The 115343-nt window shown below is 67.7% G+C and carries 101 protein-coding genes, 1 tRNA gene and 1 riboswitch (2 of these 103 running past the window's edge); of the genes, 51 read left to right on the top strand and 51 right to left on the bottom strand.

What is annotated here, in order from left to right; genetic code table 11:
• Window positions 1–790, top strand: partial view of an ABC transporter ATP-binding protein gene (locus OG203_RS39755; RefSeq protein ID WP_405162343.1) — the 3' portion only. Its footprint begins 62 nt before the window's first position; the window shows 790 of its 852 coding nt (coding positions 63–852); its start codon lies off the left edge, out of view; it ends in the stop codon at window positions 788–790.
• A 566-nt stretch (window positions 791–1356) separates the two neighbouring features.
• Window positions 1357–2382, top strand: a complete 1026-nt coding sequence (locus tag OG203_RS39750) for an ABC transporter substrate-binding protein (protein ID WP_405162342.1) — start codon at window positions 1357–1359, stop codon at window positions 2380–2382.
• Between the two features lie 216 nt (window positions 2383–2598).
• Here OG203_RS39750 and OG203_RS39745 read toward each other — a convergent pair whose 3' ends face one another.
• The 6 genes from OG203_RS39745 to OG203_RS39720 form a co-directional block, all read right to left on the bottom strand.
• Window positions 2599–3066 carry an SRPBCC family protein gene (locus tag OG203_RS39745; protein ID WP_405162341.1) on the bottom strand — a complete coding sequence of 156 codons (468 nt, stop codon included), beginning with the start codon at window positions 3064–3066 and terminating at the stop codon, window positions 2599–2601.
• Window positions 3067–3529: 463 nt separating this feature from the next.
• Complete coding sequence (bioD, locus tag OG203_RS39740) at window positions 3530–4204, bottom strand: dethiobiotin synthase (RefSeq protein ID WP_405162340.1); 675 nt, start codon at window positions 4202–4204, stop codon at window positions 3530–3532.
• Between the two features lie 121 nt (window positions 4205–4325).
• Window positions 4326–5480 carry an 8-amino-7-oxononanoate synthase gene (locus OG203_RS39735; RefSeq protein ID WP_405162339.1) on the bottom strand — a complete coding sequence of 385 codons (1155 nt, stop codon included), beginning with the start codon at window positions 5478–5480 and terminating at the stop codon, window positions 4326–4328.
• A 659-nt stretch (window positions 5481–6139) separates the two neighbouring features.
• On the bottom strand, window positions 6140–6277 hold the full coding sequence (locus OG203_RS39730) for a hypothetical protein (RefSeq protein WP_405162338.1): 138 nt from the start codon (window positions 6275–6277) through the stop codon (window positions 6140–6142).
• Between the two features lie 191 nt (window positions 6278–6468).
• Window positions 6469–8298, bottom strand: coding sequence for a glycosyltransferase family 39 protein (locus OG203_RS39725; protein WP_405162337.1), 1830 nt, complete (start codon window positions 8296–8298; stop codon window positions 6469–6471).
• 31 nt (window positions 8299–8329) lie between these two features.
• On the bottom strand, window positions 8330–9622 hold the full coding sequence (locus tag OG203_RS39720) for an adenosylmethionine--8-amino-7-oxononanoate transaminase (protein WP_405162336.1): 1293 nt from the start codon (window positions 9620–9622) through the stop codon (window positions 8330–8332).
• Between the two features lie 144 nt (window positions 9623–9766).
• Here OG203_RS39720 and OG203_RS39715 point away from each other — a divergent pair, with 144 nt between their 5' ends.
• The 3 genes from OG203_RS39715 (at window position 9767) to treY (ending at window position 15467) form a co-directional block, all read left to right on the top strand.
• Window positions 9767–10699, top strand: a complete 933-nt coding sequence (locus OG203_RS39715; RefSeq protein WP_405162335.1) for a GNAT family N-acetyltransferase — start codon at window positions 9767–9769, stop codon at window positions 10697–10699.
• 203 nt (window positions 10700–10902) lie between these two features.
• A complete protein-coding gene (gene glgX, locus OG203_RS39710; RefSeq protein WP_405162334.1) occupies window positions 10903–13023 on the top strand; it encodes a glycogen debranching protein GlgX in 2121 nt (706 codons plus the stop codon).
• Between the two features lie 11 nt (window positions 13024–13034).
• Window positions 13035–15467: a malto-oligosyltrehalose synthase gene (gene treY / locus OG203_RS39705; protein ID WP_405162333.1), complete on the top strand. Its 2433-nt coding sequence runs from the start codon at window positions 13035–13037 to the stop codon at window positions 15465–15467.
• On the opposite strand, the gene OG203_RS39700 is transcribed toward treY, so the two are convergent.
• Together OG203_RS39700 and OG203_RS39695 are read right to left on the bottom strand one after the other, a co-directional pair.
• Window positions 15387–16595 (bottom strand): DUF2235 domain-containing protein, encoded by a 1209-nt coding sequence (locus OG203_RS39700; RefSeq protein ID WP_405162332.1) that lies wholly within the window; start codon window positions 16593–16595, stop codon window positions 15387–15389. The two genes, treY and OG203_RS39700, sit on opposite strands and share 81 nt — an antisense overlap.
• 119 nt (window positions 16596–16714) lie before the next feature.
• Complete coding sequence (locus OG203_RS39695) at window positions 16715–17326, bottom strand: MspA family porin (protein WP_405162331.1); 612 nt, start codon at window positions 17324–17326, stop codon at window positions 16715–16717.
• Window positions 17327–17434: 108 nt separating this feature from the next.
• On the opposite strand from OG203_RS39695, the gene OG203_RS39690 reads away from it, so the two are divergent.
• Window positions 17435–20122 (top strand): helix-turn-helix transcriptional regulator, encoded by a 2688-nt coding sequence (locus OG203_RS39690; RefSeq protein ID WP_405162330.1) that lies wholly within the window; start codon window positions 17435–17437, stop codon window positions 20120–20122.
• On the opposite strand, the gene OG203_RS39685 is transcribed toward OG203_RS39690, so the two are convergent.
• Window positions 20102–20338, bottom strand: coding sequence for a hypothetical protein (locus tag OG203_RS39685; protein WP_405162329.1), 237 nt, complete (start codon window positions 20336–20338; stop codon window positions 20102–20104). The two genes, OG203_RS39690 and OG203_RS39685, sit on opposite strands and share 21 nt — an antisense overlap.
• Window positions 20339–20426: 88 nt before the next feature.
• Here OG203_RS39685 and OG203_RS39680 point away from each other — a divergent pair, with 88 nt between their 5' ends.
• Both OG203_RS39680 and ilvA read left to right on the top strand, forming a co-directional pair.
• The gene (locus OG203_RS39680; RefSeq protein ID WP_405162328.1) at window positions 20427–20864 is read left to right on the top strand and encodes a nitroreductase family deazaflavin-dependent oxidoreductase; all 438 of its coding nucleotides are present in this window, start codon (window positions 20427–20429) and stop codon (window positions 20862–20864) included.
• Window positions 20865–20917: 53 nt separating this feature from the next.
• Window positions 20918–22273: a threonine ammonia-lyase IlvA gene (gene ilvA / locus OG203_RS39675; RefSeq protein ID WP_405162327.1), complete on the top strand. Its 1356-nt coding sequence runs from the start codon at window positions 20918–20920 to the stop codon at window positions 22271–22273.
• Window position 22274: 1 nt separating this feature from the next.
• Here the strand turns inward: ilvA and OG203_RS39670 are convergent, their stop codons facing one another.
• Together OG203_RS39670 and treZ are read right to left on the bottom strand one after the other, a co-directional pair.
• Window positions 22275–23522: a serine hydrolase domain-containing protein gene (locus tag OG203_RS39670; protein WP_405162326.1), complete on the bottom strand. Its 1248-nt coding sequence runs from the start codon at window positions 23520–23522 to the stop codon at window positions 22275–22277.
• A gap of 128 nt (window positions 23523–23650) precedes the next feature.
• The gene (gene treZ, locus OG203_RS39665; RefSeq protein WP_405162325.1) at window positions 23651–25375 is read right to left on the bottom strand and encodes a malto-oligosyltrehalose trehalohydrolase; all 1725 of its coding nucleotides are present in this window, start codon (window positions 25373–25375) and stop codon (window positions 23651–23653) included.
• A gap of 244 nt (window positions 25376–25619) precedes the next feature.
• Between treZ and OG203_RS39660 the strand changes: the two genes are divergently transcribed.
• Window positions 25620–26237, top strand: a complete 618-nt coding sequence (locus OG203_RS39660) for a class I SAM-dependent methyltransferase (protein ID WP_405162324.1) — start codon at window positions 25620–25622, stop codon at window positions 26235–26237.
• Between the two features lie 86 nt (window positions 26238–26323).
• Here OG203_RS39660 and OG203_RS39655 read toward each other — a convergent pair whose 3' ends face one another.
• Together OG203_RS39655 and OG203_RS39650 are read right to left on the bottom strand one after the other, a co-directional pair.
• A complete protein-coding gene (locus tag OG203_RS39655) occupies window positions 26324–26647 on the bottom strand; it encodes a type II toxin-antitoxin system PemK/MazF family toxin (protein ID WP_405162323.1) in 324 nt (107 codons plus the stop codon).
• Window positions 26644–26961 (bottom strand): hypothetical protein, encoded by a 318-nt coding sequence (locus OG203_RS39650; protein WP_405162322.1) that lies wholly within the window; start codon window positions 26959–26961, stop codon window positions 26644–26646. Before OG203_RS39650 ends, OG203_RS39655 begins: the two co-directional genes overlap by 4 nt.
• A gap of 148 nt (window positions 26962–27109) precedes the next feature.
• Between OG203_RS39650 and OG203_RS39645 the strand changes: the two genes are divergently transcribed.
• The 3 genes from OG203_RS39645 (at window position 27110) to OG203_RS39635 (ending at window position 29402) form a co-directional block, all read left to right on the top strand.
• Window positions 27110–27646: a TetR/AcrR family transcriptional regulator gene (locus OG203_RS39645; RefSeq protein WP_405162321.1), complete on the top strand. Its 537-nt coding sequence runs from the start codon at window positions 27110–27112 to the stop codon at window positions 27644–27646.
• Window positions 27647–27724: 78 nt separating this feature from the next.
• Window positions 27725–28912, top strand: coding sequence for a Cmx/CmrA family chloramphenicol efflux MFS transporter (locus OG203_RS39640; RefSeq protein ID WP_405162320.1), 1188 nt, complete (start codon window positions 27725–27727; stop codon window positions 28910–28912).
• Window positions 28913–29320: 408 nt separating this feature from the next.
• Window positions 29321–29402 (top strand) — tRNA-Val (locus OG203_RS39635).
• 20 nt (window positions 29403–29422) lie between these two features.
• Here OG203_RS39635 and dnaE read toward each other — a convergent pair.
• A complete protein-coding gene (gene dnaE / locus OG203_RS39630; protein WP_405162319.1) occupies window positions 29423–32971 on the bottom strand; it encodes a DNA polymerase III subunit alpha in 3549 nt (1182 codons plus the stop codon).
• 258 nt (window positions 32972–33229) lie between these two features.
• The gene (locus OG203_RS39625; RefSeq protein WP_405162318.1) at window positions 33230–33622 is read right to left on the bottom strand and encodes a DUF3052 domain-containing protein; all 393 of its coding nucleotides are present in this window, start codon (window positions 33620–33622) and stop codon (window positions 33230–33232) included.
• 122 nt (window positions 33623–33744) lie between these two features.
• On the opposite strand from OG203_RS39625, the gene OG203_RS39620 reads away from it, so the two are divergent.
• The 9 genes from OG203_RS39620 to OG203_RS39580 all read left to right on the top strand — a co-directional run bounded on the left by OG203_RS39620 (window position 33745) and on the right by OG203_RS39580 (window position 42322).
• Window positions 33745–34194: a hypothetical protein gene (locus OG203_RS39620; RefSeq protein WP_405162317.1), complete on the top strand. Its 450-nt coding sequence runs from the start codon at window positions 33745–33747 to the stop codon at window positions 34192–34194.
• 353 nt (window positions 34195–34547) lie between these two features.
• Window positions 34548–35747, top strand: coding sequence for a sensor histidine kinase (locus OG203_RS39615; protein ID WP_405162316.1), 1200 nt, complete (start codon window positions 34548–34550; stop codon window positions 35745–35747).
• Between the two features lie 39 nt (window positions 35748–35786).
• A complete protein-coding gene (locus tag OG203_RS39610) occupies window positions 35787–36584 on the top strand; it encodes a LytR/AlgR family response regulator transcription factor (protein WP_405162315.1) in 798 nt (265 codons plus the stop codon).
• Window positions 36581–36949: a hypothetical protein gene (locus OG203_RS39605; RefSeq protein ID WP_405162314.1), complete on the top strand. Its 369-nt coding sequence runs from the start codon at window positions 36581–36583 to the stop codon at window positions 36947–36949. The genes OG203_RS39610 and OG203_RS39605 overlap by 4 nt, the downstream gene beginning before the upstream one ends.
• A gap of 240 nt (window positions 36950–37189) precedes the next feature.
• Window positions 37190–38944 (top strand): cation acetate symporter, encoded by a 1755-nt coding sequence (locus tag OG203_RS39600; RefSeq protein ID WP_405162313.1) that lies wholly within the window; start codon window positions 37190–37192, stop codon window positions 38942–38944.
• A 150-nt stretch (window positions 38945–39094) separates the two neighbouring features.
• Window positions 39095–39451, top strand: coding sequence for a DUF485 domain-containing protein (locus tag OG203_RS39595; RefSeq protein WP_405162312.1), 357 nt, complete (start codon window positions 39095–39097; stop codon window positions 39449–39451).
• On the top strand, window positions 39448–41085 hold the full coding sequence (locus tag OG203_RS39590) for a cation acetate symporter (RefSeq protein WP_405162311.1): 1638 nt from the start codon (window positions 39448–39450) through the stop codon (window positions 41083–41085). The genes OG203_RS39595 and OG203_RS39590 overlap by 4 nt, the downstream gene beginning before the upstream one ends.
• An 8-nt stretch (window positions 41086–41093) precedes the next feature.
• Complete coding sequence (locus tag OG203_RS39585) at window positions 41094–41276, top strand: hypothetical protein (RefSeq protein WP_405168208.1); 183 nt, start codon at window positions 41094–41096, stop codon at window positions 41274–41276.
• Window positions 41277–41386: 110 nt separating this feature from the next.
• Window positions 41387–42322: an alpha/beta hydrolase family esterase gene (locus OG203_RS39580; protein ID WP_405162310.1), complete on the top strand. Its 936-nt coding sequence runs from the start codon at window positions 41387–41389 to the stop codon at window positions 42320–42322.
• Window positions 42323–42684: 362 nt separating this feature from the next.
• Here the strand turns inward: OG203_RS39580 and OG203_RS39575 are convergent, their stop codons facing one another.
• Both OG203_RS39575 and OG203_RS39570 read right to left on the bottom strand, forming a co-directional pair.
• Window positions 42685–42981 carry an HAD family hydrolase gene (locus tag OG203_RS39575; protein ID WP_405168149.1) on the bottom strand — a complete coding sequence of 99 codons (297 nt, stop codon included), beginning with the start codon at window positions 42979–42981 and terminating at the stop codon, window positions 42685–42687.
• Window positions 42982–43310: 329 nt separating this feature from the next.
• Window positions 43311–43979 (bottom strand): pyridoxal 5'-phosphate synthase, encoded by a 669-nt coding sequence (locus tag OG203_RS39570; protein ID WP_405162309.1) that lies wholly within the window; start codon window positions 43977–43979, stop codon window positions 43311–43313.
• Between the two features lie 150 nt (window positions 43980–44129).
• Here OG203_RS39570 and OG203_RS39565 point away from each other — a divergent pair, with 150 nt between their 5' ends.
• Genes OG203_RS39565 through OG203_RS39555 form a run of 3 tightly spaced genes read left to right on the top strand, consistent with a single transcriptional unit; the run spans window position 44130 to window position 45774 of the window.
• Window positions 44130–44771 carry a hypothetical protein gene (locus OG203_RS39565; protein WP_405162308.1) on the top strand — a complete coding sequence of 214 codons (642 nt, stop codon included), beginning with the start codon at window positions 44130–44132 and terminating at the stop codon, window positions 44769–44771.
• Window positions 44761–45324 carry a DUF6529 family protein gene (locus tag OG203_RS39560; protein ID WP_405168148.1) on the top strand — a complete coding sequence of 188 codons (564 nt, stop codon included), beginning with the start codon at window positions 44761–44763 and terminating at the stop codon, window positions 45322–45324. The genes OG203_RS39565 and OG203_RS39560 overlap by 11 nt, the downstream gene beginning before the upstream one ends.
• Before the next feature lie 12 nt (window positions 45325–45336).
• Window positions 45337–45774 carry a ubiquinol-cytochrome c reductase iron-sulfur subunit gene (locus tag OG203_RS39555; protein WP_405162307.1) on the top strand — a complete coding sequence of 146 codons (438 nt, stop codon included), beginning with the start codon at window positions 45337–45339 and terminating at the stop codon, window positions 45772–45774.
• A 4-nt stretch (window positions 45775–45778) separates the two neighbouring features.
• Here the strand turns inward: OG203_RS39555 and OG203_RS39550 are convergent, their stop codons facing one another.
• Window positions 45779–46504 (bottom strand): hypothetical protein, encoded by a 726-nt coding sequence (locus OG203_RS39550; protein ID WP_405162306.1) that lies wholly within the window; start codon window positions 46502–46504, stop codon window positions 45779–45781.
• Window positions 46492–47433: a hypothetical protein gene (locus OG203_RS39545; RefSeq protein WP_405168147.1), complete on the bottom strand. Its 942-nt coding sequence runs from the start codon at window positions 47431–47433 to the stop codon at window positions 46492–46494. The genes OG203_RS39550 and OG203_RS39545 overlap by 13 nt, the downstream gene beginning before the upstream one ends.
• Before the next feature lie 88 nt (window positions 47434–47521).
• Between OG203_RS39545 and lspA the strand changes: the two genes are divergently transcribed.
• From lspA to OG203_RS39530, 3 genes are read left to right on the top strand one after another with little or no spacing between them, the layout of a single operon-like run.
• Entirely contained in the window at window positions 47522–48154 is a 633-nt protein-coding gene (lspA, locus tag OG203_RS39540; RefSeq protein WP_405162305.1) for a signal peptidase II, read from the top strand.
• On the top strand, window positions 48151–49077 hold the full coding sequence (locus OG203_RS39535) for an RluA family pseudouridine synthase (RefSeq protein WP_405162304.1): 927 nt from the start codon (window positions 48151–48153) through the stop codon (window positions 49075–49077). The genes lspA and OG203_RS39535 overlap by 4 nt, the downstream gene beginning before the upstream one ends.
• Window positions 49070–49738: a hypothetical protein gene (locus OG203_RS39530; protein WP_405162303.1), complete on the top strand. Its 669-nt coding sequence runs from the start codon at window positions 49070–49072 to the stop codon at window positions 49736–49738. The genes OG203_RS39535 and OG203_RS39530 overlap by 8 nt, the downstream gene beginning before the upstream one ends.
• A gap of 75 nt (window positions 49739–49813) precedes the next feature.
• Here the strand turns inward: OG203_RS39530 and OG203_RS39525 are convergent, their stop codons facing one another.
• Window positions 49814–51070: an alpha/beta fold hydrolase gene (locus tag OG203_RS39525; RefSeq protein ID WP_405162302.1), complete on the bottom strand. Its 1257-nt coding sequence runs from the start codon at window positions 51068–51070 to the stop codon at window positions 49814–49816.
• A 36-nt stretch (window positions 51071–51106) separates the two neighbouring features.
• Between OG203_RS39525 and OG203_RS39520 the strand changes: the two genes are divergently transcribed.
• On the top strand, window positions 51107–51640 hold the full coding sequence (locus tag OG203_RS39520) for a helix-turn-helix domain-containing protein (RefSeq protein WP_405162301.1): 534 nt from the start codon (window positions 51107–51109) through the stop codon (window positions 51638–51640).
• Window positions 51641–51891: 251 nt separating this feature from the next.
• Here the strand turns inward: OG203_RS39520 and OG203_RS39515 are convergent, their stop codons facing one another.
• Together OG203_RS39515 and OG203_RS39510 are read right to left on the bottom strand one after the other, a co-directional pair.
• Window positions 51892–52710, bottom strand: a complete 819-nt coding sequence (locus tag OG203_RS39515) for a PhzF family phenazine biosynthesis protein (RefSeq protein WP_405162300.1) — start codon at window positions 52708–52710, stop codon at window positions 51892–51894.
• An 80-nt stretch (window positions 52711–52790) separates the two neighbouring features.
• On the bottom strand, window positions 52791–55214 hold the full coding sequence (locus OG203_RS39510; protein WP_405162299.1) for an HAD-IC family P-type ATPase: 2424 nt from the start codon (window positions 55212–55214) through the stop codon (window positions 52791–52793).
• A 35-nt stretch (window positions 55215–55249) separates the two neighbouring features.
• On the opposite strand from OG203_RS39510, the gene rarD reads away from it, so the two are divergent.
• Window positions 55250–56173, top strand: coding sequence for an EamA family transporter RarD (rarD, locus tag OG203_RS39505; protein WP_405162298.1), 924 nt, complete (start codon window positions 55250–55252; stop codon window positions 56171–56173).
• Between the two features lie 30 nt (window positions 56174–56203).
• Here rarD and OG203_RS39500 read toward each other — a convergent pair whose 3' ends face one another.
• The 4 genes from OG203_RS39500 to OG203_RS39485 all read right to left on the bottom strand — a co-directional run bounded on the left by OG203_RS39500 (window position 56204) and on the right by OG203_RS39485 (window position 61977).
• Entirely contained in the window at window positions 56204–59512 is a 3309-nt protein-coding gene (locus OG203_RS39500; RefSeq protein ID WP_405162297.1) for an arabinosyltransferase domain-containing protein, read from the bottom strand.
• 158 nt (window positions 59513–59670) lie between these two features.
• Complete coding sequence (locus tag OG203_RS39495) at window positions 59671–60174, bottom strand: hypothetical protein (protein ID WP_405162296.1); 504 nt, start codon at window positions 60172–60174, stop codon at window positions 59671–59673.
• A 196-nt stretch (window positions 60175–60370) separates the two neighbouring features.
• Window positions 60371–61687, bottom strand: coding sequence for a DNA polymerase IV (locus tag OG203_RS39490; protein ID WP_405168146.1), 1317 nt, complete (start codon window positions 61685–61687; stop codon window positions 60371–60373).
• 164 nt (window positions 61688–61851) lie between these two features.
• Window positions 61852–61977: a hypothetical protein gene (locus tag OG203_RS39485; protein WP_405162295.1), complete on the bottom strand. Its 126-nt coding sequence runs from the start codon at window positions 61975–61977 to the stop codon at window positions 61852–61854.
• Window positions 61978–62233: 256 nt separating this feature from the next.
• Here OG203_RS39485 and OG203_RS39480 point away from each other — a divergent pair, with 256 nt between their 5' ends.
• Entirely contained in the window at window positions 62234–63118 is an 885-nt protein-coding gene (locus OG203_RS39480; RefSeq protein ID WP_405162294.1) for a UTP--glucose-1-phosphate uridylyltransferase, read from the top strand.
• A 56-nt stretch (window positions 63119–63174) separates the two neighbouring features.
• Here OG203_RS39480 and OG203_RS39475 read toward each other — a convergent pair whose 3' ends face one another.
• The 23 genes from OG203_RS39475 to OG203_RS39365 form a co-directional block, all read right to left on the bottom strand.
• A complete protein-coding gene (locus OG203_RS39475) occupies window positions 63175–63663 on the bottom strand; it encodes an NlpC/P60 family protein (RefSeq protein WP_405168145.1) in 489 nt (162 codons plus the stop codon).
• 337 nt (window positions 63664–64000) lie between these two features.
• Window positions 64001–67135 carry an isoleucine--tRNA ligase gene (gene ileS, locus OG203_RS39470; RefSeq protein ID WP_405162293.1) on the bottom strand — a complete coding sequence of 1045 codons (3135 nt, stop codon included), beginning with the start codon at window positions 67133–67135 and terminating at the stop codon, window positions 64001–64003.
• Between the two features lie 273 nt (window positions 67136–67408).
• Window positions 67409–67609, bottom strand: a complete 201-nt coding sequence (locus OG203_RS39465; protein WP_405162292.1) for a hypothetical protein — start codon at window positions 67607–67609, stop codon at window positions 67409–67411.
• A 36-nt stretch (window positions 67610–67645) separates the two neighbouring features.
• Entirely contained in the window at window positions 67646–68503 is an 858-nt protein-coding gene (locus tag OG203_RS39460) for a DivIVA domain-containing protein (RefSeq protein WP_405162291.1), read from the bottom strand.
• 68 nt (window positions 68504–68571) lie between these two features.
• The gene (locus tag OG203_RS39455; protein ID WP_014983168.1) at window positions 68572–68874 is read right to left on the bottom strand and encodes a YggT family protein; all 303 of its coding nucleotides are present in this window, start codon (window positions 68872–68874) and stop codon (window positions 68572–68574) included.
• An 89-nt stretch (window positions 68875–68963) separates the two neighbouring features.
• Complete coding sequence (locus tag OG203_RS39450; protein ID WP_405162290.1) at window positions 68964–69773, bottom strand: cell division protein SepF; 810 nt, start codon at window positions 69771–69773, stop codon at window positions 68964–68966.
• Between the two features lie 267 nt (window positions 69774–70040).
• Window positions 70041–70823, bottom strand: a complete 783-nt coding sequence (locus tag OG203_RS39445; RefSeq protein ID WP_405162289.1) for a YggS family pyridoxal phosphate-dependent enzyme — start codon at window positions 70821–70823, stop codon at window positions 70041–70043.
• Window positions 70823–71548 (bottom strand): peptidoglycan editing factor PgeF, encoded by a 726-nt coding sequence (gene pgeF, locus OG203_RS39440; protein ID WP_405162288.1) that lies wholly within the window; start codon window positions 71546–71548, stop codon window positions 70823–70825. Before pgeF ends, OG203_RS39445 begins: the two co-directional genes overlap by 1 nt.
• Window positions 71549–71724: 176 nt before the next feature.
• The gene (ftsZ, locus tag OG203_RS39435; protein ID WP_405162287.1) at window positions 71725–72957 is read right to left on the bottom strand and encodes a cell division protein FtsZ; all 1233 of its coding nucleotides are present in this window, start codon (window positions 72955–72957) and stop codon (window positions 71725–71727) included.
• 419 nt (window positions 72958–73376) lie between these two features.
• The gene (locus OG203_RS39430; RefSeq protein ID WP_405168144.1) at window positions 73377–74048 is read right to left on the bottom strand and encodes a cell division protein FtsQ/DivIB; all 672 of its coding nucleotides are present in this window, start codon (window positions 74046–74048) and stop codon (window positions 73377–73379) included.
• A 64-nt stretch (window positions 74049–74112) separates the two neighbouring features.
• Window positions 74113–75552, bottom strand: coding sequence for a UDP-N-acetylmuramate--L-alanine ligase (murC, locus tag OG203_RS39425; RefSeq protein ID WP_405168143.1), 1440 nt, complete (start codon window positions 75550–75552; stop codon window positions 74113–74115).
• A 40-nt stretch (window positions 75553–75592) separates the two neighbouring features.
• A complete protein-coding gene (murG, locus tag OG203_RS39420) occupies window positions 75593–76693 on the bottom strand; it encodes an undecaprenyldiphospho-muramoylpentapeptide beta-N-acetylglucosaminyltransferase (protein WP_405162286.1) in 1101 nt (366 codons plus the stop codon).
• The gene (ftsW, locus tag OG203_RS39415; RefSeq protein ID WP_405162285.1) at window positions 76690–78132 is read right to left on the bottom strand and encodes a putative lipid II flippase FtsW; all 1443 of its coding nucleotides are present in this window, start codon (window positions 78130–78132) and stop codon (window positions 76690–76692) included. The genes murG and ftsW overlap by 4 nt, the downstream gene beginning before the upstream one ends.
• Window positions 78129–79565, bottom strand: coding sequence for a UDP-N-acetylmuramoyl-L-alanine--D-glutamate ligase (murD, locus tag OG203_RS39410; protein WP_405162284.1), 1437 nt, complete (start codon window positions 79563–79565; stop codon window positions 78129–78131). The genes ftsW and murD overlap by 4 nt, the downstream gene beginning before the upstream one ends.
• Window positions 79566–79614: 49 nt before the next feature.
• A complete protein-coding gene (gene mraY / locus OG203_RS39405; RefSeq protein WP_150406558.1) occupies window positions 79615–80691 on the bottom strand; it encodes a phospho-N-acetylmuramoyl-pentapeptide-transferase in 1077 nt (358 codons plus the stop codon).
• 76 nt (window positions 80692–80767) lie between these two features.
• A complete protein-coding gene (gene murF, locus OG203_RS39400; protein WP_405162283.1) occupies window positions 80768–82282 on the bottom strand; it encodes a UDP-N-acetylmuramoyl-tripeptide--D-alanyl-D-alanine ligase in 1515 nt (504 codons plus the stop codon).
• Complete coding sequence (locus OG203_RS39395) at window positions 82279–83865, bottom strand: UDP-N-acetylmuramoyl-L-alanyl-D-glutamate--2,6-diaminopimelate ligase (protein WP_405162282.1); 1587 nt, start codon at window positions 83863–83865, stop codon at window positions 82279–82281. The genes murF and OG203_RS39395 overlap by 4 nt, the downstream gene beginning before the upstream one ends.
• 104 nt (window positions 83866–83969) lie before the next feature.
• Window positions 83970–85856, bottom strand: a complete 1887-nt coding sequence (locus tag OG203_RS39390) for a peptidoglycan D,D-transpeptidase FtsI family protein (RefSeq protein ID WP_405162281.1) — start codon at window positions 85854–85856, stop codon at window positions 83970–83972.
• Window positions 85853–86632: a hypothetical protein gene (locus OG203_RS39385; RefSeq protein ID WP_405162280.1), complete on the bottom strand. Its 780-nt coding sequence runs from the start codon at window positions 86630–86632 to the stop codon at window positions 85853–85855. Before OG203_RS39385 ends, OG203_RS39390 begins: the two co-directional genes overlap by 4 nt.
• An 85-nt stretch (window positions 86633–86717) precedes the next feature.
• Entirely contained in the window at window positions 86718–87692 is a 975-nt protein-coding gene (gene rsmH / locus OG203_RS39380) for a 16S rRNA (cytosine(1402)-N(4))-methyltransferase RsmH (protein WP_405162279.1), read from the bottom strand.
• 267 nt (window positions 87693–87959) lie between these two features.
• Entirely contained in the window at window positions 87960–88391 is a 432-nt protein-coding gene (gene mraZ, locus OG203_RS39375; RefSeq protein WP_040733463.1) for a division/cell wall cluster transcriptional repressor MraZ, read from the bottom strand.
• Between the two features lie 415 nt (window positions 88392–88806).
• Window positions 88807–89235, bottom strand: a complete 429-nt coding sequence (locus tag OG203_RS39370) for a DUF3040 domain-containing protein (protein WP_405162278.1) — start codon at window positions 89233–89235, stop codon at window positions 88807–88809.
• 148 nt (window positions 89236–89383) lie between these two features.
• Complete coding sequence (locus OG203_RS39365; RefSeq protein WP_405162277.1) at window positions 89384–89824, bottom strand: SAV_6107 family HEPN domain-containing protein; 441 nt, start codon at window positions 89822–89824, stop codon at window positions 89384–89386.
• A 143-nt stretch (window positions 89825–89967) separates the two neighbouring features.
• On the opposite strand from OG203_RS39365, the gene OG203_RS39360 reads away from it, so the two are divergent.
• The 5 genes from OG203_RS39360 to OG203_RS39340 all read left to right on the top strand — a co-directional run bounded on the left by OG203_RS39360 (window position 89968) and on the right by OG203_RS39340 (window position 95189).
• Complete coding sequence (locus OG203_RS39360) at window positions 89968–90579, top strand: GNAT family N-acetyltransferase (protein WP_405162276.1); 612 nt, start codon at window positions 89968–89970, stop codon at window positions 90577–90579.
• Between the two features lie 30 nt (window positions 90580–90609).
• Window positions 90610–92175 carry a phytoene desaturase family protein gene (locus OG203_RS39355; protein ID WP_405162275.1) on the top strand — a complete coding sequence of 522 codons (1566 nt, stop codon included), beginning with the start codon at window positions 90610–90612 and terminating at the stop codon, window positions 92173–92175.
• 82 nt (window positions 92176–92257) lie between these two features.
• Window positions 92258–93157, top strand: a complete 900-nt coding sequence (locus tag OG203_RS39350) for a carotenoid biosynthesis protein (RefSeq protein ID WP_405162274.1) — start codon at window positions 92258–92260, stop codon at window positions 93155–93157.
• Window positions 93158–93253: 96 nt separating this feature from the next.
• Entirely contained in the window at window positions 93254–94000 is a 747-nt protein-coding gene (locus OG203_RS39345; RefSeq protein WP_405168142.1) for an LppM family (lipo)protein, read from the top strand.
• A 46-nt stretch (window positions 94001–94046) separates the two neighbouring features.
• Entirely contained in the window at window positions 94047–95189 is a 1143-nt protein-coding gene (locus OG203_RS39340) for a glycosyltransferase (protein WP_405162273.1), read from the top strand.
• A 3-nt stretch (window positions 95190–95192) separates the two neighbouring features.
• Here OG203_RS39340 and OG203_RS39335 read toward each other — a convergent pair whose 3' ends face one another.
• Window positions 95193–95894, bottom strand: coding sequence for a hypothetical protein (locus OG203_RS39335; RefSeq protein ID WP_405162272.1), 702 nt, complete (start codon window positions 95892–95894; stop codon window positions 95193–95195).
• A gap of 414 nt (window positions 95895–96308) precedes the next feature.
• Window positions 96309–96403: riboswitch (SAM riboswitch) on the top strand.
• Window positions 96404–96591: 188 nt separating this feature from the next.
• Here OG203_RS39335 and OG203_RS39330 point away from each other — a divergent pair.
• From OG203_RS39330 to OG203_RS39260, 15 genes are all read left to right on the top strand, one after another.
• Window positions 96592–97665, top strand: a complete 1074-nt coding sequence (locus OG203_RS39330) for an amino acid ABC transporter permease (RefSeq protein WP_405162271.1) — start codon at window positions 96592–96594, stop codon at window positions 97663–97665.
• A complete protein-coding gene (locus OG203_RS39325) occupies window positions 97662–98429 on the top strand; it encodes an amino acid ABC transporter ATP-binding protein (RefSeq protein WP_405162270.1) in 768 nt (255 codons plus the stop codon). Before OG203_RS39330 ends, OG203_RS39325 begins: the two co-directional genes overlap by 4 nt.
• Window positions 98429–99403, top strand: coding sequence for an ABC transporter substrate-binding protein (locus tag OG203_RS39320; protein WP_405162269.1), 975 nt, complete (start codon window positions 98429–98431; stop codon window positions 99401–99403). The genes OG203_RS39325 and OG203_RS39320 overlap by 1 nt, the downstream gene beginning before the upstream one ends.
• Window positions 99404–99407: 4 nt before the next feature.
• On the top strand, window positions 99408–99935 hold the full coding sequence (locus OG203_RS39315; protein ID WP_405162268.1) for a GNAT family N-acetyltransferase: 528 nt from the start codon (window positions 99408–99410) through the stop codon (window positions 99933–99935).
• Window positions 99932–101044, top strand: coding sequence for an LLM class flavin-dependent oxidoreductase (locus tag OG203_RS39310; protein WP_405162267.1), 1113 nt, complete (start codon window positions 99932–99934; stop codon window positions 101042–101044). Before OG203_RS39315 ends, OG203_RS39310 begins: the two co-directional genes overlap by 4 nt.
• The gene (locus tag OG203_RS39305) at window positions 101041–102660 is read left to right on the top strand and encodes an ABC transporter substrate-binding protein (protein WP_405162266.1); all 1620 of its coding nucleotides are present in this window, start codon (window positions 101041–101043) and stop codon (window positions 102658–102660) included. The genes OG203_RS39310 and OG203_RS39305 overlap by 4 nt, the downstream gene beginning before the upstream one ends.
• Before the next feature lie 2 nt (window positions 102661–102662).
• Window positions 102663–103673 (top strand): ABC transporter permease, encoded by a 1011-nt coding sequence (locus OG203_RS39300; RefSeq protein WP_405162265.1) that lies wholly within the window; start codon window positions 102663–102665, stop codon window positions 103671–103673.
• On the top strand, window positions 103666–104532 hold the full coding sequence (locus OG203_RS39295) for an ABC transporter permease (protein ID WP_405162264.1): 867 nt from the start codon (window positions 103666–103668) through the stop codon (window positions 104530–104532). The genes OG203_RS39300 and OG203_RS39295 overlap by 8 nt, the downstream gene beginning before the upstream one ends.
• 2 nt (window positions 104533–104534) lie before the next feature.
• Entirely contained in the window at window positions 104535–106217 is a 1683-nt protein-coding gene (locus tag OG203_RS39290) for a dipeptide ABC transporter ATP-binding protein (RefSeq protein WP_405162263.1), read from the top strand.
• The gene (locus OG203_RS39285; protein ID WP_405162262.1) at window positions 106217–106462 is read left to right on the top strand and encodes a hypothetical protein; all 246 of its coding nucleotides are present in this window, start codon (window positions 106217–106219) and stop codon (window positions 106460–106462) included. Before OG203_RS39290 ends, OG203_RS39285 begins: the two co-directional genes overlap by 1 nt.
• Window positions 106462–107598 carry an LLM class flavin-dependent oxidoreductase gene (locus OG203_RS39280; protein WP_405162261.1) on the top strand — a complete coding sequence of 379 codons (1137 nt, stop codon included), beginning with the start codon at window positions 106462–106464 and terminating at the stop codon, window positions 107596–107598. Before OG203_RS39285 ends, OG203_RS39280 begins: the two co-directional genes overlap by 1 nt.
• Entirely contained in the window at window positions 107595–108965 is a 1371-nt protein-coding gene (locus OG203_RS39275) for an NtaA/DmoA family FMN-dependent monooxygenase (protein ID WP_405162260.1), read from the top strand. The genes OG203_RS39280 and OG203_RS39275 overlap by 4 nt, the downstream gene beginning before the upstream one ends.
• Window positions 108962–109768: a DUF1684 domain-containing protein gene (locus OG203_RS39270; RefSeq protein WP_405162259.1), complete on the top strand. Its 807-nt coding sequence runs from the start codon at window positions 108962–108964 to the stop codon at window positions 109766–109768. The genes OG203_RS39275 and OG203_RS39270 overlap by 4 nt, the downstream gene beginning before the upstream one ends.
• Window positions 109765–110916 carry an LLM class flavin-dependent oxidoreductase gene (locus OG203_RS39265; RefSeq protein ID WP_405162258.1) on the top strand — a complete coding sequence of 384 codons (1152 nt, stop codon included), beginning with the start codon at window positions 109765–109767 and terminating at the stop codon, window positions 110914–110916. Before OG203_RS39270 ends, OG203_RS39265 begins: the two co-directional genes overlap by 4 nt.
• Window positions 110917–111286: 370 nt before the next feature.
• Window positions 111287–113314: a CocE/NonD family hydrolase gene (locus OG203_RS39260; RefSeq protein ID WP_405162257.1), complete on the top strand. Its 2028-nt coding sequence runs from the start codon at window positions 111287–111289 to the stop codon at window positions 113312–113314.
• A gap of 103 nt (window positions 113315–113417) precedes the next feature.
• Here the strand turns inward: OG203_RS39260 and OG203_RS39255 are convergent, their stop codons facing one another.
• Entirely contained in the window at window positions 113418–114419 is a 1002-nt protein-coding gene (locus OG203_RS39255) for a methylenetetrahydrofolate reductase (protein WP_405162256.1), read from the bottom strand.
• Between the two features lie 133 nt (window positions 114420–114552).
• Between OG203_RS39255 and OG203_RS39250 the strand changes: the two genes are divergently transcribed.
• On the top strand, window positions 114553–115343 hold the 5' portion of the coding sequence (locus OG203_RS39250; RefSeq protein ID WP_405162255.1) for a polyprenyl synthetase family protein. The gene runs 361 nt beyond the window's last position; the window shows 791 of its 1152 coding nt (coding positions 1–791); the start codon lies at window positions 114553–114555; its stop codon lies off the right edge, out of view.

The raw sequence follows: 115343 nt of genomic DNA, 5'->3' as shown, positions 1-115343 counted from the left end.
CCGGAGTAGCGCTGCGGCTTTGGAGGTACACGGGCTGGCGTGTGCCGCCGGGCGACGGACCGTGGTCGCCGACGTGACCTTCGCGATCCAGGCCGGAGAGACGATCGGGATCGTCGGGCCGAACGGCACGGGTAAGACGACCTTGCTGCAGACACTTGCCGGAGTGCGGCGGCCGGTGCGCGGGCAGGTGACCGTGGATGGTCAAGTGCTGCACGAGATGTCGTCGCGACAGCGGGCGCGAACGGTAGCGATGGTCGCGCAAGACGAGCGGCCTCCCGCCGACCTGCGCGCGGGCGAGGTCGTGGCACTGGGACTCACGCCCTACCTACCGCCGTGGGGTGCCGGTTCACCGCATGAACAGCAGGTCGTCCAGGACGCGTTGGCCACGGTCGACCTGGCCGGATTCGCCGACCGCCCGGTCCATCGACTCTCCGGCGGCGAACGCCAAAGAGTGCTGCTGGCACGCGCACTCGCGCAGAACACCCCCGTCCTGCTCCTGGACGAGCCGACCAATCACCTCGACATCACCCACCGCCTCGAACTCCTGACGCTGGCCCGCGGCCTGAACCGCACCGTCATCATGGCACTGCACGACCTGGCCCTGGCCGACCGCTACTGCGACCGAATCCTGGTGCTACACAACGGCACCGCCTATCCCCTCGCCCCACCCGCCACCGCCCTCGCCCCCGAGGTCGTCGACACGGTCTTCGGCGTCCGCGCCCTCCGCGTCCCCCACCCCGAAACCGGCGACCCCCACCTCCTCATCACCCCACGAGAGCCCGCCCCATGACTCCGGAACACGGCCGACACCCGACCGAGACACCCCTCCCGATCCGCCCCGGGCAGATCCCGCCGCGAGTCCACCGCATGAGTCCAGTCAGCCAAACCGCGGACGTCACCCGACCAGACACCGTCGAGCGCCCCATCAGACATATCCCGTCGCGCGAGTCCACCGCACGGCACACCCCGTTGGCACACCACCACCGGCCCGGCGCGCTCACCAACGGGACATCACGGCGGGGCTCACTCGCGATTCGGCGCCACCATGTCCCGTTGGCGGACCGCAAGACCACGCCGAGCATCGGCGCGCCATCGCGAACGGGAATCCCAAGCGCTTCCCCACGATCCGCCGCCTCCACATCCCGTTGGCACACGAACACCGGCCCCGCGCGCTCACCAACGGGACAATCCAGCACCTCCTCACGTTCCGCCGCGTCCACATCCCCGTTGGGCACCTCCACCGCCCGACGCGCTCACCAACGGGACATCACGGCGGGGCTCACTCGCGATTCGGCGCCACCATGTCCCGTTGGCGGAGCACTACTCGAACTGTTGGTTACCTTGAGAGGCGAATGTATGAAGCACACTTTGCGAGTGTTGGTGGCGGTTGCGCTAGCTGCGGCGGTGGCGGGGTGTAGTGCGCAGAAGTCGGCCGCTGGGGATCTGACGATCCGGAATTGCGATGTGGACGTGCGGTTTCCGGCGCCCGCGAAGCGGTTGTTCGTCAATGACGGGAACATGATCTCGATGGCGCTCGCGCTCGGGGCGCAGGATCAGGTGGCCGCGGTGTCGAGTGTGCAGCGGGACGCGGACACGTTGCGCAGGCACTACGGGCCGGTTGTCGATCAGTTGAAATCTGTTGCGCCGGAATACCCTTCGCGGGAGACCGTGCTCGCACAGGGGCCCGATGTGATGGTCGCGGGGTGGAACTACGGGTATGACGAGGCCAAGAACCTGACCCCGGATTCGTTGGGCAAGGCCGGGATCGCGGCCTACACCCTCACCGAGAGCTGCCGCCAGCACAATGGCGAACGCCCGCGCGGCATCGTCGAACCGTGGACGGCGCTGCGCGAGGACCTCACCAACCTCGGCGCCATCACCGGCCGCACCGATCGCGCCACCGAGGTCACCGCCGACCTTGACCGGCGGCTCACCGCGCTGACCAGCGCACCGCAGGCCGAGCGCAAGCCGACCATCTTCCTGTTCGACAGCGCCACCGATTCCCTCATGTCCAGCGGCAGTTTCGGTGCGCCGCAAGCGATCCTGGACGCCGCGGGCGGCCACAACGCGCTCAGCGACGTGCCGGACACCTGGACCAGGGTGTCCTGGGAGCGCCTCGCCTCCGCCGACCCCGACGCCATCATGTTCGTCGACTACCCACCACAAACCTTCGCCCAGAAGGTCGAGGCACTGCGCGCCAAGCCCGGCATCAACCAGCTCCGCGCCGTCACCGAGGGCCGCTTCCTCAACCTCCCCTACGCCATGTGGACCAGCGGCCCCCTCAACATCGACGCCGCCGAACAAATCCGCAAACAACTAGAACAGTGGAACCTAGTCCCCACCTCCACCATCCAGCCCCGCGCCGACGACACCATCCGCTGATCCGCGCGCGGAGCACCGCTCTCCAGCCGCGCACGAATCTGCCGATCTCGCACGCGAGAGACGAAACCGTGTGCGGCCCAACGGAATACGCAATGCGGCACCCGCACCCAGCGCGGGACACTCCATACGCCGCGTCACAGACTGCGGACGTTTTCGCCAGCGAATTCGTGCGCTGGAGAAGGATCCGCGCGCGGCGGCGCCGCTGGGCGGCCGCCGTTAGGGGATGACGCCTGCTTCGGCGAGGGCGGCGAGCTTGGCGAGGGACATGCGCCAGCCGAGGTCGTTGTCTTCAGGCGGGACACCGGCGGGCAGGTTGTCGTGCACTGCGTCGATATCGGTGCCGCCGTCCGCATCGGTGAGGGTGTAGGTGATGGTCTGCTCGCCGCGAATGGTCGGATCGTCGGTCTCGAACTCGACGATCTGCACCACCTGCTCGTCCGGAACGAGCCGCGCGAAATGCCCGTGGAAGGTGTCGGTCCGCGCAGTGGTCTTGCCTGTCTCGGTCGGCTCGTCATAGGTGAGCGAAATCCGGAAAGCCCCACCTTCGCGCACGTCGAACTCATGCACCTCGCTGGTCATCCCCGTCGGCACCATCCATCGCCGCACCGCATCCGCATCCAGCAACAGCCGATACACGGTCGCCCGCGACGCCCGCACATGCCATCGAATCCGAGTCGTGGTCACCCAGCCACGATAGATCCCCCCACCGACACAGCAAGCCGATCCACAGACCCCAACGCCGCGCCGCCGCCACGCCGCGCACCAATCCGGCCGCCGCGCACGAATCCGCCAGCAGATTCGTGCGCGCGGGGTGAAACCGTGAGCGGCACCTCTGGCCAGCAAACCCGTCCGCGACGTGCGAAATGAATGCGCAGCGCAACCCTCGTCGACGCACCATCCACGCACAACCCAGAACACATGCAACACAACACTTCTCCAGCTACGCACGATTCGCCAGCAGATTCGGTGCGCGGCGAAACGACGCGCAACACGGCATTCTGAGAACCAGCCAGACGCAACCGAGGAACGTGCAACACACCCATTCTCTCGCCACGCGCGAAATTGCCAGCAGATTCGTGCGCAGGGGTGAAACACCGCGCGGGGCGGCTGGCCTGCGGGTGAAACCGTGCGCGGGATGCCGTAGCGATTAGCCGAGGGGGGACCAGGTGGGGGTGAACCAGGTGGGGGCGGCGGTGGTGAAGGGGGTGCGGTCCCAGGAGCCGGTGCCTTCGGGGATGACGCCGACTAGGTCTACGCCGGTCACGCGAGGTAGGTCGATGCGGTTGCATTCGGCGGCGAGGTCGGGGGTGGTGGGCCAGGAGCCGATTACCAGGCCTGCGCATCGTATGCCCGCTGATTGCAATGTGCGGGTGGTCAATTCGGTGTGGTTGAGGGTGCCTAGGCCAGCTGCGGTCACCAGAAGTACGGGGGCATTGATCTTTTGGGCTAGGTCGAGCAGGGTGAAGTCGCCGAGTCGGACCAGCAGGCCGCCCGCGCCCTCTACCAGGGTGAGGTCGGTGTCGGCGAGTGCGTCTATGCCAGCTACGGTTTCGGCCAACGTCAGCTCGGGCAGGCCGGCGCGACGGGCGGCGGTGTCGGGGGCCAGCGGGTCCGGGTAGCGCGCGAGTTCGAGGGTTCGAGTGACGCCGCTGAGGCGCTCGATCTCGGCGAGGTCGCCGGGTTCGCCTGGGGCAACACCGGTTTGGCCCGGTTTGCAGACGGCCACCGACCGGCCTTCGGCCAGCGCGGCAGCGGCGATGGCCGCGGTGACTACGGTCTTGCCCACGTCCGTGGAAGTTCCGGCGATCAATAGAACGCTCATGCGGCCACCACCAGCACAAATGTTGCGGCGACCAAGGACAAGCTCAGGGAGCCGATCAGCGCGATCGTGCCCGTTATTCTTCGCGACCGATGTGCTCGAGGACTTGCACCGCCTCCGATACTCACGCGCGCACCACATCCAATCCGCGAGCCTGGACCAACACCTCACCGAGAACCGTTGCGATGGTATCGAGTTCGATCGAGGTGAGATTGGCGCGGGCGGTCAGCCGCAGCCGCGACGTACCCTCCGGCACCGACGGCGGCCGAAAGCACCCGACGTCGAGCCCACGAGCTCGGCATGCCTGCGCCGCATCGAAAGCAACCTGCGCTTTACCGAGCACAACGGACACCACCGCCGAATCCGGCTCGGGCACACCGGCAATCCGCGCGATGTCGGTGGCCCGCTCCAGCACCCGCCCGGCCAGTTCGGGTTCCCGACGCAGCACCCGCAGCGCCGCACGGGCCGCACCGACGGCGGCGGGCGCAAGACCGGTATCGAAGATGAACGTGCGTGCCGCATCGATCAGATGCGCACGTACCCGTTCACCGGCCAGCACCACACCACCTTGCGCGGCAAAGGATTTCGACAACGTCGCGGTGATCACCAGATCCGGTTCCCCGGCCAGACCGACCTCGTGCACCAACCCGCGCCCACCCACGCCGCGCACCCCGAGCCCATGCGCCTCGTCCACGATCAGTACCGCGCCCCGCGCCCGGGTGACCCGATGCAACTCGGTGAGCGGCGCGAGATCACCGTCCGCGCTGAATACCGAATCGGTGAGCACCAACGCCCGCTCCTCGGTCCGCTCGGCAAGCAGACGGTCGACCGCGTCGACATCACCGTGCCGAGCGACCTCCACCCGAGCCCGAGACAGCCTGCACGCGTCGACAAGTGACGCATGACTACCCGCATCGGAGACCACCAACGCCCCGCGCCCCGCCAGCGCGGTGACCGCACCGAGGTTCGCGGCATAGCCGGAGGCGAACACGAGTCCCGCTTCCGCACCGACGAATTCGGCAAGCTCGGTCTCCAACAACTCATGTTCGGCAGTGGTACCGGTGACGAGCCGCGACCCGGTCGATCCAGCCCCCCAATGCCGCACTGCCTCGATCGCACCGTCGATCACCTCAGGATGACGAACCAGCCCGAGATAGTCATTGGACGCCAGATCGATCGACGGCGACCGCGCCGCCCTCGGCCGCAGTTCACGACGCAACCCCGCGGCCACCCGCGCGGCCGCCCGCTCATCCAACCAACTCAACGGATCGGTAGTCACAGCTCCGGAGCATACTTGAACACCGTTCAGGAACGGTAGCCCCAAGTGTTCCCCGCACCCAACGAACCAGTTCGATGCACCGATCCCACGCACCCCACCCACCATCACCCCGCACAGATCCTGCCCGAGCCACCCCGACCCACACCAAGTCGGCGGGCAAACATTCACAGACCCGATCGAAGATCCACACCGACCGATCCAACGCATCAACGGCACGATAAATCAACGCACCACCACACCCTCGAGTAAGCCAGCACGCGGTAGCCCAGCGAGCCACCTCATTATCCGCGCCCGCAGCAGACCAGCACATGGTCAGCCAGTGCGCCACCATGCCCACCAGTAGTAGGCCAGCACACGGTCGAGCAACGCGCCGCCACACCACAGGACTCGCAGCAGGCCGGCGCACCGCTCAGCCAGCACGCCATTCGTTCAAGATCATGGGGAACTGATGGCGGCGCCCTCTCGAACAATGCCGCCACCAGTTCCCCATGATCTTGAATCATGTTGACGATCAGCCAAATCTGCACCCTTTGTCGGGATTTGCAGCCTCTGGGGGGCACCCGCCAAGGGTGCGAATCCGAGAGCGAGTGCGACTGTTGCCAACGGGGACATCCGCGCCCGCGGTATCCCAGCGCACGGTCAGCCAGTGAGCCGCAGCGCTATCTGGGCAGGCAGTTGAGCAGCGTGCGATCGGCCACGCGCCACGACACCGTCCGCGGTAAATAGGCGAGCACACAGTCGATCAACGCGCCGCCCACACCACGGGACTCGCAGCAGGCCAGCCCATGGTCAGCCATCCCGCTACTCGTTCAAGATCATGGGGAACTGGTGGCGGGGCCCTCTCGAACAATGCCGCCACCAGTTCCCCATGATCTTGAATCATGTTGGCGATCAGCCAGATCTGCACCTTTGTCGGGGTTCGCAACCTCTTGATGGCGCCCGACGGGGCATCCGCGCACGCAGCAGACCAGTGCAACCGGTCAGCGTGCTATTTGCGACCACAGAAGTAGGCCTGCAGACCTGGCCCGTCGCCGGTATCGGGCAGCTTCTTGCAATGCTGTGTTATCCAGCTGATCCGGTCGTCCTGGGCTGGGGAGATCAGCACCAAGCCGACTTGGTCGCCTTGGATCATGCGGGCGAGGTCGGCGGTGGTCGGGACTGGGGATCGGCCGGTGAATCCGCCGATGGACGGGATCTCGGTGCCGGTGGCCAGGATGAAGGGCGATGCGAGTACCGAGGTGTAGGTCATCAGGGGATAGCGCTCGCCGCCGGGGGATTCCCAGAGTTTGTCCATCAGTCCGGCGGCCTGGTCGACGGAGCCTGCGAGGAAGCCCTGGGTGACCTGGCGGGCCTGCGCGGATTCGAACGGGGTGTCCAGCGGGCCGTAGTCGTCGGCGACCACCGAGGCCGAGGCGACGGCGGGCGCGGCGAGGATGGCGATGAGCAGTACCGGCAAGGCGCGCGCCCCGCGCACGAATGCCGCTGCCACGCAACAGATCAGCGCCACACCGACGGTAACCCAGCGCAACTCCTCCGACGCGGCACCGAGTAACCACCCGCCGTAGGCGACGGTCGCCACGGCCGCGCCGACGCCGACCCAGCGCACACCGCGCACATGCGCCGACTGGACGAACGCGACAACCCCCATCCCGATCAGCGCCGCGATCGCGGGCGTCAGCACCGCGAGATAGTAGGGATTGACCGTGCCGACGATCAGGAACGCGGCCAGATGAATGACCAGCCACCCGCCCCACAGCAGCACGGCACCGGTGCCGGGATCGATGCGCGGTCGCCGCCACGCGAGCACCGCGAGCACGATCAGACCGAGCAGCGCCAGCGGAACCAGCCAGCCGATCTCGCGCCCACCGCCGCCACCGAAGACGTGGTCGAACCGGCTTTCGGGCCCGAGCACCAGTTCGGCACGGTAGCCGGCCTGATCCTTCCCGGTCGCGAAGTTCGCCGCGCCGACGTTGAACGAGTCATTGGCGCGACTCGCGGCGTTGTAGACGAAGACCTGCTCGAACAGCGAATTGTCTTGGCTACCATCGGCATACGGTCGATCTCGATCGGGCACCAGGCTGACCACCGACATCCACGCCAGCGAAATCCCCAGCGCGACAACACCGAACAGCACGGTGGCGGTGATCCGTTGCCGCAGCCGTTCTCTCGGCGCGCAAACCAGCACCGCGACCGCGATGACCGGCACCACAATCCACGCCTGCACCATCTTGGCTTGAAAGGCGAGGCCGACAAACACGCCCGCGTACACCATGTTTCGCGTTCGTCCCGACTCGATCGCGGCCGCGGCCTGATCGGCGGCGAGTACCAGCAACAGGACGAGCAGTGTATCGGCGACGTTGCCGCGATTCAGCGCGACCGTCGCCGGAATGATCGCCGCGACGACCACCGCGACGATCCCCGCCACCGGGCTCGACAGCCTGCGCACCGCGCGGTAAAGCACCAGGATCGTCAGCACACCCTCGATCACCTGTGGCAACAGATACGCCCATAGGTGCGGCCCGAAGATCCGCACCGACACGGCCTGCACCCAGAATGCGCCGGGCAGTTTGTCGATGCCGATGGTCGCGTCCGGATCGAAGGCGGCGAAGAAGAAGTTGTGCCAGCTCATCGACATCGAACGCACAGCGGCCGCGTAATAGAGGTGCGGCGCCTCGGACCGGATGCCCCACGCGTACAGCACCGCGGTCACCGCGGCGACGACGAGCAGCGCCGGGCGCGCCCACCCGGGCTGCCCCTGCGGTGAACGCCAGAACTGCCATCGACTAGGAGCCGGACGCACTGACGTATCCGCAGTCACCCCACCAATATCGGCAGAGCCGGTAGCGCTGTCAACCGAATTTCGCTGCGGCGAACTGGGCTTCGACCGCGGCCCGCATCCCGGCCGTGATCGCCGCGACGTCCTGCGAGGTGCTGATGAACGGCGGCATGGTGTACACGAGATTCCGGAACGGCCGCAGCCACACCCCCGCGTCGACGGCGGCATCGGTCGCGGTGCGCATGTCCACCGGCCGGTCGAGTTCGATCACGCCGATCGCGCCGAGCACCCGCGCCTCGACCACACCGGGCAGCGCACGCAACGGCGCCAGTCCCGCTTCAAGTTCCGATTCGATGCGCGCCACGTCACCGCGCCAGTCCCCGGCCGTCAGCAGTTCGATCGAGGCCACGGCGACCGCGCAGGCCAGCGGGTTGCCCATGAAGGTAGGCCCGTGCATCAACCCACCGTGTCCCGCACTGATCGTCTCGGCGATGAGCGACGTGCACAACGCAGCCGCCAAGGTGAGGTATCCCCCGGTCAACGCCTTGCCGACGCACATGACGTCCGGGCTGACCCCGACGTGGTCGGCCGCGAAAAACGTTCCGGTACGGCCGAATCCGGTCGCGATCTCATCGAAGACGAGCAACACGCCGTGCTCGTCGCACAGCCTGCGCAGATCGGTCAGATACCGCGGGTCGTGCCAGCGCATCCCGCCCGCGCCCTGCACGACGGGTTCCACGATGACCGCCGCGAGTTCGTCGGCGTTGGCGCTGATCATCCGCGCCAACTCGGCCACGTACTCGGGCCGATAGTCGCTCGGCGGCATCGGCGCGAAGACCTGATCGACCAGCACATCGGTCCACAGCGAATGCATGCCGCCCGTCGGATCGCAGACACTCATCGGCGTGAACGTGTCACCGTGATAGCCACCGCGCCAGGTGAGCAGCCGCCGCTTCGCCGGTCGCCCGAGCGCACGCCAGTACTGCAGGCACATCTTCACGGCGACCTCGACCGATACCGAGCCGGAGTCGCACAGGAACACCTTGTCCAAACCAGCCGGAGTCAGGTCGACCAATAGCGCGGCCAACCGCGCGGCGGGTTCATGGGTCAGTCCGCCGAACATGACATGACTCATCCGCTGCGACTGCGCCACCAACGCGGCATCCAACACCGGGTGGCGGTAGCCGTGGATGGCGGCCCACCAGGAGCTCATGCCGTCGATCACTGCGCGGCCGTCGGCCAGCGTCAGCCGCGTGCCGGAGGCTTCGGCGACCACCAGCGGTTCGGTCGTCGCGGGAAACCCGCCGTAGGGATGCCAGACGTGCTCGGCATCGATGGCGGCGATCTCGTCAAGGGTCAGTGCCACAGGAATCCTCGCGGTCGAGCGACGGCCCGAAAGGCGGGCTTGAACGCCGTTCAAGTTACCACCGGAGCTGGTATACCCCGCAATTCCGGCCGTCCGGCGGCGACTCATGGTTATTCTTTGACTCAGTCAAAGAATGGAGCCGTCGTGACCATCGTCGCCGCCACGGATATCGCCGCGGTCCGGGAATTCAACCGTCGCTACACCCGGGTCATCGGCGTGCTCCAAGAAGGCCTACTCGACAGCGAGTATTCGCTGACCGAGGCGCGAATCCTGTTCGAGCTGGCCAACTCCGGAACCGCCGAGGTCGTAACCCTGCGCCAGACACTGGATCTCGACGCCGGTTACCTGAGCCGCATCCTGGCCCGCTTCGAGAACACGGGCCTGATCAAGCGCATCCGCTCCGACAGCGACGGCCGCCGCCAAGAGGCGCGACTCACCGCCCGTGGCAAGGAGATCGCCGCGGTGCTCGACGAGCGCTCCAGCACCGAGATCGGCCATCTGCTCAACGCCAAACCGCCCGCCGCCAGGGCCCGCATGGTCGCCGCGATGCACACCATCCAGCAGATCCTGGACCACCCGGACAACGCGGCCCCGTTCGTCATCCGAGCACCGAAGCCAGGCGACTACGGCTGGGTCATCGAACGGCACGCCCGGCTCTACGGCGGCGAATACGGTTGGGACGGAACATATGAGGAGCTGATCGTGCGCATCGTCGCCGACTACCTCGCCTCGCACGATGAGCAGCGCGAACGCGCCTGGATCGCCGAATCCGGCGGCGAACCGGTGGGCAGCGTTTTCTGCGTCGCCGAGAACGACACCACCGCACGGCTGCGCCTACTGCTGGTCGAGCCGACCGTCCGCGGCCTCGGCATCGGCTCCGCACTGGTCGAGGAATGCCTGCGCTTCGCCACCGCGGCGGGCTACCGCGAGATGGTGCTGTGGACCAATGATGTCCTCACCGCGGCCAGGCACATCTATCAGCGCGCCGGTTTCGAACTGGTCGAACAGACCCCGCACCACAGCTGGGGCGCCGACCTGATCGGCCAGACCTGGCGACGGTCACTCGGGACGCCCTGAACATTGCTGTGGGATTACCAGAACGGCAACCTCCCCCGAATCCCACGCCGTCCACGACCCCGCCAGGCTGGGCGGATCGTCGCGCCCGGCCGTCCGGCGAGACCACTCGTAGCGCTGGCTGGACACCCGACCAGCGCCCGCTGACCCGCCCGGTCGCAACCACCCGCGCCGAGTAATAGGCCGCTGCCGCTAATGTCGTTGCTATGGCTCAGCCCGACGCAGCGTCCGGTGACGCGACACCACTCGGTGTGTGGCCCGGCACTGCCTACCCGCTCGGCGCGACCTACGACGGGGCAGGCACCAACTTCTCGGTGTTCTCCGAGGTTGCCGACGCCGTCGACTTATGCCTGATCGACAGGGACGGCACCGAATCCCGGGTACCGCTCGACGAGGTCGACGGGTACGTGTGGCATGCCTACCTGCCCGCGGTCGGGCCTGGTCAGCGCTACGGCTTCCGGGTGCACGGTCCCTACGATCCGGACCACGGATTGCGTTGCGACGCGAGCAAACTGCTACTCGACCCGTACGGCAAGGCGTTCGACGGCGACTTCGACAACGACCCGTCGCTGTACACGCACGGCCTCGACTCGCTCGGCCACACCATGGCGGGCGTGGTGATCAATCCGTACTTCGATTGGGGCACCGACCGCGCGCCGAACCGGCCGTACCACGAGACGGTGATCTACGAGGCGCACGTCAAGGGCATGACCGCCACCCACCCCGATATCCCGGAAGAGTTGCGCGGCACCTACTCCGGCATCGCGCACCCGGCGATCATCGAACACCTGAAGGGCTTGGGCGTCACCGCGATCGAGCTGATGCCGGTGCACCAATTCCTGCACGACAGCGTGCTACTCGATCAGGGGCTGCGAAACTACTGGGGCTACAACAGCTTCGGCTACCTCGCCCCGCACAACGAGTACGCCGCCATCAAACGCGCCGACTCCGCCGTCACCGAGTTCAAGGCGATGGTGCGCGCGCTGCACGCCGAGGACATCGAGGTGATCCTCGACGTGGTCTACAACCACACCGCCGAGGGCAACCACCGCGGGCCGACCATCGGCTTCCGCGGCATCGACAACGCCGCCTACTACCGCGTGCTCGACGAAGATCCGTCGCACTACATGGATTACACCGGCACCGGCAACAGCCTGAACGTGCGTCACCCGCACACGCTGCAGCTGATCATGGACTCGCTGCGCTACTGGGTACTCGACATGCACGTCGACGGCTTCCGCTTCGACCTGGCCGCCACGCTGGCCCGCGAGCTGCACGACGTCGACCGGCTGTCCACGTTTTTCGATCTGGTGCAACAGGATCCGGTGGTCAGTCAGGTGAAGCTGATCGCGGAACCGTGGGACGTCGGCGAGGGCGGATACCAGGTCGGCAACTTCCCAAGCCTGTGGACCGAGTGGAACGGCAAGTTCCGTGACACCGTGCGCGACTACTGGCGCGGCGAGCCCGCGACGTTGGGCGAGTTCGCTTCCCGGCTCACCGGCTCGTCGGATCTGTACGAGGCCACCGGCCGCAGGCCGAGCGCGAGCATCAACTTCGTCACCGCGCACGACGGGTTCACGCTGCGGGATCTGGTGTCCTACAACGAGAAACACAACGAGGCGAACGGCGAGGACAACCGCGACGGCGAGAGCTGGAACCGGTCGTGGAACTGCGGTGTCGAAGGCGACACCGACGACCCGCACATTCTCGCGTTGCGGGCCAGGCAGAGTCGCAACCTGCTTGCCACGCTGGTGCTCAGCCAGGGCGTGCCGATGCTCGCGCACGGCGACGAGATGGGCCGCACCCAGCACGGCAACAACAACGTGTACTGCCAGGATTCCCCGCTGGCCTGGATGGATTGGTCTCTCATGCAGACGAATTCGGACCTGCTCGAATTCACCCGCAACGTGATCGCGTTGCGCACCGAACACCCCATCTTCCGGCGCCGCCGCTTCCTCGACGGCAGGCCGGTGCGGTCGAAGGATCGCGCGCGCGACATCGCCTGGCTCACTCCGGAAGGCGCGGAGATGACCACCGCGGACTGGGACAGCGGCTTCGGTAAATCGCTCACCGTGTTCCTCAACGGCAAGGGCATCCACGAACCAGACCCGCGCGGCGAGCGGATCACCGACGACTCGTTCCTGCTGTGCTTCAACGCTCATGACGAGGCCATGGACTTCACACTCCCCAACTCCGACTACGGAACCGACTGGACTGTCGCACTGGACTGCTCGACACCGACCGGCCGGACCGACGCGAGCTACGCCGCGGCGGCCACCCTCCCGGTCGAATCCCGGTGCCTGCTTGTGCTCCGTCACGCCGGATGACTCGAACGCCTATGACCACACCGGAACCCGCCGAGCCGCACGCAACCGATTCGCTCTCGCTGCGCCGCACGCCGGCCAGGCCGACGACGATCCGCAGCACCTACCGACTCCAGCTGCGGCCCGACGCGCTGACCTTCAGCGATGCCAGCACGATCGCGGAATACCTTCAGCAGCTTGGCATTTCGCACCTGTACCTGTCGCCCATCCTGACCGCGGCGCACGGTTCGACGCACGGCTACGACGTCACCGACCCAACCACGGTGTCGGCGGCCCTCGGCGGCCCCGCCGGGCTCAAGGCACTGTCCGACGAAGTACGCAGTCGCGGTATGGGTTTGATCGTCGACCTGGTGCCCAATCACGTCGGGGTGGCCGACCCTCGGCAGAACGCGTGGTGGTGGGATGTGCTGCGCAACGGCCGCGAATCCGCGTACGCGCACTACTTCGACATCGACTGGAGCTCGGGCAACGGCGCGGGCGGCCGTCTTGCCCTCCCGGTGCTGCAGAGCGAGAACGACCCGGCGGCGCTCACCGTCGACCGCTCCGGCACCGAACCGATGCTGGCCCTGCACGATCTGCGCTTCCCCATCGCGCAGGGCACCGACGGCGACAACGCCCTGCGCATCCACGACAAGCAGCACTACCGGCTGGTGAGCTGGAAGGCGGGCGTGTGCACCTACCGCCGGTTCTTCGCCGTCAGCAGCCTCGCCGCGCTCCGTCAGGAGGACAAGGAGGTCTTCGAGGCCACCCACCGCGAGCTCGCCGCCTGGTGCGAGCACGACCTCATCGACGGCGTGCGGATCGACCACCCGGACGGATTGTCCTATCCCGCCGCCTATCTCGCGCGGGTGCGCCGATTGATCGGCCCGAACCGGCTGCTGCTCGTGGAGAAGATCCTGGCCAACCGGGAGCCGCTGGATTCGACCCTGCCGGTCGACGGCACCACCGGCTACGACGCGCTCGCCGACGTCGGCGGCGTGCTCATCGACCCGGACGGCGAGCAGGCGCTGACCGAGCTGTCCAAGAAGCTCGCCGGGCACGGCAGCGACCGCTCCTGGATCGGCGAGACCGAACACCGGATCAAGCGCGCGGTCGCGGAAAGCATTCTGGCGCCGGAGGTTCGGCGGCTGGTCGCGGCGATCAAGCGGGACGCGAGCGCGGAGAGCTTCGACACCATGGCGATGACCAACGCCACCATCGAGGTGCTCGCGTTCATGCCCGTCTACCGGGCCGACTACGCGCCGCTGGCAGGCATGATCGGCGCCGTCATCGCCGAGGTGGAGAAGCGCAACAGCGAACTCACCGCGCCGCTCGCGGTGCTGGTCACCGCGCTCGCCTCGGACGGCGAGGCCGCGGTGCGGTTCAGCCAGGTCTGCGGCGCGGTCACCGCGAAGGCGGTGGAGGACACCATGTTCTATCAGGCCGCCCGGCTGGTGTCGCTGCAGGAGGTCGGCGGCAATCCGGCCCGATTCGCCCACTCGCTCAACGAGTTCCACCTGTCCAACAGCGAACGTTCGCAGCGCTGGCCCGCCACCATGACGACGCTGTCCACGCACGACACCAAGCGCGGCGAGGACGTGCGCGCCCGCATCGGCGTGCTCTCCCAAGCGGCCGACACGTGGGCGCAGAGCGTCGAGTCCTGGGAGGAGACCGCGCCAGGACCGGACGGCGCGACCACACTGTTCTTGTTGCAGAACATGTTCGGGGTGTGGCCCGCCGACGGGCGCCCCGCCGCCTCGGTGCCCGGTTTACGGGAGCGGCTGCACAAGTTCGCCGAGAAATCGATTCGCGAGGCGGGCACCAAATCCTCCTGGGAGGAACCGGATGCCGACTTCGAGACCTCGGTGCACAGCTGGATCGACACGGTGATCGACGGCCCGGTCGGCTCCGAACTCGGCGACCTGGTGCACGAGCTGGCGCCGCACGCGTGGTCGGATGCGTTGTCGCAGAAGCTGCTTCAGCTGTGCGGACCGGGTATCCCTGACGTCTATCAGGGCTGCGAGTTATGGGAGGACTCCCTCGTCGATCCCGACAACCGCCGCCCGGTGGATTTCGCGGTCCGCACCGGCATGCTGCAATCGCTCACCGGCACACCGGCTCTGGACACCACCGGCGCCGCGAAGATGTGGATCGTCGCGTACGCGCTGTGGCTGCGCAGGGAGCGCCCCGACTGCTTTGTCGGGGGCACCTATCTGCCGCTGTTCGCCACCGGCGAGCAGGCGAGCAGGCTGGTGTCCTACGCCAGGGGCCGCATCGGTGCGGCCCCGGAGGTGATCGTCGCGACCACCAGGCACAGCCTCGACCTCGCCGAAACCGGTTGGGGTGACACGACTCTCGATCTACCGCAGGGCACCTGGACCGACCGGTTAACCGGCCACACGTTCCAGGGCCGGGCCCGGCTGGAAAAGCTCTTCGGCAGGCTGCCGGTCGCCCTGCTGGTGCGCTGAGACCCGGCTGACCTTCTCCAGCAGCTCCTCGGGGAACATGCCGCCGAACCGCGCGCGCCAGCGGCGCAGGTTGGGCGGGCAGTAGTCGTCGGCCTCGTTGACCGCCGAGGCAAGCCGGATGCCCTGCTCGTTCCCGTTGGCCAGCCGTCGCCATGAGTCGAGGTAGAACCGCTGGCTGCGCGGATGACGCACGGTGCGCAGCACATTCAGCACGCGGTAGGCGGCGCCGAGCGACGAGTGTGGCCGCATGTGGCCTTCGTCCTCGGCGCGGCAGTCCTTGGACAGTTCCTCCAACCGGTCGCCGTCGAAGACGAGCCCGACGGACTCGGCCTCACGCACCATCCACCGCAGCGTGATGTCGGAGAGTCCACATTCGGAGTAGCCGCCGCCGATATCGCTGTGCACGCCCTCGAACCACACCTGCTTGACCCGCTGGAATCCCCTGCGGTACTTCACATTCGGCTCGACCGGCACCTCCCACAGGCACGGTTCGAAATTGCGCCGCCGCTCATCGATGGCCAGCGCCTGGCGCGCGCAGTGCACGCTCGGGGCGAGCTTGACGTCGTGGAACTTGTACCGCAGCGAGGTAAGCCCCGGCACGCCGAGCGCGCCGACGGTGTCGAAGACGCCGAGGAAGTTGATCGTCGGCCTGACCTTGTGGCAGTTGTCCCTGCGGAAGTCCAGCCACTGCTGCGGAATCGTGCCGTCTTTCGGCGCCACCTGATGATGGATCGCCAGCGCCTCCGGGTACTTGCCCTTGATCATGGCCTGTGGCGTCATGATTCCGATGCGGTCGATCAGGCTGGACAGGCTACGCGCGGTGAACGCGCCGCGGCTGAACCCGAAGATGTAGATCTCGTCGCCCGGTTCCCAGTTCAGCGCCAGGTGCCAGTACGCGGACGACAGGTTCGCCTCCAGCCCGAGCCCGAACGCGCCACCCATCAGCCGGTCGGACAGGAAGCCGCGGGAACCGGGCCCCGACACGTAGGTGACCCACTGCTGGATCTTGTCCCCCACCGGACCGGGCGCGTCGTACCGGATCGTCTGCGCGATCTTGATGATGTTCGATACCGTGCTGCTAGACTCCGCTTTCCAGGTGCCGTCACAACATACGACCAGGCGTTTCATGAACCAGATCCTCCCGCCGGAATCCTGTTGAATCCCGCGTACTCGACTACTCGAATCATCGAGCGCGCAGTGGGCAGCGTTAATGAACAACGCCGGTGTCAACAGGTAGGAAGCAGGAATCAGAGCCAGGTGGGATCGCCGAACACAGCCCCGGAATCGTCGACCTCGGGGGACTTGTAGTCGACGTAGGAGTACTGCCGGAGGGTAACCGGGCCGGTGCACGAATTCACCTTGATGTGGAAGTCGCGGAAGCTGAGCTGAATCAGCTTGCCGGGAATCATGTCCTTTTCGGCGATCGCGACTTCGCCGATCTCGCCGGGGGCCAGGTTCAAGGTGGCGACCGGGTTCGGGTTGACGCTCGGCTGCTGTCCGATGACGAGGTCGGGCGTCGCACCGAGGGTGCCTGCGCCGATGGTCACGGCACAGCCGACGTGATAGCCGATGCGCAGCTTGCCCGCCGTTGCCCCGTCGACCTGGCCGTAGGCGATCGAACTGACCAGCGCCTCACGGGAGGTCCCCATGAAGTTCAGCGGCGGGATCCGGTAGATGAACTCGTCCCTGCTGCCGATGGTGAACTTCTTCGCGCCGCCGCCCGGTGGGATGAACGACTTCTCGTGCGGGGGCATGCTGATGATCTCGGCGTGCGCCGCCGGTGCGAGGGCAGCCACGGACGCGCAGGTCACGGCGGCGCCCGCCAATGCCTGAACCGCCCTTTTCACATTCGACGCCATAGCCCCAGACCTTAGTAGCCGCTCGCTATATCAGACGCTTGCGACACGGCGGAAAGGGGTACCGACCGGCGACTGATCGCTCGTCCAGCAGACGGCTACGGTGTGGGCATGCTCCAGGGAAGACACGCCGAACAAGCGCACATCGATCGGCTTCTCGCTGCGGCACGGGACGGGCGAAGCGGTGCGCTGGTCCTGCGCGGCGAACCGGGGATCGGCAAGACCGCGCTGCTGGATTACGCGGCGGCCCAAGGCATTTCGACGGTGCGCAGCGCTGGCATCGAATCCGAGGCCGAATTGCCTTTCGCCGGACTGCATCTGCTGGTTCGCCCCGGCCTCGCGCTGCTCGACACCCTGCCCGACCGGCAGCGCGACGCGTTGCGCGGCGCTTTCGGTCTGGCGCAACAGGATCCGGGCGATCGCATGCTGATCGGTCTCGCCGTGCTGTCGTTGCTGGCCGAGGAGGCGACCAACGGCCCGCTGCTCTGCCTGATCGATGACGCGCACTGGCTCGATCGCGCGAGCGCGGAAGCGCTGCTGTTCGCGGCGCGACGACTCGACGCGGAGGGTGTAGTGATCATCTTCGCGACCCGCCCCGGCGCGGATGACTTCCCGGCACCCGGCCTGCCCGAGCTGATCGTCACCGGGCTGCCGCCGGAGGCCGCCGCCGCGCTGGTGGACAGCCGCGACCCCGACCTGTCGCCGGTGCTGCGTTATCGGCTGCTGAGCGAGGCGGGTGGTAATCCGCTGGCCTTGCGGGAGTTGCCCGCCGTGCTCGCCGCGGAATCGCCTGGCGCAGGGCCGAATCCGCTGCCGCTGACCCAACGACTGCAGGTCGCCTTCCACGGCCAGGCGAGCAAGTTGCCCGCGCGTACGCGGGTGCTGCTGCTGGTCGCGGCCGCCGCGAGCAGCGCCGAGCTGGCCACCGTACTGCGCGCGGGTGCCGCCCTCGGCGCGCACCTGTCCGACCTGACGCCCGCCGAGGACGCCGGACTCGTACACAGCGACGGACGGACACTGACTTTCCGTCATCCGCTGCTGCGTTCGGCGATCTATCAAGGCGCGCCACTGACCCAGCGCCTCGCCGTGCACCGCGCGCTGGCCGAGGCACTCACCGCGACCGAGGACGCCGACCTACGGGCCTGGCATCTCGCGTCGGCGGCGACCGGACCGGATGAAATCGCCGCGGCCGCACTGGAAGACACCGCCGACCGGGCGCGCGAGCGCAGCGGCTACCACGGTGCCGTCGCGGCATACGAGCGCGCGGCCGGACTCAGTACCGTTTCGGCGGACCGGGTGCGCAGGCTGGTGCTCGCCGCCGAGACCGCGGGCGAAACAGGCCTGCCCGATCTGGCCGGACAGCTCGCCGAACGCGCGGGTGCCCAGACGACCGATCGCCTGGTGCTCGCGCGTCTCGATCTCGTTCGCGGTGTCGCGGAATTCGGTGCGGGCAAACCACTTTCGGCACACCGGCTACTGCTCGGCGCGGCCGCCGCGCTGCGCGAGTCCGACCAACCGCGGGCAGCCCGCGTCCTCGCTCAGGCACTGCACACGGCCTGGTATCTCGGCGAGCCGGAACTGGCGCAGGTGCGCGATTCGCTGACCGAACTCGCGCTGCCGGACAGTGACCCGCTCTCGCCCATCGCGCGCTACCTGGTCGCGGCGATCTCCGGCCGGTTCACCGTCGACCTGCGCACGGCGGCCGCCGCGGCAAGAGACGCGGGCGCGGACAGCCCGCGCGATCTGGTGCAGATGTGCGGGATGGGCCTGGTCGTCGGCCAGGATGACCAGGTCACCGAGCTGGCGAACGAACTCGTCGCCGAATGTCGCGAACAGGGTCGAATCGCGCTGCTGCCAACGCTGCTGTTCTTCCGCGCCGAGGCCGAGGCCTTCCTCGGCAGGCCGGGTGAGGGCCGAGTCGCCGCGACCGAGGGACTGCGGATCGCGACCGACCTCGGGCACGGGCAGTGGATCAGTCAGCTGTCGGCCTACCTGGCGTATCTGGCCGCGCTGGACGGACATGCGGAGCAATGCCGTGAGCTGGCCGATCGCGCGCTTGCCGAGGAGTTCGGCGGCGATACCGCGCCCGGTGCGCCGTGGACCCAGCTCGCGCTCGGCCTGCTCGAACTCGGACTCGGCAAGGTCGACAGCGCGCTGGCCCGGCTGGAACCGCTGACCAGCGAACCCGCGCGGCATCACGTGGCCGGGCTGCGTGCCATGCCCGATCTGATCGAGGCGGCGGTGCGACTCGGCGTCCCGGCTCGCGCTGGCGACGCACTGGACCGGCTGACCGAGTGGGCGGCGGCCGCGCGGCAGGACTGGATCGCGGCGCTGGCATGCCGCTGTCGAGCACTGCTCGATGACGCGAACGCCGAGCAGCATTACCTCGCGGCGCTGAAGCTAGGCGGCCGACCGTTCGAACAGGCCAGAACCCAACTGCTGTACGGCGAATGGTTGCGCCGCAATCGCCGCAAGGCCGACGCACGGACCCAGTTGCAGCCCGCGCTGGAGATCTTCGAGCGGCTCGACGCCGGTCCGTGGGCGCGACGATGCCGCACCGAACTCGGGGCGCTCGGCGTCGGCACGACCGCCAGGCCCGCGCACGGCGTGCTTGCCACGCTGACGCCGCAGGAGCTACAGATCGTGCGATTGGCGGCGCACGGCATGTCCAACCGGGACATCGCGGCGCAGCTGTTCCTCAGTCCACGCACGGTCGGGCATCACCTGTACAAGGCGTATCCGAAGCTGGGTGTGCTGTCGCGAGGTGAACTGGCGGAGCTACCGCTCGACGCGGACTAGCTGCTTCGACCGACGCGCGACGGCTATCCCGAGCAGCCAGCGGGCCGCACCGACCGTGGCCGCGATCAGCACCGCTACCTGCGGCGATCCCGTGATCAGCGCAAGGATCAAGCAGATCACCAGCGCGGCAGCCACGGCCTCGAGCTTGTAGAGCGGCCAGGCACTACCCGCGATCTCGATCGTCGCGGAGCGGGCCGACGGGTGAACAACTGCCATCTAGTGAGGATATACGGACGGGGAAGTTCGGTCTACCGAACTTTGTGTTGCCGGGAACACAGTCGGCTCCAGCCACGTTTGGGCAGTTATGCCACTGACAGGAGAATACGAACCGAGCCCGTCCGCCATGGCCCGCGACCAGGTCGACATCTATGAGAACTCGGGCGGCACCGAGGGCACCACGCACGAGGGCAAGCCGGTCATCCTGCTCACCACCAAGGGTGCGAAGTCCGGCAAGCTGCGCAAGATCCCGCTGATGCGGGTGGAGCACAACGGTGAATACGCGGTGGTCGCCTCGTTGGGCGGCGCACCGAAGAACCCCGTCTGGTACTACAACATGAAGGCCGAACCGCACGTCGAACTGCGCGACGGCACCGTGAACAAGGATTACACCGCGCGCGAGGTCTTCGATGACGAGCGCCAGCAGTGGTGGGACCGGGCCATCGAGGTCTGGCCGGACTACATCGAGTACACCAAGAAGACGGATCGAACGATCCCGCTCTTCGTGCTGACGCCGCGGGACTGATGCACCGCTACCCGCCGCAGCAGCCCGGCGCGGCGGGTGGCAGCATATTTCGAGTGTCCAATCCGCTTGATGTCATCGACGCACGGTCCGCTTCTCGTCCCGCGCTGAGCGCGGACGAGATCGACGCTGCCGCCAAGCGAATCGCCGACATTATCGAGCCGACTCCGCTGCAGCGCAGCGAGCGGCTATCGCGGCTCACCGGAGCGAACGTGTACCTCAAGCGCGAGGACCTTTCCGCAGTCCGCTCCTACAAGCTGCGCGGCGCCTACAACCTGGTGATGCAGCTGACCGAGAGCGAACGCGCCGCCGGTGTCGTCGCGGCCAGCGCGGGCAACCACGCGCAGGGTGTCGCGTTCGCCTGCCACGCGATGGGCATCAAGTGCCGCATCTACGTGCCGACCACCACCCCCAAGCAGAAGCGCGACCGGATCCGGGTGCACGGCGGTGAATTCGTGCAGCTGATCGCGGTCGGCGAAACCTACGATGCCGCCGCGGCCGCCGCCGCCGACGACGTCGAGCGCACCGGCGCGACCATGGTGCCGCCGTTCGACGACGTACGCACCGCGGCCGGTCAGGGCACCATCGCCCCGGAGATCCTGGAGCAGCTCGGCACCTCGCCCGACCTGGTCGTGGTACCGGTGGGCGGCGGTGGCTGCCTGGCCGGTGTCGGCACCTATCTGCGGGACCGGTCTCCGCACACCGCGATCCTCGGCGTCGAACCGGCCGGTGCGGCCTCGATGACCGCGGCGCTGGTCGCTGGCGGACCGGTGACGCTGCCGGAGATCGACCCGTTCGTGGACGGTGCCGCGGTGCGCCGGATCGGCGTCGTGCCGTTCGCGGCGATCGCCGGGTTCGGCGGCCGGGTCGTCTCGCACGCCTCGCTGCCGTTACTGACCACCACCGAGTCGCCAAGCGGCACAAGCTCTTTCCGGATGATGCAGGTCGACGAGGGCGCGATCTGCACAACCATGCTCGACCTCTACCAGAACGAGGGCATCATCGCCGAACCCGCTGGCGCGCTGGCGGTTACCGCGCTCACCGAGCTCGCGGTGGAGCCGGGATCGACGGTGGTGTGTCTGGTCTCCGGCGGCAACAACGATGTGTCGCGCTACGGCGAGATCATCGAACGCTCGCTGGTGCACCGCGGCCTGAAACACTATTTCCTGGTGGACTTTCCGCAGGAGCCGGGCGCGCTGCGGCGCTTCCTGGACGAGGTGCTCGGGCCGGACGACGACATCACCATGTTCGAATACGTCAAACGGAACAACCGCGAAACCGGTTCGGCGCTGGTCGGTATCGAGCTCGGCGCCCCGGATGGGTTGGGCGCGTTGCTGGAACGGATGACCGAATCGCCGATCCAGTGCGAGCGGCTCGAACCGGGCTCTCCGGCCTACCGCTATCTGACCTGAGTCAAGCCGCCGCCTCGCGCGTCTCCTCCATCGGGATGCGCCGGGTGGCGCGCAGGCAGTTCAGCAGCAGCGGCAGCAGCCAGAAGGCCGCGGACTGGTCGTAGGACAGTTGGCCCGCCGAGAGGCGGTTGTGCACGAAGCCAACCGAAAGACCAAGTCGCGGTTCGGCCCAGCCGAAGGAGCCGCCAAGACCGATGTGGCCGAATCCGGCGTGCGCACCCGGCATCGGCAGCGAGTGGTAGCCGAGACGCCAGAGCATGGGCGCGTAGAACAGGGCGTGGTCGAGGCGGTATGTCTGAATCCGCCTGATCGCCTTGATGGTTCGCGGGCTGATGAACTGACGACCTTCCGCCACACCGTCATTGGCGAGCGCGCCGTACAGGGTGGCGAGGGCGGGTGCGGTGCAGACGCCGTTGCCCGCGCCGAGCTCGGTCTGCAGGATCGGCGGCAACTCACCCGCCAGGATCGATTCCAGTCCGGGCAGGAACAGGCAGCGGGTGGCCGCGCCCAAGGCGCCGGGGATTCGATGGCTGCGGCCCAATACCATTGCGCTGACCGGCTTTCCGATCATGGCCAGCTGGGAACCCGCCAACGGCGCGTAGGTGGTCGGCGCTTGCGGCGGCGGTGCGCCTAGGTAGATGCCGTCGATGCCGAGCGGGTCGGCGATCTCGGTGCGGAACAACTCCGCCATGCCACGGCCGGTGATCGCGCGGGCGAGCCCGGCCATCAGCCAGCCGAAGGTGAGCGCGTGATAGGCCGGAACACCAAGCAGGCGATCGGGTTTCGCGGCGGCGAGACGCTGCTCCATCAGTTCGTGATCGAGCACGTCGTCTAGGCCGGTGGCGATCGGCGCGAGGGCGGACAGGCCCGCACTGTGCGTCATCGCTTGGCGCACCGTGATTGTGTCCTTGCCGTTGGCGCCGAACTCCGGCCAGTACTCGGCGACCGGTGCGGCATAGTCGATCAGGCCTCGGTCGGCGAGGCGGTGAATGACGGTGGCGGTGACGCCCTTCGTCGCGGAGAAGATGATCGACCCGGTGTTCTGGGTCCACGGGGTGTTGCCGCCGGAGCCGGTCCAGATATCGAGCAGCGGCTCACCGTGCAGGTGCACCGTCAACGCGCCGCCCGCGCCGCGGCGGTGTCCGAATGTTCTGGCGAAAGCGCGCACCAGTGGGGCGAATTCGGCGGTGGCGCTGCCACCCATCCCGGTCGGGATCGGCGCTAGATCCCCGGAAGCGTCGTTGCTCATCTTTCTACGGTAATGGCGGCGGTCACACCCGGCAATGCGTCTGTCTCGGACAGTGCTCGATCGTGACTTTCCCGCAACCGGATTCGGGTGCGTAGGTGCGGAATGTGGTCGGCTGTCCGCCTGATCAGTTACCTGTCCACGAGGACCGCGAACGAGTGTGCGGGAATCGTTGTCGCCGAGGGGCCTTCGGTCGGCGGTTCCCACGACAGCAGCGAGAATCCGGTGACCGGCACGGTGACCTGGTCCTCGGACAGGTTGCACACCAACTTGAGTGGACCACGATGCACGACGATCCAGCGCGCGGTTTCGTCGTAGTCGACCGAGATGTGGGTCAGCCATGGGTCGGTGAGCTCGGGCCGCTCCCGGCGCAGGGCAAGCAGCTTGCGGTAACAAGAAAGTAGCCGGATGTGCCGGGATTCCTCGAGTTCGGCCCAGTTCAGCTTCGAACGCTGGAACGTCGACGGGTCCTGCGGGTCGGGGACCTCGTCGGTGCGCCAGCCGTGTTCGGCGAATTCGGCCTTGCGGCCGTCGGCGGTGGCGGCCGCGATCACCGGGTCGGTGTGCGAGGTGAAGAACAGGAACGGGGTGTGCGCGCCCCACTCCTCGCCCATGAACAGCATCGGGGTGTAGGGCGAGCACAGCACCAGTGCGGCTTTGATCGCGAGTTGGCCGTCGGTGAGGTAGGCGCTCGGTCGGTCGCCGATGGCGCGGTTGCCGATCTGATCGTGGTTGCAGGTGTAGGCGAGTAGCGCGCTGGCCGGGATCACCGTGGTGTCGATCGGGCGGCCGTGCGTGCGGCCGCGGAAGCTGGAAAACGTTGCGGCGTGGAAGAATCCGTGCGTCACCGTGTGGGCCAGGCAGCGCAGCGAGCCGAAATCGGCGTAGTAGCCCTGTCGTTCACCGGAGACCGCGGTGTGGATCGCGTGGTGCAGGTCGTCGTTCCACTGCCCGGTCAGCCCGTAACCGCCCGCGGCGCGCGGGGTGATCAGGGTGGGGTCGTTGAGGTCGCTCTCCGCGATCAGCGTGAGTGGCCTGCGCACGTGTGCCGCGAGACGCGTTGTCTCGGTGGCGAGTTCGGCGAGTACGTGCGTCGCGGTCCGGTCGACCAGCGCGTGCACGGCGTCGAGCCGTAGCGCGTCGATGTGGAAGTCGCGCAGCCAGCGCAAGGCGTTGCCGATGATGTGCCCGCGTACCTCATCCGAGTCGGGTCCGTCCAGGTTGAGGCTCTGCCCCCACGTGTTGCGCCCGTCGGTGAGGTAGGGCGCGAAGCGCGGCAGGTAGTTCCCCGAGGGCCCGAGATGGTTATAGACAACGTCAAGCGCGACCGCCAACCCCTTGCCGTGGCAGGCGTCCACAAACCGTTGCAACCCGTCGGGCCCGCCGTACGGTTCGTGCACCGCATACCAGAGCACCCCGTCGTAACCCCAGTTGTGCGAGCCATCGAACGCGTTGACCGGCATCAACTCCACCACGGTCACTCCGAGGTCGACCAGATGCTCGAGCCGTTCGATCGCCGAGTCGAATGTCCCGTCCGGCGTGAAGGTGCCGACGTGCATTTCGTAGAACACCGCCCCAGCCAACGGCCGCCCGGTCCATCCGGCGTCCGTCCACACCGACTGATCAAGGCTGTGCACCGCCGACCGCCCATGCACCCCGTCTGGCTGCCGAGCCGACCGCGGGTCGGGCAATACCGTCGGATCATCATCGAGCAAATACCCGTACCGCGCCCCATTCAGGGCATCCACCTCAGCCCGCCACCACCCACCCCCACCCCGGCTCATCGAGTGAATCGCACCATCCACGTCCACCTGCACCCGCTCCACCCGCGGCGCCCACACCTCGAACAAGGTCACCCCGCCAGCATTCCACGACGCCGCCGCCCTCGCCCGCGTTGATCTAGGTCCTGTGTCGAAGTCCGGACGGATGCATCCGGGGGCTGGATCGTCGCCTGGCAAGGCGGAGGAGTCGCCGATACCTGGTCTGTATCGGCGGCGACAACGCGGCCAGGCGGCGATCCAGCCCCCGGAGGCGCCGGATGGGACTTCGACACAGGGCCTAGTTGTGGCGCGCGCGGGTGGGTCCTGGGAGAGTGGGCTCGTGGGCTTTTATGGAGATCGGGTTGTGCCGCGGATCGTCGATGTCGCGTGTGGGATGCGGTTCAATGAGCCGTTGCGGGAGCGGGTGTGTGGTGGGCTGCGGGGGCAGGTTGTGGAGATCGGGTTCGGGTCGGGGTTGAATGTGCCGTTTTATCCGGAGTCGGTGGATAAGGTCAGTGCGGTTGAACCGGCCGATCTCGGGTGGAAGCTGGCGAGCGAGCGGGTTGCCGGGTCGAAGGTTCCGATCGAGCGAGCGGGTCTGGATGGGCAGTCACTTCCTTTCTCGGACAACACTTTCGATTCCGCCGTGTCCACCTGGACCCTGTGCACCATCCCGGACGTCGTGACCGCGCTGGCCGAAGTTCGCCGAGTACTCAACCCCGGCGGCACTCTGCACTTCGTCGAGCACGGCCTCGCCCCGGATCCCAAGGTCCAGGTGTGGCAAAACCGCCTGAATCCGCTGCAAAAAACCTTCTGCGGCGGCTGCAACCTGAACCGCGACATCCGCGGCCTCCTGACCACAGCGGGCTTCGATATCCAAGACATCGACATCTTCTACACCGAAGACGCCCCCCGCTTCCTCGCCGCCCAATCCCTCGGCGTCGCCGTCTCCCCCTAACCGCAACCCCCTTTGTAACTCGATCTATCAAATACCCGAAGCTGGTTCGCAATTCGAAGGCCCGCGTTGTACGGCAGAACTGCGGGTCATGGAATGGCTAGCACCAGCTTCAACGCCGTGTTGACCGCCATGATGGTGGCTGGGCTTACCGTGCCGAGGAGCGCTGTGAGCTCGTCGCGATGCAATTGCTGCAGGTCATCGGCAACGATATGACCGACCATCGGATCGTCGGTTGACAACGGGACCACGGTCGGCAAGCTCGCATACTTATCAGTCGTCGTAATACGGGCCGCCAGCAGATAGGGCAGCTGCCGATTTCGGCGGTTGTTGGAAACGATCAACCACGGTTTGGGCCCGTGGCCAGTGTCGGCACGGTAGATCTGGCCACGGGTAGGCGCGACGAGTGTCATCCGGGCATCACCTGATCGACTTCGTCGGCATACCTGCGCCTCCGTGCCCGAGCTTCGTCTTCGTCGTGGATCTCCGGCCAAATCTCGGCGAGCTGTTGATAGCCCTCATCCAGCGCTTGGTCGATCAGCACCTGTGCGCCGATCGACATCAGCACTCGAATCACGGTCGCTTCGGAGGCGTCGGGAGTGAGGGAGTAGCCGAGGTGGGCGGCGATGGATTCGAACAGCACCCACTCGGCTCCCTTACGGTCACCGAGCGTCGCCAGGGTGCGTTCCTCCCGCTCGGTCAGTGTCAGGGTGGTTCGTCTGGTCATGCATCAGATCTTACATCGATATCGATGCGCTATCCAGCATCAGTTTGTGATGCGCTTGCTCGCATCACCTGTTTTGCAACGTTCAGTTCAAAACCGTGATAGCGTCGTTCGCGTGGCACGACCGAGGCAGTTCGACGAGGAGCGGGCGGTGGATGCCGCGATGCGGGCGTTCTGGATCGCGGGCTACGAGGCGACCTCGACCCAGGATCTGTGTGACGCGACGGGGCTGGGGCGCAGCAGCATCTACAACACCTTCACGAGCAAGCATGATCTGTTCGAGCGGGCGCTACGGCGGTACATGGCGACGAAGAATGCCGCCACCTTCGCGATGCTCGACGGCGACGGGTCCACGAAGGAGAAGATGCGGGAGATCCTGTGGCGGGTCGTGCACGCGCCGGAGGACGATCCACTGGGCTGCCTGGTCGTCAATTCGACGATCGAGCTCGCACCACGCGATCCGGAAGTGGCTGCGGCACTGCGCGACGATCAGGAACTGCGGTTGTCCGCGCTGACGGCGGTGCTCGAAAGCGGCAGGCGCGCAGGGGAAATCGATAAAACCAAGGATGCCCGCGAGCTGGCACACTTCATCAACGCCACCATTGCGGGGATGCGCGTGGCGGCACGCGGCGGCGTTGGACAGGACGCATTGGAAGCCATCGCCGCGACCGCACTGAACGCCCTCTGACCTCACTCCCCCATGACAAAAGTCCCTTTTTCATGTGCCAATTTTGAACTGAATGATCCAAAACAAGAGAGGTACTCGATGCCGTTCGCCGTCTACATCTTGGGCTTGTCCATCTTCGCCCAGGGCACCTCGGAGATGATGCTCTCCGGCCTGCTCACCGAGCTGTCCACCGACCTCGGTGTCACCATTCCGCAAGCGGGACTGCTGATTTCGGCGTTCGCACTTGGCATGCTGGTCGGCGCGCCGGTACTCGCCGTCGCCACGCTGCGGCTGCCGCGGCGCAGTGCGCTGCTCGCGTTTCTCGCGGTGTTCGTCGGCGCTCATGTGGTCGGCGCGTTGACCTCGGACTACGGGGTGCTGTTCGCGACAAGGGCGGTCGGCGCGTTCGTGTACGCCGGATTCTGGTCGGTCGCGGCAACCACCGCCATCGGCCTGGTGCCCGCGAACGCGCGCGGCAAAGCGATGAGCATCGTCGCGGGCGGCCTCACCATCGCCACCGTCATCGGCCTGCCCGCGGGCACCGTGATCGGCCAGCACCTCGGCTGGCGCGCGGCATTCTGGGCGGTCGCGATCATGTCCGTGCTTGCCATGATCGGGGTGCTCGCGAAGATCCCGGCCGGTCGCGCGGAAACCGAGCCTGACTTACGAAAAGAACTGCGCAGCATGGTCAATCCCCGGCTGTGGCTCTCCTACAGCACCACCGCGCTCTCCATCGCCGCCCTGATGGTCACCTTCGCCTACCTCGGTGCGCTGCTGTCGCGGACGACCGGTCTGTCCGACGGCTGGATCCCGATCGTGCTCATGGTGTACGGCGTCGGCAGCTTCCTCGGCATCATCGTCGGCGGCCGCACCGCCGACGCCCACCCGACCCGCACCCTGTACGTGGGCATCATCGGCCTGATCATCACATCGGCCCTGCTCGCGTTCACCGCCGAGCACACCGCCCCCGTCGTCGTACTCACCTTCCTGCTCGGCGCCTTCGGTTTCGGCACCAACCCCACCCTCAACAGCCGAGTCTTCAACCTCGCCCCCGACGGCCCAACCCTGGCCCCCGCCTTCAACGTCTCCTCGTTCAACATCGGCATCACCGTCGGCCCCTGGCTCGGCGGCCTGGCCATCGGCGCCGGCCTCGGTTACGCCTCAGTCGCCTGGATCGGCGCCGCGATCGGCATCGCCGCCCTATCCACGGTCACCTGCGAACAACTCCTGAACCGCCACCCCACCCCCGCCCCAACCCTCAACAACCAGCCAGAACTAATCCACTGACCCCTACCCGCAACCGCTCCCAGCAAATCCGCACCCGGGCGGATCCCAAGCCCGGGTGCGGATCCGGCTGATCAGCAACACGATTCAAGATCATGGGGAACTGATGGCGGCAAAGTTCGAGAGACCCCCGCCGCCAGTTCCCCATGATCTTGAACGACGCCCATCAGCAACCGTGGCCAGCCTACGAGCGTCGGCCCGAAGCTCCTGAAACGCCACCACACACGCTGGAACATGCGCCCGCGGGCCTGACCGATGACTCAAGCCGGGTACGGCGCACGACGCGCCCAGCACTGCTAGGAAAATCACCGGTAGGCGGACCTAGCCGGAGATTTTCGCGTCAACCACCCCAACCGCAGTATGTTCCACGAAGCGCCCAACCCCCACCGCCCCGACTCGCATACTGAAATCGGAAGCGTGCCTGACTGGAAAAGGGGCCAGCATTGACACTGGCTGGGCATTGCCCATGCAGGTTCGAATCCTGTCGCTTCCGCGGACCACCGGACCTGGCGGTCAGACCGCCAGGCAGCCGGGCCCGAGTAGCGCTTTCAAGTCACCCATCAGCGCCGACGACGGCGTAACGCGCAGGCTGTCATCGAGTTTCAGCAGTGTCGTCTTCTCCCGCGCACCCACGTGCCGCACGTGCACGTCGGCGGTGCCCGGATGCCGGGACAGGATCCGTTTGAACTCCCCGATCTTGTCCGGGGTACACATCCGGGTCGACATGACCACCGCGAGCGGCTTGGCGACACCGATGGACGACAGGTCCGGCACGGCAAGGTCGTTGGCGATCAACGAGATCCGGTCGTCGCGCACCGACACGCGGGCCTTCACCAGCACCACCGCGTCCTCGACAACGTCCATCCCGTACACCGAGTACGCCTGCGGGAAGAACAGCACCTCGATACCACCGGCCAGGTCTTCCAGCTGCGCCGAGGCCCACGCGAGGCCGTTCTTGTTGATCCGCCGGTTCACCGAGGCGAGAATGCCGCCGACGGTCACCTGGGTGCCGTCCTTGATGTCACCTTCGAGGATCCCCGGAATCTGCGTATCCGATTGTGCCGCAAGGACATGCTCGACACCGTTGAGCGGATGCCCGGACACGTACAGGCCGAGCATCTCGCGCTCGAGCGCGAGCTTGTGCTTGGACTCCCACTCGTCGTCGGGCACCTTCACGTTGAACACCGACGACACCGACTCGTCCGCGTCCACCCCGCCGAACAGGTCGAACTGCCCGATCGCCTCGGCCTTCTTGGTGGACATCACCGCGTCGATGGCGTCGGAGTGGATCAGCAGCAGCCCCTTGCGCGGATGCTCAAGCGAGTCGAATCCGCCTGCCTTGATGAGGGATTCGGTGACCTTCTTGGTGCAGGCGACCGCGTCGATCTTGTTCAGATAGTCGGAGAAGTCGGTGAACTTCGACTTCTCCTTGCGCGCGGCGATGATCGAGGACACCACGTTCGCGCCGACATTGCGCACCGCGCCCAACCCGAACCGGATGTCCTTGCCGACCGAGGCGAAGTTCAGCTCGGATTCGTTGACGTCCGGCGGCAGCACGGTGATGCCGAGGCGGCGGCAGTCCGACAGGTAGACCGCGGCCTTGTCCTTGTCGTCACCGACGGAGGTGAGCAGTCCGGCCATGTATTCGCCGGGATAGTTGGCCTTGAGGTAGGCGGTCCAGAACGAGACGAGACCGTAGCCGGCGGCGTGCGACTTGTTGAACGCGTAACCGGCGAACGGAAGGATGGTGTCCCACAGTGCTTTCACCGCGGCCTCGGAGAACCCGTTGGCGGTCATGCCCGCGTGGAAGCCCTTGTATTCGGCTTCCAGGACTTCCAGCTTCTTCTTACCCATGGCCTTACGCAGCGCGTCGGCCTTACCCATCGAGTAGGAGGCGACCTTCTGCGCGATGAACATGATCTGCTCTTGGTAGACGATCAGGCCGTAAGTCTCCGAGAGGATGTCCTTGAGCGGTTCCTCGAGCTCGGGATGGATCGGCGAGATCGGCTGCCGGTTGTTCTTGCGGTCGGCGTAGTCGTTGTGCGCGTTCATGCCCATCGGGCCTGGCCGGTACAGCGCGAGCACCGCGACGATGTCGTTGAAACCGGTCGGTTGCATGCGGCGCAGCAGGTCGCGCATGGGGCCACCGTCGAGCTGGAAGACGCCGAGAGTGTCACCGCGCGACAGCAATTCGTAGGTGGCGGGGTCGTCCAATGGCAGCGTGTCGAGGTCGAGGTCGATGCCGCGGTTGGCCTTGATGTTCTCCATCGCGTCACCGATGACGGTGAGGTTGCGCAGACCGAGGAAGTCCATCTTCAGCAGGCCGATGGCCTCACACGACGGGTAGTCCCAGCCGGTGATGATGGCGCCGTCCTGGGCCCGCTTCCACACCGGGATGGTGTCGGTCAGCGGCTCGGAGGACATGATCACCGCGCAGGCGTGCACGCCCGCGTTGCGGATCAGGCCCTCGAGTCCGCGGGCGGTCTCGTAGATCTTCGCGACATCGGGGTTGCTGCCGATGAGTTCGCGGACCTCGGCGGCTTCCTTGTACCGCTCGTGGTCGGGGTCGGTGATGCCGGCCACCGAGATGTCCTTGGCCATGATCGGCGGCGGCAGCGCCTTCGAGATCTGGTCGGCGATGGCGAAACCGGGCTGACCGAACAGCACGCGCGCCGAGTCCTTGATCGCCGCTTTGGTCTTGATGGTGCCGAAGGTGATCACCTGGGCCACCCGGTCGGTGCCCCACTTCTCGGTGGCATAGCGGACCATCTCACCGCGGCGGCGATCGTCGAAGTCGATATCGATATCGGGCGCGGACGGGCGTTCCGGGTTCAGGAACCGCTCGAACAGCAGGCCGTGCGGGATCGGGTCGATATTGGTGATGCCGAGCGCGTAGGCGACCAGCGAACCGGCCGCCGAACCACGGCCGGGGCCGACCCGGATGCCGACCTCTTTCGCGTGCGAGACGAGGTCGCCGACGACGAGAAAGTAGGCGGGGAAGCCCTTCTGCTTGATGACGTCGAGCTCGAAGTAGGCGCGGGTGTAGTAGTCGTCCGGCACACCGTCCGGGAATCGGCGCGCGAGACCGAGGTCGACTTCCTTGCGCAGGAACGAGTTCTGGTCGTCGCCCTCGGGCACCGGGAACACCGGCATCCGGTCCTTGAACGCCCACACGTCGTCATAGGACTGCACGCGCTCGCCGATGAGCACGGTGTTGTCGCAGGCGCCGGGCACTTCGGCGTCCCACAGCTCGCGCATCTCCTCGGCGGACTTCAGGTAGTAGCCGTCGCCGTCGAACTTGAACCGGGTGGGGTCACTGAGCGTTTTGCCGGTCTGAATGCACAGCAGCGCTTCGTGATTGGTCGACTGGTCCTTGGTGACGTAGTGGCAGTCGTTGGTCGCGATCGGCGGGATGTCGAGCTTCTTGCTGATCTCGAGCAGACCTTCACGCACCCGGCGTTCGATGGAAAGCCCGTGGTCCATGATCTCCAGGAAGAAGTTCTCCTTGCCGAAGATCTCCTGCCACTTGGCAGCCGCCTCGAGCGCCTCGCGATCGTGGCCGAGGCGCAGTCGCGTCTGCACCTCACCCGACGGGCAGCCGGTGGTCGCGATGATCCCCTCGGCGTACTGGGCGATGATTTCCTCGTCCATACGCGCCCACTTGCCGAGCTGCCCCTCCAGCGACGCCAGTGACGACAGCTTGAACAGGTTGCGCAGCCCGGTCGCGTTCTCGGCGACCATGGTCATGTGGGTGTAGGCGCCGGAGCCGGAGACGTCGTCGCCCTTCTGGCTCGGATCGCCCCACAGCACACGCTTGGTGTCGAACCGCGAGGCGGGCGCGATGTAGGCCTCGATGCCGATGATCGGCTTGATGCCAGCCTTCTTCGCCGAGTTGTAGAACTCGGAGGCGCCATACATGTTGCCGTGGTCGGTCATCCCCACCGCGTTCATTCCCAAGCGTTTCGCCTCGGCGAACAGGGGCGAAATCTTAGCCGCACCGTCGAGCATGGAGTATTCGGTGTGGTTGTGCAGGTGAACGAACGATCCGGACGAGGCGGCCAAGACGGTCCTTCCTCCCAAGGTCTCGACGGGGGTTGGCCTAGCGATTCTAGGCACGTCGGTATGACAATTTTTCCGAGGCGCGCGGCGCGCTTCGAGACGTCCCAGGAGGGTCCGGCGTGTCGGTGTCGAAGATCACCGGCGCGTCTGGCGAGTCGCCCTAGAGATGTCTGATTTCCGCGAGTGACGTCTGGCGCGGAACGGTTGACCCTACTCTGGCCGCGCCGAGCGACGCGCGGCAGTCGCCAGCGACACACACGGTCAAGTTTTCTTCCGCCAGACGAATTTCAGTCCGGACCAATCGTTGTCGAATGCGGCGACCTTCAGATCCACGACGCCGATCGGCAGCAACAGCTCTCGAAGGTCGTTCTCGGCGATGTCGCTGGCGTGTCCGCCCGCCTTGCGCGGCCAGGCGATCCACAGCATGCTGCCGCGCGGTAGGTGGGCCGCCAGGTTCGGCGCCTCGTCGGCCAGGTCGGCATGCGTGCGATAGAAGGCGAGCAGCACATCGGGAGTTCCGGCACTGACGACCTCGACATCGGCTGGAAGTTCGGGAATCTGCCAGCCCGGCGGACAGTGCCGCAGCACGACCCGATGGCCGGGCTTGATGCCCAATTTCTTGGCCAACGGCGTTCCGGAGTAACCGGCTGTCATCGCTCAACTCTAGGCGGCTGCCCCTGGAATCGAGGGCACCGAATCGGGGATATCGGGCCCGCGAAAGGGGCATAGTCGGAGATACGACAGACGCGAGTGTTCCCAAACCTGCCGAGGTGTTGATGAATTCGCTCAGAGCACTGTTCGCCATTCCCGCCGTACCCGCCGTCGCCGTGGCAGCCATGGTCGCCACTTCGGCGCCTGCCACAGCCCAAATCGTCGACCAGTTCGACAGTTTCTACTCGCTCACCGACGGACTCTGTGTCGCGCAGGTCAGCTCCGCCGTCACGAGCAACGCCTATCCGGAGCACGCGGCGTTCAGCGTGGCGACCACCATGGTCGGCGTCGGCGACTGCACTCTGCCCCTCACCCTGAACTGGCGCAATGTCGAAACCGGCGAAACAGGCGCCTTCACGGTGACCGCGCACGGGCCCGGATACTGGGGCAACAGCGGCTACTCCGCCCTGTTCCACCCGGGCATCGGCCACTTCACCGGCACCATGACCGTCGGCGCGGCACACACCCCCGAGCCCGGCTCGGTCGATTTCACGGTCGACCACTACCAGGGATAAGCGGACCTCCAAGTTCACTTCGGTCGAGAGATCGTCACCCAGACCGGTGCGCGTCTCATCCGTGTACCTCCACCCACGCACGGACTTTCAGCCACGCGGGATCGCCCAACCACCCACGGCCTCCAGCTATGCGTGGGCGCCACGCACGGACCTCCCCTACTGGCCAGTCTCAGGCGGCGCTCGACAGGCTGCGCTCGCTCCTTACTGGCTCCGCCAATGACCCCGGCGGTCCGGTCCCACGCCAAGTCTGGGGCTACTCCCCTCATCGCACGGCGAATCCACTGACGCGCGGCGAGTGAACGCGATAATCAGCGCATGAATGCGCTGCCGGTGTGCTGGTTTCCGGGACCACGATGACGACTACCGTTGTCGCCTTGGTTGTCTCGGCGGCGTTGATCGCGGGGGCATTGGTCATTTGGCCGCGGACTCGCCGGGTGGTGACCACGCCTGCCGAGCGGGCGGTGCATTCGGCGCTGCATACGGCTTCGCTGGCGGCTATTCCGTTGCGGCGCGGGCTTACCGCGCGGTCGGCGCAGGAGTCCGCTCCGCATCTGCGGGTGCTCACCGGGGCCGAGGCGCTGGGCGTTGCCGATCCGGACGGCACGCTGCTTGCCTGGGATGGGCCGCATGCCGAACTCGCGGAGCACTTCACCGAGGCGGCCAAGCGGGCCGTCGCGGGTGAGCGGCCGGTGCTGGTCGCCGGGCCTGGCAGTGGTGAGCATGCGGGGCGCACGCTGATTGCTCAGCCGCTGTTGATCGACAGCACCGGGGTGGCCGGGGCGATCGGCGTGGTTACCAGCGGTCAGCCGGGGCCCGGGTGGCTCGGCGCGGTGGCCGAGGTGGCTCGATATGCCTGCGGCCAGCTGGAATTGGCCGAGCTCGACGCCTCGCGGGCCCGCCTCGACCGCGCCGAGGTACGGGCGTTGCGCGCCCAGATCAGCCCGCATTTCATCTACAACGCGCTCAACACCATCGCCTCGTTCGTGCGCACCGACCCGGATCGGGCCCGCGAACTGATCCTCGAATTCGCCGACTTCACCCGCTACTCGTTCCGCGCCGCGGGCGAATTCACCGTGCTGGCCGACGAATTGCGCAATATCGAGCGCTACCTCGCCCTGGAGCGCGCCCGCTTCGGCGACGCCCTGGACGTGCGCCTGCAGATCGCGCCGGAGGTCCTCGGCGTCGTGCTGCCGTTCCTCGCGCTGCAACCCCTGGTGGAAAACGCGGTCCGGCACAGCCTCGCCGGCGCCACCCGTGGCGGCACCGTGAGCATCACCGCCACCGACGCGGGCACCGACTGCCTGATCAGCGTCGAAGACGACGGCGTCGGCATGGACCCAGAACTACTCCGCTCCGGCGCCCTCGACGCCATCGAAACCGGAAGCGGCCCAGCAAGTTCCGGCGAGTCAGCGCACGTCGGCCTCGCCAACGTCGACGACCGCCTGCGCGCCGCCTTCGGCAACGACTACGGACTCGTCGTCGAAACCGCCCCCGGCGCGGGCACCAAGGTCTCCCTCCGCGTCCCCAAATTCCGCGCGGGCATCCAGGCGTGAGCTCACGGCTCGGCGGTGAATGCTTACGATGGAGCGATTGTGACGCGGACCACCGGTAGCGCGGGCGGTGCCTTGCGGGTGCTGGCCGTTGATGATGAGCAGCCTGCTCTGGATGAGCTGGTGTATCTGTTGCGCGCGCAGCCCGGGGTCGGGGAGATCCATGCTGCGGCTGACGCGACCACGGCGCTGCGGGTGTTGCGGGCGCATCCGGTCGATGCGGTGTTTCTGGATATCAATATGCCCGGGCTGGATGGGATGGAGTTGGCGGGGATTCTGTCGGAATTCGCGAGTCCGCCCGCGGTGGTTTTCGTGACCGCACACGATGATCGGGCGGTGGCGGCCTTCGACCTCGGCGCGGTGGACTACCTGCTGAAGCCGTTGCGCGAGGCGCGACTTGCCGAGGCGGTCCGCCGGATCGTCGCTACTCGCGCCACACCGGCTCCCGTTGTCGATGGGCCGCGGGCGGATCCGAGTGAGGTCATTCCGGTTGAGCTAGGTGGCGTGACCACGCTGGTGTCCCGGGCGAGCGTCAGCTGGGTGGAGGCGGACGGCGACTACGCGCGGCTGCACACCAGCGGTGGATCGCACCTGGTGCGGATTCCGTTGTCCGCGTTGGAGTCCCGGTGGCAGGGCGCGGGATTCCTCCGGGTGCACCGGTCTTACCTGGTCGCGCTGCGGCTGGTGACGGGCCTGCGCACGGTCGGTACCGGCACGGTGGTGTGCCTGCGCGCCGACGGTAATGCCGCGGCGGTGGAATTGCCGGTCAGCCGCCGACAGGTGCGCGAGCTGAAACAGCGTCTGGTGCACGGACCCCGGCAGCAGTGGACCGGCCAGTGACCGGACCGCAGCACCGTCCGGCCAGGCAGCGCGTGGTGCTGTCGGAGCGGCGTGGCGCGCGGCGGGTGCGCACGCGGAGGGAGGTGGTCGAGCAGACCGAGATCGGCGAGGCGTTGATCGGCGGGCTGATCCGCGCTCAGCTCGGGCTCGCGCTGCGGCTTGGATTGGTGATGGTCGTCGTATTGTGCTCGCTGCCTGTCCTTTTCGGGATCGGCTCGGTGGGCTCCGTGATCGTGTTCGGCATCCGCCTGCCGTGGCTCCTACTCGGCGTCGTGGTCTACCCACTGCTGTATCTCGTCGGACGGCTGTACGTCCGCTTGGCCGAGCGCAACGAGCAGGACTTCCTCGACCTGGCCGAGGATTGACGTGCGCGCCTGCGCTGCAACAGAAGCCACTGTGGACCCACCGCCGTACGCGCCACGCACCTTGGTCGTCGCACCCCGCAGTGATCCCGCGGCCGCCACCATCGCTCGCCGCAGGTCGTCTTGCCTACCGCGCGCGGTTTCCCTCGCCCCGCACAGAACATCCACACGCAGGAGGCCAAACGGTGCGCCGCGTGGTGCCGGGTCCAGGGTCGCGCTGGCGACATGCTGGGGAGGCGCTCGGTGACCGCGGGGTCGGTGCCGGTGTTGACGGTGCTCGCCGTGCTGCTCGCCGCGACGGCCACCGTCGCGATCGGTGCGTACGGAGTTCGCTTGGCGCGCACCACGTCTGACTTCCTCGTTGCCTCACGCAGTGTCAGGTCCGGGTGGAACGCGGCCGCTATCTCTGGCGAGTACCTTTCGGCCGCTTCGTTTCTGGGCGTTGCCGGATTGATCGCGAAGTACGGTGCGGATGCGCTGTGGTATCCGGTGGGTTTCACCGCAGGATACCTTTCGCTGTTGCTTTTCGTCGCGGCGCCGCTGCGGCGGTCCGGCGCCTATACGGTGCCCGACTTCGCCGAATTCCGTTTGGGCTCGGTGCGATTGCGCAGGCTGGCCGCGACCGTGGTGGTGGTTGTGTGCGCGGTGTATCTGATTCCGCAGTTCCAAGGGGCCGGGCTGACGTTGCATACGCTGCTCGGCGTGCCCGAATGGGTGGGGGCGGCGGCGGTGGGGACCATCGTGATCGCGAATGTGGCTGGCGGCGGGATGCGGTCGATCACGCTGGTCCAGGCCTTCCAGTACTGGCTGAAGTTGACGGCGGTGGCGATTCCGGCGCTGGTACTGCTCGGCCATTTCCTCGCTGAGGACCAGCAACTCGGCGCGCCAGCTCCCCCGGTGGTCAGCGAGCGCACGGTGGTGGACATTCGCACCGACGTGGTGGTGCAGGTCGCTGCGGCACAACAGGTTTCGATCACCGGCACGCTCGACGACCAGTCGGTGAACGGTCACGTGCTGCTTACCCCTGGCCCGCACGAGCTGTCCGCGGGCACCGAGCTGACGCTGGCGGCGGGCGCCACGGTGCCGGTGGTGGCCGGTGCACCCGCGGACGGCGCGGGCTGGCTGGAGCCCGGCGGCGGCTTCGGCGGCGCGCATCCGACGTATCAGGTGTATTCGCTGATCATCGCGACCTTCCTTGGCACCATGGGATTGCCGCATGTGCTGGTGCGCTTTTATACGAACCCGGACGGCCGGGCCGCGCGCGCGACGGCGGTGGCGGTGATCGGACTTGTCGGGCTGTTCTACCTATTCCCCGTGCTGCTAGGGGCTTTCGCGCGACTGTATGTGCCGCAGCTGTTGATCACCGGGACCTCCGATGCCGCGGTGGTGCTGCTGCCCGGTTCGGTGGTCGGCGGACTACCGGGGCAATTGCTGGCCGCGCTGGTGGCGGCCGGCGCGATCGCGGCGTTCCTTTCCACCTCGTCGGGATTGCTGGTGAGCATCGCGGGCGTGCTGAGTACCGACATGCTGCGTGGGCGGATTCGCGATTTCCGGGCGGCGGCCTTGGTGGCTGGTGTTGTGCCGCTTGCCCTTTCGCTCACAGTGGCCTCGCTCGATCTGTCGCGCACGGTCGGTCTCGCGTTCTCGGTGGCCGCCTCGACCCTGTGCCCGCTGCTGGTCCTCGGCATCTGGTGGCGCGGACTCACCGCGGCGGGCGCGGCGGCCGGGCTGATCGCCGGTGGACTGGTGGCCGGTGGGGCGACGGTGGTCTCGGTGACCGGTGGGCTGTCCGACGAGGTCGCGGGCGGGTGGCCCGCCGCGCTGCTCGGCTATCCGGCAGCGATCAGTGTTCCGCTGGCGTTCGCGGCAATGCTGCTGGTCAGCAAGGTGACTCAGGGCCCTGGCACGCGACGGGTCGGCCGCGTGTTCGTCCGCATGCACGCGCCCGAGCGGCTCGGCATGGGCGCCGACCGCGAACGCGACCTGCACTCGAACTGAGAGCTACCCTCGACCGTTCGTCGCGTCGAAGCAACCGTTCACCGCACAATCGGCCACCTTCCCGGAGTGACCCACGCCACATCATCATTTCCTCATGCGGCCATGGCTACGGTGCTGAGCAAGTAAGCCATGTCACAAGCTAGGACGACCATGACAAGTACAGAACTCGACGGCACCGCCCCACGGCGCACGCCGAGTGCAGCCGAATTCATCGAAGTACAGGCCAGCCCGGACTTTCAAGAGTTACGAACCCGCCTGCGCCGCTTCGTATTTCCGATGACCGCACTGTTCCTGCTGTGGTATCTCAGCTATGTGGTGCTCGGCGCCTACGCGCACGACTTCATGGCGCACAAGGTCTTCGGCAACATCAACCTCGGATTGCTGCTCGGCCTCGGGCAATTCGTCTCCACCTTCGCCATCACCGCGCTCTACGTCCGATTCGCCAACCGGGAACTGGATCCGCGCGCGGCGGCCATCCGCGGCAAGCTCGAGGGAGGCCAGGCGTGAATCACGTCAGCACCTACGCCGCAGGCGCGACCGTCGGCAACCCGACGGCCAATATCGCCATCTTCGCGGTCTTCGTCGCGATCACCATGGTCGTCGTCATCCGGGCCAGCCGCAACAATGCCACCGCCGCCGACTTCTTCACCGGCGGGCGCGGCTTCTCCGGCCCGCAGAACGGCATCGCCATCGCGGGCGACTATCTTTCCGCCGCAAGCTTTCTCGGCATCGCGGGTGCCATCGCCGTATACGGCTACGACGGTTTCCTGTACTCCATCGGGTTCCTGGTCGCGTGGCTCGTCGCGCTGCTGCTTGTCGCCGAAATGCTCAGGAACACCGGCAAATTCACCATGGCCGATGTGCTGAGCTTCCGGCTCAAGCAAGGCCCCGTGCGCACTGCCGCGGCATTGACCACCCTCGCGGTGTCGCTGTTCTATCTGCTCGCGCAGATGGCCGGTGCCGGTGGCCTGGTCGCGCTGCTGCTCGACATCTCCGACAAGACCGGGCAGTCCATCGTCATCGCCGTGGTCGGCGTGCTGATGATCGTGTATGTGCTGGTCGGCGGCATGAAGGGCACCACGTGGGTGCAGATCATCAAGGCCGTGCTGCTGATCGTCGGCGCGGCGCTGATGACGGTCATGGTGTTCGCCAAGTTCGGCTTCAACCTGTCCGACATTCTCGGCTCGGCCCAGGAGCACGTGTCCGGTGCGAAGACCAAGGGTGTTGCCGCCCGTGACGTGCTCGCGCCCGGCGCGCAGTACGGCGGCAACTCCACCTCGAAACTGAACTTCCTGTCTCTCGGTTTGGCGCTGGTGCTCGGCACCGCGGGTCTCCCGCACGTGCTGATGCGCTTCTACACCGTGCCGACCGCGAAGGAGGCGCGCCGATCAGTCGTATGGGCGATCGGACTGATCGGCGCGTTCTACCTGTTCACCCTGGTGCTCGGCTATGGTGCGGCCGCGATCGTCGGACCGGACCGGATCCTCGCCGCGGCGGGCGGACAGAACTCCGCGGCACCGCTGCTCGCGTTCGAGCTCGGCGGCGTAGTCCTGCTCGGTGTCATCTCCGCGGTCGCGTTCGCCACCATCCTCGCGGTGGTCGCCGGGCTCACCATCACCGCGGCGACCTCGTTCGCGCACGACATCTACGCCGGAGTCATCAAGCGCGGCAAGGTCGATGACGCCAAGCAGGTGCGGGTGTCCCGAATCACCGCGGTGGTGATCGGCGCGATCGCGATCGGCCTCGGCATCCTCGCCAACGGGCAGAACATCGCGTTCCTCGTCGCGCTGGCGTTCGCGGTGGCGGCGGCGGCGAACCTGCCGACGATCCTGTACTCGCTGTTCTGGAAACGGTTCAACACCACCGGCGCGCTGTTCAGCATGTACGGCGGTCTGATATCGACCATCGTGCTGATCGTGTTCTCCCCCGCCGTTTCCGGCACTCCGACCTCGATGCTGCCCGGTTCCGATTTCGACTGGTTCCCGCTGTCGAACCCCGGAATCGTTTCCATCCCACTGGCTTTCGTGCTCGGCGTGGTCGGGACCTTCCTCGGCAAGGCCGACGAGAACCCGGCCAAGGCCGCCGAGATGGAGGTCCGTTCGCTCACCGGTGTCGGCGCCGAAAGAGCAGTGGTGCATTGAGAAATCGCGTGACCACCGATACCACCTGGTGGCAGACCGAGACCGGCGTCATCATGATCTCCCCGCTGCCCGGTGTCACCGCGACCAAGCCGGGTGCGGCGATGGGCGCGCTGCCCGGTATCTCGGCGAAGGTGGTCGACGAGCTGAAAGCCGCGGTGTCGCACGAGATCAGCCCCATCGCCCGCGGGTAGCCCCCGCACCGCGACGGACCCGGCCACCCGTAATGGCGATGAGGGGACGGGTCCGTCGCCCAGGGAATCTAGGGCATGTGCGAAGTTCGGCGGGTGGTTACGCTCACGGTGTGCGAGTCACCGTGCTTCGCCTCTTCGCCGTCTTCCTGCTGTTCGCCGCCTGTCTGCTGTCCGGCGCGCCGGGGGCGCAAGCTCAGATCGACAAGCGCTGCTTCACGAATGGCGCGGGTACCCGCTGTTACTACCTGCATGTGCCGCCCGGCGCGGCCGCGGGTAAGCCGCTGATGGTGTACCTGCACGGCTGCGACGATCCGATCGACCATCCGCAGCCGACCGGCTTCTCGCTCACCCGGGTCGCCGACGAAATGGGTTTCGTGCTCGCCTATCCGCTGCAGGATCCGGCGGCGAACAAGGAACTGTGCTGGAACTGGGACAAACCCGGGAATCAGCGACGCGGCGAGGGCGAGCCGTCCATCATCGCGGGCATCACCACCGCGCTGATCGATGAGTTCCACCTCGATCGCTCCCGCGTCTACCTCGGCGGATACTCCGCAGGCGGCGCGACAACCACCATCCTCGGCGCCACCTACCCCGACCTCTACGCGGCGATCGCCCCCATGGCGGGCGCACCGTACCTCACTCAGCCAGACGGCCAGGTCATCATCGACGCGATGGGCCCGCGCGCCCGCCCGATGCCGACCTACTTCCTGCAAACCCTTTTCGACGAGATCAGCAACATCGTGATCGGCCGAGCCAACCTCGCCCAGTGGCGCGCCGCCGACAACCTCGCCGATCCCGGTTCGGCACCGTCGATTCCGACCGATCTACAGGTCCTCGCCCTCGGCCCTGGCGTACCGATCCCCCTCACCATCGAGCACTACGCCAGCCCCCGCGGCTGCGAACTCGCCCAATTCACCACACCCCTACTCGCCGAACACGCAATCGGCGCGGCCCTGGTACAGCAGGATCACGGCATCGAAATCCAACGCAACCTGATGCGCTTCCTCCTGGCCCACCACCTGACACCCCCAAACCAATCCTGCTGAATTCCCCAGCCCCCCACACAACTTCAAATCCCAAGGTTTCCCAACCAATCACCAACGGGTAACCCCATAACGGCAGACCCTGCCACCGCAACGTTGAGGGGGGCCGGGTCTGCCGCCAACTCTGCTACGTCATTGATCGGAACGTGGCTCACCAACGCGAGTCGTCCGTTGTCTCGTACAACATTGCTCGCAACTCATCACGCGAGTTCGTGGTGTCAGGGCCGAGACGAATCAGCTCCCGGACGATCTCAGCCGCGGGAATCCACCGCTTCCGTCGTGCGTTTCGCAAGTCCCGGCCGGTCAGCGCGTTCATGCCATGACGATAGCGTCTTGCTACTGTCGGATGGGAAATGTCCAGCAACCTACGATTTCGACAGCGGCGTGTGCAACGCCGAGATCGTCGCCGCGTTGCTCACGTGGCGGATCGCGGTGATCCCCACGGACTCCGCTCCTGCTACCGCGATCTCTGAGTCGTCGATGAATGCCGCCTCGCTGGGGGCGACGTTCAGGCGGGTGCACGCTAGGAGGTAGATCTGGGGGTCGGGTTTAGCCATGCCGACCTCATGGGAGTACACGATGTCGTCGACCAGTTCCTCGAAACCGTAAGCGCCCCGGCGAAACTGTTGCTCAACAGACCGGTCCGATACCGCGGACGCAATCCAGCGAGGTATTCGATCAGCTCCGTGTTAGCGACCCCGAGATACTGCTCCCACATGTCGGCGAGTATCGCGGTCGCGACCGACTCATCGACTCCCAGACCAGTACGGATCGCTTCGCGCACTTGCGATTCGGTGACCGTACCGAGCTCACCCGCCGCCCAGATATCGATCAGCTCCGGCCCGATCTCGTCGATCGAAAGCCCGAGCCGGCGAAGCCAATCACCGACAAAGGTCATATCCGAAGTGATTTCGAGAACCCCGCCGATGTCGAACAAGACCGCGCGCACCCCCATACCCTGCGAGTGTAGATGGCCAGCCCGACGGAACGGTCAGGGCCACAATCGTGTTCGTGACCAGGAGTCGCCCTCGGCGGAGTAGCGGAGCCGTTGGTGGCGGCGCTGGGAGTCGCCCTGCCAGAACTCGACTTCTTCGGGGCGGACCGCATAGGACAGCCACTCGTCGGGGACGAGGTTCGGGGTCGCTGCCAGTTCCTGGTGAGCGTGTTCCAGTGCCTCGTCCAGTTCCGCGGGATCGCTGAAGGGCTGGCTCTGTCGACGGGTCAACGCCATCTGCCGCGAACCTGGTGGCCGCGCACGGAAGTCGGCTGCGGCCACAGCTGGTGGATCCGCCACTACCGGGCCGCTGACCCGTACCTGACGGACCAGCTCCGGCCAATAGAACGTCAACGCGGCGAACGGTCGCGCGGCAAGCTCGCGTCCCTTGCGGCTGAGCGTGCTGATCGCGAAATGCCAACCCGCGCTGTCGACATCCTTCAAAATCAGCACCCGTGCCGACGGACGCCCGTCCGCGTCGGCCGTCGACAGGGTCATCGCGTGCGGCTCGGTCACGCCCGACCGGACTGCCAGCAGGAACCACTCACCGAACAGCTCCATCGGACTGTCCGGCGCGCTCGACGGATCGAACTCCGGTGCCGTCCCCTTCAATACGGTCAGCTTCCGCAATTCGGACCGCAGCCCGTCAACCGTCTGCTCCGCCACCCAAGTCCTCCCGTATCTCGCCGCCATCGAACGGGCCGAGCCTATCCACGCCGACGAGGCGGCGCGACACGCCGATACCAGGCTGTCGTGAATGTCCGCTTGAACCGCAGGGTGCCCTGCCCCGTTTCCCATGCGAAGAGCGGAGATCGCATGAAACGTCTCGGGCCGTGGCTCACCTTGGCAGCGGTGGCCGTGCTCGGCATTGTGCTGCTCGTAGTCAATATGTCCGAAGAGACCGAACCGGCGGTGGCGAAATCGAATACGCCGGTGGTGACGACCAGCGCCGTAGCACCGACGACCACCGCTCCGGCGCAGTTTCCGGCGAAAGCGGATTATGTCGGCCACATTCCGCTGGTGTCCGGTGCTCCGCTCGCTCTCTCGATCACTGTCGCGGGTGACAAGGCGATCGCCTATGTCTGCGACGGGAAGGCGGTCGAGTCGTGGCTGCGGGGCGGCGCGGGCACTGGCGCACTGCAGCTGACCGGCAAGAACGACGCCAGACTTGACGGCCGCTTCGACGGCAAGGTGGTCACCGGGACACTGTGGCTCGGCCCCAAGCAGTGGGACTTCACCGCCGCGCCGGTGCAGTCGCCCGCCGGACTCTATGTCTACAACGCGGGCGGCGTCAGGCAGAGCTGGATCGTCGACGCGAACGGCAATGTCACCGGTGTGCAGCGTGGCACCGACGGCGCGACCTCTCCTGCCCCCGCCCTGGCACCCGACGCGACGGCAATCGTCAACGGCAAGAAGATAACTGCGAACAAGGTAAGTGGTGGTGACAGTGTCGGCTGAGCGAGAGACGACGCCCGGGCGGCCACGGGCCGCGGCGGCCATCGCGATCCCGGTGCTGATCGGCGCCGCGGTCTCGGTGCTGCTCGGTGTCTACGCCAAAACCCATGAGCCGTCCGGCTATTCGGTCAATGTCGCGGGCTTCTCCAGTCCGCTGGTGGTCAAGACCTGGTTGGCGACCGTCGCATTCGTGCTCGCCCTCGGCCAATTCGTCTCGGCGCTGGCGATATACGGCAAGCTGCCGGTTCGCGCGCCGTCCTGGATCGGTGCCGCGCACGTCTGGTCGGGCAGGCTGGCCGTGCTGGTGAGCGTCCCGGTCGCGGTGCACTGCCTGTTCGCCTTGGGTTTTCAGCAGTACGACACGCGAGTGCTGCTGCATTCGCTGGTCGGCTGCTTTTTTTACGGCGCGTTCGTCACCAAGATGCTGCTACTTACTCGAAAAGGGCTGCCCGGCTGGGTCATTCCGGTCGCGGGCGGCCTGGTCCTTGCCGGGATCACCGGCCTCTGGCTCACCTCATCACTCTGGTTCTTCCACACCAACGGCCTCACTTTCTGATCGGAGATCGGCATGACCATCGACGAATCGGTCTGCACCCGTCGCACCGCTGTCGCGGCCGGCGCTGGCATTGTTGTCGCGGCGGCGGCGCTGACCGCATGCGCCACCTACGGCAAGGAAAACGCCACTCCCGCACCGAATCCCACACCGGCGAGCGCGGATCAGCCCGCCGGAACCGCGCTCGCCAAGACCGCCGACATCCCCGTCGGCGGCGGGGTGATCGTCGGCGACACCGTGGTGACCCAGCCGAGCGCCGGAACCTTCGTCGGCCTGTCCTCGACCTGCACGCACGCCGGTTGCACGGTCACCTCGGTATCCGGCGGCACCATCAACTGCCCGTGCCACGGCAGCAAATACCACCTGGACGGCTCGGTCGCCCGTGGTCCGGCGCCCAAACCTCTAGCGGCTAAAGCTGTTCGGGTTGTTGGTGATTCGGTAGTGCCAGGCTAGCGGATCAAGGCCCAACAACACCTTGCAGCCGACGCACCTGCGCGGCGGTGAGATCGCTGAGTACCCCCGCATCGACCGACTCCGGCGCGGTCACCGCGACCTGCGCCAGCGTGTTACCGACCTGGACGATCGCGACCGACGAATTCAGCGTCAGCCCTTCGCTGGTGGTGCGCACCTGAAAGGCGGCAAGCGCGTCACCGGCCTTCGGCTGCGCGAGCCCGCCGACTCGGTAATCGACATGGATACCGGTGGCATCGGTACCGGAATAGTGGGCGCAGCGCCGCAAGGTCGCCTGCACGTCCGAAAACGCGGGCGCCACCGCGTCATCCCGGTAACTCGCCGCGTCGATATCGATGCTGGAGAAGTTCGGGCCCGAGTATTGAACCGACGACTTGGTCAGCGCGCCCGGCAGCTGCTCACCTAGCGGCGTGAGGACTTTCACGCATTCCGCCGGATCGGTCGGCGAGCCCTGCGCGTCGGCGGGCGTCTCGGCCCGCGCGGGCAGCAGGGTGAAGTTCGGCGGCAGATTCGTATTGGTCAGCAGTTGATCGTGCAACCGGTCGGCATCGGCGATCGGCGATCCGGTCACCGGCGCGGCGGCCGCGACGGGACCGAGTGGTGGCAGCTCCGGCGCGGCCGGGGCCGCCGATTTCGGCGATCCGCACGCGGCGACGAGCGCGGTGGTCGCGGCGACGAGCAATAGGGCGCGCCCGCGGATCACTCCGTCCACGACACCTGCGTGTCGATCGTCTGCTGCAGCACGCTCGCGCTGCGCGGATCGCGGTAGCCCTGATGGCCGCCGACCGTGATGGACCCGGAGACGGGCAGCGGCAACCCGAGATCGACGGTGATGGTGCCGTTGCCCTGCATGACGTAATCCTCGATGTCGAGCTTGCCCGCGTTGTTGGGCAGGTTCCACTCCGCGGACTTCGGCTGCTGGGTGACATCGAGCTCGATGGTCAGCCGGTCACCGTCGCGCTTGGTCAGCGTCGCCGTTGTCACCTGTTCGAGCGTGACCCCGCCGGTGATCTCCTGCTGCACCGTCCAGACCGCGCCCTCGCCGACCGGCTGATCAGGAAACGCGATCGAACGGTAAACCGCCTGATAGAAGGCCTGTTCCAGCGCGGCCCTCGCCGGGTTGGAGGTATCAGGCGCCGGTTCGAGCCGCAGCGCGGTGATGGCGCCGAAGTCGCTCAGGTCGAATCCGGCGTGCGAACCGCCGGACTTGGTGAACGCCTTGGCCAGCGTCGGGTCCGGCGTGGTGACGGTGCCGAGCGTCAGATCGATGCCTTCGGCGTCGGTCTGCGCGGTCATCGGGATCGACAGGGCGGGCGCGGAGAAGTCGCGCGCGGGTTGATCGTTGATCTGCTGGGCGATGCGATGCGAGGTATTCAGCGTCACCTGCTGCGTGGTGCCCGCCGGGTAGTCGCGGCGCAGCAACGAGCGCGGCTCGTCGCCGGGCGAGACGATGGTGGTGATCACGGCGGGGATCGGCACGGTCACCCTTTTGCCGATGCCGAGCGGCTCGGTGGTATCGGTCTCCGAGCGCGACTCGGTACCACCGCTGCAGCCGGTTCCGAACGCGGTCAGGCCGACCGCGAGCACTATCAGCAACACACCCGACCGCGCGAACCGAGGGATGTGGGGGGAAGACAACACCGTCACGAGTGTCAGGGTACGACCGGTTCCTGAGTGTCAGCTGGGACTTGCGGGTGACCACCGCACAAGGTGTCGGGTACCTCGAGAGATGATGGTGCGTGTGAGTGATGACCCGCCGCCCGAGGAGAACCCAGCGAACACCGCCGAGGAGGCGACACCAGCGACTCCGCCGCAGCGGCTGCGGACTCTGCTCGCCATCGCGGCCGTCCTGCTCGGACTCGACCTACTCACCAAATGCATCGTCGTCGCGAACCTGAAGCCGGGCGAGCCGGTGTCGATCATCGGTGACTTCGCGCGGTTCAGCCTGGTGCGCAATCCCGGCGCGGCCTTCTCGATGGCGACCGGCATGACCTGGCTGCTGACCTTGGTCGCGGCCGCCGTGGTGATCGGGGTGATCCGGATCGGGCGCACGCTGCGGTCGCTGTGGTGGGCGATCGGGCTCGGCATGGTGCTCGGCGGCGCGCTCGGCAATCTGGTCGACCGGCTGTTCCGTGCGCCGGGGCCGTTGCAGGGGCACGTGGTCGACTTCATCGCGATCGGCTGGTGGCCGGTGTTCAACGTGGCGGATTCGTCGATCGTCTGCGGCGCGATCCTGCTCGTGGCGTTGACCGTGTTCGGCTTCGAGCCGAACGGGACGCGCACCGGGCGCGGCGAGCCCGAGACCGACGACGCGACCGACACCACTGTGCACAAGACCACCAGCGAGGGGAACACTGCATGAGGGAAACACGAACCATGCCCGTTCCCGACGGGCTCGACGGCATGCGGGTCGACGCGGGCCTGTCCCGGCTGCTCGGCCTGTCCAGGACGGCCGTCGCCGCGCTCGCCGAGGAAGGCTCGGTGCAGCTCGACGGCATCGCGGCGGGCAAGTCCGATCGGCTCGCCGCGGGCGCCTGGCTGGAGGTGATCTTCCCTGAACCGAAGCGGGAGCTGTCGATCGAGGTCAGGCCGGTGGAGGGGATGCGGATCCTCTACGCCGACGACGACATCGTCGCGGTGGACAAGCCGGTCGGCGTCGCGGCGCACACCGGCGTCGGCTGGACCGGGCCGACGGTGATCGGCGGGCTTGCCGCGGCGGGGTATCGCATCTCCACCTCCGGCGCGCACGAGCGCCAGGGCATCGTGCACCGGCTCGACGTCGGCACCTCCGGGGTGATGGTGGTCGCGCAGTCCGAGCACGCGTACACGGTGCTCAAGCGCGCGTTCAAGCAGCGCACCGTGGCCAAGCGGTATCACGCACTGGTGCAAGGACATCCGGACCCGAGTAGCGGCACCATCGACGCACCGATCGGGCGGGCCCGCGGCAACGACTGGAAGTTCGCGGTCACCGCCGACGGACGCCCCAGCGTCACGCACTACGACACCGTCGAGGCGTTCCAGGCCGCGAGCCTGCTCGACATCCATCTGGAAACCGGTCGCACCCACCAGATCCGGGTGCACTTCTCCGCGATCAGGCACCCTTGCTGCGGCGACCTCACCTACGGCGCCGACCCGCGTCTCGCTCAGCGCCTCGGCCTGGAAAGGCAATGGCTGCATGCCCGTTCGCTCGGTTTCAACCATCCCGCGGACGGCCGCTGGCTGGAGATCACCAGCGACTACCCCGACGATCTGAAGCACGCGCTGGACGTCCTGCGCAATGCCTGACCGGCGGACGCTGCCCTTTGGTCGACTCGTCCTCGGGGCGGCGGCTGTCGCGCTGGTCGTTTTCATTGTGCTGCTGGGTGTACTGAACCCGCCTCGTAAAGCGGGGGTGTTCACCGATCGACTCGGGCCGGAGCAGGGCGAGCAGGTCGCGGATTACCTTGCGCGAGCCCGTGATTCACTCGGCGGCATGGATGCCGCCGAGCACTGGGCGCTGGTGTCGTTCACCGAACCACTTGTGCCGGAACAGATCCCGCCGCACAGCGCGGGTATGCGGATAGCGCAAGTGCTGTACCAGGTTCCGATACCTCGGGTGCAAACCCCGTTGGTCGCGGTGCCCGTCCCCGCTGGCGATGCGGCGGCGATCGACTCCGCGGAGTCGGCGGCATGGCTGCTGCCCCGGTCCGCGCCGGACGAACGTGCCACGCGGGTCACCGCGCTGTCGGCTGCCCGGCTGCGCTCCGGTTGCGCATGCACCGTTGGGCTTGTTCTGCGCGGGCCCCTCGATTGTCTACGAAAGCTCTCCTCCCAGAACGGAATCCGTGCGGTCGAGGCGCTGCCTGCCGACGCCGTTGCCGGTCGATTCGGTGTAGTGCCGCTACTTCCCGAGCAACTCGACGTCATCCAGCCTGGGCCGAACGACGGTCCCGTCCCGGATCAGTGAAGCCGCGCAACGGTTCTCCTGCCGCGTGAGCTGATTCGTGCGCGAGAGAGCAGGGTGCGCGGCGCGGTCGGGCCGTCAGTGCCGCAATAGCCAGTTGGCAATGTCAGCGATGACGGCGAGGTCGACGTGCTGTGGGGTCTGGTAGTCGCTTGGCGCGGAGGGGCCGTCACCGGGGAAGAAGAGGTGATCAGCTTGTTCGTAGACGCGGAGCGTGGTGTCGGGGTGGTCGGCGAGGCCTGCCTGCCAACCGGCGAGGTCGTCGGCGACGGTCACCTGGTAGTCGCGTGCGCCTTGCAGGATCAGTAGGGGCTTGGTCAGGGCGGCGGCGGTCGAGACGGGTTGGTAGGCAAGCAGATCCAGCCAGTAGGTGCCGGAGAAACCGAAGGGCAGGTCCACACGCGGAGTCTCCGGGGATAGCGTCGGGCCGTCCACCACCGCAGCCTGTCGGGTGATCGCGGCAACCGCGGCATCGGAGTCCGGGCCGGGTTCGAGCGCCGCGATATAGCGGATGACCCGGACGGCGGCGTGCTGCATGGGCTGGGTATCGCCCGCCATGATCACCAGTCCGGCGACCTCCGGTGCCGCGGCCGCTACCCGCGGCGCGACCTTGCCGCCCATGCTGTGGCCGAGCAGGAAGACGCGGTCGATGTCCGGGCGTTTCCGGAGCAGATCGACGGCCGAAACCGCGTGTGGCACATACTCATCGGCCATTGTGAAGCCAGCCTGGTCGGCCACGTGCGGATGCGCGTAGGTCACCTTGTCGAAGCGAAGCACAGCGACACCGCGGCTCGCCAGGCCCCAAGCCAGATCCTTGAACGGCTTGTTCGGACCGCCGGTTTCGTCTCGATCGAACGGACCACCGCCGGAGAGCAGGACGACAGCGGGCCATGGGCCGGAGCCGCGCGGCACGCTCAGCGTGCCATCGACCGCGAGTTCGCCTGAGCCGACGGTGATCTCGCGCTCCTCGAAGGCGCTCGGGTCGGCATAGCCCGGCGGCGTCCACGCGGTGTCGGTGTCGGCCAACCGCAGCCCTTGCAGCAGGCCCGCCGCATCGATGGACATGATCATGGTGAAGCCGCCGCGCTCGCACACCACCGGCACACTCGCGCGAATCAGACCGTCACCGCACGGCTCCAACGCAGGCTCGCCGATCACGGAAACCGCACCGACCCTGCTCATTTCGGCCATCCAGGCGGCGCGCAGCGAATCCGGCGAGACCGCTGCCCGCAACGGTCCGTCGAACAACTCCGCGACCCGCGTGAACTCGCCGTCACGCACCAACTCCACGACTCGGACGGCCGTAGGCCCATCCGATTCCATTACCGTTCTCATGTTTGAGAACGGTATCAGCTGTGAGATCGTAGAGCAATGGATTCCATGGAGCTGCTGGCGCACCCGGTGCGGTTGCGGATCGTGCACGCCATGCGCGGCGGGCGCATGCTCACCACCGCCCAGCTGTGCGAGCGACTTCCCGATACGTCGAAGGCGACCGTCTATCGGCATGTCGAAATGCTCACCGCGGGCGGCATTCTCGAAGTGGCCGAGGAGCAGCGGGTTCGTGGCGCCGTGCAGCGCCGCTACCGGCTGCGCCAGGACCGCGCGACCATCGACCCCGAATCCGCTCGATCGCTGAACCCGGACGACCACCGCCGGGTATTCGCCACCGCGATGGCCACCCTGCTCGCCGAGTTCAACGCCTACCTCGATCGTCCCGAGGCCGACCTGACCCGTGACGCGGTCGGTTACCGCCAGCACGCGGTCTGGCTCAGCGACGACGAGGTGCTCGAGTTGATCGCGGGCATGCGCGCGGCGATCCTGCCCGCACTAGCCAACGAGGCGACCCCCGACCGCACCCAATACCTGTTGAGCCCGATCCTGTTTCCCCTCGAGGACCAGCCTTGACCAGGTCGAAACCGGCACGGCCCGTGCATGATTCGGCCGAACCCGAGTCGTCGCGAACCTCGCGGGACAGACCTCCGCCGGGATGATTCATCCCCGCCTCATCCCAGCGGAGGCCTGAAATCACCACGCCGCAACAGTGATTCACAGCGCCGTGGTGACAGAGCGCGACTCGATGGCGGCACGGCCACGTTTCGGCGGCGCCAAGGCGCGCGAGCTGTGCTGGCAGCACGCGTGAGTCGCAAGGGCTCCCGTCAGTCCGGTAGTTGCACAACCCCATCCAGGTACCGGCGGCATCGTCCGACGAGTAGCACCCGGTCGCCGACGAGTTCGCAGCGCAGGCTGCCGCCGCGGCGGGAGAGCTGGCGGGCGGTGAGTTCGGTGCGGCCGAGTTCACCGGCCCACAGCGGAACCAGTTGGGCGTGCGCCGATCCGGTGACCGGGTCCTCCAGCACGCCGACGCCTGGCGCGAAGAAGCGCGAGACGAAGTCGGCGCTCTCGCCGCGCGCGGTGACGATGGCACCGCGCGGCAACGGGGGGAACGCGGTGAAAATCGGTACGGCGTCGCGGACTTCCTGTTCGGTGGCCACCACGATGACCTCGTCGGTGCCGGTGCAGGCGCGCACCGCGCGCACCCCGAGCGCGGCGACGAGGACCAGATCGGGTTCCACCTCGGCGCTCGGCACCGCGGGCAGATCGAGCACGAATTCATCGTCGTCGGTGCGGTCGACGTGCAGCCAGCCGCTGCGGGTGAAGAAGCTCACCCGGTCGGCGCCGGGGTGCATGTCCTCCAAAATCTGTGCGGCACTGGCCACCGTGGCGTGCCCGCACATGTCGACCTCGACGGCGGGGGTGAACCAGCGCAGGTGGAACGCGGGCCAATCTCCTGGAGGCGCACCGGCCTCCGGCGGTAATTCCGCGGTGTAGAAGGCGGTTTCGGCGAGGTTGTTCTCCTCGGCCAGGTGTTGCAGCAACGAATCCGGGAGCCACGACGGGAGCGGCATCACCGCGGCTGGGTTGCCCGAGAACGGTGCGTCGGCGAACGCGTCGATCTGGTGCAGCAGTACCTCCATATTGGGAGAAGGTACTCCAACACTGAATGGTCGCCTCGCACAAGGCTTCTCGCGGCGCGCCGGGTCGGATGTCCAGTTTGTCAGGAAACGCCGTTATTCGAGGTCGGGAAGAGTTGCCGCTTCTCGCCGAGCAGCGTCGCGCTGACCCACCACGCGACCTCGACGAGCACGATACCGACAGCGCCGCAAATGAATGCGGCCGTGGTGAGTCCGACATCCGACGGGTCGAGCTTGAAGAAGTGGCGGGTGAACGGGACGGTGAACAGAATGATGTACGCGGCCACCGAGGCCGAGATGAGCACCACCTTCCACCACACGTACGGCCTTGCCACGATGGCGAGCACCCACACCGCGATCATGATCAGGGTGATCAACGCGGTGGTGCCCGCCTGCTCCTTCTGCTGCGCGGTGGCGTCCGGACCGGCGTAGGCGATCAGGTAGGCGACGAAGGTGGCGGTGCCGATCACCACGCCGGACGGGATGGCCAATCGCATGACGCGCCGGACGAATCCGCTGCGCGCGCGCTCGTTGTTCGGCGCGAGCGAGAGGATGAACGCCGGGATACCGATGGTGAACCAGGCGGCGATCGTGACGTGGCGCGGCAGGAACGGGTAGCCGATCGGGTCGTAGCCGAAGATCTGCGAGCCGACGCCCGCGATGCCGATCAGGAAGGCGAGCAGCACCGAGTAGACGGTCTTGGTGAGGAACAGATTCGAGACCCGCTCGATATTGCCGATCACCCGGCGTCCCTCACCGACCACGTATGGCAGGGTCGCGAACTTGTTGTCCAGCAACACGATCTGCGCCACCGCGCGGGTGGCCGGGCTGCCCGCGCCCATCGCGACGCCGATGTCGGCATCCTTGAGCGCGAGCACGTCGTTCACGCCGTCGCCGGTCATCGCGACGGTGTGGCCGCGAGACTGCAAGGCGGCCACCATGGCTCGCTTCTGGTCGGGGCGGACCCGGCCGAAGGTGGTCTCGTTGTCCAGTACGTCGGCGAGTTGTTCGCGGTCCTCGGGCAATTCGCGCGCGTCGACCGCGTGGTCGCCGCCGGTGAGGTCGAGCGAGGAAGCGACCGCGCCCACCGAGACGGCGTTGTCGCCGGAGATCACCTTGATCGAAACATTCTGGCTGGCAAAGTATTCGAGCGTTTCCTTGGCGTCGGGCCGGACCCGCTGCTCGAGCACCACCAGCGCGGCGGGGCGCACGGTGCCAGGCGCGTCCGCCGCGTCGACCGGACGATCGCTGCGGGCCAGCAGCAGGATGCGCAGCCCCGAAGAGCCGAGTTCCTCTGCCACCCTGGCGTTTTCGGAATCCGAGTCGAGCAGCACATCGGGCGCGCCGAGCAGCCAGTCGCCGTGTTCGCCGTAGGAGCAGCCGCTCCACTTCTTGGCCGAGGAGAACGGCGCGACCGCGGTGCGCTGCCAGCCAGGACCGTCCGGCAGCGCCTCGGCGATCGCCTGCACGCTCGCGTTCGGGCGCGGATCGTCGGCCGCCAGCGCGGCCAGTGCCTGCCGAACCTCGTTGTCCTCGAACGATTCCAGGGTCTTGATGTCGGAGAGGCGCATGCCGTTCTCGGTGAGCGTGCCGGTCTTGTCCGCGCACACCACGTCCACCCTGGCGAGGCCCTCGATGGCGGGCAGCTCCTGCACCAGGCACTGGCGCCGCCCGAGCCGCACCACGCCGACCGCGAACGCGACCGAGGTCATCAGCACCAGGCCCTCGGGCACCATCGGCACCAGCGCCGCGACCATGCCGGTCAACGCGGGCCGCCACGACTCCTTGCTGGAGAACAGCTGGTTGTAGATGCTCAGCAGGCCCGCCGGGATCAGCAGGTAGGTGATCACCTTCAGGATGGTGTCGATGCCGCTGCGCAGCTCCGACTTCACCAGCGTGAACTTGCTTGCCTCGTCGGCAAGCTTGGCCGCGTAGGCGTCCTTGCCGACCTTGGTCGCGCGGTAGCAGCCGCTGCCGGAGACCACGTAGCTGCCCGACATCACCTCCGCGCCGACCTGCTTGTCCATCGGGTCGGCCTCGCCGGTGAGCAACGATTCATCGATTTCCAGCAGCGAGGCCTCGGCGACCTCGCCGTCGACCACGATCTGGTCGCCGGGGCCGAGCTCGATCAGGTCGTCGAGGACCACCTCGCGCGGCGCGACCTCGACGGCCTTGCCGTCGCGGCGCACGGTCGGCTTGGCCTGGCTGACGATGGCCAGCTTGTCCAGGGTGCGCTTGGCGCGGACCTCCTGAATGATGCCGATCGCGCTGTTCGCGATGATCAGCAGGCCGAACATGCCGTCGACGATCGAACCGGTGGCCAGCACCAGGATGAACAGCACGCCGAGCAGGGCGTTGATCCTGGTGAAGACGTTCGCCCTGACAATGTCGCGTACCGAGCGGCTTGCCCGGTCCGGTACATCGTTGGTGAGCCCGTCGCGGCGGCGTTGCTCGACCTCCGCCGCGGTGAGTCCGGTGGCGCGCGAAGCCTGCACGGTAGTCGACATGACCGCAAGGCTACGTGAGAAGTAGCGTCGCAAGCGTGCAGCGGAGCAGGTCTATCCCGGGTGTTGCGTTCGGTACGAGCGCCTTTTTCCTCTGGGGTTTGTTCCCCGCGTTCTTCGGGTTGCTGGCGTTCGCCAGCGCGGCCGAGGTGGTCGCGCAGCGGATTCTGTGGACGTTGCTGGTGGTGCTCGCGGTGCTGATGGTGACCGGGCGACTACGCGAGCTGCGTGGCATCGGGGCACGGACCTGGCGGCTTGCCGCGGTGGCGTCGGCGGCGATCGCGATCAACTGGGGTGTGTATGTGTACGGCGTCACGTCGGGGCATGTCGTGGAGTGCGCGCTGGGGTACTTCATCAACCCGTTGGTGACGGTCGCGTTCGGGGTGCTCATCTTCCGTGAGCGACTGGCGAAGGTGCAGTGGGCCGCGCTCGGGCTCGGCGCGGTGGCGGTGGCCGTGCTCACCGTCGACTACGGCAGGCCGCCGGTCATCGCACTGGTGCTTGCCTGTTCGTTCGCCACGTACGGTCTGGTGAAGAAGGTGATCCCGCTGGACGCGTTGCGCGGTATCGCCGCCGAGGGGGTGGTCGCCGCGCCGTTCGCACTCGCCTTCGTCATCGTGCTCGCGGTCACCGGCCGTAGCGAATTCGGTTCCAGCGCAGGGCATGCCGGACTGATGCTGGCGACCGGCCCGGTCACGCTGGTGCCGCTACTGCTGTTCGCCGTTGCCGCGCAACGGGTTCCGCTGTCGACCATGGGGCTACTCCAGTACCTCACCCCGGCCCTCCAGATGGCCTGGGGCGTGGCCGTGGCTCACGAACCCATGCCTGCCTCCCGCTGGGCAGGGTTCGCACTCATCTGGACGGCCCTTGCCATCTTTACCGCGCACGCCCTGTTGCGTGCGCGGCGTACCCGTCGGGCGGGCCGACGCGCGGAATCATCTGCCGGGTCGGAGCGCGTATAGCGTTGCGCGCCAACCCGTATCAGCGATTCGCTACCAGTCGGTGTTGATGTGGCCTGGGGTCCAGGTACCCCACCGTTGGGTTTGGTCGATGGTGACCTTCGCCGTCTGCGCATTGGGGTCGAGCGGCAGGTACTGCTCGATCGAGCCCCAGTCGCGATCCCAGTCCTTGTTCAAATAGGCGGGCAGAGCGCGAGCGGTGAACAGCAGTTGGGTCCAGCCGAGCGGGCCGCCGCCGTCGTGCGCCTGCCAGAGGTTGGTGATGGTCGCGCCGTTGCGATCCGGCAGGATGCGGTAGCTGGGCATGTCGCTGACGCCCGCGTGGGTTGGCACGAGGTTCTGGCAGGGGTAGGTCATGGCAACCTCCCAGTCCAGCAGGACCGGCGTCCGCGAACCGACCACGTCGTTCAGGGTCTTCGTCTGCGGCACGCGCGGCGGTGTCACCGCGAGCCACTGATCCTTACCGAGATCCTTGTCGCTCGCGACGATCCGGACGACGTTCGCGTCACCTGGCAGCTTGTCGAACGGCACGCGCAGGTTGCGCCACGTCGGTGACGGTCCGATGTCGATCGGGTCCACACTGCCGAGAGTGACTGCCGTGCCGTCGGATTCGGCGCGACCGTACTCGAGGCGCAGATCCTGTCCGGGATGGACAATGCCGTCGCGATCGACGTGCCGGATCCGCCCGGCGACCGCGATCGAGATGATCGGGCCGCGACTTCCGTTGTTGTCGCTGGGAAGTCGGTACCACCCCGTCGTCAACTCGGCGGGTTCCTGGGTACCGTCCCGATAGCTGCCGAGCACCGGGATGGTCGCCGGATCCAGGCCGAAGGGCAGCGGGACACTGCTGCCGTTGATCCCGGCTCCCTTCGATGTACCGGTCTCCGAACCCGGCGACTTCGACCCTGCCTTCGGGTCGGCGGGCTGATCGGAATCAGTGCTGGTGACGGAATTCGCCTTGCCCGTGGTGGATTCGACCTCATCGGAGGTGAGGTCGGTAGCTACCCCATTCGGGGTGAATCCGGTCGAGTCGGAACCGGCCAGCGCCGTCGCGGCGTCGCCGGTCAGCGGGCTCAACACCGATGCGTTGGGATCGGTCTCGACCAGTACTTGGTCGGCGAGTCCGCAGCCACCGGAAACGGCTGCGGTCAGGTTCGATTGGGTGACCGAATACGCCGGATACTGTGCCACTGCCGCTTTCGCTAACGACAGCACCTCGAACAACACCATGGCGGCCGCGACGACGGCGAGCACGGGAATACGGCCGACCCTACCGGGCACCGAGTCAGGACGCGGCTGCGTCTCCGGGCGAATGTGGAACCATGCCGCGACGGCCAGTGCGAGCACCGAAAGGCCCGCCGCGAAGGTCGACAGCCCGAAACCGGCAAGCGTTGGCGCTTTGTCCCACCAAGGGACTCCCCACGCAGACACCCACCAGTAGCCGTTCGAGCCGATGAAAGTCAGCGCAAGTGCGAAGAAGACCGCCGCAGCGAACAGTGCCCGGTTGCGCAGCGGACGCGTGACGCGAGGACTGATCGCGACGGCGGTGAGCCCCGCGACGCAGGCGGCCAGCCCGGCGAAGACGCCGAACAGGTGGATCCATTTCGTCGGCGAGAACATCAGCAGCACCATCGCGGCGATGGTGATACCGATGAGTCGTCGCGACGGCCCGACGGCGGTCCCGGGAATGTGCCCACCGCGGCGCAGCATGACGACCGCGCAAGCCACCAGGCCGAGCAGCATCATGAACATGCCGAACCGCCGTGTCAGCCAACCATCGCCGCTGGGCTGCAGCAGATACTGGTAGCGCAAGAACTCCATGAACCACGACTCACCGGGCTGAATCCTGTTGTGCACGTAGGAAAACTCGAGCACTCCCGCAAAGGTCCGATCCGCGAAGATCGCGGTCAGCACCACTAGACCGGCGGCAACCAACGGCAGCAGCAGCGCAAGGTACCCGGTGTTCTTCGCCCGGCGCACGAGCACCGGGATCATCGTGCGTGCGCCGGCCGCCAGCGCACCGACACAGATCAGACCCGAGGGTGCGCACGTCAAGGTGAACGCCGCGATGACGATCGCCAGCGCGTAGGGCAGCAGCCGACGAGTAGCGATCGCTCGCTCGACAGAGGCCCAGGTGAGGATCATGCCCACTGCCACAAAGGGTTCGGCGCGCAACCCGTTGTTGTAGGGCAGCCAGAACGCGAGGAACACCAGTGCGCTGGTCCAGACAACGACCGAGTTCTCACGAAGGGCGGCGCCGAGCCGTGGCAATAGCTCGCGGCTGATCACCCACCAGGCGATGACGCTGACAATCAAGGTGGGCAACCGAACCCAAGGGCTCAGGTTCGATACGTGGGTCAGCAACCCGATCATGTTGGTGTACGGCGTGTAGAACGGCCCCTCGTCGATGCTGAACCAGCGGTAGTAGTTCGACATGAATCCGGAGCTGCGCTCAGCGCGCGCCATCCCGATGATATAGCCGTCATCAGAGGTGTTGGCGCCGATGAAGTGCCACACAAGCAGGGTGGCGAAAACCAGATAGTCCGCTGGCCGCAACCGCCACCACCGAGTGGGCAGGAACCGCCGCGACTTTCGGCCGTCGAGGCTGTCCAATCGGTACAGCGCGACGAGTGCGACCAACGTGGCCAACGCGGCCAGCACGATCGCGACCAGCTTCAGCGGTGTCGGCGACGACGAAAAGCGAGAATCGACTTGAACATTCACGTGCAAACCCGACGGCACCGCGCCGGTCAGCTCGCTGAAGACACCGACCACCTGCGGACGGACGTCGGTCGTGAACTCCTTGTCCGAATCCCCGAGACCCTGGACCGACACCGTGGTCCGCTTGGTATTCATCTCGATGCCGACCGAACAGGAGTGATCGCGGACAGCGCTCAGCGGTGACGACCACAGCAACGTGTTGCGCGACACCACGTCGACCCGGCCCGGCCGGTCCGCCGTGTCAGCAACGACTTTGGCCACGAAGCCGTAGTGCTCCAGGTCGGGTGACTGACGCGGAATCGTCGACACCACGACGCCGCCCGAATCCGCGAGGGCGGTGAAAGCGGCGCACGGGATCTGCGCCGAGAGATTCATCGGCGCGTAGGTGATCAGCGGCGATGTCACCGAGGTCACCGCGGCCGTCTGCGGCCACGCCACGCTGGACTGGTCCTGCCGGACCGGAAGGAACGGGATCGAGATCGCCGCGATAACGGCGATCAGGCCGCTGACGACTGCCAATATCTTGATTCGTCGAGCGGCGGCGCCGAGGAAGTGTTCCTGCGGATCCCCCCGCTGTGCCGACGGTTGGGCGGATTCGCGCACAGCGTCACTGACAGTCACGACGGTGGATGCTAGCGCGAAATCATCCGACGACACAGAGTCCCAGCTACCGGTGCTCGAATCACGCACTCAGCCTGCGTATTCGGCAACCGTGCGGCACCGGACAAACAGACCGTTGTCGCGGCCGACTCGGGTTGAGTCGGCCGCGACGAAACGAACTAGCTGCAGGCCGTCGAGGTCTGGCCAAGGTTGGTCAGCATGGCGCAGGCCCAGGACTTCTGGATCTTCCACTTGCCGTTGTCGGCGACGAACGGGACGTCGACGATGTTCTCCTGGCCGTTCACCACGAACTTGGCCTTGGCGTTGACGCTGTCGCCGAAGCTGGTGACGTCGGTGACGGTGATCTTCACATCGGCGCCCTTGGCGGCCTGCGAGAGGCGATCCGGCAGGGTCGGGTCGGCCTCGGCACCTTGGACGCCGTCCAGCTTCTCCGCCGCGGGAACCGTCGGGTCGAGCGCGCGGGTCAAGGCGGTGTTCAGCTCGTCGACAGTCGGGACCGGCGGCAGGTTCGCGGTGTTGGCCGATGCCGACGCGCTTGCGCTGGTCGACGTCTTGGCCGCTGGCTTGCTGTCCTTGCTGTCGCTGCTGCACGCGGTCATACCCAGCGCGGCAACGACGGCCAGTCCGGCGATCGCGATGCGTCCAGTCTTACGAAGCTTCAACTGCTCGTCCTTTGCGTTCGAGTAGGTCCGTGTCATGTCCACCAATGGCAGCCTCCACCCGACCGGCGGCGCTGCACGAGCACCCAGGCTACCGGCACAGAGGACTACCGCGTGGACCCACACGGGACTGACTGATGTCGTCGGCAGCGAACGTAGCCGCTGGGCTCGGCGATGTCGAGCCGTTCGCTTGGCGTGGTCACCGCAGACTGTGCAGCGGATCGGCTCTGGTCAGACTCGGATCGTCGGCGGCGAAGGTGCGTGCCGGGCCAGGACCGGTCGAGCGGGTCTCGAATCGGACGGTCACCACGCCGTAGCCGCCGCCCTGCACCCAGCCGTGGCCGTGCTCGGCGTGTTCGACGTCCATGCCGGGGTGCCAGAGCGGACTCAGCAGCGCTGTCGCCAGGGGTCCGGTGTCCGCGGTGTCCGATTCGGGCTCGGCGGGGGCCGCGCTCTGTTCCTCGGCGACGGGTGCCTGATCGAGTTCGGGGAACAAGGATTCCTGCCGCACGGTGGACAGTCCGCCGTAGCCGACGCCGACCAACCGGATCGGGCCGAGCTCGGTCGGGTCGATCGCGGAACGCTGGGCGGCGGTGGTGAGCGTGGTGAGGTCCTCGGTCGCGTACGGCAGGGTGAACGAGCGCGTCACGATGCTCATATCGGATTTGCGCAGCTTGAGGACCACCGTGCGGGCGGCGCGACCGTCCTTGACCAGGCGGCGATGCGCGGCCGCCGCCATCGACTCGATGGCGGGACGCAATTGGGCCAGCGTGACGATGTCGGTCTCGAAGGTGGTTTCGGCGCTGATCTGTCTGGCCTCGTTGCGTTCGGCGACCGGACGGTCATCGATGCCGCGGGCCAGCCGGTGCAGCGCGGCGCCGACGCTGCCGCCGAGGATCGACATCGCCTCCGATTCCGGCAGCGCGGCGAACGCGCCGACGGTCTCGATGCCGAGCGAGCGCAGCTTGTGCTCGGCCACCGGGCCGATCCCCCACAGCTTCCTGACCGGAAGCGCGGCAAGCATCTCGGGCTGCTCGACCGCCGAAACCACCCGTATCCCATCGGGTTTGGCGAGCGCGGAGGCGATCTTGGCGAGCTGCTTGCCGGTGCCGGCACCCACCGAGGCAGTGAGTCCGGTGCGTTCGCGCACCACCGCACGCAGCTCCTCGCAGAACTCCTGTACCCGCGCCACCGTGGCGCCGGCCAGTTCGGCGGGCTCGCCGAACGCCTCGTCGAACGACAGCGTTTCCAGCACCGGGATTCGGCTGCGCAGCGCGTCGAACACCTGACCGCTCAACGTGCCGTAGACGACGCCGCGCGGCGGAACGACCACCGCGGTGACGCCGACCAGCCTGCGCGCCATATGCATCGGCATCGCCGAACGCGCGCCGTACACCCGCGCCTCGTAACTCGCGCCAGCGACGACACCGCGCCCGCCGGTGCCGCCGACGAGCACCGGGCGCCCGCGCAACGTGGGGCGGGTCAGTTGCTCGACGGACGCGTAGAACGCATCCATATCGATGTGCAGCACCCAGCGCCGCGCAGTGCTCTGCGCGTCGGCACGCACGGGGCTCCCCACATCGGCGGTCACAACGCTCCCCACATCGGCGGGTACAGCGCTCTGGACGTCGGTGGGTACAGGGCTCTGCGCGGCGGCGCGCGCAGGTGGATGCTGCTCGCTCACCGTGGTTTCGCCGAGGGTTTCCTTGGCTTGGGTACACGCACCGGCAGCTGGTCGGCGCTGCGCGGCACGAACTCCCCCAACCAGGTCGAATCCGCCGATCGCGGCGCCTTGTCGGTACTCACGAACGGAAATCTACGCCCGAACACCGACAGATCCGGACAGGTCCCGACGCTGGGTAGTCACTACGTACTTGCTGTTGATTTCCTGTAGAGATCACCGGCGGTCGACCACTCGTCAGCTACCAGGCCTTGAACGGACAACCAGCCCACGACCTGGGCAGATATCGACCGCGCTGACGCACTACACGGTTTCGGTATACAGTTGACGAAGCACGGGGACCGCCCTTGCGGTCCAGCTTCATGTGTGATGATCGGACGCATGAAGATCCGCAAGGCCGTGATCCCGGCCGCCGGTATCGGTTCCCGGCTCCTCCCGCTGACCAAGGCCATCCCGAAGGAGATGCTGCCGGTCGGCGATAAGCCGGTCATCGAACACACGGTCCGCGAGCTGGTCGCGTCGGGCATCACCGACATCACCATCGTGGTCAGCAGCGGAAAATCGTTGATCCAGGACCACTTCCGGCCCAATCCGGCGTTGGTCGCACAGCTACGTTCGGACGGGAAGACCGCGTACGCCGACGCCGTCGAAGAGGTCGGCGAACTGTCCAGGCTCGGCCACATCACCTACCTCGACCAGCACGGCCCCTACGGCAACGGCACCCCCGTCCTGAACGCGGCCCGCAATCTCGGCGACGAGCCGATGCTGGTGCTGTGGCCCGACGACGTGTTCGTCGCCGAGGTCCCGCGCGCCCAGCAGCTGATCGACGCCTACGAGGCTACCGGCGCCCCGGTGCTCGCGCTGATGCCGATGGACCCGGCCGAGTCCCAGCGCTACGGCGTGCCGGTCGTCGCGGACGACCAGGGCAACGGGCTGCTGCGCATCACCGGCCTGCGGGAAAAGCCCAAGCCCGAGGACGCGCCGTCGGACTTCGCCGCGATCGGCGGCTATGTGGTCACCCCCGGCATCATCGACGAGCTGCGCACGCAGACCAAGGCCTGGTACGAGCACCGCTCGGGCGAGGTCTACCTGACCGACGCGATCAACGTGCACGCGGCCGACAACCCGGTGTTCGGCCAGGTGATCCGCGGCAGCTGGTACGACACCGGCAATCCGGCCGACTACCTGGTCGCCCAGTTCGCCTCGGCGCTGGCCAACCCGCAGTACGCACCGCTGCTGCGCAGTCTCGTCGAAGACGCCGACTGAGTCGCACGAATCCTGATGTCCCGCACCGGAAATCGCCGGTGCGGCCAGGCGTGCCGCTAGAAGCGGCGGATGGCGTAGATGTCGAACTGGCGCAGCGGGCTGAGGCCGACGGGCACGCCCCAGTCGTAGGCGTTGAAGATCTGGCCGAACCCGGCGTAGATGCCGACGTGCGAGCCGTCGGTGTTCAGCACCACCACGTCGCCGGGTGAGAGCGCGAAGAACGGGACGGGCGCTCCTGCTCTGGCCTGCTCCCAGGTCGTGCGCGGAATGTTGACGCCGACCTGCCGGAACGCCCACTGGACCAGGCCCGAGCAGTCCCAGGCGAACGGGCCGGTGCCGCCCCACTGGTAGGGCTTTCCGGTCTGCGATGTGGCCGCCGCCAGCGCACCTACCCCGTGCGAGCTCGGCAGCGGGATCGCGGCGGAACCGGAGGCGGACAGAGATTCGGCGCTGCCGGTCGCGCTTCCGGTGTCCGACCATCCCTGACCCGCAAGGAGCAACGTCGCGGCCGTCGCTAGGAGGAATCCGAAAGCGATGCGACGCAAGGGTTTTCTGTTCACGTGCTCGTCCCTTCCGGCGGCCCGGCGTGCGGGTCACCATCCGGCGGTCCCGGCGGACGCCTGGGTCGAGCAGCGCCATCCACAAGGAGCCGCAGCCGCCGCACCCGGCGCGGCAACGCCGGACACAGCACGTTTCAGGTAGGACAATCCACGAACTCACTGCTGCCTCAGAAGTCCATCTCCGCAACAGCAGTACCACTTCTGATTCTGCCGCGCGGCCCCGACCTGCGACGACACTTCAGCAAATCTCTAGCATGTGATCTACATCACATAGCAGAACGGGCGGGACCGGCTTCGGCCCCGCCCGCACTGCCTCGAACGGTCAGGCCTTGGTTACCTTGGCACGCGCGCCGCCGACCAGATCGGCGGCGTCGGCACCCGCGTCGCCGAGGGTGAGGGTGGTGGCGAGGATTTCGCCCGCGATCAGGTCGCGGTGCGTATCGGCCCATCCGGCCCGGTCCGCTGGTACCTCGAGCAGCACCGTGATCCGGTCGGAGACGTCCAGTCCCAAGGACTTTCGGGTCTCCTGGAGATCGCGGATGAGGTCGCGGGCCCAGCCCTCGGCCTCGAGTTCCTCGGTGACCACCGAGTTCAGCACCACCAGGCCGGCATTGCCGGGCAGGGCGGCGGTGGACTCGGGTTCGGCGGCGACCAGCCGCTGCGTGTATTCCTCAGGGAGCAGGGCGATTCCGGCGGCGGTGACGACGCCGTCGGCGTCCTCGGACCATTCGCCCGCCTTGACCGCCTTGATCACCGTCTGCACGTCCTTGCCGAGGCGCGGGCCGGCGGCACGGGCGTTGACGACCAGCTCGAAGCGGCCGTGCACGGCGACGTCGGTGGTCAGGTCGACCTTCTTGACGTTGACCTCGTCGGCGATGATGTCGGCGTAGGGCGCGAGCCGCTCGGCATCGGCCGCGGCGATGGTCACCTCGGCCAGCGGCAGCCGCACCCGCAGGTTCTGCGCCTTGCGCAGGCTCAGCACCGTCGAGCAGACCACCCTGGCCTCGTCCATCGCGGCGACCAGCTCCGGATCAGCGGGCAGCTCACCATCTTTCGGCCAGTCGGTCAGATGCACCGACTCGCCGCCGGTGAGCCCGCGCCAGATCACCTCGGTGATCAGCGGAAGCAGCGGCGCGGCCAGCCTGGTGACCACCTCGAGCACCGTGTGCAGTGTGTCCACCGCATCCGGTTCCTCGCTCCAGAAACGCGAACGCGACCGCCGCACATACCAATTGGTGAGCGCGTCGGCGAACCCGCGCAGCTCCTCGCAGGCACCGGCGATGTCGTAGGTCTCCAGCGCCTCGGTCATCACGTCCCGGGTTTGCGCGAGCTTGGCCAGGATGTAGCGGTCGAGCACGTTCGGTGAATCCGTGCGCCAGGTACCGGGTTTCGAGGCGTACAGCTGCAGGAACGTCCACGCGTTCCACAGCGGCCGCAGCGCGTGGCTGACGCCCTCGCGGATGCCGCGCTCGGTGACGATGAGATTGCCGCCGCGCAGGATCGGCGAGCTCATCAGGAACCAGCGCATGGCGTCGGAGCCGTCCCGATCGAACACCTCGTTGACGTTCGGGTAGTTGCCCTTGGACTTGCTCATCTTCAGGCCGTCGTCACCGAGCACGATGCCGTGCGCGGCAACGGTTTTGAAGGCATGACTGTCGAAAAGCGCGGTCGCCAGCACGTGCAGCGTGTAGAACCAGCCTCGGGTCTGCCCGTTGTACTCGACGATGAAGTCGCCGGGGAAGTGGCCGTCGAACCACTCCTTGTTCTCGAACGGGTAGTGCACCTGGGCGAACGGCATCGAGCCCGACTCGAACCAGCAGTCGAGCACCTCCGGCACCCGGCGCATGGTCGACTTGCCGGTCGGGTCATCGGGATTCGGCCGAGTGAGGTCGTCGATCATCGGCCGGTGCAGGTCGGTCGGGCGCACGCCGAAATCGCGTTCGAGCTCGTCGAGCGAGCCGTACACGTCCATCCGCGGATAGGCCGGGTCGTCGGAGACCCACGCCGGGATCGGGCTGCCCCAGTAGCGGTTCCGGCTGATGTTCCAGTCCCGCGCGCCTTCGAGCCACTTGCCGAACTGACCGTCGCGGATGTGCTCGGGCACCCAGTCGATCTGCTTGTTCAGCTCGACCATCCGGTCGCGGAACTTGGTCACCGCGACGAACCAGGACGGCACCGCCATGTAGATCAGCGGCTGACCGGAGCGCCAGCTGTGCGGGTAGGAGTGCTCGATCGTCTCGTGCCGCAACAGCTTCCCCGCGGCCTTGAGGTCCTTGATGATCACCGGGTTGGCGTCGAACACCATCAGGCCCTCGTACGGCGGCACCATCGAGGTGAACTTGCCGCCCTGGTCCAGCGGCTGCACGATCTCGATGCCGTTGGCGGTGGCGACATCCATGTCCTCTTCACCGAAGGCCGGTGCGAGGTGCACGATTCCGGTGCCGGAGTCGGTGGTCACGTAGTCGGCGTTGAGCATGCGGTGCGCGCGCGGATGCCCGAGGAAGAAGTCGAACGGCGGCTCGTAGGACAGGTCGGTGAGCGCGGCGCCGTCGAACTCGCCGAGTACCTCGGGCTCGTCGCCGAGTTCGCGGGTGTAGTGCGACACGCGTTCGGCCGCCAGCAGATAGCGCTTGCCGTCGGCGCCGCGCAGGTGCACGTAGCGGACGTCGGGGTGCACCGCGATCGCGAGGTTGGACGGCAGGGTCCACGGGGTGGTGGTCCAGATCAGCGCGTTGGCGCCGTCGAGCACGTGCAGCGGATGCTCGGCGGGCACGCGAAGCACCATGTCGACGGTGACCGCCGGATCCTGGCGCATCTTGTACGCGTCGTCGAGGCGGGTTTCCTGATTCGACAGCGGCGTCTGCTCGTACCAGCTATAGGGCAGCACCCGGAAACCCTGGTAGATCAGCCCCTTCTCGTGCAGCGACTTGAACGCCCACATCACCGACTCCATGAAGTCGAGATCAAGTGTCTTGTAGTCGTTGTCGAAGTCGACCCAGCGAGCCTGACGCGTCACGTAATCGCGCCATTCGCCGGTGTAACGCAGCACGGAAGATTTACAGGCCGCGTTGAATTCGGCGAGGCCCATTGCGTCGATCTGTGATTTGTCCGTGATACCGAGCTGCTTTTCCGCCTCGAGCTCCGCCGGCAATCCGTGACAATCCCAGCCGAAACGCCGGTCGACACGCTTGCCGCGCATGGTCTGGAAACGCGGAACGAGATCTTTGACGTATCCGGTGAGCAAATGCCCGTAATGTGGCAGCCCGTTCGCAAACGGCGGTCCGTCGTAGAAGACGAACTCCGCTGCCCCGGAACGGTTTTCGATGCTCGCGCGGAAGGTGTCGGCGGCCGCCCATGCGTCTAGCACCCGACGCTCCATGTCGGGGAACGTCGCCCCACTGCCGACCCCGAGGTCGACGCGCGGGTACGCACTGTTGCTGGAAGTTTGGTCCGCCATCGCGGATGCGTCTCCTCGTGCCGTGATCGTTGGCACGGGGACGATCTCGACGCCGGTGCGCCGATACCGCGGTACCACCCCGCTTGTCCGGCCGGAGCGGCCGAACCTCTCGTTGTGAGCTGTGACGGGCTCACCCGTTCGGTTCTACTTGGCAGCGCCGCCGAGCGGGCAGCGGGTGCCGTTCTTCCGAAGGCTCCCCGGTGATGGCCGGATCAACACCATGTTGTTCATGTTTGATTCTAGCCAGTGCGGTGAAACCTGGTTAAGGCGCGCCTAGCGTTTGGCGTGGCGACCAGGCGGCGGAGCGGAATCTCCGTCCGGCTTACGCATAGACAGGGCATTGACAAGCAACAGCACCGCACCGAGCACGCACACCACGATGCAGCCCCACGCCCAGATCACCGATCCGGTGGTCAGCGCTGCGACCAGTAGGGCGAAGCCGACGGCGGCAAGAACAAGCGTCAAGACGAGCATGGTGACCCCCCGGGGGGTTGTGCTCGGGTGAGCGGCTTACTTGCCACCCTTGGCGAATGTGGCGGGCTGCAGGTTGTTGGCCGTGTTGGCGTCGGCGAAGGCCTCGCCACCGTCGACCGGGACCGCCGAGCCGCGGTTCTCCAGCTCTTCGAGCTGCGACTCCAGGTAGGACTTCAGCCGCACCCGGTACTCCCGCTCGAAGGTCTTGAGCTGCTCGATCCGGCTCTCCAGCACGCTGCGCTGCTGGGTGATGGTCGCCATGATCTCGGTGTGCTTGCGCTCGGCGTCGGCCTGCAGCGCGTCGGCCTTTTCCTTGGCCTGACGCAGCTGGTTGTCCGAACGGGACTGCGCGTCCGACAGCATGGCGTCGGCCTTCTGGCGCGCGTCGGCGATCATCGCCTCGGACCGGGTCCTGGCATCGCCGACGAGACGCTCGGAGTTTGCCCTGGCGTTCGAGAGCAGGTTTTCCGCCTCGCCCTTCGCGTCGCTGGTCAGCCGGTCCGCCATCTCCTGGGCGAGGCTGAGCACCTTGGCTGCCTGCAGATTCGCGTCCGCGCTCGGCGGTTCCTTCGGGGCGGGCGGCGCAGGCATCGGCGCGGGCGGCGCCTGCTGCACCGGCGGCTTGATCGGCTCCGGAGGCGGCGGCGGGGCCTGCTGGACAGGCGCTTTCACGTTGTTCGGGCCGACAGGACCGCGATTCTTCTTGGCATCAGCCAGTTCCGCGTCGAGTTCGGCGACCCGTTGACGCAGATCGGCGTTTTCCTCGATCAGACGCGAGAGTTCCTGCTCGACGAGATCCAGGAAGGCGTCGACTTCATCCTCGTTGTAGCCGCGCTTCCCGATCGGCGGTTTGCTGAACGCGACGTTGTGCACATCGGCTGGAGTCAGCGGCATGGAAGGATCCCTTCACGCGTCTTTTGGAGATCTAGCAGATCTAGCAAGCTACTTCACGGCCCATTCTGTCACACCGGGGCTACCGGTTGCCCGAGCCTGCCCACGATCGACATCAAGATGAAGACGATGAAAAGCAAGACCATAATCGACAGATCCAGGCGAATTCCTCCCAATGACACCGGTGGTATCAACCGCCTCAGGAGTTTCACCGGAGGGTCGGTGATCGTGAAGATCACCTCGAGGATGATGACCACGACACCGGTAGGGCGCCAGTCACGAGCGAAGCTACGGATGAACTCGACGATCACCCGGCTGATCAGCAACAGCCAGAAGATGAACAGTACGAAGTACAGCACCGCGAACAAGGCCACGAGTTCACTCTGCCGCAAAATCCGCTTTGCGCAAAATGACCGCGCCGCCCCACCTGCGACCGGTCTGCGACACCCCCCAGATCACGACCTTATTTCTGGGTGTAGAAGCCGGTCTCGGCGATGCGACGGCGTTCTTCGGCTGATACGTCGACGTCGGCCGGTGAGAGGAGGAACACCTTCGTGGCGACCTTGTCGAACGAGCCACGCAGCGCGAACGCCAGCCCGGCGGCGAAGTCGACGAGGCGCTTGGCGTCGGCGTTGCTCAGGTCGACCAGGTCCATGATCACGGGGTTGCCCTCGCGGAACCGCTCGCCGATGATCCTGGCCTCGCTGTAGTCACGCGGGCGCAGTGTGGTGATCTTGGACAAGGGACCTCCGTCCTCGAAGATCCCCGGCCTGCGGGCTGGCGCCGGTTCGGGGCGCACGCGCTCCTCCAGCCGCCGCTCCTCGGCATCGGGATCGACGGCGAGCGCACCACGGGTGGCGCCGCGCAGCGGTGGCACGCTGCCACCCGCGCGGAACCGGCCCGACGAGGGCGCGGTCTCGATCCGAGTGGGACGTCGCTGCGTCTCGTAGCGATCCTCGCCGTAGGACTGGTCGGCGTACTCGTCGCGGCGGGAGACCGGGTAGCCGGCCTGGTACGGCGACTTGTACGCGGGCTCCGGGTAACCGGCGTCCTCGCGGTCGAATCCGTCGGCGGCGTAATGATCTGCGCCGTAACGGTCTTCGGCGTAGCGATCGGCAGCGTAGCCGTCGCGTTCTGGGTAGTCACGGGGCCGAGGGCGACGCGCTACGCGATCGTCACTACCCCGAGGGGCGCGATCGTCGACGTAGTCGTCTTCGTAGTCTTCGAGCGGAACCATACCGAAGTACGCCTTGAACTTATGCAGCGTGCTCATGCCTCCACCTCGCTAGCGCTCGGCTCCGGCATGACCACGCAAGTGGCTGCATCTTCTGGCCGCTCGCTGCGCTCGCTCATGACCTGGCCTCGCTGACGCTCGGCGCAGTCATGACCACGATGGTGGCTGCGTCGAGAACTCGCTCGCTGCGCTCGCTCATATTGGTCGACCTTCCTTCGGCCCCGGTGGCGGCCGGGTGTTGAAGTCTTGCTCAGCCCTCGTCTGCCTCAAGCATATGTGTCGAATGTGACTGATGAGGTTTCTTTGCTACGCCGAGGTTATCGGTCGAGCGCCCATCAAGGCGGTACCGACACGCACACACGTTGAGCCGTGTTGGATGGCGGATTCCAGATCGCCCGACATTCCCGCCGAAAGTTCTGTCGCGCCGGGATGCTCGGCGAGCAGCAGGGTGTGCAAAGTCGCAAGTCGCGCAAATGCCGCATCAGACTCAGCCCCCAATGGGGGAATGGCCATCAGACCGGACAGTCGTAATCCCTGAGACGCCGCAACATGTTCCGCGAGCCCGGCCAATTCGTCGGGTGCGACACCGCCGCGCGAGGGGTCGTCATCCAGGCTCACCTGCAACAGGACGCGCACCGGGTCGGTCCGCTCCCCCGCGTCGAGCGCGGCGCGCGCACCCCCGTCAAGGGCCGTTGCCAGTCGTTCGCTGTCGACCGAATGCACGGTGTGCGCCCAACGCGCGACGACCCGTGCTTTGTTGCGTTGCAGGCGTCCTATCATGTGCCACTGCACATCTGAGCGGCCTTCGTCACCTTCAGCACCCTTGGCTACCAAAGACGGCAGTGTCGCGACTTTCGCCGTTGCCTCCTGCTCGCGCGACTCGCCGAACTCGCGTCGACCGAGGCGGTACAGGATCGCCACGTCGTCGGCGGGGAAGAACTTCGTCACGGGGAGTAGACGCACCGAGTCCGCGTCGCGCCCCGCCGCGAGGCAGGCGGCGTCGACGCGCTGGAGTAGCGCGGACAGGTTGGTGGCCAGCTCGGCGGTTCGCGCGTCGACTTGCGCCGCAACGGCTTCCGGATGACTCACTACCGCACCTCCGCCCAGATCGCGCTGGCGAGCCGTCCGGTCGGCGCGCCGCGGCGATGGCTGAACAGGGTGCGGTCTTCGATGGTGCAGCGCGGGTCGATGGCGACCCCGTTGACTCCGGCTTCGAGGAGCTGCCTGCTGATTCCGGCGCGCAGATCGAGCGAGGGGGTTTTACGCACGGTGGTGGCGGCGCTGCCGGGCAGGTGCTTCTCGACATCGGCACGCATCGCGGCGGGCACTTCGTATTGGCGCCCGGACGCGGCTGGGCCGAGGAGCGCACCGATCCGGTCGACCCGCGCACCGATGGACACCATCGCCTCGAGCACCTTTGGCACGATGCCGATCCGCGCGCCGATGCGTCCGGCGTGCACGGCGGCCATGACGCCCGCTTCGTCGTCGGACAACAGGATCGGCACACAGTCGGCGGTCAACACCACCAGCGCGAGGCCGGGAACGTTGGTCACGATCGCGTCGGTGGCAGGCACCGGCTCCTCCCGTGGCCCGTCGATGATCTCGACATTGCGCCCGTGGATCTGCTCCATCCACACCAGCCGATCAGGCGTCAGCCCGATCCCCTCGGCCAGCCGATCCCGGTTGCGCCGCACCGTCGCCGGATCGTCGCCCACGTGATCGCCCAGATTGAACGACTCATACGGCGGGGCAGAGAACCCACCCGCCCTGGTCGTAGTCACTCGTCGAACGGTCAGCGTAGGGGCGGAAGTCATGTCACCGAGCCTAGTAGCGCGCCAGACCCCCGAGCCGAGCGCTACACCACACTCCCGCGCGGCCGGAGGGGACTGTTAGCAAGAGCGGGGTTTTGAGAGGGGGTGTGGACGGCGCGAAGGCCCTGATCCCGTTGGGGGTCAGGGCCTTTGTGGGTGTGCTGTGCGCTGGGTTCGCGTCACCGCCGCATGAAGGACGGCACGTCGACGTCGTCGTCATCGTCGTCGGGGGGTTCGATGTGCGCCCGTGCGTTGTTCGCGACGGTCGGGTCGGCCATGCGGGCCTTCTCGGTTTCCCGGTAGCTCGGGACCGCGCCGCGGGTCGAGCTGGTTGAGCTCGCGGTGGCGGAGGCGATGTCGGTGCTGCGTGCCGCTACCTCGGCCGGACGGTTCTGACCGATCTCGCCTGCGCGGGCCGATCCGATGGTGCTCCGGCTCGGGTTCTCGAAGGTCCGCCGGGCGGGACCTCCCCCGTCAAAACCCGCTGCGATCACGGTGACTCGCACTTCGTCGCCGAGCGAGTCGTCGATCACCGTGCCGAAGATGATGTTGGCCTCGATGTGCGCGGCCTCCTGTACCAGCGACGCGGCCTCGTTGATCTCGAATAGGCCGAGGTCGGAGCCGCCCGCGATGGAAAGCAGCACGCCGTGCGCGCCGTCCATGGACGCCTCGAGCAGCGGCGAGTTGATCGCCGACTCGGCGGCTTTCACCGAGCGGCCCTCGCCGCGCGCGGAGCCGATGCCCATCAGCGCGCTGCCCGCGCCGGACATCACGCTCTTGACGTCGGCGAAGTCGACGTTGATCAGGCCGGGGGTGGTGATCAGGTCGGTGATGCCCTGGACACCGTTGAGCAACACCTCGTCCGCCGAGCGGAACGCGTCCATCAGGCTGACCGCCGCGTCGCCGAGCTGCAGCAGCCGGTCGTTGGGGATCACGATGAGCGTGTCGCAGGACTCGCGCAGCTGGCCGATGCCGGTCTCGGCCTGGCCGCCGCGCCGCTTGCCCTCGAACGAGAACGGGCGCGTGACGACGCCGATGGTCAACGCGCCGAGCTTGCGCGCGATCTGGGCGACGACCGGGGCACCACCGGTACCGGTGCCGCCGCCCTCGCCCGCGGTCACGAAGACCATGTCGGCGCCCTTGAGCACCTCTTCGATCTCGTCCTTGTGGTCCTCGGCGGCCCTGCGGCCGACCTCGGGATCGGCGCCGGCGCCGAGACCACGGGTGAGTTCGCGGCCGACGTCGAGCTTGACGTCGGCATCACTCATCAGCAGGGCCTGCGCGTCGGTGTTGACCGCGATGAACTCGACACCTTTGAGGCCCTGTTCGATCATCCGGTTGACGGCATTCACACCGCCGCCGCCGATACCGACGACCTTGATCACGGCAAGGTAGTTGTGCGGGGGCGTCATGGGCTCTCGCCTTCCTTCGATCTAAAGCCTGTCGTTTTCGGATTCGAGACACTCCGCCCGTTCTTTGGGCCGAGTCTCGCCTGAGCGGCTTCACTCAGCGATCCACCGCCCGGGCAAACCCTAAACCTCAACCATAGGGTTAGCGTTATGTCAAGTATCCGACTGCTGCGGAACGCTATTCGCCGCCGCCGCAATACGCGCGCAGGCGCGCCGAAACAAGAGAGAGAATCTTGTGTGATCCCTCTCGTCTCGCCGCGCCGCACGACGTATGGTGAACGGTTGCCCCCCGGCGCTCTGGTCCCGGCGGAGGCCGGTGACGTGAGCGTCAGGCCCGGAGGCAGCAGTTCGCGGGACCACGGAGAGTCTGCGAACACCACCCGTCGAATTCTGCAATTCGACGCGGGCGCAATGGGTATCGCTCACTTTACCGTGACCAGATTGGGACTCGACACATCGAACACCGTTCCAGGGCGGGTCAGCAGCGGGAGCACGACCGCCGACTTGCGTTCGGCGTCGTTCATCCCGCCCCAGAGTACCGTGCGGCCGTCCTTCAGATTCAACGAAACATCCGAAATAGACCGCGCCACAACCTCGTCCACCTGAACGACCAGCGCGGGCGGCAACGCGGCGAGCACCGCGACCGCGGCCCTGGTCACGGGCGCGTCGCTGGCCGGATGATCGGTGACCAACTTGGGCACCCCGATCGGCGCGTCCTCGATCGCGAACTCCACGCTCTCCGCGTCGAGTAGATGCGCGCCCTGCGGACTGTCGAAGAACAGCACGGGCACCCGCTCGACAACGGTCACCCGCACCGTCGACGGGAAAACGCGCTGCACCCTGGCCGTGCGCACCTTCGGAATGCTCGCGACCCGCCGGGCGATGGCGGTGGTATCGATGCGCAACATCGACCGCCCCGAAGGGATTTCGAGCAAGCCGCGCACCTGCTGCTCGGGCACCGTGACCACGCCGTCGATCCGCACCGTGCGCACCGAGAGCACCGGCGTGAACCAGGCGACACCACCGACGATGACGAGCACGCACACGCCGAGCAATCCCCACAACCGAATCCGCCGCCACCCGCTCGGGCTGATCCGCGCACCGGACGACCGCGCCGCGCCGAAACGCGCTCGGCGGCCCACCGTTCCGCTCACAGCCTCACCGCCCGTACTGCGGACGCGCCCGTAAACCGTCGAGGATCTGGCTGCCGAGCATCGTGACGTCGCCGGCACCCATGGTGATCACCACGTCACCGGGCAGCGCGAGCTTCGCAACCTGACGGCCGACGCGCGACATATCCGGCTGATAGTGCACGGGTTTGGTGACCGACTGGGCCACCAGCGCGCCGTTCACGCCGGGCAGCGGCTTCTCCCGCGCGCCGAACACATCGAGCACGACCACCTCGTCGGCGAGGCTCAGCGCGGCGCCGAAGTCCTGTGCGAAAGTCGCGGTGCGGCTGTACAGGTGCGGTTGGAAGACCACGATCACCCGGCCCTGCCGAGACCTGGCCCCGTCACGGGCCTCCTGCTGCACCAGCTCCGCGGCGGCGCCGAGCACGGCACGCACCTCGGTCGGATGGTGTGCGTAGTCGTCGAAGACGCGCACCCCGTTCTCTCGGCCCGCGAACTGGAATCGACGGTGCACGCCGCCGAAACCCTCCAGGCCCTGGATGATTTCGTCCATGTCGGCCCCCGCCGCGCGGGCGGCGAGCAGCGCGGCGAGCGCGTTCAACGCCATATGCCTGCCGGGCACCGACAATCGCAGGGTGCGCGGCGTCGCTTCGTCGTCGAGCTGGAACTGGGCAATGCCGCCGACATCGCGCGGCTCCCAGCTGTGCAAGCGCACGCCGACGGGCACCGGCGCGTCGGCGAGCTCGCCGGAGCCGTAACCGAGTACGCGAATGTTCTTCGCGGCCAGCTTGGCGCCGACCCGTTCGGCCAGTGCCGAGGAACCCGGATCGTCCAAACACACCACCAGCAGGCCGCCTTCGGTGAGCCGGTCGGCGAAATCGTCGAAGACCTGGACGTAGGCCTCGTCGGTGCCGAAGTAGTCGAGGTGATCGGATTCGATGTTGGTGACCACGGCGACGTCCGGGTCGTACTGCAGCAGCGACCCGTCGCTCTCGTCGGCCTCGGCGACGAAGATGTCCCCGGTGCCGTGGTGGGCGTTGGTGCCTGCCTCGTTCAGCTCGCCGCCGACCGCGAAGGACGGGTCGAATCCGCAGTGCTGCAACGCGACAATGAGCATCGAGGTGGTCGAGGTCTTGCCGTGCGTGCCGGAGACGAGCAGGGTGCGATGGCCCTGCATCAGCGACGCGAGCACGGCCGGGCGAAGCAGCACCGGGATGTCGCGCCGATTCGCTTCCACCAGTTCGGGATTGGTCTTCGGAATGGCCGCGTAGGTGGTGACCACCACGGTCGGTCCGCCGGGCAGCAGATCGAGGGCGCTGGCGTCGTGGCCGATGCGCACCTGCGCGCCCCGCGCCCGCAACGCCAGCACGCCGCGGCTTTCCTTGGCGTCCGAGCCGGATACGGCGCCACCGCGGGAGAGCAGAATCCGCGCGATACCGGACATCCCGGCCCCGCCGATTCCGACCATATGCACCCGCGCCAGTGACGGCGGCAGAGCCGAAAGGTCGTCAGCCACTTACTACCTCCAACACAATCCGCGCCACCGCGTCGGCGGCGTCGCGGTGCCCGGCGCTTGCCGCGGCGCGGCCCATCTCGATCAGCCGTGCGGAGTCCATGAGCAGCGGAATCACCTCATCGATCACGTATTTCGGCGTCAGCTCCGAATCCGGGACAATTCTGCCCCCGCCCTGTCGGACGACGGGCCTGGCATTGAGCTCCTGCTCGCCGTTGCCGTGGGCGAGCGGCACGTAGAACGCGGGCAGACCGACCGCCGACACCTCGGCGACGGTCATCGCGCCCGACCGGCAGACCACCGCGTCGGCGGCGGCGTAGGCGAGATCCATCCGGGAAAGATACGGCACCGCGACATACGGTGCGCTCGCGCCACTCTCAGCAATGTCGAGGGTGTTCTTCGGTCCGTGCGCGTGCAGCACCGAGATGCCCGCCGCCGCGAGTTGCGGCGCGGCACCCGACACCGCCTCGTTCAGGCTGACCGCGCCCTGCGATCCGCCGAACACCAGCAGCACCGGCCCCTCGGCGGGCAGCCCGAAGTGCGCCCGCGCCTCGGCCCGCAGCGCGGCCCGGTCCAGCGTGGTGATCGCGGCGCGAACCGGGATGCCGACGACCTGCGCACCGGCCAGGCCCGAATCCGGCACCGCGGCAAGCACTCGCGCGGCCCGGCGCGCGCCCACCTTGTTCGCGATCCCGGCCTTGGCGTTCGCCTCGTGCACCACCACCGGCACCGCGCGACGCCGCCGCAGCAGGCCAGGCCCGGCGGCCAGGTAGGCGGGCAGCGCTACGTATCCGCCGAAGCCGACGATCACATCGGCCTCGACCGCGTCGATCACCGCCCTGGTCCGCGCCACCGAGGCACGGACCCGGCCGGGCAGTCGTAGCAGGTCCGCGGTCGGCTTGCGCGGCAACGGAACCGGCGGGATGAGCTCGAGTGGATAACCGCGCTCGGGGACCAGCCTGGTCTCCAATCCGCGTTCGGTGCCGAGCGCCGTCACCCGGATCGAATCGTCGAGCCGACGCAGCGCGTCCGCCACCGCCAGGGCGGGTTCGATATGGCCCGCCGTCCCGCCGCCTGCGACGATTACCGAGATCACCTAGATTTTCCTCGTTCTCTTGTGTGGTTGACCGGGTAGCTGGGTTCCCACGCTCTGGTGGCGCGCAGCGAGCTGGTGCCGCGGCTCTCCGGCGAGCGGCGCCGTCCCGGCTCCGGCTGCGGGCGCCGCGCTGGCAGCGCCTGCTTCCGTGGCGCCTTGCCCCGCTGCGCGGATTTCTTCGCCCTGGCCGCACTGGCCCGCGCCGGTGAGTACACCTCCGGCTTGGGCAGCCGCAGCAACTTGCTGAACCTACCGTCTTGCCCGGCGTGCAGCGCGGAGACAGCCTCCGGTTCGTGTCGTGCCGCGTTGGCGATGATGCCGAACATGAACAGGGTGATGGCCAGCGACGAACCGCCCGCGGAGACCAGCGGCAGCTGCAGGCCGGTGACCGGGAGCAGGCCGACCACGTAGCCGATGTTGATCAGCGCCTGGCCGGTGATCCACGTTGTCGCGGTGGCCGTGAGCAGCCGAAGGAACGGGTCGACCGAGCGGCTGGCGATGCGGATCCCGGTGTAGACGAACAGCGCGAACAGTCCGAGCACCAGGGCACAGCCGAGGAAGCCGAGTTCCTCGCCGATGATGGCGAAGATGAAGTCGTTGTGCGAGTTGGGCAGGTAGCTCCACTTGGCCCGGCTCTGCCCGAGGCCACGACCCCAGATGCCGCCGTCGGCCAGCGAGTAGAGCGCTTGGCGTGCTTGATAACCGATGCCCTGCGGGTCGTCGCCCGGGTTGAAGAACGCGCGCATGCGATCCGATCGATAACCCGCCGACAACGCGAGCACGGCCGCGGCGATCAAACCGGATACCGCGACCGTCACGAACAGCCGCAGCGGCAGGCCGCCGAACCAGAGCAGCGCGGCGATCACGATGCCCAACGCGATGGTCGTCGACAGGTTCGGCTCCACCACGACGAGCAGACACACCAGCAGACCCGCCGGAACCAGCGGCATCAGAATGTCTTTCAGCCCGGCGTGCTCGGAGCGGCGCGACGCGAGCAGGTGCGCACCCCACACGACCAGGGTGACCTTCACGATTTCCGACGGCTGCACGTTGAAGAAGCCGAGATCGATCCACCGCCGCGCGCCCTGCACCTTGGACCCGATGCCGGGGATCAGCACCAGCACCAGACCGAGCACTGACAACACGAACAACGGGAACGACCACTGCCGCAACCGGCGCAGCGGAATACGCAACGCGAGATAGAACAGGACGGTACCGATCGCCGCGAACATCGCCTGCTGGATGAACAACGAATACGCCGATCCCCCATCGACATACGCCTCGACGCTCGACGCGGAAAGCACCATCACCAAGCCGAGCACGGTCAGCAGCGTGGCGATGGTGACGACCAGATGAAACGACGCGAGCGGCCGAGCCAGCCAGGCGACGAACCTGGCTCCGGCTCGGGGTTGTTCCTTACGCCGCGCCGTAGTCGTCATAGCTGCCGCCCGACGTCACCGTCTTCCAGTGCGTGCACCGCCGCCGCGAAACTGCGACCCCGGTGCGTGTAATCGGCGAACATATCCAACGACGCCGCGGCGGGCGCGAGCAGTACGGCGTCGCCGCGACTGGCGAACCCGGCCGCGGCCTGTACGGCACGCGCCATCACGGCGTCGGCCTTATCTCTCGACGCGTCACCCATCCCTGCATCGTCTCCCGCGATCAGCTCGATGACCGGGACCTCAGGCGCGTGTCGCGCCAACGCGGCCGCGAACACCGGCGCGTCGGCCCCGATCAGCACCACGGCGACCAGCCGGTCGGCGACCTCTTCGACCAGATCCTCGATCTGCGCGCCCTTGAGCTGACCACCGGCAAGCCAGACCACCTGCTGGTGCGCCAGGATCGCGGTGCGCGCGGCGTGCGGGTTGGTGGCCTTGGAGTCATCGATGAAGTCGACGCCGCCGACCTCGCGCACGAACGCCGACCGGTGCGGGCCGACCTTGTGCTCGATCAGCCCCTCCCGAATGAACTGCGGCGCCACGTCGATGGCCCTGGTCAGCGCGGCGGCGGCGAGCGCGTCGGCGACACCGGCCGGACCGGGCGGGCTGATATCGCCGACCTCGGCGAGGATCGCGGCCTTGGTGAACGCGCGATCGAGCAGTTTGCCGTCGACGACACCGAGCTCGCCGTCGGCGGGCACGCCGATCCGGAAGCCAACGGTGCGACGGGCTTTCGAGCGGCGGGCCAGCGAGGCCGCGACCGGATCGTCGAGCCCGACCACGCCGACGCGCCCGACCAGCGCCCGCGCCTTGGCGGCCGCGTACGCGTCGAGGCCGCCGTGCCAATCCAGGTGATCCTCGGCCACATTGAGCACAACGCCCGCCTCCGGACGCACCGACGGCGCCCAGTGCAGCTGGAACGAGGACAGCTCGACGGCGAGCACCTGCGGTCCCGGGTTGCGCCGCAACGCATCAAGGATCGGCAGCCCGATATTGCCGCAGGCGACGCTCGGGATGCCCGCGGCGCGCAGGATGGCGTGCGTCATCTGGGTGGTGGTGGTCTTGCCGTTGGTTCCGGTGATCACCAGCCACTTGCGGACCGGTCCGTAGATCCTGGCTTGATCGACCCACCAGGCGAATTCGACGTCGCCCCACACCGGGGTGCCCTCGGCGACCGCCGCGGCGAGCACCGGCGAGTCCGGCCGCCAGCCCGGACTGGTGATCACCAGCGCGAACCGGCTCCAGTCGGTAGTTTCCAGTTCCACGCAGGTGGCGACGTCGAGGCCGAGCTCGGCCGCCTCGGCCAGCGCCGCGGCGCCACCGTCGGTGACCACCGGGCGCGCGCCGATATCGCGCAGCGGCTCGACGAGCGAGCGTCCCGATATGCCCCAGCCCGCGACGAGAACGTCACGGCCGCGCAGGAATTCGAGCATGGGCCCAGGTGATCGCAGGGCCCGAGGAGAATGTTCGACCATCGCTAGTTCACCCGACCGCAGAGAGATATTCGCTGTAGAACAAGCCGAGGCCGACGGCCGACGCCATCGCGGCCAACAGCCAGAACCTGATGATGACCGTAGTCTCGGCCCACTTGCTGAGTTCGAAATGATGATGGAACGGCGCCATCTTGAACAACCGGTTGCGGGTGGTGCGGTAGACCGCGACCTGCAACACGACCGACAGGGTTTCGGCGACGAAGAGCGCGCCGATGACGATCATCAGCAGCTCGGTCCGTGTGGTGATGGACAGCCCGGCCAGCATGCCGCCGAGCGCGAGCGAGCCGGTGTCACCCATGAAGATCTTGGCGGGCGCGGCATTCCACCACAGGAAGCCGACGCACGCGGCGGCGCCCGCGGCACAGACCAGTGCCAGGTCGAGCGGGTCACGCACGTTGTAACAGCCGACCTCGGCCTTGATCTCGCAGGCGTGGTAGTACTGCCAGAACGTGATGACCACGTAGCCGCCGAGCACCAGGCTCATCGATCCGGCCGCGAGTCCGTCAAGGCCGTCGGTGAGATTCACCGCGTTGGACCAGGCAACCACGACGAGGCAGACGAAGACCAGGAACACGACGACACCCATTGTCACCGTGCTGATGTCGCGCACATAGGACAGATGCCTGCTGGCCGGGGTCAGCCCGCTGGCACCGCGGAACTGCAGCGCGAGCACGCCGAACACGACGGCGGCGGTCAGCTGACCGAGGTACTTGCCCGCGGCGGTCAGGCCGAGGTTGCGCTGCTTGCGGATCTTGATGAAGTCGTCGACGAAGCCGACGCCGCCGAGCGCGGTGGCCAGACCGAGGACAAGCAGGCCGGAGGCCGACGGGCCGTCCGCACGGTAACCGATGCCGATCAGGTGCGAGCCGAGGTAACCGGCCCACATGCCGATGATGATGGCGACACCGCCCATGGTTGGCGTGCCGCGCTTGGCCTGGTGACTAGCCGGGCCGTCGACCCGGATCTCCTGGCCGAAGCCCTGCTTGGCGAACATCTTGATCAGCAGCGGGGTCAGCAGAATCGACACGGCCAACGCTATCGCCGCCGCGAACAGAATCTGTCTCACGACTGACCCTCGCTAGCGCTCGGTTCAGCCGTACGACAAGCGGTCGCTGTGTTGATGGTTCGCTCGCTCCGCTCGCTCACTGAACTCCCTCCGTGCTTCCCGTAAGTCCGCTGGATGGCTCCGATGTGATCAGGTGTTCGGCGACCTCCCAGAGGCCGACCGACTTCGACGCCTTGACCAGCACCACATCACCCGCCTCGACTTCGTCGTCGAGCAACGCGATGGCCGCGCCGATGTCGGGCACGAGGATCGACTCCTCGCCCCATGAGCCTTCCATCACCGCTCCCTGATGCATCGCCCGGGACGGCCTTCCGGTGCCGACCACGATCAGCCGATGCACGTCGAGGCGCACGGCGAGCCGTCCGATCCGGTCGTGTTCGATCACGGATTCTTCGCCGAGCTCGCCCATTTCGCCGAGCACGGCCCAGCTGCGGCGCGGGGTTTCGCCCGCGCGCGACATGGTGACCAGCGCCTTGAGGGCGGCGCGGACCGAGTCGGGGTTGGCGTTGTAGGAGTCGTTGACGACGGTCACGCCGCCCGCGGTGGTTCGCACATCCATCCGGCGGGCGGACGCGGCGTGCGCTTCGGCCAGCGACCGCGCGATGGTGTCGAGGTCGGCGCCGCATTCGAGGGCGACCGCGGCCGCGGACAGCGCGTTGCCGACCTGATGCTCGCCGTGCACGGACAGCTGGATCGCGATGCTGCCCACCGGGGTATGCATGGTGAAACCGGCGCGTGCTTCGCCGTCGAGCCGGATATCGGTGGCCCGCACCTCGGCGTTGTCGGATTGGCCGACGGCGATCACGCGGGCGGTCGTGCGCGACGCCATCGCGGCGACCTGCGGGTCGTCGGCATTGAGCACGGCCAGCCCGGACGGCGGAAGCGCCTGCACCAGTTCGCCTTTGGTCTTGGCGATCGCCTCGCGGCTGCCGAACTCGCCGAGATGCGCGGTGCCGACATTGAGCACGACGCCGATGCTCGGCGGTGCCACCTCGGCCAGCGCGGCGATATGGCCCGGCCCGCGCGCGGACATCTCGAGCACCAGGAAACGCGTATCGGCGTTGGCGCGCAACGCCGTCCACGGATGGCCGAGCTCGTTGTTGAACGAACCAGGCGGCGCGACAACGGACCCGAGCGGCGCGAGCACGGCCGCGAGCAGGTCTTTGGTCGAGGTCTTGCCGGACGAGCCGGTCACCCCGATCACGGTGAGAGTTCCTGCCGCGGTGAGCCGTTGCACGCTGGCGCGGGCCAGCTCGGCGAGTGCGGCGAGCACGGCCGCCCCGGAACCATCCGAATCACCGGCCAGCGCAACCGAACTCGACGGCACCGAGCCCGGACTCGGCGCGACGACGATGGCAGGCACTCCGACCGGACGGGCCGCGAGCACCGCGACCGCACCGGCCGCGACCGCCGTGGCGGCCCAGTCGTGGCCGTCGGACCGCTCACCTGGCAAGGCGAGGAACAGATCACCGGAACCGATTCGGCGCGAATCGAATTCGACCGAACCGGTTACTCGCACCTCCGGGTCGGGAACGTCGTGCAGCGTGCCGCCGACGACGTCCGCGAGCTCCCGCAGTGTCATCTCGATCATGAAACCGTCAAGTCCTCCGCGTCCGCGTTATGCGGACTTCGCTTGTCCAGTGCCGCCGCGAGCACGTCGCGGTCGTCGAAGGGGTGTTTGACACCCCGGATCTCTTGCCCTGCCTCGTGCCCCTTGCCCGCAACCAGTACCACGTCGCCGGGCTGAGCCCAATTCACCGCCGCCGCAATGGCTTCGGCGCGGTCGCCGACCTCGCGCACGTCGCCGCGATCTGGCACCTCCTTCGCGCCGGAATACAGCGCGGCCCGGATCGTCGCCGGGTCCTCGCTGCGCGGGTTGTCGTCGGTGATGATCACCAGATCGGCGCCGCGGGCCGCTACCTCGCCCATGAGCGGACGTTTACCCGCGTCGCGGTCGCCACCGGCACCGATGACCACGGCGAGGCGTCCCGGCGATTCCGGCACGTCCGCCGCGAGATGTCCACGCAGCGTGGCGATCACCGATTCCAGCGCGGCGGGCTTGTGCGCGTAGTCGACGATCGCGAGGAAGTCCTGGCCGCGTTCCACCCGCTGCATCCGGCCAGGCACATCGACGGTGGCCAGGGCGGGCGCGGCGATCGAGGCGTCGACACCGGCGGCCGCGCACACGGCGACCGCGAGCAGCCCGTTGGCCACGTTGTAGCGGCCAGGAAGACGCAGCCGCACAGCGACATTGCCGTCCGGTCCGGCCGCGGTGAATTCCTGCTCGCCGCCGTGCGCCGCGATCGGGCCGTCGAGGCGCCAATCGCCGGTTCCGGTGGTGGACACTCGGATCGGGGCCGCGAGCCCGTCCGCGAGCCGCACGCCCCACTCGTCGTCGACGCAGACGACCGCGGTCCGCGCGGCGATCGGCGAGTCCGGCTCGAACAGCCTGCGCTTGGCGGCGAAGTAGTCCTCGAAGTCGGCGTGGAAGTCGAGGTGATCCTGCGACAGGTTGGTGAACGCGCCCACCGCGAATCGGACGCCGTCCACCCGGCCGAGCGCGAGCGCGTGGCTGGACACCTCCATCACCACCGCGTCGACGCCCTGCTCGACCATCAGCGCGAACATCGCGTGCAGCTGCGGCGCCTCGGGCGTGGTCAGCGCGCTCGGCACGCGCCGACCGCCGATCCTGGTCTCGATGGTGCCGATCAGCGCGGTCGACAGGCCCGCGGCGGCCAGACCGGCCTCGACCAGGTAGGACGTGGTCGTTTTGCCCGAAGTGCCGGTGATGCCGACAATGCGCAGTCGTTCGCAGGGGTTGCCGTAGACCATCGCGGACAGCTCGCCGAGCACCGCGCGCGGATTCTCGCGCACCAGCACCGGCACCGTCAGCTCCCCGGCCAGTTCGGCGCCCTCGGCGTCGGTGAGCACCGCGACGGCACCCCGCTCGACCGCGTCACGCGCGAATCGGGCGCCGTGCGCCGTGGCGCCGGGTAGCGCGACGAACAGGTCTCCTGGCAGTACAGACGCCGAGCGCTGCTCGATGCCGGTCACCGAGACCGTGCCGAGCGGTCGCGGGCCGACCGGATTCGCCGCGACGGCGGACGCGAGGGCGTCCAGCGGCGTCACGGGTGACTGGGCGGGCCGCAAGGTGCGCGGTTCACCGGACTGCACAGAAATCAGGCTCCTCTCGGCGGCGGCGATCGACGTGTCAGGTTACCGGCGACCGACCACCGCGTGACCAGGCAGCCCCCAACAGGTTTGCCGACGCAGCCGACTCAGTGTGCTTCGAGGACGAATCGCTTGGACGGTTCCGGCGACGGCGGCACACCGTCACGCTGCAGCGCCCACGAGGCGATGTTGTGGAACAGCGGCGCGGCCGATTGGCCACCGCTGCCATCGGCGCTGCGTACCGGGTTGTCGAGCATCAGCCCGATGACGTAGCGGGGGTTGTCGGCAGGGGCGATGCCGGCGAAGGTGATCCAGAACGACGAGGTCGAGTAGCAACCGCACGCTGGATCGACCTTCTGCGCCGTGCCGGTCTTCCCGGCGATCTGGTAGCCGTCGATCGCGGCGGGCCCGCCGGTGCCGTTCTGGGCTGCGCTCATCGGATCACGCTGGACCACCGCCTGGAACATCGTGCGCAGTGTCGCGGCGGTCTGCGGGCTGACCACCCGCACCCCGTCCGGCTGCGTTTCCTCCGTGCGTGCGCCGCCCGGCGCGATCTTCGCCTTGATGATCCGGGGCGGTATCCGCACGCCGTCGTTGGCGATGGCCTGGTACATGCCCGTCATCTGCAGCGTGGTCATCGAAAGGCCTTGCCCGATAGGGAGGTTGGCGAAGGTGCCGCCGGACCACTGATCTCGGGCGGGCACCACACCGCCGCTCTCGCCGGGCAGGCCGACCCCGGTTCGCTGGCCGAGTCCGAAGCGATTCACCATGTCGGCGAAGCGATCCTCGCCGACCCGCTGGGCGAGCATCAGGGTTCCCACGTTGGACGACTTACCGAAGATGCCGGTGGTGGTGTACGGCGCGACGTCGTGGCTCCACGCGTCGTGCACGGTCACCCCGGCCATCCGGATCTCGCCTGGCACCTGGTGCACCTCGTCCGGAGTGGTCAATCCATACTCGATGGCCGCGGCCGCCGTGATGATCTTGTTCACCGAGCCTGGCTCGAACACATTGGAGACCGACGGATTGTCCATGTCGGCACCGGCCCAATTCTGTGGCGACAGTTTGGGATTGAACGTGTTGTCGTTGGCCATCGAAAGCACCTGGCCGGTCTTGGCGTCGAGCACGACCGCGGAGGCCGAGTTGGCGCCCGACATCTCCCGCGCCTGCTGCACCTGCTGCTGCACGTAGTACTGCAGATCCGAGTCGATGGTCAGCTCGACGCCGTTGCCGTTCACGGCATCCTGCTTGTCGCGCCAGCTGCCGGGAATGACCGTGCCGTCGGAGCCGCGGTCGAAGGTGTGCGAACCGTCGGTGCCCGCGAGCACCGAGTCGAGCGAGGACTCCAGCCCGATCTGGCCGTGGCCGTCCCAGCCGGTGGCGCCGATCACGTTGGCCGCCAACGAACCTCCGGGATAGTCCCTCGGGTACTGGGGATCCGCGCCGACCTCGGGGAACTGCGTGCGGATATCCGCGGCGATCCTCGGGTCGACACCGCGCGCAAGGTACAGGAACTTCTCGTCGCTGCGCAGCATGGCGAGCAGGTCCGATTCCGACGGGCCCGCCTTGCCGAGCTTGTCGTGCACGGTCTTGGCGATCGCCTTCAGCCGCTCGTCCGGGTCGGGCGCCTTGCTGTTCTTGGCTTTCGCGTCGGCGAGCTGCTTGCGGACCGCGATCGGCTGGAAGGTCAGCTGTTTCGCGGCGATGGTGTACGCGAGCGACTTGCCGTTGCGGTCGGTAATCGGGCCGCGGACCGCGTAGTCGACCTCGACGTTGGTGCGCTGGTTCGCCGCCTGCGCGGACAGGCTCGGCGCGTTGATGGTCTGGATCCACAGCAACTGCAACGCGACGACACCGAGCGCGACCAACATCAGGATCCGGCCTGCGCCGAGCCGTCGGCGCAGCGGCCGGTCCTTCTTCGGCGGCGCGGCCCGCGGTCTTGTCGCTCGTTCGGGCCCGCGTCGTTGCCGAGGTGCGGGCCTGACCTGTGTCACCGTTGCCCTTCCTCATCGGGAAGTCGTTGCGGCTGTGGTGTTTCCGGCTGCGCGAGCACGGCGGGCGGTTGCGGCACGGCGGCCTGCACGGCGGCATCCTGCTGCGGCGCGGCGGGTACCGGGCTGGCCGGAACCGGGCTGGACGGGATCGGGCTCGCCGGAGCCGCGTTCACCGGAGCGGGCGGCGGCGGTGTCGTCGTCGTTGTCACGGGCACCACCCGCTCACCGCGGGCCTCCACGTTGCCCGCCGGTGGCGGGGCCGGAGCGGCGGGTGTCACGTTCAGCGGTGGCACCGGCGGGCCCTGTGCCGGAGTGGGTTTGCCGATCACCGTCACGCTGCCGTCCGGGGCGACCACGATGCGGGCCGGGTCCTTGGCCGGGATCATGCCGAGGTCCCTGGCGCGGGCCGCCAGGTCGGGCGGGGAGTCCGCGGACTCGACGTCACGCAGCAGCGCGGCCCGCTCGTCGGCGAGCCGCTTGTTGGTCGCCCTGATGTCGCCGAGCTGGTAGCTGTCCTCCGCGGCGCGGGTGGTCAGCAGCAGGGTGAGCGCGAGACCGCAGCCGAGCAACGCGATGATCGCCGCGACGAACGGAATGCGCGCGGCCATCACCGAACCCTGCCGGGGCGGCAGATCGGGTGTGTCCGAACGGGTTTCGGCGCGTGTCCGGCGCCGGGCGTATGCCCGTTGCGCGGCACCCGATTTCACCCGCTCGGATTCGTGGACCCGGCGGGCGATCCGCCCGGGTGCCTCGACGGTCCGCGTCCGAATACTCATACTGCCGTCCCCTCGTGAGTCTGTGCGGGACATCCGGCCTCCCTTGTCCAGGCCCCGCACCCGGTCCGCCGGAAGAGCTCATGTCTCATCCGACCTCCTGAATTCGCTCCGCCGCGCGCATCCTGACGGGTGCCGCGCGAGGGTTTTCCTCAATTTCCTGTTCGGTCGCCTTCTCCGCGCCACGGGTCAGCATCCGGAATTCCGGTCCCATGCCTGGCAATTCGACCGGTAGGTCGATGGGGCTGCGGGAGGCCGCGCGCGGCGCGAACTCCTGCTTGACCACCTTGTCCTCGAGTGACTGATACGACATGACGACGATCCGGCCGCCGATCCGCAGCGAATCCAGCGCCGCGGGCAGCGCGGCGCGCAGCGAATCGAGCTCGCGATTGACCTCGACCCGCAGCGCCTGAAAGGTGCGCTTGGCCGGGTGCCCGCCGGTGCGGCGGGTCGCCGCCGGTATCGCCGCGTAGAGCAGCTCGACCAGTTCGGCGCTGGTGGTGAACGGCTTCTGCTGGCGGCGGCGCAGCACCTCGGAGGCGATCCGGCCCGCGAAGCGTTCTTCCCCATAGGTTTTCAGCACGCGGGCCAGGTCGCCGTGGCTGTAAGTGTTGAGCACGTCGGCGGCGGTGGGGCCGGTGCTTGGATCCATCCGCATGTCCAGCGGCGCGTCGATGGAGTAGGCGAAGCCGCGATCGGCCTCGTCGAGCTGCATCGAGGAAACGCCGAGGTCCATCAGGATGGCGGAGACCGATCCGGCGGCGGGCAATCCGGCCTGCTCGAGCGCGTCGGCGATCCCGTCGTATCGGGTGTGCACCAAGGTGATTCGGTCCGCGAACGGCGCGAGTCGCTCGGCGGCCAGCTTCAGCGCGGCGGTGTCGCGGTCGAGTCCGACGAGCCGGAGGCCCGGATAGGTGCGCAGGAAGTGTTCGGCGTGTCCGCCGAGGCCGAGCGTCGCGTCGAGGTACACCGCGCCGGGTTCGGTGAGCGCGGGCCCGAGCAGCGCATCGGCTCGCCCGAGCAGAACAGGAACATGGCGGGGGCCGTCCTGCTCACGGTTCACCTCGACCTCCCGGGATCTGCCTCGCTTCGTCGCGCACCGCGCATGGTCGCCTTATTCCTCTGTGCAGATGCGGGAGTTCCCGCATCCCGTCGGCCCGACGAGCGCTCCGCGATGGTGTGTCGTTGGGCCGCAAGTGCATGTGCATAAGAAACCGTGTCCGGAGACGAATGCCCCGTGGTCTCTGACCGAACCTCGGCACCTGGCGTCGGGGAAGTACGTCAGGGTCCGCGTCCGGGCAGAGGCCACGCGGCACTCGTTCGCTCGGGGCTAGAAGATTCCGCCCAGCGACTCGTCTCTCGCTTGCGAGAAATCCTCCTCGTGCTCGGCGAGGTAGGAGTCCCACGCCTGCTTGTCCCATATTTCGAGGAAATCGACCGAGCCGGTCACCACGCAATCCCGTTGCAGGTTCGCGTAGCGCCGATGTTCGGCAGACAACACAATCCGGCCCTGTGCGTCCGGACGTTGTTCATCCGTTCCGGCCGCTAGTGCCCGGACGAATGCGCGAGCCTGCGGGTTACTTCGCGACGCCGCCGCGGCTCGACGAGCGAGCGCGGTGAACTCTTCTTTGGGATACACGGCAAGGCTGTGGTCCTGACCCTTCGTGACCATCAACCCTCCCGCCAGATCGTCTCGAAATTTCGCAGGCAACGTGAGTCGCCCCTTGTCGTCCAGCCGAGGTGTGTAGGTACCGAGAAACAACTCGATACCTCCCTAGTCGATCACCTCGATGGTCGGCCTTTCCTGTAGTGCGCGCTCCACATTACCCCACTTTCCCCCACTTTCAATCGAAACTGCCGGTGATCTGGCTCCCGGCTCAGACGATTCCGCAGGTCATCCCAGCTATCACCCTGGTGGAGAACTTCTTGCGTGTTCTGCCGACACGCACAGTCCGCATGGACAAAGGCCCGGAAACACCCAGCAAACGCCCAGGTGCGAGGTAGCTCGGCCGAGGATGGGGCGATGTGGGGGATCTTGTGGGGAGATGTGGAGCAGGCGCCGCGCACCCCGCGCGGAGATCACCGGCGGGGCGGGCCCGTGCACACGCGAGACGGCGACGCCGCACCTGATCGGTGCGGCGTCGCCGTCTGTCTGCGGTTGTCAGGCTATGAGCGGGCTAATCCTGCTCGAACCGTCGCCGGAATCGGTCCTCCATGCGTTCGGAGAAACCGCCGGACTTGCGTTGCCGTCCACGCTGTCCGGTCGTTCCACCGCTTGGACCGCCGGGCGTGGCGTCGCCGCCGGCCCGATCGCCCTTCGCGATCCCCTTGGACGTGCCGACCAGCAGCAGTACGCCCGCGGCGAACATGACGATGAAGCCGACCAGGCTGATGATCGGGAAGCCGCCGGGCTTCACCGGGGCGGCGATGCCGGCGACAAGTAGAAACAGACCGAGGACGAACAACGCCGCGGCCTGGAGTCTGCGACGACTCGAGGTCGAGCGAAGGCGCCCGCCGCGGACGGACGACGCGAACTTCGGATCCTCAGCGTAGAGCGCGCTCTCGATCTGTTCGAGCATGCGCTGCTCGTGCTCGGAGAGTGGCACGGTACCTCCCCCGGCACTAGGCGTGGCTGTCGCCTCCGGGTAGGCGACCTGATAGCCGACCTTGGCGGCTATCTGTCACCAATGATACGAGTTCGATCAGGGCCGTACCACCTAGTCGCCCATAACTATGTGGGCGTGCCGCCGGTCACTATCCGGTCATGCCGCTTGTCCACCCCGGTGCGGGGCGCAACCGAGCCGATGCGGTAAGGAGATCTTCAATGTCGTGAAGGAATGCTCCTACCCGCGAATAGAACTCGTCGGCCTCGTCATCGTCGATCTCACGATCGAGTCCGGCCTCCAGTGCGGCCCTGGTCTCCGACCGCGCGCTGAAGTAATCGGCCCACATGACGAACTCGGGCGCGGCGGACTGCAGCAGTACCCACGCGTTACGCGAACGAGCCCGCGGCGCGTTGTCGGCGCCGGTGAGCGCGATCACCGCCCCGGCCCCGCGCAATGCGGCGAGATAGGCGGTGCGGAATCGCTCGCGCGGGTCCCGCTCCCCCGCCGCCTGCATGAGCAGGCCATCGGCCCGTTGCAGCAGCTTGCCTGCCCGACCGGGCTGTCCCGGATGTTCGACTCGACCAGACATCTCGCCAGTCCCTCCGCTATCGCGTACCTGGAGCCAACACCGCCTAGTGTGACCGAACAGGTATTCGAACGTTTGAATTGAGATTGAATATAGAGACGCCCACCGACAAACTTTCCGCGCCAACTGTGGACCCGACGAGAGCCATGACCGCCGTCAAGCCCAATCACACTCCCGCACCTGTCGTCGTCGACCTCTCCGTCGCGGCACTGCGCTCCCGGCTGCACGATGCGCTGGCGGTGTATGTCGCGGCGATGGACTATCCGCGCGGCACCGAACACCATCGCGCGCCGATGTGGACCGAGCACACCACTCGTCCCGGCTGGCAGGCCGTCGCCGCGGTGGTCCCCGACGATTCGGGGCAGGTCGACCTACGGTCCTCGCCGATCGTGGCGATCGCCTACGGCTACCGCGGTGCCGCGCACCAGTGGTGGCACCAGCAGGTGCACAGCGGGATGCGGCGCTCGGGCTGGCCAGAACATTCGACGCGCGAACTGCTTTCGGACTATTTCGAGCTGACCGAGCTGCATGTGCACCCGTCGGCGCAGGGGCTCGGCATCGGCGCCACGCTGCTGGAACGGCTGCTGCGGGATCGGCCGGAGCAGGCCGTGCTGCTGTCGACGCCGGAGGTGGACCGGGAGGACAACCGGGCCTGGCGGCTGTATCGGCGGCAGGAATTCACCGACGTGGTGCGGAATTTCGTGTTCTCCGGCGACAATCGGCCGTTCGCCATCCTCGGACGGCGGCTGCCGCTGTGAGGGTTATGCCTTGGCCTGCGTGAGGGTCACGTGACGGTCGCGGTGGTGGGTTCGGGCCATAACGCGCTGGTCGCCGCCTGTTATCTGGCGCGGGCCGGGCACGCGGTGGAGGTCCTGGAACGCGACGATGTGCTCGGCGGGGCGGTGTCGACGGTCGAGCGGTTTCCCGGCCATCTGGTCGATCGCGGCTCGTCCGCGCACATCATGGTGCGGCACACCGGGATCATCGAGGAACTCGAGCTCGATCGCTTCGGGTTGCGCTACATCGATTGCGACCCTTGGGGTTTCACGCCGGGCAGCGATGGGCGCGCGCCACTGGTGTTCCATCGCGAGCTGGATTCCACCTGCGCATCGATCGCGGCCGCCTGCGGTGATCGTGATGCTGCGGCGTATCGGCGTTTCGTCGAGGTGTGGGGGCCGCGCAGCGCCAGAGTGATGCGTGCGTTCGGCGGGGCGCCGACGCCGGGGCGGTTGCTGCGCTCGTTCTGGGGGCTGGACGCGAAGGACGGCGGGAGCGCGCTGTCGCGGGAGTTCCTGCAATCCGGGGACGCGTTGCTGGACACGCACTTTGACGACGAACGACTCAAGGCGTCGCTGGCTTGGTTCGGCGCGCAGTCCGGGCCGCCGATGTCGGAACCGGGTACCGCGCCGATGGTTGGTTTCGCCGCGCTCATGCATACGCTGCCGCCTGGTCGGGCGGTCGGCGGCAGCGGCGCGCTGAGCGCGGCGCTGGTGCAGCGGCTGCGCTCCGATGGCGGCGTGGTGACGGCCGGTGACGCGGTGACCGCTCTGCGGCGCGACGGTGACGGCTGGCGGGTGCGCACCGCCTCGGGGCGAAACCTGTACGCCGACACCGTCATCGCGGGCTCGCACGTGCTGACCACGCTGGATCTGTTGCGCGAGGGCGGTTTCGACGCGGGCGTGCTCGATGACTGGCGGCGGCGCATTCGGGTCGGGCCGGGGATCGGCATGGTGGTGCGGGTCGCTACCCGGTCGTTGCCGAACTACCCCGGCAGCTCGGTGCGCGAATCCGCCCGTGGTCTCCAGTTTCTCGTGTCCGATCGGCGCCAGCTCCGGCTCGCGCACGGGGCCGCGTCGGCCGGTGATCTGCCGCCGCGCCCGGTGGTGCTTGCGATGAGTTTCAGCGCCTTGGATCCGAGCATCGCCCCGCCCGGTGAGCATCAGCTCTCGCTGTGGGCGCAGTGGCACCCGTACCGGCTGGCCGACGGCAGCGATTGGGCCGAGCACGCCGAGCGCGAGGCCGATCGCATCATCGCCGAAGTCGACTCCTACGCACCGGGTTTCACCGATTCGATCTTGCGCAGGCATGTGCAGACGCCGGTCGATCTGGAGCGGGAGATGGGGCTGCTCGGCGGCAATGTGATGCACGTGGAGATGTCCCTCGATCAGATGATGCTGTGGCGGCCGCTGCCGGAACTGTCCGGACAGCGGGTACCGGGCGCACCGGGGCTGTATCTGACCGGCGCGTCGACTCATCCCGGCGGCGGCGTCTCGGGCGCCAGCGGCCGTAGCGCCGCCACCCTCGCCCTACACGACCTGCGCCGCAACCGATTCCCGCTGCTGCGCCGCCGATGACCGTGCCGCCGCACGCTTTCCGATTTCCCGCACCTGGAATCGCATGCGATTTCCGGTGCGGGAAATCGAAAGGCGTGCGGCCGTGAGTGGCGCACGTGCGACAGCGGCGCGGTTTGGGCCCGTTGTTTTGGCGGTGGCGCTGGTCCTGGTGCAGATCGCTTACCCGCTGACGTCGGGGGGTGGGCGGGATCGGGTCACGGTCGCGGTTGTGCTGCTTTCGGCGGGGACGGCGTTGGCGCATGCGACGGTGACGCGCGGGATACGTTATGCGGCCGGGTTTTTGGTGATCGTGTCCGGGATCGGGTTGGCCGCCGAGATCGTCGGCACCGCAACGGGCTTGCCGTTCGGGTGTTACGAGTACGCGGTGGATCGACTGGGGCCCGCGCTGAGTGGGGTGCCGCTGGTCGTTCCGCTGGCCTGGACGGGTGGACTGTATCCGGTCTGGGTGGTGGCCGGGCTGGTGTCGCGGCGCACGCTGTCGCGCATCGGGCTGACGGCGGCCGGGGCGGTCGGCTGGGATCTCTTTCTCGACCCGCAGATGGTCGCCGACGGGCAGTGGACGTGGTGTGACACCGGCTCGGGGCTGCCCGGCCTCGCCGATATTCCGTACACCAACTACCTCGGCTGGTTCGCGGTGGCGCTGCTCATGGGTGGGCTGCTCGCCGTGCGGGATCGCGCGGCGCCCGGTCCGTCAGATGGCTTGGACGGGCCGCTGGCCGCCGGGGTCGGCGCGACGCCCGGTCCGTCAGTGGGCCTGGACAGGCTGTTAGAGGGGCTGAACGCCGCAGCACCGAAAACCGGCTCGATCGCGGTACCGGTGGCCGTTTTCCTGTGGACCTGGCTCGGTTCGACGCTCGCGCACGCCGTCTTCCTCGGTCTACCGTTTTCGGCCTGTTACGGCGCTGTCGGGCTGAGCGTGCTCGGCCTCCCGCTGCTTCGCCACCTCTACTTTTACCGCCCGCGACCCGTCCCGGCGGGCTAGCCGAGACACATCGCTTGCCTCGTTCCGCCCGTCGCGTGGGCATCTGGACGGATGGCCTGGCACGATGTCCCCGTGCAGCCGAGTCCCATCACCACGATGCCCGATGCCCCGGTACTACCGTCGCCGCGGACGCGCCGCCTTGGCGCGCGTGTCGCCGCGGCCGTTCTGCTCGCGGCGATGCTGGTGCCCATGCTCGCGGGGTGCCTGCGGGTGCAGGTGTCGATGGGCGTGTCGTCCAACGACCGGGTGTCCGGTCGGATCGTCGCCGCGGTCGTGCCCACCGACGGCAATGACAAGGGCCCGCAGCTGAAGGCGCCCGACTCGCTCGCCGCGAAGGTGCGGGTGGAGCCCTACACCCAAGACGGGTACGTTGGCAGCCAGGTGTTCTTCGAGGACATGTCGTTCGGCGAGGTCGGCCAGCTCGGTCAGCTGTCCGAGCAAACACAGGGCATGTTCCAGATGCAGTTCCAGCGCACCGGCGACCTGGTCAGCCTGAGCGGGCGCGTCGACCTGAAATCCGTGCCGCCGAGCGGTTCCGACGTGCAGTTCACCATCGCGTTCCCGGCCCGTGTCGCCAAGACCAACGGCAACCGCGAGGGTGACAACATCGTGTCGTGGAAGCTGCCCGCCGGCGACGTCTCCACGTTGCGCGCCGAGGTCAGCTACGCCGACCCGAACACCCGCTCCTTCGCGGGCTGGGCTGGCATCGTCGGCGGCATCACCCTCGCCGTCGCCGCCATCATCGCCACCATGGCCTACATGGACCGGAACCCGCCCGCACCGGGCGCGCCCACCGGGCTGTCCTGGAGCCGCTGGTGGAAAACGGTCACGCAGAGCCGCTGAGCGAAAGCCGACACACGTTGTGCCGCAGCCAGGTTCGGTTCGCCGGATGGTGAAGGTGACGTGGCTCGGTACCGGAATCTCGTTGGTGGGCGCGGGGATCGCGCTCTATAACCGGATTACGGTGCGTCGGCTGGCGGATACCGCGATCGAGGTGATCGATCCGGTCACCGTATGCGTGCCCGCTCGCGATGAGGCAGCGCGCCTGCCCGGACTGATCGCGGATCTGCGGGCGCAGCGCGGGGTCGCGCGGTTGAGCGTCGTGATCCTCGATGACGCGTCGGCCGATGACACCTTCGCGACAGCGATCGATGCGGCCGGTGGTGATCCGCGAATCACGGTGTTGCGCAATGACACCGACCCGCCGCCCGGCTGGACCGGGAAGGCTGCCGCGTGTGCGCGATTGGCCGACTCCGTGGCCACGCCGGTGCTGGTCTTCGTTGACGCGGATGTGCGGCTGGCACCGGGTGCGGTCGCGACGGCGGTCACCGAACTGCGCAGGCGGCGGGTCGCGCTGGTCTCGCCGTGGCCGAGGCAGCGGGCCCGGTCGGTGGCCGAGGCGCTGGTGCAGCCTTTGCTGTGCTGGTCGTGGGCCGCGACGCTGCCGATCTCGCTGGCCAACCGGAGCCTGCGACCGTCGACTTCGGTTGCCTGCGGCCAGTTCCTGGTGTTCGACACCGCCGCCTACCGCGCCGTCGGCGGGCACGCCGCGGTGGCCGCCAGCGTCACCGAGGACCTCGATATCGCTCGAACACTGCGCCGCGCAGGGCAACCCACCGTTCTCGTCGCCGCGGGCCGCATGGCGAGCACCCGGATGTACGCGGGTACCGCCGAACTCGACGCCGGATACACCCGCTGGCTGTGGTCCGCGTACGGCGGCACCGTCGCGGGCGGCGCGGGCGTGGGAACGCTTGCCGCCCTGGCTTATTGGGTCCCGCCCCTGGCCGCGGTCGGTGGTTGCGGAGCGGTCCGCCGGGTCGGTGTCGTGGGCTACACAGCCGCCGTTACGGGCAGGCTGCTGGCCCGCTCCACCGAAACCGGCGGGCCGATTACCCGCACCGATGTCCTTGCGGCCCTGGCTCACCCGTTCTCCGTGGCCGCTTACCTACTGCTGTGGGCACGCTCGCACCGCGCTCGGCGGCGGGACGCGCTGAGCTGGAAGGGCCGCACGCTCAACATAACTGGCACCTAGGACTTACGGGACCTCGGTGATCCCCACCGTCGGCAGGAAGAAGCAGGACTTGCCGCCGTTCTCCACGGTGCCGAAGACCGCGGCGAGCACGGTGCCCTGGCCGGTGTCGACGGGTACGGCGCGCACACCGCCCATCGGGAGGGCGGCGACGAAGAAGTTCTGGATGGCGCGTTCGGCCATGGGGCGCAGGGCGGCCGGGACTTCGGCGGGGATCATGGCGCCGAAGACGGTGGACAGCGGGCCCATGGCGGCAAGTCCGCCGCGGCCGCTGGTCACGTTCATCCAGGCGACCTGCATGCCGGTGGTGTCCGATCCGTCCTGGCCGAGGCCGTAGGGGACGAAGGTGAACATGGTCTGCCCGGCCTTGACGGCGGCCAGGTCGAGCCCGGGGATGGTGATCGAGGTCTTGGGCCACGGGCCCGGCACCGCCCCGGCTACGGCCGGAGCGAGGCCGAGGGAGGTGCCGCCGAGGCAGAACGGGGCCGCGGTCGGGTACAGGAACGGCTGCATGCCGAACGCGCGCAGGCCATCGATCGCGGTGTTGTAGACGCCGAACAGGTCGCCCGGCGCGGCGGTGCCGGTCTGGGTGGGACGCTCGCTCGCCGCGGCGGGCGGAACCGGGGTCACGCCCGGCACGGTCGGTGCCGCACCCGAAGTGGGGGCGGCGAGCGCCAGCGCGACCGAGCAGGTCGCGACAGCGGACATTATGGTCAGACGGCGGTGCACGGCCACGGAGACCTCTTCTCATCGTCGACGCAATCGAAGGCTGACGGTACTCCGGCAAACGCCGTGAACAGGCTGTATTGCTTGTGGCAAGTCATCGGCGTGTCATTCCAGCACCGCGACCATCGCGGCGGATCCGAGGCAACTTCGCGGGGTTCGCATATCGAGGCACGCACCAAGCCGTATGCTGCTCCCCGGCGGAGCCGCCCGAGTACGTGAGCGCACGCCGCTACCGATCACGCTGAGCCAGCGTATATCCGGCTATCGGACTTACCCGGCAAACCGGGCCCCGGCAAGATCTACACTCACGGTGATTACTTCCCTTGTCCAAGGGTTCGCCTGCTGGGCATGATAATTCGGCTCGACCCTGACATCGTCCGGTGTCCGGATCGGCGACAACCATCCAGAGCGACCGAGAGACCTGGCTCGTCGACGTCGCAGCAACCCCCCGGTTCACCGGGTGCGGGTGCTTCCGCCGGGACCGATGGAGGAACCGAAGTGATCATCGCCGCTGTCCGTGGCACCCGTTGGGGCCGCCGTCACATCGATCAATGCAAAGTCACATCCGCGAGCTGTCGGGGCTGACCCGCAGCCAGTCTATTGCACCCGTCGCTGGCCGGGTGATGTGACCGCGGCCCGATGTGGCGCGGTTTCGTTCGTTCTTCCGAAGGACCTCGACATGAGTGCGTCCGCCGCACCCGATGCCGCAGCACCCGGCGCTACCGCCGCCGCCGACCGCGATCCGGTCGCTACCGCGACTCGCGAACCCGGCGCCACCGTCCGTGCCGAAGCCGCCCTCGATCCGGCGCCGGTCGAATCCGCCACCGCGCTGGGCGATTCCGCGCCGACCGTCGCCAAGACGCGCCACCCGTGGCGATGGGTGATCAGTGCCGTCGCGCTCATCCTGCTCGCGCAGTTCATCCACGGACTGATCACCAACCCCGGTTGGGATTGGCCGACTTTCGCGAAGTACATCACCGCGAAGTCGGTGCTCGCCTCGCTGAAGGTGACCCTGGAGCTCACCGCGTGGGGTACCGCCCTCGGCTTCCTGCTCGGCACCGCGCTCGCCATCGCGCGACTGTCGAACAATCCGGTGCTGCGGGTGATCTCGTGGAGCTACATCTGGGCGTTCCGCTCGATTCCGCTCATCGTGCAGCTGCTGTTCTGGTTCAACATCGCCTACCTGTACAACACGCTGTCGGTCGGGATCCCGTTCGGCCCCGCGTTTTTCACCTTCGAGGTGAACGGGGTGATCAGCGGTTTCACCGCGGCGGTGATCGGGCTCGCGCTGCATCAGGCGGCGTACTCGGCCGAGATCATCCGCGCCGGCATCATCTCCGTCGACGCCGGTCAGCTGGAAGCCGCTGCCGCACTTGGCATTCCGAAGGTGCGCCAGTTCCGCTCCATCGTCGTCCCGCAGGCCATGCGCTCGATCCTGCCCAATGCGACCAACGAGGTGATCAGCCTGTTCAAAGGCACCTCGATCGTGTCGGTGATGGCGATCGCGGAGCTGTTCTACCAGGTCCAGGTGATCTACGGACGCAACGGGCGGGTGGTACCGCTGCTGCTGGTTGCCACCGCCTGGTACATCGTGCTCACCACCCTTCTCTCGGTGGCGCAGTACTACATCGAGCGCCACTACGCCAAGGGCACGCAGCGCACGCCACCGCCGTCACCGGTCCAGCGGGCCTGGCAGAAGCTGCGCGAGGTCGCCGAATCCGGTTCCACCGCACCACGAGGAGCGACCCGATGACCGCCGCACCCGCCGTCGAGGTACGCGGCGTCCGCAAATCCTATGGCGCGCACGAGGTGCTGCGCGGGATCGACCTGACCGTGCGCTCCGGCGAGGTGGTCACGGTGATCGGCCCGTCCGGTTCCGGCAAGTCCACGCTGCTTCGGGTGGTCAACCATCTGGAGTCGCTGGACGCAGGCACCGTGCACATCGACGGCGAGCTGATCGGATATCGACTGCGCCGCAACACCTTGCACGCGCTACCCGACCGTGAGGTGCGCAAGCAGCGCTCCCGGATCGGCTTCGTCTTCCAGCAGTTCAACCTGTTCCCGCATCTGACGGTGCTCGATAACGTCACGATCGCACCGCTTTCCGCGCAACGCCGCGACCGCGCCGAGATCGAGGCCGAGGCACGAGTGCTGTTGGAACGGGTCGGCATCGGTGAGCTGGCCGACGCGTACCCGCGCAGGCTGTCCGGTGGGCAGCAGCAGCGGGTGGCGATCGCGCGGGCACTTGCCTTGCGCCCCAGGGTGATCCTGTTCGACGAGCCGACCTCCGCGCTGGACCCCGAGTTGGTCGGCGAGGTCCTCGACGTGATCCGCGACCTCGCGCACGGCGGCACCGCGCTGGTGATCGTCACCCATGAGATCGGCTTCGCCCGCGAGATCGCCGACACCGTGGTGTTTCTCGACGCGGGCGTCATCGTCGAACAGGGCGAGCCCCAAGTAGTCCTCGACAATCCGCGCCACCCGCGCACCCGCGCCTTCCTCTCCCGAGTCCGCTGATGAACAGGTTCCCGATGAAGCTTTCCGCCCTGGCCACCGTCGCCGCGACCGCGGTCGTGCTGTTGGCCACCGGCTGCACCGATCCCGAGGCGGAGTCCGCGGCTCAGCCCGCCGGTGCGATCACCTTCGACCTCTCCGCCGCCCAGACCGGCCGCGTGCGCGCGACCAAGGTGGACAGCATCGCCACCGAAGTGCCGCAGGCCATTCGGGATCGAGGCACCCTGGTGGTGACCGGCGCGTCCGGCACCGCGCCGCCGCTGCGTTTCTACGCCAACGACGACAAGACCGTTGTCGGCTCCGAGGTCGATTTCGCCTCGCTGATCGCCGACGTCCTCGGCCTGAAACTCGATGTGCAGGTGGCGGATTGGTCGCAGAACTTCGTGCGCATCGATTCCGGTGAGGTCGACGCGTTCATCTCCAACGTGACGGTGACCGAGGAACGTAAGGAGAAGTACGACTTCGCCACCTACCGTAACGACACCGTCGCGCTGGAGGTGCCCAAGCAGAGCACCCTCGAGTACAAGGATCGCAAGAGCCTGGCGGGCAAGCGAATCGGCGTCGGCAGCGGCACCAACCAGGAACAGCTGCTGGTGAAATGGAACGAGCAGAATCACGCCGACGGTCTCGCGCCCATCGACATCGCCTACTTCCAGCAGACCAGCGACTATTACCTGGCGCTGGCCTCGCAGCGGCTGGACGGCTACATCGGCCCCAACCCGACCGCGATCTACCACTCGGCCACCGCGAACCAGACCAAGATCCTCGCCACCTTCTCCGGCGCGGGCGAGGCGCTGCAGGGCGAGATCGCGGTGCTCACCAAGAAGAACACCGGGCTGATCACCGCCGTCCAGCATGCCCTGAACTACGCCATCGAACACGGCACCTATCAGCAGGTGATCGATCGGTGGGGTCTGAAGACCGAGCAGGTCACCGAGTCGCGGGTCAACCCGCCCGGCCTACCGAAGCAGCAGTGAGTCGATGACACAACAGCTTTCGGCACGCGAGTTGCGCGTGCACCAGGTCGCTCAGGACGATCCGCTTGCCGCACCGCTGCTCGCCGAACTCGCCGTCGAATACAGCAGCCGCTACGGCCGCAGCCCCGGTGAGATGCACGCATCGCTACGTGACTATCCCGCGACGGAGTTCGCGCCACCACACGGCGCGCTGCTGGTTGTCACCCGCCACAGCGAGGCCGTCGCGGGCGGCGCATTCCAGCGCTACGACGCGGAAACCGCTGAGCTGAAACGAATCTGGACGTCCCGCGAGCACCGCAGGCAGGGACTCGGCTTGTTCGTGCTCGAACAGCTCGAAGCCGAGATCGTGCGACGCGGCTACCGGCGTATCTACCTGACCACCGGTCCACGCCAGCCGGAGGCCGTCGGCCTCTACCTGGCCGCCGGGTACACCGCGCGCTACGACCCGGCCGTGCCCGCCGAGGAGCTCGGCCCGCACCCGTTCGAGAAGCATCTGCCCGCCGTTACCGACGAACTGGGAGCAACCGCATGAAGTTCCTACTGTTCACCCTGGTCACCCGGGTGCCAGACCCGACAACCGGCCGGCTGCCCGGTACCAGGGAGCGACTGCGCAACGTCGTCGAACAGGCAAGGCTTGCCGAGGATCTCGGCTACGACGGGTTCGCCGTCGGTGAGCGGCACGAGGATCCGTTCCTGTCCGCCGCGCCGCCGGTGATCCTGAGCCACATCGCCGCGGTCACCTCCCGCATCACGCTGTTCACCGCGGTCACCACGCTGAGCCTGCTCGACCCGGTGCGCGCCTTCGAGGACTACTCGACGCTGGACAACCTGTCCGGCGGCCGCCTGGAGCTGATCATCGGCAAGGGCAACGGGGCCGCGCAGGCCGAGCTGTACCACGTCACCACCGACGACCAGTGGGACCGCAATCGCGAGGGCTACGACCTGTTCCGGGCGCTGTGGGGCAGCGATAGCGTCACCTGGTCGGGCCGGTTCCGGCCGGAGCTGAAGAACGCCAAGGCATTACCTCGGCCGTGGCAGCCGAAGATCCGGATCTGGCACGGCAGCGCGACCAGCCGGGATTCGGTGGAACTGGCCGCGCGCCACGGTGATCCGCTGTTCTCGGCGAATGTCACCAACCCGATCGAGCCGTATGCCGAACTGGTCCGCCACTATCGGGAGCGCTGGGAGTTCTACGGGCACAACCCGGCCGACGCGCTGGTCGGCGCAGGCACGGCCGGATTCCATGTCGCCCGCAGCTCACAGCAGGCACTCGGCACCTATCGACCGATCTTCGAGGCGCGACTCGCCTTGGCGCGCAAGCTCGGCCTGCCGGTCGTGTTCGAGACGCTGGACGACTTCGTCACCCGCAGTTCGGCTTTGGTCGGCAGCCCCGAGCAGGTGATCGACAAGGTCGGCAGGCAGCACGAGCGGTTCGGCCACGAGGTGATCCACCTGTCCGCCGAGCGCGACGGCCGCCCCGAGATCGACTACCTGGACAGCCTCGCCCTCTTCCAAACCGAGGTGGCGCCGGAGCTGCGCCGCCGAATTCCCAGCCGCCCGTTGGCAACCGGCGCCGATGCCGCCGATCTCGACCCGCGCGACGACCTCGTCCGCACCGAAACTTCTGGAGTTACCCCGTGATCCGACACCGTCACCGAATCATCGCGCTGGCAGGCGCGCTCGCCGCGGCGACCACCGTGGCCGCCTGCGGCACCGATTCGGCCGCGCCCGGCGGCGACGCCGGACCCCCGAAGCCGGGCGGCACGCTGCGCTACGGGTTGTCCCAGGCACCGACCTGCTCGGATCCCGCGCAGGCCGGCACCAACCAAACCCTGTACGTGACACGGCAGATCGTCGATTCGCTGACCGACCAGGATCCGAAGACCGGCGAGCTGAAGCCGTGGCTCGCGCAGAGCTGGGAGGTCACCCCGGACGCGAAGGTGTTCACGTTCCACCTGACCGACGGGGTCACCTTCAGCGATGGCACGCCGCTCACCGCGGACTCGGTGGGCAAGACTCTCGATTCGGTCATCAAGCTCGGCTCGGCGAAAGCGGCCCTGGCCGCGAGCTACCTCACCAACTACGTCGGCACCACCGCCGTGGACCGGTTGACCGCGCGGGTCGAGTTCAGCAAGCCCAATGCGCAGTTCCTACAGGCGTCTTCGACTCCCCAGCTCGGCATCCTCGCCGACGCGACCACCGCCAAGCCCGCCGAGCAGCGCTGCCTCGGCGACAACATCGGCAGCGGGCCGTTCACCTACGCGAGCTACCGCCAGGACGCGTCGGTGACGCTGGCGAAACGCCAGGGCTACCAATGGGGTTCGGCGGTCTTCGGCCACCGCGGCGAGGCGTACCTGGACAAGATCGAATTCACCGTGGTACCCGAATCCGGGGTGCGCACCGGCAGTGTGGCCTCCGGGCAGCTCGATGCCATCAGCGACGCGCTGCCGCAGGACGCACCGCAGATCGAGGCCTCCGGCGGGCGGTTGCTGAGTACCGCGAATCCCGGTGTGCCGTTCGGCTTCCAGACCAACGTGACCCGTGGCCCGCTGCGCGACCCCGCGGTGCGCCAGTCGCTACTCCCCGCCATCGACCGTAAGCAACTGGTGGACACCGTGCTCGGGCCGCAGTTCAAGCCCGCGACCAGCACCCTGGCCAGCACTACGCCCGGCTACCAGGATCTTTCGGCCCGGCTGGCCTACGACCCTGCCAAGGCGCGCGACATTCTGGACAAGGCGGGCTGGGTGCCCGGCGGCGACGGCATCCGGGCGAAGAACGGTGAGCGCCTGTCGTTCTCGGTGCTGTTCACCCAGGTGTTCGCGGGCAATCAGGCGATCATCGAGCTGGTGCAGCAGCAGTTGCGCCAGGTCGGGGTCGAGCTGAAGTTGGATCTGGTGTCGAACGCCGAGAGCACGGCGCGGCAGAACTCGAAGGACTTCGACAGCACCTACTACAACACCACCCGCGCCGACGGGGACATCCTGCGTACCTCCTTCGGCCTCGACGGACGCAATCTCAATGCGCGCGAACGCATCCCGGCCCTCGACGACGCCTTGGACGGGCAGCTGAGCACCGTCGACAACGCCATCCGTACCGGGCTCGTGCACACCGCGCAGCAGCAGGTGCTCGATGCGGGACTGTGGATTCCGACGGTCGAGCTGTCGCAAGCCATCGGCGCGGGCGCCACCGCGCGGGACCTGAAGTTCGAGGCGTCGGCGCGACTACAGTTCTTCGACGCCTGGCTGAGCGGGCGGTAACCATGGCGCGCTATCTGGCTCTGCGGGTCCTGCAAGCACTCTGGGTGCTGTGGGCGGCGTTCACCATCTCGTTCGTGGTGCTCTACCTGCTGCCCGCCGACCCGATCTCCATCGCGGCCGACGGCGGCGGGGCGGGCACACCGGTGGACAAGGCCGCCATCGCTGAACTGCAGGCCCGCTACGGGCTGGATCGTCCGCTGTGGGAACAGTATTGGACCGCGCTCGGGCATGCGGTGCGCGGCGATCTCGGCCATTCGATCGCCACCGGGCAGCCGGTGCGCGATGCCATCGGCGACGCGTTGCCCGCAACACTCGGATTGGCCGGGCTCGCCTTGCTTTTCGCGACCGTCGGCGGTGTGACGCTGGCGTTCGCCTCGACGTACACGCGGCGTCCGTGGCTGCGTACGGCGCTTGCCGCGCTCCCGTCGCTCGGGGTGTCGGTGCCCACCTTCTGGACCGGATTGCTGCTGCTGCAACTGTTCTCGTTCCAGTGGCGATTGGCTCCCGCGTTCGGCGGCCATGGGTTCTCCGGCACCGTATTGCCCGCGCTGACCCTCGCGCTGCCCATCGGCGCGGTGATCGCCCAGGTGCTGGCCGCGGGTCTGGCATCGACCTGGCGTCAGCCGTATGTCGATGTGGCGCTGGCGAAGGGCGGTTCGCGCTGGTGGGTGCAGCGCAAGCACGTGCTGCGCCCGGCAAGCGTGCCAACCTTCACCATCGCCGGGGTGCTTGTCGGCAACATGCTCGCCGGATCGGTCGTGGTGGAGACGGTCTTCGCCCGCCAGGGTGTCGGCCGCCTCACCCAGACCGCTGTGCTGGCTCAGGACATTCCGGTGGTGCAGGGCATCGTCCTGCTCACCTCGGTCGTCTTCGTCACCGTGAATCTCGCGGTGGACCTGGTGTATCCGCTGCTCGACCCGCGCATCGCCACGCGTTCGCGCCGGGCGGTCAAGGACGAGGCGACCGACGATCAGATCGGCGGCACCGCCGAAGGGGTGGCAATTCATGGTTGACGTTATCGACGAAGGACGGCGCAACACGCTGTCGCGCCTGCGCACGCCGGTGCTGCGGTGGAAGTGGTTGCGCGACAACGCCGTACTTGTCCTTTCGGGCGTGGTCGCGGCGGTCGCTGTCGGGTGGGCGCTGTTTCCTTCGGTCTTCGCCAGTGGTGATCCGCTGATCGGGGTGCCCGCGCAGAAGTTCCAAAGCCCCAGTGCGCAGCACTGGTTCGGCACCGACAATCTGGGCCGCGACCTCTACACCCGCATGGTGCACGGTGCCGGGCTCTCGCTCACCGCCACGGTCGCCGCGGTGGGCATCGCGTTGATCGCCGGATCTATCCTCGGCCTGCTGTCGGGGGCCGTCGGCGGGTTCGTCGACTCCGTCGTCATGCGCTTCGTCGATGTGCTGCTGTCGATTCCGGCGCTGCTGCTGTCGCTGGCGCTGGTCACCGCGCTCGGCTTCGGCACCCGCAATGTGGCGATCGCGGTGGGTGTTTCGCTGGTCGCCAACTTCGCGCGGGTGATGCGGTCGGAAGTGCTCCGGGTGCGCAACGAGGTGTACGTCGAGGCGGCGCAGGCCTCGGGAGTCCGCTGGTACACGGTGCTGCTGCGGCATGTGCTGCCCAACTCCTACCAGCCCGTGCTCGCGCTGGCGGCCGTCGAGCTCGGCATGGCGGTGCTCGCGGTCTCGGCGCTGAGCTTCCTCGGCTACGGCGCGAAACCGCCCACCCCCGAATGGGGTTCGCTGATCTCCGAGGGCCGCAACTACCTCGCCACCGCCTGGTGGATGACCACCCTGCCCGGCCTGGTCATCATCGCGGTTGTCGTAGCCGCCCAGCGTCTCGGGCGCGCCGTAGGAAGGAACGAATAGCCATGACCACCACCTCTTCGCCTCGCGCGGCACCCGTCGACGCGCCAGCGCCCGCCGAAACTGCGGCGCCGCAGGCGGGCCCGCTGTTGCGGATCGAAAATCTTCGCGTCCGCTATCGGTCGGACTCCGGCGACGTCACCGCGTTGGCCGGTGTCTCGCTGAGTGTGTCCCGCGGCGAAGTGGTGGCCCTGGTCGGTGAATCCGGTTCCGGCAAATCCACTCTCGCGCAGGCGGTGATCGGGCTGCTCGGCGCGAACGCCGAGATCACCCGCGGCACGATCGCGTTCGACGGGCAGGTCATCGACACCACCTCCGAGCGGGCGCTGCAACGGTTGCGTGGTGCGCGGATCGGGTTCGTGCCGCAGGATCCCGGGCTGTCGCTGAATCCGGTTCGCCGCGTTGGTGATCAGGTGGCCGAGGCGCTGCTGGTGCATCGGCTCGCCGACAAGCGTTCGGCACGCGAACGCGCGGTCGAGCTGCTCGCCGACGCGGGTCTCGACCGGCCGGAACTGCGCGAAGTGCAGTACCCCCACGAACTTTCGGGCGGGCAACGCCAGCGGGTGCTCATCGCGTCCGCGCTGGCCTGCCAGCCGGACCTGGTGATCGCGGACGAGCCGACCAGCGCGCTGGATGCCACGGTGGCGCGGCGGGTGCTCGATCAGCTGGCGGCTCAGATCGCGGCCAAGGGCACCGCGGTGCTGTTGATCACCCACGATCTCGCGGTGGCCGCCGAGCGCGCCGACCGGATCGTCGTCTTGAACGGCGGCGAGATCGTGGAGGTCGGGCCGACCGCGACGGTGCTCGCCGACCCCCGGCATCCGTACACCAAGCGGCTGCTCGCCGCGTCGCCGAGCCTGGCACCGGTCGGCGCCTATCGGACGCCCAAGCCACGCGAGGGCGCGCCACTGCTGGCCCTGCGCGAGGTGCGCAAGCGTTTTCGCGCGCAGGCCGGTGGATCGGTGACGGCGGTCGCCGGGGTCGGGTTCGAGCTCGGCCGCGGCGAAACCCTCTCGCTGGTCGGCGAATCCGGCTCCGGCAAGTCGACGACGGCACGAATCGCGTTGCGGCTCACCGAACCCGACAGCGGCAAGGTCACCTTCGACGGGCACGAGCTGACCCGCGTCCGCGGCACCCGGCTGCGGGCCCTGCGCAAGCGGTTCCAGGTGGTGTATCAAAACCCGTACTCCTCACTGGATCCCCGGTGGCGGGTCGGCACGATCATCGAGGAACCGTTGCGCGCGTACGGCGTCGGCGACCGTGCGGCGAGGCAGGCGCGGGTCGCCGAGCTGCTCGACCAGGTCGCGCTGCCGGAGCACTTCGCGCAGCGCCGCCCCGCCGAACTGTCCGGCGGGCAACGCCAGCGCGTCGCCATCGCCCGCGCCGTTGCCCTGCACCCGGATCTGCTGGTGCTCGACGAACCGGTCTCCGCCCTCGACGCCTCGGTCCAGGCGCAGATCTTGGAGCTGCTCGACCGGCTGCAGGCCGAGCTGGCGTTGAGCTATCTGTTCATCTCGCACGACCTCGCGGTGGTGCGCCGCATCAGCGATCACGTCGCCGTCATGCGGCACGGCCGCATCGTCGAATCCGGGCCGACCGCAGCGATTTTCGACAACCCGCAGCACGAGTACACCCGCGAGCTGCTGTCGGCCATCCCCACCCCCGCCATCGCGAAAGGACCATCCTGATGTCGGAATCGACCTACCGGCACAGCCGGATACTCGTCCGCACCGATCGGCCCGCGTGCTGCCGGAGCAGGCCGGAACCGGGCTCGCTGCCCGCCAGGGCGAAGCGTTGGTGGCGCACGCATCTGCACGCGCCCGAGCACACCGCCGCCACCGACCTGTGGCAGCACGCGTTCTTCTTCGCGCCCGACGCCGCCGGTGTGCACCCGGCGGCGCGGCTGTGCCTCGACTGGAAGGAAACCTACTGATGGCCGAATCCGATTTCTTCCTGGCGGTGGAGCTCGCCGGGACCGGGATTCACCCGGCGTCGTGGCGGCGCGACGACTCACGGGCCGAGGATCTGTTCACCGGCGCCTACTGGGTCGACGCGATCACCGCGGCCGAAAAGGCCGGTGTCGACGCGGTATTCGTGCCCGACTCGTTCGGACTACAGCCCGGTGGACCCGGTGTCGCGCGGGGCAGGCTCGACGCCGTGGCGATCGCCGCCAGAGTGGCCGCCGCTATCCGGCACATCGGTCTGCTGCCGCAGGGCGCCGTGACGCACACCGAGCCGTTCCATCTGGCCAAGGCCATCCAAAGTCTCGACTTCGCCTCGTTGGGGCGCGCCGGGTGGGAGGTCACCGTATCCGAAGGTGTGGAGCAGGCAAGGGCTTTCGGACGCAAGGGCGAGCAGGACGCGGCGTCGCTGTGGCATGAGGCGGACGAGGCGATCGAGGTGGTCACCCGGCTGTGGGACAGCTGGGAGGACGACGCGGAGATCCGCGACGTGCCGACCGGGCGCTTCATCGACCGCGACAAGCTGCACTACATCGACTTCGCCGGGGACAACTTCTCGGTGAAGGGGCCCTCGATCACGCCGCGTTCCCCGCAGGGGCAGCCGATCGTCGCGGTGCGCGCGCATGATGACGCGAGCACGGGCGTCGCGGTGCACCGGGCGGACCTGATCCGTGTTGCCGCAGGCGATTTCGACTCGGCACGTGTCTTGCGGACGGCGCTGCGGACTGCGGTGCGGGCCGCTGATCGCGATCCGGATGCGGTGCGAGTGCTGCTGGATGTCGAAGTCCACCTGGCCGATTCGGCGGATGCGGCGCGCGCTGAGGTGGCGCAGCTGGATCAGTGGACAGAGTCCGGCAGCCCGGCCGGCCTGCGCCACATCGGAACTCCGGCGACGCTGCGCGAATTGCTCGGTGCGATCGGTGCTTCCGGTGCCGCCGACGGCGTCGTGCTCCGCCCGCTCGCGGTGCCGGCGGCGGTGGGCCACCTCGCCGCCTTGGCACGAAAGCCGCTGTCCGCCAGCACCTTGCGCGACCGCCTCGGCCTGCCGCGGCCGGTCAGCCGCTATGCCGACAGCACAACCACGATCCAGGAGGGTACGCCGTCGTGACCGGCACACCACGCAAGCAGATCCACCTCGCCGCGCACTTCCCCGGCGTCAACAACACCACCGTCTGGGCCGACCCGGCGTCCAAGAGTCAGGTCGACTTCGAGTCGTTCGTGCACCTGGCGAAGACCGCCGAACGCGGCCTGTTCGACTTCTTCTTCCTGGCCGAGGGCCTGCGGCTGCGCGAACACCTCGGGCGCGTCCACGATCTCGACGTGGTCGGCCGACCGGACACCTTCACGGTGCTCAACGCGCTGGCCGGGGTGACCGACAAGCTCGGCCTCGCCGGCACCATCAACAGCACCTACAACGAACCGTTCGAGCTGGCCAAGCAGTTCGCCTCGCTGGACCACCTGTCCGGCGGGCGCGCCGCCTGGAACGTCGTCACCTCCTCCGACGCGTTCACCGGCGAGAACTTCCGCCGCGGCGGCTATCTCGAGCACGCGCAGCGCTATCAGCGCGCGGCCGAGGTGGTCGAGGTGACCCGCAAGCTGTGGGACAGCTGGGCCGCCGACACGCTGGTTGTCGATCGCGCCGCGGGGGTGTTCGCCCGCGAGATCCCCGAAACCCGCCATCGCGGTGGGCAATTCGATATCGCCGGACGGTTCGTGCTGCCGCCGAGCCCGCAGGGTCACCCGGTGTTGTTGCAGGCGGGCGATTCCGACGACGGCCGCGAGTTCGGCGCGGCCGCCGCCGACGCGATCTTCACCGGCCACGGCACACTCGAAGCGGGACAACGCTTCTACGCCGACGTCAAGGGCCGGTTGGCGAAATACGGCCGGACACCGGACGAACTGAAGATCCTGCCTGCTGCCACCTTCGTGCTCGGCGACAGCGCGCAGGACGCCGAGGACCGCGCCCGCTATATCCGGCGCCAGCAGGTCGGCCCGCAGACCGCCATCGCCTTCCTCGAACAGGTGTGGGGCCGTGACCTTTCCGGCTACGACCCGGACGGCCCGCTGCCCGATGTCGAGCCGACCGACAATGTCACCATCACCCGCGGCCGCGTACGCCATGCCAAGGACCCGCGCGCCGTCGCCGAAGCGTGGCGGGCCAAGGCCGAGGCCGAAAACCTCAGCATCCGTGAGCTGATCATCGAGGTGACCGCGCGCCAGCAGTTCGTCGGCACGCCCGCGGCGGTCGCCGAGCAGATCGACACCTACGTCCAGGCCGACGCCAGCGACGGATTCATCCTCGTGCCGCACCTCACACCGGCCGGGCTGGATGAATTCGTCGACCGGGTTGTTCCAGAACTACAGGAGCGCGGCAGTTTCCGCACCGAATACACCGGCACGACCCTGCGCGAACATCTCGGGCTGCGCCATCCGCACCAGCACACCACCGCCCACGAAGGAGCACGAGCGTCATGACGACCAGCATCAGCACCGTTTTCGAAACCGAGTGGGCGCACTGGCAGCACGGCAGGGAGGACCAGCTGCGCGACCCGCTCGGCTTCCTCAGCCTGACCGGATTGCATTGGCTCACCGACCAACCCGAGCGGCTACCGGATGTGCCTGGTACCTGGTGGGTCACCGATAACAAGGTGTTCATCACCGCCCAGCCCGCCGACCGTCTCGAGTTCGACGGTGTCGGCATCGCGGGCGTGCAGATCATCAAGCCCGAGGAGGGCGCGCCGGGACTCTCTGTGCTGCACGAGCATCGGGTGCTCGAGGTGATCCGTCGGACCGGGCTGTACGCCGTGCGCGTGCACGACCCGGCCGCGCCGACGCTGTCGAGTTTCGCCGGAATCCCCACCTACGCACCCGATCCGCGCTGGGTCGTGCATGGCAGGTTCACGCCGTTCGACGAACAGCGCACGGTGACCACCGGCGCGGTGGTCGACGGATTGGAACATCACCACACCGCTTCCGGCACTATCGAATTCACCATCGGCGAGGCCACCGAGCAGGTCATCGCGTTCGGCGAGCCGACCGATCTCCGCCTGCTGTTCACCGATGCGACCAGTGGCATCACCACCTACCCGGCGGCACGCGCGCTCGCGGTCGGCGCACCGGACGCGGACGGCACGGTGCGCCTCGATTTCAACCGCGCGGCGAATTTGCCCTGCGCCTTCACCGATTTCGCGACCTGCCCGCTCGCGCCCGCGGAGAACCGGCTGCGCGTGGCGATCGAGGCGGGCGAGCAGCATCCACGGCTAGGGAGGAATTCATGACCGTCCCGCTCTCCATCCTCGACCTGTCCCCGATCAGCGCCGGGTCGTCCGCGCAGCAGGCGCTGCGCAATACCGTCGATCTCGCCCAGCACGCGGAACAGTGGGGCTACCACCGCTATTGGCTGGCCGAGCACCACTTCGTCTCGGTGGCCAGCTCCTCGTCGATCACGCTGATCGGCCTGGTCGCGGCGGCCACCTCGCGAATTCGGGTGGGGTCGGCGGCCGTTCAGGTCGGCCACCACACGTCGGCGTCGATCATCGAGGCGTTCGGCACCATCGACGCGCTGTACCCCGGCCGCCTCGACCTCGGACTCGGGCGGTCCGGGCATCGGCGCAGCCAGTACGGAGCGGAGCCGTCGCACCCGAAAGGTGGTCACCCCCAGGTCGATACGGCGACCGGACGGACCGAGATCAGGGACGGCGTTGTGGTTCCGCCGCCGTTCGATCCCGGCCGGGTCGCCGACCGGTCCAAGTTCCTCGCCTCGGCCGCCGCACTACAGCAGGAGGGTGCGCAGCCGCTGGACTTCGCCGAACAAGTGGACGAGGTGCGCGCGCTGCTCGGCGGGCACTTCGTGAGCAAGGACGGTGTTGCGCTGCACGCGGTTCCGGGTGAGGGCGCGCAGGTCGAGCTGTGGTTGTTCGGCAGCTCGGGTGGTGAGAGCGCGGTGCTCGCCGGACAACTCGGTTTGCCGTTCGCGGCGGCCTATCACGTGTCCCCCGGCAGCGCCCTCGATGCGGTCGACGCCTACCGTGCGGCCTTCCGGCCCTCCGCGCGGCTGGCCGAGCCGTACGTGGTGGTGTCGGCGGACGTGGTCGTCGCCGGTGACGACGCCACCGCGCAACGCCACGCGTCCACCTACGGCCACTGGGTGCACAGCATCCGCAGCGGCGCGGGCGCGGCCGACTACCTCGACCCGGCCACCGCCACCCCACTGACCCCGGAACAGCACCGCCTGGTCGCCGACCGCCTTGCCACCCAGTTCGTCGGCTCGCCGAGCACCGTCACGGAGCGCCTCGCGGCGCTGCAACGCGTCACCGGCGCCGACGAACTGCTCGTCACCAGCATCACGCACAGTCACGCCGATCGGCTGGAATCACACCGCCTGCTCGCCGACGCTTGGGGGTTGCGCGCCGCTCGCGCCGCCTGACCCCGCGCACCAATTCGCCTGGCGCGCACGAGACTGCCAACAGTTTCGTGCGCGTCAGGTAACACGCCTGCGGCCGCGCGGCGGGGCACAGCTGACCGCGACTGCGCACCCTCGGTAGGCGGTTCGTGTTTCTGTTTCGCGCGCGAAACTGTCAGTGATTTCACGCGCGTGGGGCAAGGAAGCGCGCGGAAGGGTGAACCTGGCACCGGGTGGGTGGTGCTGAGCTCGATCGAGTACAGCGGGCCGATATTCGGCAGGGCGCCCAGGTTGGGGCGGGGTTCTTGGGCACATCGACATACTTCCCACAATCGACCATAAACATACAAGCGTGCATGTATATTTCTGGCCGATCAGGAGAGGGAGGATATCGATGAGGATTGCTCCAGCCCGCCGGTGGACCAGGGTTTTCGTCGGAGTGCTTGCGCTGCTTACGGTTTCGCAGGTGCTGGTGACACCTGGGGCCCTGGCCGCACCCGAGGGCGCGGCCGAGTGGACGGCGCTACACGATGGCCCGCAGCAGTATCCGGCGATGCATATCGACTGGGATGTGCCCATCACCATGAGTGACGGCACCGTGCTGAAGGCGAATGTGTACCGCCCGGCGGACGCCAACGGGCCCGTCACCACGCCGCTGCCGACAATCGTGAACCTGACGCCCTACACCAAGCTGTTGTCGATGATCGCGCAGACGGCGCTGTCGGTGCCGGTGCTGTCCGACGCGGTGGTCGGGTTTCTGCGCGACTTCCAGTTGCCCGGTACACCGTTGGAGGCGCTGACCGACGCGACCCGGGTGGCGGGCGGCGGGTTCGGGCGCGCTTTCGCGGTGGACCCCAACCTGATTCGCAGCGGCTACACCCAGGTCGTTGTCGACGTACGCGGAACCGGCTTCTCCCAGGGGATCTGGGAGCCGTGGGGTCCGAAGGACCAGCAGGACACCCCCGAGGTCATCGCCTGGGCGGCGGCGCAACCGTGGTCGGACGGCAAGGTCGGGATGACCGGCGCCTCCTATTCCGGCATCAATCAGGTGCAGGCCGCCGAAAAGCGGCCTCCCGCACTGAAAGCCATCGTCCCGGTGGTGCCTGGCAACGATCTACTGCGCGACATGATCGCCCCTGGCGGTGCCGCCATCGGCATCCTGCTCCCCTATCTGCTCGCGGTGAACACGGCCAAACTCGTGCCGGATCTCCTGTCGCTGGTACAGGGCACCTTCGATACCCAGTGGCTGGCCGACCGGCTGGCCAGCCCGATGTCTTTCCTTGACATCGGAATTCAGACGATGAGCACCGATTCGTTCAACGCCATTCAGCCACAGCTGCAAAGCGTCCTCGATCCGGACAGTCCGATCCGACAGGCCTGGCTCGGCCATCCCGAACGCATCACCGTGCCCACCCTGGTGATCGGCGGCTGGCACGACAACTTCGCCAACGGCGAACCCCGTATCTACCAGGACATTCCGCTGCCGCCCGGCCAGAAGCAGCTGATCATGGGCAACGGCTACCACGTGAACACGGGCTTCGACATGCGCGGCAGGCCCGGCGAACCGCCACGCATCGACGTGCTGCAACGCGCGTGGTTCGACAAGTGGCTCAAGGGGATCGACAACGGCATCGACGGATACGGGCCGGTGACGATGTGGCAGCAGGGCGCGGGCTGGACCAGTAACGAACAGTTCCCGCGTGCCGAGGCGAGCCACCGGCGGCTGTATCTGTCCGGAGCCCCGAGCGGAACGACGACCAGCAGCGTGCACGACGGAACCCTCACGGCCGAACCGACTTCCGAGACGACCCGGCTGACCGTCGCCCCCGGCCTGGCCAGCCTGTGTTCGACGGACTCGGTGCAGGGTACCGCCGGCATCCTCGTCTTCTCCGGCTGCGGCAAAGACGCGAGAGTGCAGGAGCTGAGCGGGCTGACCTTCACCAGTGCGCCGGTGGCCGAACCGACGACGATCTCCGGACCGATCGCAGTACACCTGAACACCGTGTACGACGCCACCGACGGCTACTGGACCGCGACGCTGAACGATGTTGCGCCTGACGGACGTTCGGTGACGCTGACCACCGGGCAGCTGTTGTCGTCGATGCGCGCGATCGATGACGACCAGAGTCGGCGGTCGGCCGACGGCGCTTACACCGATCCGTTTCCGGTGATGTCACTCGCCGCCAGGGCGGCGGTGGTTCCTGGTCAGCCAACCCAACTCGATCTCGGCCTCGCACCCACCGACGCGATACTGCAACCGGGACACCGACTTCGGGTCGACGTGTTCGCGGGGAACTATCCGAAGGGCCTTCCGATCCGGCCGATGCTGGACGCGACCGAGCTGAAACCCCAACACCTGCAACTGGATCCATCGGCGCCGAGCTACGTCAACGTCCCCCTCGCCGGCACCCCAGGCTGGTAACTCCCGCACGCCTTTTGATTCCCCGCACCTGAAATCGCATGCGAATCTCGGTGCGGGAGATCAGAAAACGTGCGGCGTTCGTGCGCTGGACGGCGTGCAGCGGTCAGGCGCTGATGGGGGCGGCGGTGACGCCGTAGCCGAGGTTGGTGAGTACCTCGGTGGTCGCCTTGGCGAAGTTCAGGGTGATGAAGTGCAGGCAGGGGGCGCCCTCGTCGATCAGCCGCTGCGCCATCTCGGTGGCGATCTCGATGCCGACCTCGCGCACCGCGGCCTGATTCCCCTCGGGTGCATCGCCCGCGGCCGCGTTGAGCCGCTCGAGCACCGTCTGCGGCAGCGCGCGGCCGCACAGTTCCTCGGCCCTGGCGACGGTGCGCAGCGAGGTGATCGGCATCAGCTCGGGGATGATCGGCTTGGCGCCCTCGATCGGGTCGAACTTCGCGATCCGGTCGCGCAACCGCAGGTAATGGTCGACGTCGAAGAACATCTGGGTGATCGAATACTCCGCGCCCGCACGCAGTTTCGCGGCGAGGTAGGCGGTGTCGGAGTCGAGGTCCGGCGAGCGGTGATGGCCCTGCGGGAACGAGGCGACGCCGACATGGAAGTCGCCGAGGTCGCGCACGATGCGCACCAGTTCCTCGGCGTAGGCGACGCCCTCGGGATGCTGCTGCCACGCGCCGAGCGGATCGCCGGGCGGATCGCCGCGTAGCACCAGGATGTTGCGGATGCCGGAATCGGCGTAAGAGCCGACCAGCGAACGCAATTCGGAAAGGCTGTGCTCCACCGCGGTCAGGTGTGCCACCGGAAGCAGGGTGGTTTCCTGCGCCAGCTCGCCGGTGACCCGCACGGTGCGGTCGCGGGTGGTTCCGCCCGCGCCGTAGGTCATCGAGACGAACGCGGGATGCATCCGCTCGAACTGGCGAACGGCCCGCCACAGGCGTGCCTCCCCGGCGGCGTCGCGCGGCGGGTTGAACTCGACGGAGAACGGCACGGCGACACTCGAGTGCGTCCGCAGACTCTGTACAACCGAGGGTGTTACAGAGACGTCCGGGTGCGTCCGGGGCGGACCGCCTGGGGTCGAGCGTCCCCGCGCATTGTCGAAAGTCACCAATTCAGTGTAGAGGTGAACGGCTGTGGCCCTCACGGGTCGTACCGACGAGTACGCGTATTCTTCGGACCAGACCACCGGGCCTCGAACGACAGGCAGCGCCCGGGCGTCACGCGTCCACCACCGCACGACCTTGGAGGCTCCCCTGTCCGCCGGACCCGGTACCCAGACGCCTCACCGCACCGCCGCGGCCGAGCTCATCGCACCACAGCCGGGCACCCCGGCCTTCGTCGCCGCCGTGGAAGCCGCGCTGACCAGGTTCTTCGCCACCCGGCGTGGCATGGTCGCGGAACTGGGCCCGGTCTTCGTCGAGGCCGCGGACGCACTGGAGCTGTTCGTGCTGCGCGGCGGCAAGCGCACCAGACCCGCGTTCGCCTGGACCGGCTGGCTCGGCGCGGGCGGTGACGCCGCCGGTCCGACGGCCGACGCGGTGCTCACCGCGTGCGCGGCGCTGGAACTGGTGCAGGCGTGCGCGTTGATCCACGACGACATCATCGATTCCTCGCGCACCCGCCGCCGTTTCCCGACGATGCACGTCGACTTCGAGCAGCGCCACCGCGACCGAGGCTGGGCGGGTGATTCCGCTCACTTCGGCGCCAGCGTCGCGATCCTGGTCGGCGACCTCGCGCTGGCCTGGGCCGACGACATGGTGCACGCCTCGGGGCTCGACCCGGCGGCGATCGCCAGGTTCGCGCCGGTGTGGGCGAGCATGCGCACCGAGGTGCTCGGCGGCCAGCTGCTCGATATCAACGGCGAGGCGGGCGGCGATGAATCGGTCGAGGCCGCGCTGCGGATCAACCGGTACAAGACCGCCGCCTACACCGTCGAACGCCCGCTGCACCTCGGCGCGGCCATCGCCGACGCCGACCAGGGCCTGGTCGACGCCTACCGCCTCTTCGGCACCGATATCGGCATCGCCTTCCA

It is taken from the genome of Nocardia sp. NBC_01499 (genome assembly GCF_045040275.1).
Taxonomy (GTDB): Bacteria; Actinomycetota; Actinomycetes; order Mycobacteriales; family Mycobacteriaceae; genus Nocardia.
This window is presented reverse-complemented; position numbering and strand designations above follow the sequence as displayed.

Excerpts from the sequence above, each read along its gene's own strand:
- OG203_RS39595 (WP_405162312.1), top strand. The coding sequence starts at position 39,095 with ATGACAAGTACAGAACTCGACGGCACCGCCCCACGGCGCACGCCGAGT.
- murC (WP_405168143.1), bottom strand. The coding sequence starts at position 75,552 with ATGGTCGGAATCGGCGGGGCCGGGATGTCCGGTATCGCGCGGATTCTG.
- bioD (WP_405162340.1), bottom strand. The coding sequence starts at position 4,204 with ATGAGCGTTCTATTGATCGCCGGAACTTCCACGGACGTGGGCAAGACC.
- OG203_RS39565 (WP_405162308.1), top strand. The coding sequence starts at position 44,130 with ATGAAACGTCTCGGGCCGTGGCTCACCTTGGCAGCGGTGGCCGTGCTC.
- ileS (WP_405162293.1), bottom strand. The coding sequence starts at position 67,135 with ATGGCGGACCAAACTTCCAGCAACAGTGCGTACCCGCGCGTCGACCTC.
- OG203_RS39510 (WP_405162299.1), bottom strand. The coding sequence starts at position 55,214 with ATGTCGACTACCGTGCAGGCTTCGCGCGCCACCGGACTCACCGCGGCG.
- OG203_RS39690 (WP_405162330.1), top strand. The coding sequence starts at position 17,435 with ATGCTCCAGGGAAGACACGCCGAACAAGCGCACATCGATCGGCTTCTC.
- OG203_RS39340 (WP_405162273.1), top strand. The coding sequence starts at position 94,047 with ATGGTGAAGGTGACGTGGCTCGGTACCGGAATCTCGTTGGTGGGCGCG.
- OG203_RS39555 (WP_405162307.1), top strand. The coding sequence starts at position 45,337 with ATGACCATCGACGAATCGGTCTGCACCCGTCGCACCGCTGTCGCGGCC.
- OG203_RS39385 (WP_405162280.1), bottom strand. The coding sequence starts at position 86,632 with ATGAGTATTCGGACGCGGACCGTCGAGGCACCCGGGCGGATCGCCCGC.
- OG203_RS39280 (WP_405162261.1), top strand. The coding sequence starts at position 106,462 with ATGGCCGAATCCGATTTCTTCCTGGCGGTGGAGCTCGCCGGGACCGGG.
- lspA (WP_405162305.1), top strand. The coding sequence starts at position 47,522 with ATGATGGTGCGTGTGAGTGATGACCCGCCGCCCGAGGAGAACCCAGCG.
- OG203_RS39480 (WP_405162294.1), top strand. The coding sequence starts at position 62,234 with ATGAAGATCCGCAAGGCCGTGATCCCGGCCGCCGGTATCGGTTCCCGG.
- pgeF (WP_405162288.1), bottom strand. The coding sequence starts at position 71,548 with ATGACTTCCGCCCCTACGCTGACCGTTCGACGAGTGACTACGACCAGG.
- OG203_RS39640 (WP_405162320.1), top strand. The coding sequence starts at position 27,725 with ATGCCGTTCGCCGTCTACATCTTGGGCTTGTCCATCTTCGCCCAGGGC.
- OG203_RS39535 (WP_405162304.1), top strand. The coding sequence starts at position 48,151 with ATGAGGGAAACACGAACCATGCCCGTTCCCGACGGGCTCGACGGCATG.
- OG203_RS39680 (WP_405162328.1), top strand. The coding sequence starts at position 20,427 with ATGCCACTGACAGGAGAATACGAACCGAGCCCGTCCGCCATGGCCCGC.
- OG203_RS39365 (WP_405162277.1), bottom strand. The coding sequence starts at position 89,824 with ATGTCTGGTCGAGTCGAACATCCGGGACAGCCCGGTCGGGCAGGCAAG.
- OG203_RS39270 (WP_405162259.1), top strand. The coding sequence starts at position 108,962 with ATGACGACCAGCATCAGCACCGTTTTCGAAACCGAGTGGGCGCACTGG.
- OG203_RS39515 (WP_405162300.1), bottom strand. The coding sequence starts at position 52,710 with ATGGAGGTACTGCTGCACCAGATCGACGCGTTCGCCGACGCACCGTTC.
- ftsW (WP_405162285.1), bottom strand. The coding sequence starts at position 78,132 with ATGACGACTACGGCGCGGCGTAAGGAACAACCCCGAGCCGGAGCCAGG.
- murD (WP_405162284.1), bottom strand. The coding sequence starts at position 79,565 with ATGCTCGAATTCCTGCGCGGCCGTGACGTTCTCGTCGCGGGCTGGGGC.
- OG203_RS39750 (WP_405162342.1), top strand. The coding sequence starts at position 1,357 with ATGAAGCACACTTTGCGAGTGTTGGTGGCGGTTGCGCTAGCTGCGGCG.
- OG203_RS39260 (WP_405162257.1), top strand. The coding sequence starts at position 111,287 with ATGAGGATTGCTCCAGCCCGCCGGTGGACCAGGGTTTTCGTCGGAGTG.
- OG203_RS39700 (WP_405162332.1), bottom strand. The coding sequence starts at position 16,595 with ATGAAACGCCTGGTCGTATGTTGTGACGGCACCTGGAAAGCGGAGTCT.
- OG203_RS39525 (WP_405162302.1), bottom strand. The coding sequence starts at position 51,070 with ATGAGAACGGTAATGGAATCGGATGGGCCTACGGCCGTCCGAGTCGTG.
- OG203_RS39295 (WP_405162264.1), top strand. The coding sequence starts at position 103,666 with ATGGTTGACGTTATCGACGAAGGACGGCGCAACACGCTGTCGCGCCTG.
- OG203_RS39730 (WP_405162338.1), bottom strand. The coding sequence starts at position 6,277 with ATGGCTGACCATGGGCTGGCCTGCTGCGAGTCCCGTGGTGTGGGCGGC.
- OG203_RS39460 (WP_405162291.1), bottom strand. The coding sequence starts at position 68,503 with ATGCCGCTGACTCCAGCCGATGTGCACAACGTCGCGTTCAGCAAACCG.
- OG203_RS39465 (WP_405162292.1), bottom strand. The coding sequence starts at position 67,609 with ATGCTCGTCTTGACGCTTGTTCTTGCCGCCGTCGGCTTCGCCCTACTG.
- OG203_RS39330 (WP_405162271.1), top strand. The coding sequence starts at position 96,592 with ATGAGTGCGTCCGCCGCACCCGATGCCGCAGCACCCGGCGCTACCGCC.
- OG203_RS39360 (WP_405162276.1), top strand. The coding sequence starts at position 89,968 with ATGACCGCCGTCAAGCCCAATCACACTCCCGCACCTGTCGTCGTCGAC.
- OG203_RS39320 (WP_405162269.1), top strand. The coding sequence starts at position 98,429 with ATGAACAGGTTCCCGATGAAGCTTTCCGCCCTGGCCACCGTCGCCGCG.
- OG203_RS39670 (WP_405162326.1), bottom strand. The coding sequence starts at position 23,522 with ATGAGCAACGACGCTTCCGGGGATCTAGCGCCGATCCCGACCGGGATG.
- OG203_RS39530 (WP_405162303.1), top strand. The coding sequence starts at position 49,070 with ATGCCTGACCGGCGGACGCTGCCCTTTGGTCGACTCGTCCTCGGGGCG.
- treY (WP_405162333.1), top strand. The coding sequence starts at position 13,035 with ATGACCACACCGGAACCCGCCGAGCCGCACGCAACCGATTCGCTCTCG.
- OG203_RS39685 (WP_405162329.1), bottom strand. The coding sequence starts at position 20,338 with ATGGCAGTTGTTCACCCGTCGGCCCGCTCCGCGACGATCGAGATCGCG.
- OG203_RS39285 (WP_405162262.1), top strand. The coding sequence starts at position 106,217 with ATGTCGGAATCGACCTACCGGCACAGCCGGATACTCGTCCGCACCGAT.
- OG203_RS39615 (WP_405162316.1), top strand. The coding sequence starts at position 34,548 with ATGACGACTACCGTTGTCGCCTTGGTTGTCTCGGCGGCGTTGATCGCG.
- ftsZ (WP_405162287.1), bottom strand. The coding sequence starts at position 72,957 with ATGACGCCCCCGCACAACTACCTTGCCGTGATCAAGGTCGTCGGTATC.
- OG203_RS39315 (WP_405162268.1), top strand. The coding sequence starts at position 99,408 with ATGACACAACAGCTTTCGGCACGCGAGTTGCGCGTGCACCAGGTCGCT.
- murF (WP_405162283.1), bottom strand. The coding sequence starts at position 82,282 with ATGATCGAGATGACACTGCGGGAGCTCGCGGACGTCGTCGGCGGCACG.
- OG203_RS39325 (WP_405162270.1), top strand. The coding sequence starts at position 97,662 with ATGACCGCCGCACCCGCCGTCGAGGTACGCGGCGTCCGCAAATCCTAT.
- OG203_RS39450 (WP_405162290.1), bottom strand. The coding sequence starts at position 69,773 with ATGAGCACGCTGCATAAGTTCAAGGCGTACTTCGGTATGGTTCCGCTC.
- OG203_RS39520 (WP_405162301.1), top strand. The coding sequence starts at position 51,107 with ATGGATTCCATGGAGCTGCTGGCGCACCCGGTGCGGTTGCGGATCGTG.
- OG203_RS39265 (WP_405162258.1), top strand. The coding sequence starts at position 109,765 with ATGACCGTCCCGCTCTCCATCCTCGACCTGTCCCCGATCAGCGCCGGG.
- OG203_RS39300 (WP_405162265.1), top strand. The coding sequence starts at position 102,663 with ATGGCGCGCTATCTGGCTCTGCGGGTCCTGCAAGCACTCTGGGTGCTG.
- glgX (WP_405162334.1), top strand. The coding sequence starts at position 10,903 with ATGGCTCAGCCCGACGCAGCGTCCGGTGACGCGACACCACTCGGTGTG.
- OG203_RS39335 (WP_405162272.1), bottom strand. The coding sequence starts at position 95,894 with ATGTCCGCTGTCGCGACCTGCTCGGTCGCGCTGGCGCTCGCCGCCCCC.
- OG203_RS39310 (WP_405162267.1), top strand. The coding sequence starts at position 99,932 with ATGAAGTTCCTACTGTTCACCCTGGTCACCCGGGTGCCAGACCCGACA.
- OG203_RS39625 (WP_405162318.1), bottom strand. The coding sequence starts at position 33,622 with ATGACAGCCGGTTACTCCGGAACGCCGTTGGCCAAGAAATTGGGCATC.
- OG203_RS39345 (WP_405168142.1), top strand. The coding sequence starts at position 93,254 with ATGCCCGATGCCCCGGTACTACCGTCGCCGCGGACGCGCCGCCTTGGC.
- OG203_RS39695 (WP_405162331.1), bottom strand. The coding sequence starts at position 17,326 with ATGGCGTCGAATGTGAAAAGGGCGGTTCAGGCATTGGCGGGCGCCGCC.
- OG203_RS39655 (WP_405162323.1), bottom strand. The coding sequence starts at position 26,647 with ATGACACTCGTCGCGCCTACCCGTGGCCAGATCTACCGTGCCGACACT.
- OG203_RS39620 (WP_405162317.1), top strand. The coding sequence starts at position 33,745 with ATGAATTCGCTCAGAGCACTGTTCGCCATTCCCGCCGTACCCGCCGTC.
- OG203_RS39650 (WP_405162322.1), bottom strand. The coding sequence starts at position 26,961 with ATGACCAGACGAACCACCCTGACACTGACCGAGCGGGAGGAACGCACC.
- OG203_RS39290 (WP_405162263.1), top strand. The coding sequence starts at position 104,535 with ATGACCACCACCTCTTCGCCTCGCGCGGCACCCGTCGACGCGCCAGCG.
- OG203_RS39490 (WP_405168146.1), bottom strand. The coding sequence starts at position 61,687 with ATGGATGCGTTCTACGCGTCCGTCGAGCAACTGACCCGCCCCACGTTG.